Genomic DNA, 115,343 nt, shown 5'->3' on the forward strand with positions numbered 1-115,343 from the left:
CGCACGTAGGAATTGAAGCCCGAGGGAGGTGAGGGCGTATCTATAAAGGTCTTAAGGTAGGGAGCTTCCGGGAACGGTAAGTTGTGCATCGCTTGTTTTTTTTACAGGCAGAGGCCGGCATCCGGTATCAGGCTTGGTCACGTGGGAGCGGAGGTGTGAATGAGGGCCACGCCTCAGTCCCGATTCCCTCCACCCGCCTCGAAGCCCCCGCCCGCAACGGTCGGCAGGACCCGGCCAGATCGGGTGTGCGTGGGTCGAGCAGGCCACGCTGGGGCGGGCCCACGCGGGTTAGGCGGGCCCGGTCAGGGAAGGCCCGCGCGGGTCGAGCAGGCGCGCCACGCACGCACCCGAGCAGGCGCGCCACGCACGCACCCGAGCAGGCTCGCCACGCACGCACCCGAGCAGGCTCGCCACGCACGCACCCGAGCAGGCTCGCCACGCACGCACCCGAGCAGGCGCGCCACGCACGCACCCGCGGACTCAGCTCGCGATCACGCGCGTCGCATATGCCCGGCGCCGCCCAGCCAGCCGCGCCCATCGAGGAAACGCTCCACCAGCCCATCACGCAGACGCGAATCTCGAGGCAGCTCCGCTACGTCGTAGGGCGGACGCTTGCTGAACACGAAGAACACGGCGTCCTTCTCCGCATCCCAGGTGTTCTTTACATCCCAGCGCAGGGCGAAGTGCCCCAGGTTCGAGTCCGCCCCGAGCATGGTGGCCAGCTCGTGGTTGATCATCCACGAGTGGCACTCAAAGTCCGTGCCGAACGGTGGGTATCCCTCGTGATCGAGATCCGCGAAGTGCTCCCGGGCGAAGGCGGACATCCGCTCCAAGGACTCGTCCACCGACGTCGGCGTCAGCGGGCCGGTTGCCGGGATGTGCAGTCCGAGCACCCAGCGGCCGGGCTGCTCCGACGATGCCCCATCCAAGAAGGTCGTGCGATGCAGGTCGATCTGCAGCCGGCCCAGCCAGAAAAGTCGCCCCGTCCAGTTCATGGCAGTCCAGCCGACGGTGTGCAGGCCCAGCTCGCCGAACACGCGCCGATGCACCACCGTCTGCTGGCCGAGGTCAGCAAGCGACGCCCAGGATGTGGTCTCGTCCACGCCGCGGGCGCGATGCCAGGCGCGCACCACATCGGTGCCGACCACGTGTGCGAGGATCGCGATCAGACCCTGGCCCGGCACGATCCGTTCCTGCAGCTCGTTCCACGCCTTCTGCTCCTGCTCAAGCGCAGGCGTGGGCGCCGTCAGCCCAGCGCCGGCACGCAGCAGGTTCGCGCCGCGGGTCACCTCAGACAGGATCTCGTCGTCGGCTGTGACAGCGGGGATGAGCGCGCGCAGCTCCTCCTGGTCGATCCCGCGAATGCCCAGCAGGTCCAGCAGCGTCGGAAACGACGGGGCGGTGAGCATGAGGCGTACCGCGTCGGGCTCGAGCTGGTACCCGGGGCGGACCTCGGTGACGGGATCGCCGATCAGCTGCGGGCGGGCATCCTGGTTCTCGCGCATGGGGCCAATCTACTGGCCGACGGTTCACAGCCGACGGTGCGCGTCCGATTGGTGCGGGCCGCTGAAGATCGGCCCGGCCACGTGGGACGCCGCATGGCACGCGGCCGCTTGGCGCGGGCCGCTGACTGTCTGGCGACGCACTGCGGCGGGCCCGTCACTGTGCCGGGACCATTACGATCAAGACCATGACGCATCCGGAGCCCACCAGCGCCCCCATCGCCCCTGAACAGTCTGCCGGTGCCGGGCATGAAGCCAGCACGCAGTCGGCCCCGAGCGGGGAGCGTACTGGTGCCGCGGATACCGCACCCGCAGCCGGGCATGACACCAGCACGCAGTCGGCCCCGAGCGGGGAGCGTACTGGTGCCGCGGATACCGCACCCGCAGCCGGGCATGACGCCAGCACGCAGCCGGCCTCGAGTGGTGACCGTGCCGCTGCCGCGGATACCGCACCCGCTGCCGAGCTCAGCGAGTCGGCGCGCGCGGTGCGTGACGCCTACGCCTTCGAGGGCGGCCGCATCCACATCGGCGCCATGATCGAGAACGGCGAGCCGAACCCCGGCGTCGCCGTCAACCTGCCGGTTGCGATGCTGAATCGGCACGGCCTCATCGCCGGTGCCACCGGTACCGGTAAAACCCGCACCCTCCAGGTGATTGCCGAGCAGGCCGCTTTCGCTGGCGCTGCCGTGTTCGTGGCCGATATGAAGGGTGACCTCTCCGGTATCGCCGTTCCCGGCCCTGCTTCCGACAAGCTCACCGCACGCGCCGCAGCCCGCGGGCAGCAATGGGTCTCTCGCGCCGCCCCCACCGAGTTCTTCAGCCTGGGCGGCCAGGGTGACGGCGTGCCGATCCGCACCACCGTCAGCGACTTCGGCCCGATCCTGCTGTCCAAGGTGCTCGACCTGAACGAGACCCAGGAGAGCTCGCTCGGCCTGATCTTCCACTACGCCGATAGCCACGGCCTCGCGCTGCTGGATCTGAAGGACCTGCGCGCCCTGGTGCAGTTCCTCACGGCCGACGACCAGGGCAAACAGGAGCTGAAGAGCATCGGCGGCATCTCCAGCGCCACCGCCGGGGTGATCCTGCGCAAGCTGACCGCCTTCGAAGCCTCTGGGGCCGACGTGTTCTTCGGTGAGCCCGCTTTCGACGTCGAGAAGCTACTGCGCACCGCCGAAGACGGCACCGGCATCATCTCCTGCCTGGAGCTTCCCAGTGTGGCCCAGCGGCCCGAGCTGTTCTCCACCTTCATGATGTGGATGCTTGCCGAGCTGTACCAGGAGCTGCCTGAGGTAGGGGACCAGGACGTCCCGAAGCTCGTGTTCTTCTTCGATGAGGCGCATCTGTTGTTCAAGGACGCCTCCAAGGCGTTCCTTGAGCAGGTGGTGCAGACGGTGCGGTTGATCCGCTCCAAGGGCGTCGGCGTTTTCTTCGTGACCCAGACTCCGAAGGACGTGCCCGGCGACGTGCTGGCTCAGCTCGGCAACCGCGTCCAGCATGCGCTGCGTGCCTTCACGCCGCAGGATGCGAAGGCGCTGAAAGCAACCGCCTCCACCTTCCCGACCTCCGAGCATGACCTCACCGAGGTGATCCCGGCGCTGGGCACCGGCGAAGCGATCGTCACCGTGATGAGCGAGGACGGCGCCCCGACGCCCGTTGCGATCACGGCGGTGCGCGCGCCGGAGTCCGCCATGGATCCCGCGGGTGAGGACGTCATCGCGAACGCGGTGAAGGCGTCGCCGCTCATCGCCGAGTACGGCACGGTGGTTGACCGCGAAAGCGCCTACGAAATCCTCACGCAGCGCGCCGCCGACGACCAGGATGAACGTGCGCAGGCTGAGCAGGAAGGATCCGCACAGGACGAGGCGCAGCAGCCGTCGGCCGCCGACGGGCGTGATACTGCCCAGCGTGGTGGCTCTGCGACCGCACCGCATGCTGCAGGGTCGCGTGGCCGCTCCGGTGGCGGCTCCACGTCCCGCGGCAAGGACGAGGGCGTGCTCGACAATCCCGCGGTGAAGTCGTTCCTGCGCTCGGCCGGCACGGTGCTCGGGCGAGAGATCACCCGATCGCTGTTCGGCACCCGGCGCCGACGCCGCTGAGCGATGCCCCACGCGGGCGCTTGCCCGCTCCGGGGTTCCCCGCTCAGTGGTGGCGCCAGCCACAGAGTGAAGCGGGCCAGCGCCGGGGCGACGCAATGACACAGCGCCGGGGCGGTGGATCCATATCGAATCGCACCGCCCCGGCGCTGACCAGGGGGTCGAGTCAGTGACTCACGGGGGAGAGAAGCCCTGACTCGTGCGTGAACCCAGACTCCCGGGGGAGAGGAGTCGCGGGCTCAGGAGGTCACCAGAAGTAGCCGCGCTCGGCGCACAGGGTGGCCACGCGGTCGGCAGGCACCCAGTACACGCCCTTACCGTCGAAGTTCGCGGAATCGGCGATCAGCAGGTCGCGGTTGTCGTTGTAGCCCACCACGGTGGTGAAGTGCCAGATGGTCGAGCCATTCGCGTAGCCGTTGGGGTAGGAGTGCGGCGGCACCACCCAGTTGCACACGGTGGCGAAGCCGGTGTCGATGTTCTTCTTGACACGGTCGAAGAAGACGGCCTTCTCCTCCGGCGTCGCGTCGCCGCCGGCGATCCACTGCTCGCGGTAGGTGGCGTCGGGGATGTTCTGGGTGAGGACAGGGGCGATCGCGCCGAAGTTGGTGCCGTCCTGGGTGGTGCCGAGCTGCTGGGCGAGAGCCTCCAGACCGGGGGAGCCGGCCTTCGCGGTGATCGCCATGTGCACGGCGGAGGGACCGCACCAGAAGAAGGTCGGCTGCACCACGTACTCGTACTTCAGAATGTGGTCTGCGGCGAACGCGGGAGCGGTGACGGCGGCGCCGAAGCCAGCCAGGACGGTCGCGCCGGCGGCGCGCAGAGCGGAACGACGGGTGAGCATCGGGGAGTCCTCCATGCAGATGTCGAGGTCAGGGGCCCACGGCGATTCGGAGGTCAGGGGCGCGGGCCGCCGTTATCCGCCTCGCGTGGTACACCTGCCACGCTACGGGCGTTTGCCGAGGTCGGGCCATCGGCCATCAGTGCCGACTTCTCGGTGATCATTCGTCGATGTGGCACCTGCGATGCATCCCGTGGTCCGAAGGTGCCGGTCGGCGGTCACCGCAACAGATGAACGGCGGGCCCATCCCTATAAAGACAGGCCCGCCGATGGAGTGCTCATGCCCGCACGCTCAGCGGCACGCGGGCACGGTGGTCACTTCTTGCCCTGGTTCGCCACGGCCTCCGCAGCAGCCTTCGCCGCCTCCGGATCCAGGTAGCGGCCGCCCTTCGTGACGGGACGGAAATCCTCATCGAGCTCGTACACGAGCGGCTGGCCGGTGGGGATGTTCAGACCCGAGATCTCCTCATCGGAGATGTCATCGAGGTACTTCACCAGTGCCCGCAGGGAGTTGCCGTGTGCCGCGATGAGCACCGTCTTCCCGGCAGCCAGATCGGGCTTGATGCCCTCCTCCCAGTAGGGGAGGAAACGGGCGACGACATCCTTGAGGCACTCAGCCTTCGGCAGCTGCTCACCCAGGTCCGCGTACTGCGGATCGCGATCCTGGCTGAACTCGGTGCCGAACTCGATGTCCGGCGGCGGAGTGTCGTAGGAACGGCGCCAGGCCATGAACTGCTCCTCGCCGTACTTCTCACGGATCTCCGACTTGTTCAGGCCCTGCAGTGCGCCGTAGTGACGCTCGTTCAGACGCCAGTCGCGGCGCACCGGGATCCAGTGGCGGTCGGCGGCATCAAGCGCCAGGTTCGCGGTCATGATCGCGCGACGCAGCAGGGAGGTGTGGACGACGTCAGGCGTCACCCCGGCGGACTTCATCAGCTCGCCGCCGGCGGCCGCTTCCTGGAAGCCCTTCTCGGACAGCGGCACGTCGACCCAGCCGGTGAAGAGGTTCTTCGCGTTCCATTCGCTCTCGCCGTGGCGGAGCAGCACGAGTGTGTAGGTCATGTCACCACCCTACGCGGCGAGGTCGGAGAGATCGAAGGACTCTCGCGGGCGTCGGGTCACACGTCCAGCACGATGGTGAACGGTCCGTCGTTCGTGAGCGAGACCCGCATGTGCGCCCCGAACCGACCCGTCGACGCCGCGACGCCCCGTTCACGCACCGCCTGCACCACCTGCTCCACGATCGGTTCCGCCACAGGGCCGGGGGCGGCCTTCGACCACGACGGGCGGCGCCCCTTGCGTGCATCCCCGTACAGCGTGAACTGCGAAACGATCAGCACCTGCGCCCCTGCATCGAGCACCGAGCGCTCGCCCTCCAGGATCCGCAGCTCGCAGATCTTCCGGGCGATCGTGGCGACCTGCTCGGGACCGTCGTCGTGGGTGACACCCAGCAGCACCAGCAGGCCTTCGCCATCGACGAGGCCGACGGTTTCGCCGTCGACCGTGACCTCAGCTCCATCGACTCGTTGCAGCACAGCACGCATGGCTCGAGGCTATCCGGTGAGACTCCCCGGACGCTCAGCCGCGCACGGCCTCGTCCTCGCGGAGCGCCGGGGCATCGCATGAGCAGCCTGAGTGCTCAGCCGCCCGCGGCCTCACAGCTGCAGTGAGTCGATCCGTCGTTCCTGCGTCGGGCCGTCGTCGGTCTCGTCGATGACCGGGTGCTGGAGGCTGTCAGTGGAATCGAGTGGGACCGTATGGCCCAGTTCCTCGTCCCCGCCCCCGGACTCGAACGCTGCGTGTCCCGTCTCCTGGCCAGCCATCGACTCGGGCGTGCGGGCCTGCTGCACGACCGTCGGCGCCGTCGGCGCCCCGATCTGCACGCCCGCTGGCGGGGCAACCGCTTCCGACGGGCCCGGCTGCGGCGGGCGGGATGGCATCGACGGATGCTGATCACGCACCCCGGTGCGATGCGGGCCATGCGGATGGGAGCTGCTGCGCGATCGCTCGATGCTCTGCGCCTGCTCCACCCAGCGCTCCGCGACCCGCACAATCGCCTCCGTCGCCGCTTCCCAGGCGGCCTCCTGCTGTCGGTGAGGCCCGGTGGCCAACGACAGCACCACAGCCGCGGCGCGCAGAGCCAGCTCCGTCGGATCCACGCGCGAGGTGAACACCGACTCCCACGCCGTGATCGCGTCCTGCACGCGCCGCTGCGTGTCCCGGTCGATCCGCCCGGAATTGCCGTAATCCGCCAGCACGCTCAGGTGCGCCAGAAGGCACGCCAGGTCATCGGCCCGGCGCCCGGGGCCGACGGTGTCAATGTCGAGCAGACCCACCACGCGGCCGCCGTCGACGAACACCTGCGCCTCATAGAAATCACCGTGCACCACGTCATGCGGGTGCATGTCCTGCCGACGCTCCAGCAGGGCGAGCCCCTCGCGGATCGACCGCACCAGCGTCTCCAGGCGTGGACGCAGCGCCGGCACCGAGCTCGACACGATCCCCGCATAGAAGTCCGCGGAGTCCGTCCATGGCGGGCGCAGCGGCAGCGTGTACATCGAGGCCGGCAGGCGGTCAAGCAGCGCCACCAGATCCTCGCCCCGGCACGCCGCCGGACCCTCCTCGATCACCGCGCGAGACAGCGGACGCCCCGGCAGCTCCTGGAGAACCACCAAGCCGTTGTGATGCGCGATCACCTCCGGCACCGGCACCCCGGTGGCAGTCAGCCGCTGATGACGCTCCACGATCTCCCCACTGCGATGCGGCTGCATCACCTTCAGGAACACCGCCGAGGACCCCTGCGAGACGCGCAGCACCGCACGTCGGCCCGGCCGATACGAAATGACGTCAATGCCGATCGGGGCGCTCGGGTCAGGGCCCAGCACCACGCCGATATCGTGCAGCGTGCGACCCACCACATCGGGGTAGCAGACCAGCGGCAGCATCGGCAGCCACGGGTCATGCGGATAGCGCCACACCCGCACATTGATGTCGCCGTCGGTCATCACCAGGGTCTGCTCGGCCACGTGCACGTGCTTCTCGCGCTCGCCGATGTGGGCGCTCGCACCGAACAGCTCTTCGCGCGCCGGTGCCTGTGGGCCATCGAGATCCGGCCACGACACCATCGTCCTGAATAGGGCCTTTGTGCTGCGGCCGGGGCGATGGTCGACATGGTCGAGCTGCCAGGAATGCAGCACGCCGCCGGAGTTGCCGACGGCCGAGCGCAGGAGCCCACCGGCGTCGGGCCCCGTCAGCAGCTCTGAGCCGTCCTGGGTGTGTGCCATGGGTCGTTTCTACCAGGTGAGGTGATCAGCGTGCGCAGGAACTACCATGGCGGGATGCCTGACACGATTTCTTCCGGCCCCCGCCAGAATCTCCTGGGCACCCCGGAGACCCGCCTGGCCGAGGACTTCATCGACGTTGAGATCGCCGACCGTTTAGACGACGGCGCCGAGCCGTCTGACCTCGCCCGGGAACACCCCGAGTCGCCCCTGGTGTGGGGCACTCTCGCGCAGGACGCCCTCGCCGAAGGTGAGGAGATCACGGCCTACGCCTGTGCACGCACCGGCTACCACCGGGGTTTGGATGCGCTGCGGCGCGCCGGGTGGCGCGGCCACGGCAGGATCCCCGCCGCGCACCGCCCCAATCGAGGTTTCCTGCTGGCCCTCGTGATGCTGGGGGAGACGTCGCGCCGCCTGGGCGATCAGGCCGAAGTCGACCGCGTCCAGGAGTTCCTCGCGGAAGCGGACCCGACGCTGCTGACCTGACTCCCTGCCGCCGCCGCAGCCCGGCTCTGCTGCGCTGAGGCTGCCTTGGTAGGATCCCTGCGGTTTCGCGCCCTCACCTCAACCTCTCAGGAGCCGCTATGCCCGCCGTCGTGATCGTCGGAGCCCAATGGGGCGATGAGGGCAAAGGAAAAGCCACCGACCTGCTCGGCGAGCGGGTCGACTACGTGGTCAAACCCAACGGCGGCAACAACGCCGGTCACACCGTGGTGGTGCGCGGCGAGAAGTTCGAGCTGAAGCTGCTGCCCGCCGGCATTCTTTCCCCGCAGGTCACTCCCGTGATCGGTAACGGTGTGGTGGTGAATCTTGAGGCGCTGTTCGAGGAGATCGACCTGCTCGCCGCCCGCGGCGTGGATACCGACCGGCTGCGCATCAGCGCGAACGCGCACGTCGTCGCCCCATACCACCAGACGCTCGATAAGGTCACCGAACGCTTCCTGGGTAAGCGCGCCATCGGCACCACGGGCCGCGGCATCGGCCCCACCTACATGGACAAGGCCGGGCGACTCGGGATCCGCATTCAGGACCTCTTCGACGAATCGATCCTGCGCCAGAAGATCGAAGGCGCCCTGCGGCAGAAGAACGAACTGCTGGTCAAGCTGTACAACCGTCGTGCCGTCGACGTGGAGGAGACGGTGCAGGACCTGCTCGCCTACGCCGACCGCCTGCGCCCGATGGTGGTGGACACCACCATCCTGCTCAACGATGCTCTCGACCGTGGCGAGGTGGTGCTCATGGAAGGTGGTCAGGCCACCTTCCTGGACGTCGACCACGGCACTTACCCGTTCGTGACCAGCTCGAACCCCACCGCCGGTGGGGCGCTCACCGGAAGCGGTATCGGGCCCGCCCGCGTCAGTGGCGTGATCGGTATCGTCAAGGCATACACCACCCGTGTGGGTGCCGGCCCGTTCCCCACCGAACTGTTCGACGAGGACGGTGAACGCCTGCAGCGGGTGGGCCACGAAGTCGGCGTGAACACGGGCCGTCCGCGCCGCTGCGGCTGGTACGACGCCCTCATGATCCGCCATGCCGTGCGCATCAACTCCTTCACCGACATCGTGCTGACCAAGCTTGACGTACTCACCGGCCTGGAGCAGGTGCCGATCTGTGTGGCCTACGACGTGGATGGCGTCCGCCATGACCAGATGCCGATGACACAGACCGAGTTCCACCACGCCCAGCCCATCTACGAGATGATGCCCGGCTGGAGCGAGGACATCACCGCCTGCCGCAGCCTCGACGAACTGCCCCAGGCTGCGCGCGACTACGTGCAGCGCCTCGAGGAACTCGCCGGCTGCCGTATCAGCGCCATCGGCGTGGGGCCCGACCGTGCCGACACCATCGTGGTGCACGACCCGCTGGGACAGCGCGCCCGCTGACCCGTCGTCCTTCGCTATGACCCGCCGCACCGACCCCGACGCTGGCCGCGCCGCCCTCACCGCATGGGCCACGGCCACCGAACCTCTGCCTCGCCGCATCCTCGCCACTGCCGTGCGCTGGAGCCTTGAGCTCCTGGCCGACGAGTTCCCCGGCCGCGCAGTCGAGGTGCGCGTCCCACCCCACGGCGCCGTGCAGGCCGTCGCAGGGGTGCGCCACACGCGCGGCACCCCGCCTGCCGTGGTGGAGACCGACGCCGCCACGTGGCTCGCGCTCGCCAGCGGCGACCTGGACTGGGCCACGGCTCGCCGCACCGCGCGCGTGGACGCCAGCGGTGAACGGTCCGACCTGACAGAACTGCTGCCGCTGCCTGGCGTGCGTCGACTGGTCGCGCAGGCACGAGCCGAGGAGGGCACATGAGCATCGCCGTTGAGATCGCCGTGCAGGACCTGGCCGGTCTCGAGGTCGCCGCGCATGCTGGCGCCGACCGCGTCGAACTGTGCACGGACCTGGACCGCGGTGGCGTGACCGCGCCCGTCGAGCTCGTGGAGCAGGCCGTTGCCCGCGCCCGCGAGCTCGTCGCCGCCCGCGACGCGCGCGCCCACTTCGACGTGCATGTGCTGATCCGCAGCCACGCAGGCGCCGACGACTTCCTGGGCAGGCCCGAGGAGTTCACGTACAGCGCGGAGCAGATCGACCTGATGGCCCAGCAGGCCCGCGACAGCGTGCAGGCGGGCGCCGCCGGCGTCGTGCTCGGTGTGCTGGATGCGCGTGCCCGGGTGGACGTCGGCGCTCTGCGCATCCTGCGCGACGCGGCGCTCGAGGCCGCACAGCAGGAGATGCGTGGCCTCAGCCTCACCTTCCACCGCGCCGTCGACACGTTGCCGGACCGGGCAGCGCGCTGCGCAGCGGTCGAGGTGCTGGTCGCGGAAGGCTTTCACCGAGTGCTCAGCTCAGGGGGAGCACACTGTGCAGTGGACGGAGCCGACGACCTCGCCGCTATGGTGAGGGCCGCCGACGGGCTGCTGGACGTGTGTGCCGGTGGCGGGGTACGCCCCGCTGACATCGCCGCACTGGTCCACAGCACAGGGGTGGGAGATGTCCACCTCTCCGCGCGGCGCCGTCCCGGAGCCGACCCCGCGCCCGGGGTCGCCCCCGGAAGCACTGATCCGGCGATCGCCACCGCCGCCGTCGACGCAGCAGGAGCACTGTGACCGAGCCCGAGAGTATGCAGCAGCAGCGAGAGGACGCCACTATCGGCTCCGACGCGGACCACCGCAGGACCGTCGAGGAGGCCACAGGCGCCACAGGCGCCGTGGAAGTCGCGGACGCTGCGGATGGCGCGGACACCGCGGATGCTGCGGACGCCGCCGATACCGCGGACGCCACGACCACTGTGTACGTGCGCCGCTCTCGCACCCCGAACCTGGCGTTCTGGGTGGTGCTGTTGATCCTCATCTCGTTCTTCGGCGGAGCCCTCGCTGCCGTGCTGCGCGGCGCCCTGAGCCTGGCCGCTATCTTCAACGCCGCGATGTTGGGGGCCGTTGTGATCGGTGTGCCGCTGACGGCGGTGGCCGCTGGCGTGGACACCATCATGGTGCGCCGCCGCGCCCGCACGCTGGAGCGCAGCCGCCGCTGATCCGACCTAGCGCCTCGCCGACCACACCCCGTCAGCGGACACCAGCCACTGAGCGGACCCCGCCCCCGTCGCGTACTGAGCCCGCTGCGCTGTGGCATCATGGATGGGTGCGACGAGGTGACGGAACGCTGTCCCACGACCTGCTGCCCGGCGAGAAGGGACCCCAGGACGCGTGCGGCGTCTTCGGTGTGTTTGCCCCCGGAGAAGAGGTCGCCAAACTCACCTACTTCGGCCTGTATGCCCTGCAGCATCGCGGTCAGGAATCTGCGGGCATCGCCGCGTCTGACGGCCACCAGATCATGGTGTACAAGGACATGGGCCTGGTCTCGCAGGTGTTCGACGAAGCCTCCCTGGACACGCTCCAGGGCCATATCGCCATCGGCCACACCCGCTACTCCACAACCGGCAACTCCATCTGGTCCAACGCCCAACCCACCCTCGGGCCGCGCCCCGACGGCACCGTGGCGCTCGCTCACAACGGCAATCTGGTCAACACGCGTGAGCTGCTGAACCTGCTCGCTGAGCGTCGCCACGAGCTGCGCAAGAGCGAGATTGCGCGCGGTTCCACCACCGACACCTCGCTTGTGACGGCTCTGCTGAACACCTCCGGATCGCTCACCGATGCGCTGCGAGACCTGATGGGGCGCCTGCGCGGCGCCTACTGCTTCACCCTCATGGACGAGACCACCCTGTACGCGGCTCGAGACGCCCAAGGGATCCGCCCCCTCGTGCTCGGCCGGCTTGAACGTGGCTGGGTAGTGGCATCCGAGACGGCCGCCCTGGACATCTGCGGTGCGAGCTTCGTCCGCGAGGTCGCCCCCGGTGAGCTGCTCGTGATCGACGAAGACGGCCTGCGCAGCGAGCAGGTGCTCGAGCCGCAGCCGCGCGGCTGCGTGTTTGAACACGTCTACCTGGCCCGGCCCGACACCCGCATCGACTCGCGCAGCGTGCACGAGTCCCGCACGCAGATGGGTCGTGCTCTCGCGCGCGAGCACCCCGTTGAGGCCGACCTGGTGATCTCTACGCCAGATTCCGGCACACCCGCCGCGATCGGCTACGCCCAGGAATCCGGCATCCCCTACGGGCAGGGCATGGTGAAGAACGCCTACGTGGGCCGTACCTTCATCGAGCCCAGCCAGACCATCCGACAGCTCGGCATCCGCCTCAAACTCAATCCGCTCAAAGAGGTCATCGGCGGCAAACGCCTGGTCGTGGTCGACGACTCCGTCGTGCGTGGCAACACGCAGCGCGCCGTTGTGCGGATGCTGCGCGAAGCCGGTGCCCGCGAAGTGCATGTGCGCATCTCCTCCCCGCCGGTGCGCTGGCCCTGCTTCTACGGCATCGACTTCGCTACCCGCGCCGAACTGATCGCCAACGGCCTGGGCATCGAGGAGATCGCCCGCTCCCTGGGCGCCGACAGCCTGGGGTACATCTCGCTGGACGGCATGATCGCGGCCACCGGACAACGCGCCGACCGCCTGTGCACCGCATGCTTCACCGGCGAATACCCCATCGACCTGCCTGCCGACGAAGGCCTGGATGGGCCGGGCATCGCCCCGCGGACGCAACAGACCGTCGCCGCCGTCGACGGCAACGTCGATGATGCCGACGACACCGTGACGAAGGACGTGACCGCATGAGCAGCCAGCCTCCCACCGACGGCATCACCTACGCCGCCGCCGGGGTCGACACCGCCGCCGGTGACCGCGCCGTCCACCTCATGAAAGAAGCCGTGGCCGCCACCCACGGGCCCACCGTGCTGGGCGGCCTCGGCTCCTTCGCCGGACTCGTGGACGTCAGCGCACTGAAGGATTACGACCGTCCGCTGCTGGCCTCCAGCACCGACGGCGTCGGCACGAAGATCGCGATCGCCCGCGTCCTGGACCGTCACGACACCATCGGCCAGGACCTCGTGGCGATGGTTGTGGACGACATTGTGGTCGCAGGCGCCCGGCCGCTCGCCATGACGGACTACATCGCCTGCGGCGCCGTGGTGCCGGAACGGATCGCGGACATCGTGCGCGGCATCGCCGACGGCTGCGCGCTCGCCGGATGCCCGCTCGTGGGCGGAGAAACTGCAGAACATCCCGGGCTCATGGCACCGGAGGACTACGACGTTGCGGGCGCCGCCGTCGGCGTCGTGGAGGCCGACGCGTTGCTCGGCGCGCACCGCGTGCGCCCCGGCGACGTGGTGCTCGGCATGGACGCCTCGGGCCTGCACTCCAATGGCTACTCCCTGGTGCGCGCCGTCGTGGACGCCCGCGGTGCTGCCCTCGACGAGCATGTCGAGCAGCTCGGCCGAACCCTGGGGGAGGAGCTGCTGGAGCCCACCCGCATCTACACCGCCGACATGCTCGCCCTGCTTGAGGAGCCGGCGATCGGCGACGGCATCCGGGCCCTCAGCCACGTGACCGGCGGTGGGCTCGCCGCGAACCTTGCCCGCGTGCTGCCGCAGGGCCTCGCAGCCCTGCTCGACCGCGGCACATGGACGCCGCTACCGGTGTTCTCCCTGGTGAAGACTTGGGGGCAGGTGCCGCAGCTCGACCTTGAATGCACCCTGAACATGGGCATCGGCATGGTGGCGGTGATCGCTGCCGACCAGGTGGATGCCGCACAGGCACTGCTGCGTGAGCGCGGACTCGATTCCCGGGTTCTTGGGCGCATCGTCGCCGAGGATGAGCTACCCGCCGCGCGCGCTGAACTCGACCACGCGGTTCGCGGGGCCAAGGGCGTTGATGGCGGCACGGTGATGCTGACGGGCCAACATCCCGGATGGTGACGTGCCGAGCACGCTCCGAATGCGCGACGACCAGGCGGGCAGAGCCGCCTGGTCGGTGCGGGTGGAGCGGCCGCGCTCAGTGCTGGCGAGCGCTGTACGGCCTCACGTCAACGGCGGCGCGCCGGAGCGGAGTCCTCGTCGGCCCAGTCGTCGGCGTCGTCATCGGCCCACTTGTCGTACGGATCCTCACCGGAAGACTTGGCCTGGAGCTCCCGCTGCAGGGCGGAAAGGTCCGTTGGCGGGCTGTAGTACTTGAGGTCCCGTGCCACCTTGGTCTGCTTGGCTTTCTGTCGGCCACGACCCATGGATCTGACCCCCTGTGCGTCGGCTATTGGGGCGCGTCGAGCGCCCGGAAGATGGCTGTGATTCGGGACCAGATAGTACATGGTGCCGATGCAAAGAGGCCACCGCGCCCGCGCCGATGTGGCCGAAGCGTCATCCTCGCCAGGGCTTTTGCTGATTCGCCGCACCCGGCGGGAGGGCATGCCTGATGCAGTCGCCGATACCTGAGCTCAGAGGCGAAGATCCCGTCTTCGGTGCGGGGTGGGCGCTGTACGAGATCGACCTCGGGGTCGACGACGAGGGGCCCGTGGTGGCTTCCCTTGTACACCGCGAGAGAGGCGTGACGCCGTTGGCGGATTGGGACAGCCGTCGTGGACGCCGCGATCCCGAGCAGCGCCATGCAGTCGAGCAGCGCCATGTCGTCAAGCAAGGCCGTTCCGTCGAGCAAGGCCATTCCGGCGAGCAACGCCATGTGGTCCGGCAGCATGATGGCGATCAGGCCGATGCACACGTCCACCAGCAGGGCCCCCACGGCGATGACCCCGCGGCGCCGCCACCGATCCTCGTGCTGCACGGCTGGTCCGACTACGTGCTGGACCGCCACCTGCTGGACCGGCTAGGCGAGCAAGGCCATGACGTGTGGGGACTGGACCTGCGCAAACACGGCCGTAGTCTGCGTGCGGGGCAGACCCCCACTGAGATCGACCACCTCAACCGCTACGACGAGGAGATCGGTGCGGCCCTGCGTCTGATCGGCAGGCCACCGGTGATCCTCGCGCACTCCACCGGAGGCCTGACGGCGACCCTGTACGCCCAGCGGCACCCGCGCGCGATCCGGGCGCTCGCCCTGAACTCGCCCTGGCTGGAGATGCATCTGGGTGCCGTCGTGCGCGGACTCCTGCATCGGCCCGTCGGCGGCCTGGCGCGGTGCCGTGGCGCCCGACGCATCCTGCCGGTCGGCATGCCGCATTACGCTCGCACCACGCACCGGAACTGGGGTGGACGCTTCGACTATGAGCTTGACTGGAAACCGCCCGGCGGTCACGCCTTCCCGGCCGACACCCTCGCTGCTGTGCTCGATGGGCAGCGACGCCTGGAGGCCGCGGGGCCGCTCGCCATCCCGGTGCTCGTGCTGCGCTCCGACCGCAGCGTCGTCGGCCCCGTCTTCACCGAGTCGATGCGGCGCGCCGATACCGTGCTGGACGTGCGCACCATGACCCGGGCGGCGTGTCGACTCGGCTCTGACGTGCAGATCGACGTGATCCCCGGTGCTCGCCACGACGTGTTTCTCTCCGACGCCGACGCCCGTGCGCGCGCGATCACCGCTCTGGAGAGGTGGCTACGTGCGCTCAGCCCGGCCGCATACGATGTGCCCGAGCGCACCTGACCGTCGGCCCGAAGCGAAGGAGGCGAGGATGACTGACACCTCCGCTCTTCGCGCACATGCTGCCGAGCTGCGTCGCGCGGCCGACCGCTTCAGCCTGATTCGCCTGCGCCTGGGCAACGTGATCGCCCGCGCCCGCGACAGCGAGGACGCCGACGTGCACGCCACAGTGCGCGACATCCACGAGCACTGGACCGCCGTCGAGTTCACCGAACTGGGCCGTATCGCCACCGGGCTGCGTACCTCCGCCAAGCGCATGGAGGGTGCTGCGATCCAGATCGAACGCAGCAGCAGACGCCGCCTGGGTGGCTATGCGGGCGCCGGTTTCCTGGGGCGTGGCGACGATGCGCGACGGAAAGTCCAGCAGGTCGCCCGCTTCGTCGGCTCTCGCCACGGTGCAGGCATCGGATGGACGACGGTCGAGACCGGCTCTGACCTCAGCCCCGACGCCGGGGAGAGCTTCCTCCCGCACCCCTCGCACACTCTCGGTGCCGCCACACCCGGGTACTTCGGGGCCACCCCTGACTACAGCGTGATCACGCCTAACGACGATGAGGCCGCGCTCGACGGCGAGTCCTGACGACGCAGCCGCTCACGAATCGACTGGCCCCAAGGGGCGCGTTCGTACCGAACGCGGCACCGCTACCGCTGCTGCGCCGCCCGCGAGCACCGGCACCACCAGCGTGACCAGCGCGAAAAGCAGCATCGCCGATGCCGCCTGACCCGCGCCGAGCCCGAGCGCCACGAGCGCCGCTGCCCCCACGGTCTCCGTCACGCCGGCGCCGCCCGGCGTGATCGGCACCAGTGACAGCACCCGTGCCAGCGCAAACACGGCCACGGCAGCGGTGAGCGAGAGCTCCGCTCCCACCGCCTGCAACGCCAGCACGAAGGCGACCGCTTGCACGACACGCGCAGCGAGAGTGGGCAGCAGCAGAGCCACCCAGCGGGTGGCCAGCAGCTCCACCAGCCCATCGCGCACCGGCATCACCACATCCCGCACCTGACGAGCATCAGTGGAGATCAGCTCGAGCCGGCTCAGCAGAGAATCCAGCAGCGACCGGTTCAGCACCACGGCGCCCAGCGCAAGAAAGACGGCTGCGATGGCGAAGATACCGAGGACCGCACCGATACCGCCGGGCAGATCCAGGCTCGCCCCCGTGCCGTACACAGTCGCCGCCCATGCGCCCAGGCCCACCAGGGGCAGCAGGACAGAGCTGACAACCACCTCCACGAGTGACGCCGTGATGAGGCCGACGAGGATCACGCCCATCGTCAGGCCCGCGCGATGCAGCAGCCACCCCATCAGCCCCATCCCGGCCATGCCGCCGCCGGGGATCACGAGCATCATGCCGCTGGCTGCCGCATGCGCATGCACGCTGCGGCCATATCCGGCGCCCCGCGCCGCCGCGCTGACCGTAAGCGCCTCGAGCGCGATCGCCAGAACACCGAGCAGCACCATTACCACCGGCGCCCAGGCCGGTACCGACGTCAGTGCCGCGAAGATCTGGGTGCGAGAGCTGCCGGTCGCCCACGGCAGCCCGAACCACAACAACGCGAGGACCAGCAGTACCGATCCGATCGCCAGCATGATCCGCCCCGGGCTCAGCGCCGGGCGCTTGGTGAACGCTCCGATGCGGTCGCGCAGGGGGCCACTGGCAGAGATCGCCGAGTCGACACGCCCTTCCGGTCGGGGGTCGGCCCCGTTCTCTCGAACTGGCATGGCGCGATCCTCTCACGCGCACCGTGACAGACGCCGCCTATCCTGGAGCCCTCATGAGCTCCCTGTTCGATGATCTCTCCTTGCCCGACTCCTTCCGTCGCCTCGATGGTGTTCGGGCGGATCCGCATGCCCCGGGGCGTGACGGATCCACCGAGCAGGCGCCGCCCGTGGAGGACGCGCCACCGGAGGAGGACGCGCCACCGGAGGAGGACGCGCCACCGGAGGAGGACGCGCCACCGGAGGAGGACGCGCCGCCGGAGGACGGCTGGCTCCCTCCCACCGAGCAGGAGCTCGCGCATGGTGGTGCCGCGCACGCCCTCACCGACCTCAGCGACCTGGTCGACGGCCTGAACCCGCCGCAGCGCGAGGCTGTCGAGCATCGCGGTAGCCCGCTGCTCATCGTCGCAGGTGCCGGCTCCGGGAAGACCCGTGTGCTCACCCGCCGTATCGCGCACCTCCTGCGCTCCGGCGAAGCGACGCCCGGCGAGATCCTCGCCATCACCTTCACGAACAAAGCCGCCGCCGAGATGAAAGAGCGTGTGCAGGAACTCGTCGGCCCCGCAGCGCGCAGCATGTGGGTCTCGACCTTCCACTCCGCCTGCGTGCGCATCCTGCGGCGCGAAGCCACGGCTGTGGGCCTGAAGAGCTCCTTCACGATCTACGACAGCGCCGACTCGCTACGTCTGATCACGACCATTGCCAAAGATCTCGAGCTTGACACCAAGAAGAACGCGCCGCGCGCCCTTGCCTCTCGTATCTCCTCGCTCAAGAACGAGCTGGTGGACCCGATTGATTACGCGGACCAGGCGGAGTCGGCGAAGAATCCGTTCGAGAAGACCCTTTCGCGGATCTACACGAACTACACCGAGCGGCTGCGGCAGGCCAACGCCGTGGACTTCGACGATCTCATCGGCCTGACGGTGCAGCTGCTGCGCGAGAACCCCGCTATCCGCGAGAACTACCGTCGGCGTTTCCGCCACGTGCTGGTCGACGAATACCAGGACACCAACCCCGCGCAGTACGCCCTCGTGCGCGAACTCGTGGGGGAGGACCCACGGGCGGACCTCACCGTCGTGGGCGACTCTGACCAGTCGATCTACGCATTCCGTGGCGCGACGATCCGCAACATCATCGAATTCGAACAGGACTTCCCGTCGGCCCGCACCATCGTGCTGGAGCAGAACTACCGCTCCACACAGAACATCCTCACCGCCGCCAACGCCGTGATCGAGGAGAACCAGGGGCGACGGAAAAAGAACCTGTGGACCGACCACGGTCAGGGCGACAAGATCACCCTGTACGTGGCCGACGACGAACAGGCCGAGGCACGCTACATCGGCCGCCAGATCGACGCACTCGTGGACAGCGGCCGACGCGCTGGAGACATTGCGATCTTCTACCGCGCCAACGCCCAGTCCCGTGCCCTTGAGGACCAGCTGATCCGTGTGGGCCTGCCCTACAAGGTGATCGGCGGCACCCGCTTCTACGAGCGGCGCGAGATCAAGGACGCCATCGCCTACCTGCAGGTGCTCGCGAACCCGGCCGATGAGATCAACCTGCGGCGCATCCTGAACGTCCCCAAGCGCGGCATCGGCGACCGTGCCGAGGCGATGATCGCCGTGTTCGCTGACCAGGAACGGATCGGCTTCGCTGAGGCGCTGCGCCGCGCCGAGGAAGCGCCGGGCCTTGCCACGCGGTCCCTCAACGCGATCCGCACCTTCGTGGCGATGATCGATGATCTGCGCGAGATGGTGCGTGAGGGCGAAGGCCCGGCTGTAGTGCTCGAGGCGATCCTCACCAAGTCCGGATACGAGGCATCGCTGCAGGGCAGCGATGATCCGCAGGACGAGTCCCGGCTGGAGAACCTGGCCGAACTGATCAGCGTGGCCGCCGAGTTCGAGGCGCAGCTCGAGGCCGCCCAGGCTGCGGCGAGTGAAGCGGATGATGAGGACGGTGATGGCGAGGCTGATACCCCTGAGGCGGACCTCATCGACCTCTTCCTGGAGAAAGTCTCCCTGGTGGCCGACGCCGACCAGCTGCCCGGCGCCGAAGACCAATTCGTCACCCTGATGACGCTGCACACCGCGAAGGGTCTCGAGTTCCCCGTCGTGTTCCTCACCGGTCTCGAGGACGGCACCTTCCCGCACCAGCGCACGCTCGGCGATCCCGAGGAGCTGCAGGAGGAACGGCGCCTGGCCTACGTGGGCATCACCCGCGCCCGGGAGAAGCTGTACCTGACGCGCGCCCAGATGCGCGCCACCTGGGGTGCGCCCCAGTTCATGCCCGCCAGCCGCTTCCTCGACGAAGTGCCCGAGACCGTGCTCGACGTGGCCCGTGCCGGCTCGAGCCTTGCCGGCAGCGGGTACGGATCCGCCAGCAGCTACGGCGGACGGGGCGGATCCTGGTCCGCCGACGGCTACGGGGCCGGCGCGTCACGGCGCGGACCATCCTTCAGCGGTGGTACCCGCGGCGGACGCAGTGACGTGAAGCGCCCCAGCTTCGGCTCTGGCCGCGCGCCCCGCGCCGCCGCTGACCTGCCACAGCTCGCCATCGGTGACCGCGTCACCCATGACTCCTTCGGCATGGGCACCGTCACCGACGTTGCCGGAGTCGGGGAGAAGACCCAGATCGAGGTGCAGTTCAAACCGCCCCACGGCACCAAGCGACTGCTGCTGCGCTACGCACCGATCACGAAGCTCTGAGCGCCGGGCGAGAGCGGGGCCTCCTGCGCGAGGCGGGCCGCACGGATGCGCTCAGGGAGCGACGACCTCGACCTCGATCCCTTCGGGGTCCTCGCCGTACCAGGCGACATGGTCCTCGCCACCCGCGTGCGGGTAGCGCTCGGTGAACAGCTCATGCCAGCCGTGGGCGGGTGCGTCGGCGCGCAGCGCATCCAGAACGGCACGGGACCCGACCCGCAGCGCCACGTGGTTCATGCCCGGCGCGAGACGGTCGGCGCGCTCGCCGCGGACCGCGTCGGACTGCTCGAGCACGAGGTAGGAGCCGTCAGGATGATGCCAGACCCTGCCCTGGTCCCACCCCGGGATCCTTCGGGCCTGCCAGCCGAGGGTCGTGAGCAGCCAGTTCCAGGCCGGCGCCGAGGAGGCCAGGTCGGCGGTCCACAGCTCCAGGTGATGCAGCCCCGCGGCATCGCACAGCGGTCGCGTCCAGGTCCGCACGCTCGCCCCGGCGGGGTTGTCGGGACAGGGGCGCGGCTCGCCGCTCGGCACGTAGCACAGATGCTCCCAGAACGGATCGGCTCCTTCCGCGTTCGTGCTCACCACGCCCAGGCGCATCGTGGAGAGGCTCCCTTCGGCGATGAGCTGGGTGAGGACGCTGTCGTGGAGCAGACGCCCCAGCCCCTGCTGCGCACAGTCCTCCCGGATCAGGAGCAGGCCTATGTGCGCTGTGCCCTCGACGGGCCAGTGCCGCACGATGTCGCACAGCCCCAGGAGCTCCGCTCCATCGCCGGTGAGCAGGCCCCACACGGTCTTCGCCGCCGGTGACGCACCCGGCGGCATCGTGGAGAGCACGGCGGCGCCGTCCGCGGCCCCCACATCTCGACCGAAGACGCGCGATGTGTACCCCGGCGAGCCCGCGAGCAGGTCCTGCACCAGCGGTGTGTCAGCGGCGGACAGGGGGCGGACGCTCCAGCTCATTCATCCCTCCTTGACGAGAGTTGATGGGACAGGCCGCATCTGGGGCCGAGCGTCAGTGTGCCACGGGGCTGCCGGGCGGAGCGGACCGCCAGCCGCACGAGCGTCGCGGTGAGCCAGGCGGAGGAGGCGAGGTGCAGCAGCAGCGCGAGGCATCCCAGCACCGCCCAGCCCGTCAGCGCGCCGGCCGTGCACCCAGCACCCCGACCCCCATCCCCACCAGCCCGAGAGTGGCGCGGGCTGTGCCCGCGGGATCCAGGCGGGTGCGCAGGACGGTGGGCCACAGCGTCAGCAGCGTCGCGCTCACCGTCAGGCCGACGGAGAGCAGGCGGATCCGCAGCACCTGTCGGGGCCGGGACTCCTCGCCGAGCCGGGTCTTCAGCAGCGCCTCAGCGAAGTGCTGGCCCCAGACCATGATCGAGGTGGTGATCAGCCCCAGGGTCACCATGTGCACGATCAGCCAGCGCGACTGGGGGACCCACGGATGCGCGACGACGGCGACCACCAGCAGCAGCATCCAGACCGACACCGGACGGGCCGCACGGCGGTGCCACGAGCGGCGGCCGGAGGCGGCGGGACGGACGGGACCGTCAGTGGGATCCGGGGCTGTGGGCATGTCCTTCTCACGGTCGGCGGAGCGGCGGGGACGGGACCACGGAGCGCCGCAGGGACTCCGGGAGCCTAGGGGGCGGTCCGCCCTGCGGGGCTGCGAAGGTCCCCGAAGGGGACGAACGCCGCGCCGAAGCGCCCCTCCCACCCCTACGCTAGAGTGTCGGGCCCGGTCTTCGGCCGCCGCCCGTCCTCGGCCGACCCCTCGTCCCCAGGAGCGACTGCGCATGCTCATCGGCATCCCGCGAGAACCGGATCCCGCCCAGGCGGTGGTCTCAGCCACCCCGGACACGGTCACCAAGCTGATCCGCCTCGGCTACGAGGTCCAGGTGCAGTCGGGAGCAGGCGACCGCGCCGCCTTCCCCGACCAGCAGTACGCGCAGGCCGGGGCCGCCGTGGTCGGGGACGAGGTGTGGGACGCCGACGTCCTCATCACCCTCGACGTCCCCCCGCAGGAGCTGCGCGAGCGCATCCGCCCGGGGCGCGTCCTCATCTCCCGGATGGCCCCCGGTCGTCATCCGGAGCTCGTCGAGGAGCTCGAGTCGCGGGCGATCACGGGCCTGGCCGTGGACGCCGTCCCGCGCATCTCCCGCGCACAGTCCATGGACGTGCTCTCCTCCATGGCGAACATCGCCGGCTACCGCGCCGTGATCGAGGCGGCCGGGGTGTTCGGCCGTCTGTTCACCGGCCAGGTCACCGCCGCCGGGAAGATCCCGCCGGCCGAGGTCTACGTGATCGGCGCCGGGGTCGCCGGGCTCGCCGCGATCGGCACCGCGAACTCGATGGGAGCCGTCGTCCGCGCCACCGACCTGCGCCCGGAGGTCGCCGAGCAGGTCGCCTCGATGGGTGCGGAGTTCGTGCCGATCCCCGCGGCGGCCGAGCGGTCGGAGGACGGCTACGCCAAGGAGATGACTGCCGAGCAGGCCGCGGCGGCCGCTCGGCTGTATACCGAGCAGTCCGCCGCCACGGACATCGTCATCACGACCGCCAACATTCCCGGGCGCGCCGCCCCACGCCTACTCACCGCCCAGGACGTCGCCGGCATGCGCCCCGGCAGCGTGATCGTCGACATGGCCGCCGCCAGCGGCGGCAACTGCGAGCTGACCGTGCCCGGTGAGGTCATCACCACCGACGGTGGGGTCACCATCGTGGGGCACACCGACCTGGCCGGCCGCCTGCCTGCCCAGGCCTCCCAGCTGTACGGTCAGAACATCGTCAACCTTCTCACCCTGATGACGCCCGAGAAGGACGGGATGCTGCAGATCGACCTCGACGACGAGATCATCCGCGGCATCACCGTCACCCGTGCCCGCATCGACCGCGAGGGTGAACGGCCCCGCGTTGTGGCCGACGTGCTGTGGCCGCCGCCACCTGTGCAGGTCTCCGCCGCCCCCGCGACCGGCGCCACAGGCGCGAACGCCAACGCCCACGCGGCTGGCGCAGCAGCCGGTTCCGGTGACGCCGCGCAGATGGGCGCAGACGATCCAGAGGCGGACGCGGCCTCGGGAAATCGCCTGGGCCGTGGCGTCTGGGCGGCACTCGGGGTACTGCTCGGCGCCGGCCTCATCCTCGCCAGCCCGCTCGCGGTCGCCGGCCAGTACGTGGTGCTGCTGCTCGCTGTCGTCGTCGGCTTCTACGTGATCACCGCCGTCACCCACGCGCTGCACACACCCCTGATGAGTGAGACCAACGCGGTCAGCGGAATCATCCTCGTGGGCGCGATCCTGCAGGTGGGCTCCAGCAACTGGGCCGTCAGCGCCCTCGCCTTCCTCGCCATCGTGGTGGCCTCGATCAACATCTTCGGCGGGTTCACCGTCACGCACCGCATGCTCGGCATGTTCAGGAGGGACGCCTGATGGAAATCGAGCTGCTCGCATGGGCGCTGCGCCTGTCCAACCTGGCATACATCATCGCCGCCCTGCTGTTCATCCTCGCGCTCGCCGGGCTGTCGAAGCAGACCACGGCCCAGCGCGGCAACACCTTCGGCATCATCGGTATGACCATCGCCGTCGGCGCCACCATCCTGCGCGCCGTCGCCGTCTCCCACGCCGAACCGGACACCCAGCATCCGGCACTGGTGACGCTGCTGCTGATCATCCTCGCCCTGGGCATCGGTGCCGTGATCGGCGTGCTGCGCGCCCGCCGCGTCGAGATGACTGGCATGCCCGAACTGATCGCCATGCTGCACAGCTTCGTGGGCTTCGCCGCCGTGCTGATCGGCTACAACTCCTTCCTCGAACCGCAGGGCGTCACACCTGACGTCGAGGTGTTCCACCTGGCCGAGGTGTACCTGGGCATCTTCATCGGTGCGATCACCTTCACCGGTTCGATCGTCGCGTTCCTGAAACTGTCGGGCCGCATCAAGGGCGCCCCGCTCATGCTTCCGCTGCGGCACCTGCTGAACCTCGCCGCGATCATCGTGGTGGTGCTGCTCGGGGTCGGCTTCGTGCTCACCGACGGGCACGGGCCGCTCGCCTGGGGCTGCCTGCTGCTGATGACCGTCATCGCCCTGCTGATCGGCGTGCACATGGTGGCGGCGATCGGTGGCGGCGATATGCCCGTGGTCGTCTCCATGCTGAACTCGTACTCCGGGTGGGCTGCGGCTGCTGCCGGTTTCATGCTCGGCAACCCGCTGCTGATCATCGTCGGCGCCCTCGTGGGCTCCTCCGGCGCGTACCTCAGCTACCTCATGTGCAAGGCCATGAACCGCTCCTTCGTCTCCGTGATCCTGGGCGGCTTCGGCTCCGACGGCGGTGCGGTTGCCGAGGACACCGACCACGCGCCGCACACGGAGATCACCGCTGAACAGACGGCAGCGTTGCTGAAGGGCGCCACAAAGGTCGTGATCACCCCCGGATACGGCATGGCTGTCGCGCAGGCTCAGTACCCCGTGGCGGACCTTGCCCGCACGCTGCGCCAGGCCGGCGTGGACGTCACCTTCGCGATCCACCCCGTCGCCGGGCGCCTGCCGGGCCATATGAACGTGCTGCTCGCCGAGGCCAAAGTGCCCTACGACATCGTGCTCGAGATGGACGAAGTGAACGACGACTTCGCTGGCGTGGACGTGGTGCTCGTGATCGGCGCCAACGACACCGTCAACCCCATCGCGGAGCAGCCCGGGTCGCCGATCGCCGGCATGCCGGTGCTGAAGGTGTGGGAGGCGAAACATGTGGTCGTGTTCAAGCGCTCCATGGGCGCCGGCTACGCCGGTGTGCAGAACCCGCTGTTCTTCCACGAGAACACCGACATGCTGCTCGGGGACGCGAAGGCCAGCGTCGACGCCATCAACGCGGCGCTCTGATCCGGCTCCGGGGAGGGCTGATCCGTCTCCGGGGCGGGCTGGTCCGGCTCCGGTGGCGGGTTCAGGCGGGTTTGGTCTGGGGGATGTCGAGTGGTGGCGGTATTCGTGGAGCCGTGCCAATACTGCCGCGGCTCCACGAATACGTCCCTCGATGTACGTCCCTGGAGTGACAGCGAACAGCGGCGACGGCGTTACGCCGTCACCTCGATCAGCGCTCGTGCCCCACGCTCCATATCGGCGAAGACGTGATTGACCGCCGTGTAGGTGCCGGGCTCATCGAACACGAGCTCCACGAAGCCGCCCTGCGCCGCACCCAGATGGAGGGCCTGGGCGCCGCCGCCGGTGGGGGTGTCCGGTCGCAGCAGGTACTCGCCCTCCGCGAAGACGGTGTCGAACACGCCGCCCACCACGTGGAAGGAGATGCCGCGCGACGGCCCAGCGGCCAGCACCCAGATGCGCACGCGCTCGCCGACCTTCGCCGTCAGCGGCTCATGCACGTACTGATTCGCGTGCCCGTTGAACACCGTGACGTCGGGCCGCTCGGCGGCGATTTTCTCCGGGCTCACCGGGTGTGCCGCCACGGGATCATCGGGCTCGCACAGCGGACAGGCGCCGTCGTCGGCCGGATTCTGCACCGACGGCGTCGCCCATCCTTCGGCGCCCTCGGGAACCAGATAGTGGTCCGACTGCACCAGCACGTACTCGCGGTCGGCAGCGGCAAGACCCTCGGGCGGCACGATGAGCGCGCCCAGCATGCCGGCAGCGAGGTGGACCGTCATCGGCATGGTCGAGCAGTGGTAGAGCCACACGCCCGCATAGTCGGTGGTGATCGTGTATTCGAGCGACTGGCCGGGTGGGATCGTGCGCATCACCGCGTCGGGAGAGACCCGCCCGGCGTGCAGATCCAGCGAATGCCCCATCGAGCCGTTGTTCACCAGGTCCACGGTGAGACGTCCGCCCAGCTGCGAGCGGATGACCGGCCCCACCACACCGCCACCGAAGGTCATCGCTGCCATCGTGACGCCAGGCGCGATCTCGAGGTCGTGCTCGGTGATCTCCAGCGTGAGCCGCTGGTCAGGTCCGGGGTCAGGCGGCAGCACCGGGTCGCGTCGTGCATGATCGGCCGACGGGGCCGCCTGCAGATCAGCGACAACCGGGGTGAGAGCATCGACCGTCGTGCCCGACCCGTCGGAGCCGCCGCCCCCACCCGGCGTCTGCGTGGAGGCGCCCTGCGCCACCACCGCTAGGGTCATGCCCATCGCGCGATGGCCGACGATCGAGCACCAGCCCGCGACGTCCTGGCCGATCACGCCTGCATCGACGGTGGCTGACTCGCCAGGGGAGAGACGACCTGAGGTCACGCCACTATCCAGCACGAGGTCGTGCACCTCAGCCGCGTCGTCGTTGCGAAGCTCGATCACGAGGCGGTCGCCCGCTGGCACGGTGAGCACATCAGGCGTGAACCGCATCGCGTTCATCGACACGGTGATCGTGGTGGTGCGTCCGGTGGGGGAGACCGCGCTTGCGGACTCCTTGCGCCCAGCACCGCCACCGGCCGACGAGCCCGACGGAGCGCCGGCGGCGCCACCAGCAGCCAAGCGGTCGAGCGCCCCGCCCATCGCGTTCAGGCCGAGCACACCGCCGGTGCCGAGCAACACACCGGTGAGGTGACGGCGCTGGACTGGGCTGGTGGAGTCGGCGGGACTGGGGACCGTTGGGGGCCCGCCCTGGCGCGACGTCGCGCGTGCCGAGTGTGCAGACTGGGACGCAGACGGCTGCGTGCGGACGGTGTCGGGTGCGGCAGCGGGCGGTGGCACATCGCGGTCCAGTTGCGCCGCCTGACGCTCACGCAGGCTCACCATCACCATCTGCACCAGCAGCACAACGAACCAGGCGAGCCCCAGGAAGGCCCCGGCGGAGACGAGCACGCGGCTCCACGAGCCGAATGCGTCGAGGCTCCCGGTGCCAAATGTGGCGCCCGCGAAGATCACCTCGCCGCCGACCGCAGGCAGCTGCGCGGCGACGAACAGCACGAGAGCAAGATTCACGACGGCGACTCGGAAAGCCGCCGCACGGGACATCACTGCGAGCGATGCCCGCACGGCCCGTGGGCCGCCGCCCATCACCGTCGGCATCAGGTAGCTCATCGCTCCCAGCAGCACCTGCAGCGCGAAGCCCACCACGAACGGCACGGTGAGCGCCTGCACGTCCTGGGCGAGCAGCGAGGTACCCATCGGCTCGGTGCGCACCGTGAGCCAGAGCACCAGCAGTCCCGCCACAGACAGGACGAACCACGTCACCCCTGCGCCAATCGACAGGATCGGGAACCAGGGAAGCTCGATCCGATGCGGGCGTGACGCTGAGAGCTGAGCAGCGAGCATCAGCCCCAGACACAGCCACAGCAGGCCGCCCAGGTACACCGCGATGAACAGTGCACCCGCCACCGCGATCCCCAGCGTCGCGCTGACGCCAGCGCCGAGCACGCCAAGAACCATCACCGGCAGGCCATATCCGCTGCGTCGCACCACCACCGCAGGAAGGGCGGTGCGTAGCACAGTGGGCCACAGGGTGAGCAGTGTGCCCGCCACCGTGAGCCCCACGAAGCCCAGCACGTTCACGATCTGGTGCGCCAGGAGCAGGCGTCCCTGCCACGGCTCGCCTGGACTGAAAGCCAGCAGCGTGCCCAGCACAGCGCCGACGGGCAGCAGACAGGCCGCCATCACGTACGCCCGCACTGTCGCGCCGTAACGCGGCGCGATGGACGCGCGGATCTGCGCAGCCAGCGCCCACGCATACCAGAGCATTGCCGCGGAGATCGTAAGCGCCCCGAGCAGCACCACCACCGGCCACGCGCCGACGATGCCGGCACTTGCGACCACCACACCGACGGTGAGTAGCCAGATCCGCCGCACCTGCATCGGCCGGGTCTCGGGCCCCAGTCGTGTCTTCAGCAGCGCTTCAGCGAAGTGCTGGCCCCAGATCATGATCGACGTGGTCACCAGGCCCAGCGTCACCATGTGCACCAGCAGCCATCGGGACTGCGGCACGAAAGGATGGGTCAGGACGAGCGCGATGAGCGCAAGCATCCACAGGGAGACAGGTCGACCAGCCCGGCGATGCCAGGCGCTGCGGGAGGTCGGATTCGGCCGACGGGATTCCGTCTGTTGCGGGCTTGTCACCGTCTGTGCTCTTCGTCGGCGCGGTCCGGCTCGTCGCCGGGCCCGCCCTGCTTGTCGTCGGCGCGGCCACGCGGCGCGAACTGTGCGTACAACGCCCAGCCGAAGCGCAACACCATCACCGCGAGCACCACACCGATCACGACCTGGAACGGGATCTGCACGCCCGTGCGCGTGACCACGAACCAGATGGCGAACAGCGCGGCACCCATGATCAGAGCGTCACGGACGGCGGCAAGGATTCGCTTGCCGATCTGCGCCTTCTGCGCCCGACGCCCGGCCACGGTCACGGCTGCGCTGGAGCGTCGGCGCCACTGATCCGCATCACGACGCAGCTGGCCGCGGCTTTCCCGTGTGCCCTCATCGGCGGCCGTGCGGGCAGCGCGCGCGTAGACCCCGGCGCGCTCAGCGGAGCGGCGTGCGGTCTCCTCCACGGCTCGGCGCGCGCCCGGCGCCTGCTTCCGTGCGGTGTTTCGTGCGGCTTTTGCGTACGTGCGCCAGTCAGCCACGCGTATCCCTCCTGTCGTCCCGCCTGCCCACCCGGCTGTTCTCGTGGTCCGTGCCTGTCCATTCGGGCCGACGGGGGTCGTACTCCCGGGGCCGATCTCGATCATCGCGGGGATGGCGGTCGCGGCCGTCAGAGAATCGTCGGTCTCGATCGCGCCGCCCCGGGTGATGGTGGTCGCGGCCGTCAAAGGGCTGTCGGTCTCGTTCGTCGCGCCGTCGGCGGTCGCGGTCGTCCGGATCTGCGCGCCGCCAGCGGATGTCCTCGTCGACACGGTCGTCGCGCCGGCCCGAAGCTCGCCCTGACCGCGCCCGGTGGTCGTAGTAATAGGACAGGCCAACGTTCAGACCGATCGTGATGATGATCGACAGGAACAGGCTCGGGATGGTCGAGCGCACGCCCACCAGGCGCAACAGGATGAACAGGACCAGGATCGCGACCACGCTGAACCCAAGGGTGTCGCGGATCCGCTGGGTGAGGCTGCGGGGTCGAGGGCTCATGCGGTCATGGTAGAGGTGCCTCCTGCGCGTCTTCGTGGCACGGGTGCGCATCGGGTGCCGACGACGTGACATGCGGCAGATTTTCCGGAGTGCGGGACGGAGGTCCTGATCCGCGGTGCGACCAGCGCGTGAGACGCGTTACGCTGGCGTCGATCACAGGGGCGGCACCGAGGCCGAGAGCGGCCACCGCCCGCTGCCGAATCGGAAGGAAGACACCCCCGTGGACCTGTTCGAATACCAGGCCCGCGACCTCTTCGAGAAGCACGGGGTCCCCGTGCTCGGAGGAGTCGTCGCGGAGGACCCGGCCGCCGCCAAGGCCGCTGCCGAGCAGCTCGGCACCCCCGTCGTCGTCGTGAAGGCCCAGGTCAAGACCGGCGGTCGCGGCAAGGCCGGCGGCGTCAAGATCGCGAAGTCCCCGCAGGAGGCCGAGGAGAAGGCCGCCGAGATCCTGGGCATGGACATCAAGGGCCACACCGTGCACCGCGTCATGGTGGCTGCCGGCGCCGACATCGCCGAGGAGTACTACTTCTCCCTGCTGCTGGACCGCGCGAGCCGCAACTACCTTGCCATGTGCTCCGTCGAGGGCGGCATGGAGATCGAGCAGCTCGCCGTCGAGCGTCCTGAGGCTCTTGCCAAGGTCGCCGTCGACCCCAACGTCGGGATCGATGAGGCCAAGGCCAAGGAGATCGTCGAGGCCGCCAAGTTCGACGCCGAGACTGGCGCGAAGGTCGCCCCCGTGCTGCAGAAGCTGTGGGAGGTCTACCGGGACGAGGACGCCACCCTGGTCGAGGTCAACCCGCTGGTGAAGACCGGCGCCGGCGACATCGTCGCGCTGGACGGCAAGGTCACCCTGGACGACAACGCCGAGTTCCGTCACGAGGACCACGGCGCCCTGGTCGACACCAAGGCGGAGGATCCGCTGGAGGCCAAGGCCAAGGCCCTGGACCTCAACTACGTCAAGCTCGACGGCGAGGTCGGCATCATCGGCAACGGTGCAGGCCTGGTCATGTCCACCCTCGATGTGGTCGCGTACGCCGGTGAGAAGCATGGCGTCAAGCCCGCGAACTTCCTCGACATCGGCGGCGGTGCTTCCGCCGAGGTGATGGCCAACGGCCTGGACGTGATCCTCGGCGACGAGCAGGTGACCGCCGTGTTCGTGAACGTCTTCGGAGGGATCACCGCCTGCGACGCGGTCGCCAACGGCATCGTCGGCGCACTGGGCAAGCTCGGCGACGCCGCCACCAAGCCGCTGGTCGTGCGCCTGGACGGCAACAACGTCGAGGAGGGTCGCAAGATCCTTGCCGACGCCAACCACCCCCTGGTCACCCTGGCCGACACCATGGACGGCGGCGCCGCGAAGGTCGCCGAGCTCGCTGCGAACGGAAAGTGAACCGAACCTCCCATGTCTATCTTTCTTGACGAGAACAGCAAGGTCATCGTCCAGGGCATGACCGGCTCGGAGGGCATGAAGCACTCCCAGCGCATGCTCCACTCCGGCACCGCCATCGTTGGCGGTGTGAACCCCCGCAAGGCCGGCCAGACCGTGTCCTTCGAGGAGGGCCACGACGTGCCGGTGTTCGGCACCGTCGCTGAGGCGATGGAGGCCACCGGCGCGAACGTCTCGGTGATCTTCGTGCCGCCGAAGTTCGCTAAGGATGCCGCGATCGAGGCGATCGACGCGGGCATCGAACTGCTGGTGGTCATCACCGAGGGCATCCCGGTCAAGGACACCGCCGAGTTCTTCAACTACGCGCAGGCCAAGGGCGGCACCCGCATCATTGGCCCGAACTGCCCAGGCCTGATCAGCCCCGGCAAGTCCAACGCCGGCATCACGCCGTCGAACATCACCGGCGCCGGCAAGCTGGGCCTGGTCTCCAAGTCCGGCACGCTCACCTACCAGATGATGTACGAGCTGAGCGACATCGGCTTCACCACCTGCATCGGCATCGGCGGAGACCCGGTGATCGGCACCACCCACATCGACGCTCTCGAGGCCTTCGAGAAGGACCCGGAGACCGTCGGTGTCGTCATGATCGGCGAGATCGGCGGCGACGCCGAGGAGCGCGCTGCGAAGTACATCGCGGAGAACATGACCAAGCCGGTGGTCGGCTACGTCGCGGGCTTCACCGCTCCGGAGGGCAAGACCATGGGCCACGCGGGCGCGATCGTCTCCGGCTCGGCCGGCACTGCGCAGGCGAAGAAGGAGGCCCTCGAGGCCGCCGGCGTCAAGGTGGGCAAGACCCCCACCGAGACCGCCGAGCTCATGCGCGAGATCATCCGGTCCCAGGCCTGATCGACCACTCGACGGCGGCCGCTCTCCACGACCGGGGGCGGCCGCCGTGGTGTCTCCACGCGGCGACGGTCCGTGCAGGCCCTGCCCTCACTGTCGAGAGAACAACCGTGACATGACCGCGGATAGACTGCCCTCGGTCTGATGCGAAGGAGGCCGGCTCATGAGCGGCGACCTGATCGACACCACCGAGATGTACCTCAAGACGGTGTACGAGCTGCGTGAGATGGGGATCGCCCCGATGCGCGCCCGTATCGCTGAGCGCCTCGGTCACTCCGGGCCCACGGTCTCTCAGACTGTGGCGCGTATGGAACGTGATGGCCTGCTCCGGCTGGGTAGCGGCCGCGTCATCGAACTGACCGATGAGGGCCGACGCACCGCTACCGCTGTAATGCGCAAGCACCGGCTGGCTGAGCGGCATCTGCTGGACGTGATCGGGCTTGATATTGCGCAGGTGCACGATGAGGCCTGCCGTTGGGAGCACGTCATGAGCCGCGAGGTCGAAAAGCGCATCGCCGCGGCACTCGCCCCGCCCTACCTCGACCCGTTCGGCAACCCCATTCCCGGTCTGCGCGAGCTGGGTGTTGACCCGCAGGTTGCCGAAGCATCGATGGGTTCCGATACGCCGACGGACCCCGGGGATTCGACGGGCGAGGATCGTTCGACAGGCGGGGACCGACCGACGGGCGAGGGGGCAGACCCCGGGGGTGCTGCCCACGCCATCGCGTCAACTGCCCGTGAGTCTCGCCCATATCTCGAGACCGGCGTCACGCCGCTCGGTAAAGCCTCTGCCAGCGATATGCGCCCGCTCACGCGAGCTCTTCATGACGACGGCCCGGTGGACCTGGTGCTCGCCCGCATCGGTGAATGGGCGCAGGCTGACCGCGAACTCCTGGACGACATTGCACGTCAGGGCATTCTTCCCGGCACGCACATCCAGGCGCGACGGATCGCTGATGCGATCGTTCTCGAGACCGCTTCGGGGAACAGCCTCGCGCTCGATGACGTCGCCGCAGGTCAGTTCCTCGTCACCGCGCCGGCCGACGAGTAAAGCCCAGGTCAAACCTTGCTCAGAACATCTTCGTAGCCCTCGGATCGGGCCGGGGGTCCTCCTAAAGTTGTAGCCGTGCCTGGCAGACGAGCCCGGCATGACCTGCCCGGAAGCCCCGAGAACGCGCCGGATACAAGGTCTGCGATTCGAGCAAGGCGTGAACGGGGCCGGGAGCTCAACTGTGTCGAAGTCTGTGAAGAACACGCACCGTCGCCAGATGCGCACCGTCACCCCCATCGTCCGCAGCCGCCGCTTCGCCGCCAGCGCCGCGGTGGCCTTGGGGATGATGGCCACCGGTGGCTCTGTTGCCACCGCTGACTCCGGCTCCGACGCTGCTCCTCAGGCTGAGGGCCCTGCCTCCTCCGTGATCCCTGCCGCCTCTGCAGACGCCGTCACCATTCCTGGCGCGCAGTCGCAGGCTGTTGAGGGTGCTGATACCGCTTTGGCGCCCACTGCCGGCGCGATCTCCGTCGCTGCCCCTGAGGTGTTCGAGGATGACGAGCAGGACTCCTCGGAGACCCGCTCGGAGGATTCGCGCTCGAGCCGCTCCTCGGAGACCCGCTCGGAGGATTCGCGCTCGAGCCGCTCCTCGACGCGATCCGACCGCAGTGACGATTCCGACGATGAGCACGATCGCGCGGGTAAGAAGTCGTCGTCTCGTCAGAAGGACTCGGAGGAGAGCTCCTCCACCGGTGGTGCCCGTGGCAGCAGCATCGTGTCGACTGCCCGCAATCAGCTGGGCAGCCGCTACGTGCTCGGCGCGTCCTCCCCGGGCCGTGGCTTTGACTGCTCCGGCCTGGTGCACTGGGTTTACGCCCAGCACGGCATCTCCACGCCCCGCACCTCCGGGCAGATCGCCAGCGCGGGCCGCTGGATCTCCCGTTCCGAGGCTCGCCCCGGCGACATCGTCGTGTGGTCCGGTCACGTCGGGATCTACGCGGGAGACGGCAAGGTCATCGATGCCTCGAGCTCGCGCCGCGTCGTGATGGAGCGCTCCATCTGGGGATCCCCGAAGGGCTTCGTCACCTACCGCTGATCCGGAGGTGTGCACGGTCGTGTATGCACACGGCTGAGCACATGGACATTCCACGCAAGGCCGTCACCGTGAGGTGGCGGCCTCTCGCGTGCGTGCAGGCGCGTGCAGGGGACGAGGGGCCACCCGCAGGTGTGGATGCAGCCACCCGCTGTCGCCGCGATACGTGCATGCCTCCGCTGCGGCACCTGTCACCGTGCAGGGAAAGACACGGTGAGTTCCGGTGCAGCTGAGTAAAAACAGGGTCAAGCTCTGCCCCAGATACCTCCGGATCACTGGGTGAGCCGCTCGCCCCCTCCTAAAGTCGTATGCGCCCCGGGCGGAATGCCTGGGTTGCCCCGTCCGGTGACGCACCGGATGTGGATGGACCGGACTTGTGACGACGTGACGACCGCAGGAGCAGATAAGTGTCGAAGCCAGTGAAGAACACGCATCGCCGCGCGATGCGCACCGTCACCCCCGCTGTGCGCGCAGGGCGTTTCGCAGCAGGTGCTGCCATGTCACTGGGCATTCTCGTCACCGGCTCCGCTGCGGCTACCGCCGAAGGGAAGGCCGACGCTGCCCCTCAGGCTGATTCCGCCGCCTCCGCCGTGATCCCGGCGATCTCCGCCGAGGCTGTCGCGATCCCCGCCGCGGTCACCGATGCCGCGAAGGATGCCCCCAGCCTCGCGCTCGCCCCCGCTGCCGGTGCGATCTCGGTCTCCGCCCCGGCTCCGGAACCTGAGCCGGAGCCTGCTGATTCCTCCACAGAGGATTCCACCGACGAGTCCGAGAGCTCCACGCAGACGCGCTCGTCCACGGACCAGGCAAGCCGCTCTGAGCGTCGCTCGAGCCGCTCCGACAGCTCGAACAACGACAACTCCACCGAGACGAACCGCTCCTCCCGCGAGCGGTCCTCGAATGAGCGTGACCGGTCTGACGCTGACGACTCCGGCCGCAAGAAGAACAAGAAGCAGGAATCCTCCGACTCCTCTGATTCCGGCATCTCGCCCGGCAAGGGCTCCTCGATCCTGGCCACTGCCCGCTCCGGCATCGGTGTTCCGTACGTGTACGGCGGATCGAGCCCCTCGGGCTGGGACTGCTCCGGCTTCGTGAAGTGGGTCTACGCTCAGCACGGCATCAGCCTCCCGCATGGAGCAGGCGCCCAGGTCGCCGGTGCGAAGCGGATCTCCCGCTCCGAAGCCCGCCCCGGCGACCTCGTCTACAAGCCCGGCCACATCGGCATCTACGCTGGCGGCAACAAGTTCGTCGACGCCGGCAACAAGCGCGTGGACACCTCCGAGCGCAAGATCTACTCCGGCAACTGGAGCTTCTACCGCGTCGGCTGACCCCTTCGGGTCGCTCACGGTCAGCCTCTGACCACCCCCGCGTCCCCACGACAGCCCTGCACACTGGTGCAGGGCTGTCGCGCGTCCCGGCGTCCGGGCGTCGTCGAGTGGCTCCGGGCCATCGCAGGCTGTAGCCAGATCAGGCAACCGAGCCATCACCCCAGTGGCGGGCTGCGATATGCAGGTGCTTCAGCACCGTCCGCTACCGTGTGCGCGTGGCCATCCTGCGTGATCTCCTCGCAGTGCTGCTCGCACTCGGTGCGACAGCGCTCGCGGCACTGTGGATTCCCGCCGTGTGGGTGCAGCACAACATCGTCGATGAACAGGGGTTCCTTGCGATCGTCGCGCCCCTTGCCGATGATGCCCGCTTCCAGCGAACCCTCACCGACCCCGCCGTCGACCAGGTGCTCGGCGATGAACGAGTCCCGCCCATCGTCGCCGATACCCTGACCCCGATCGCGAAGGATCAGGCTTCTCAACTCACCGGCACCGACATGTACGCCTCCCTGTGGACCTCAGCAATGCGCGAGTTCCACGATGCCGTGTTCACCCCGGGCGCATCGGATGTGCAGGTGGATCTCATGCCCGCCGTGGAACGCATTCTGAGCGGTGCCGAGGATGCGCTACCGGTCCGCGTCTCCCTGCCACGGCCGGACAACGCGACGGTGACCCTTGCCCGGATCCCCGATGTGCCGCTGCTGCCTCGCGCAGCGCAGCTCGCCCCCTGGGCATCACGCCTGCTTCCGGGGGCGTTGATCGCCGCTGCACTGTCCCTGCTGCTGGCACGGCGCCGCACCATGATGCTCCTGCTGCTCGGCATCGGCGCGATCGCGGCGGGCATCGCCGTGCAGATGCTTGGCGCACGCATCAGTGATCTGGTGCCCGACAGCGTGGACCAGACCGTGTTCGTCGGCCCGATCGTGCAGGTGCTCGAGCAACGCTTCAGCGCCGGCGTCACCGACCAGTCTGTATGGCTGTTCGGCGCAGGCGCTGTGCTCACCGCCCTGGGAATCGCCGTGATCGTGATCAGGCGGTTGCGCGCGACCCGAGAGCCTGCGTGAGAGCGAGATCAATCAGGCGCGCCGCCGTGCGCGCGGTGCGCTGATCCTGATCCAGGTGCGGGTTCAGCTCCACCACATCCAGTACCGCGAGCGTGCCTGTTTTCGCCGCAGTGCTGACCGCGAGGGCGATCAGGCCGGGATCAACACCCAGGCCCGCCGGTGCACTCACCCCGGGCGCTACCGAGGCCGGCAGCACATCGAGATCGATCGACAAATGCAGCACGTCGAGGCCTGCACAGAACTGCTCGACGAACTCGATCACCGCGGGTGCGCCGCCGCGCAACACCTCCAAATCGGTCATCCAGCGCGTACCGATCTGCTGAGCCCGCTCGAACAGCACACCGGTATTCGACGGTTCGGCGATGCCCAGCACGGCGTACTGCAGCGTACGCCCTTGCTCCTGCTCGGCACAGGCCATCTGCCAGAACGGGGTGCCGGAGGTCGGGCGGGGTGCCTCGCGCAGATCAAAGTGCGCATCAAGGTTCAGCACGCCCACGCGGGGGCGCGGCCGCGCGGTGGAGAGCCGACGGCTCGCCTGCAGCCCCTGGTACGTGGCCCAGGCGGTCTCGTGTCCGCCGCCCAGCACGATCGTGAACAGGTTCCCGGGGGTATCGAGGGCCGCGGTGATGCGATCGGCCGCCTGTGCCTGCCCGCTTTCGAGAGCCTCGCCGACGGTCACGGCGTCACCGTGGTCGAGCAGGCGCACTGACCCGTCGGCGCAGGGACCATGCAGGGCAAGCGGGGACAGAGCTCGGCGCAGTGCCTCCGGCCCATTGGCTGCACCGACGCGGCCCGCATTACGACGCACCCCCTCGTCACTGCGGAAACCGACCAGCGCCACATGGGGCGCATCGACCGCATGGCCACGGCCTGCATTGGCCGCGTCGGCGATGCGCTGATGCCAGCGGGCGTGCTCGGGGCCGTCGCCGTCGATGCGGCCCGTCCATGGGGAGGAAGCCCGCGCGGTGGGGTTCTGGTCGGAGACGGCGGGGGAGGAGTCGGGCAGTGCAGTCATGCCGCCACCGTAAAGGCCGCAGGCGAGCGATGGTGATGATCGCGTGTGCCGTGGCCCCGCACAGCGCGCTCGGCGTCCGGAATCCTGGACGCCACCCTGTGTGGATCGATGCCTGTGCGCCCGCCCGCATGGTTCCCTGGGCAGACCCCGTCCTGAAGGAGAACGACATGACCCTGCCCGGAGCCCGCCCCGTCCGCGCCCCGCGCGGCACCGACCTGCACGCGAAGACCTGGCAGACAGAGGCTCCGCTGCGCATGCTCATGAACAACCTCGACCCCGAGGTGGCCGAGCGCCCCGATGATCTCGTCGTCTACGGCGGCACCGGCCGCGCCGCCCGCTCCTGGGCCGCCTTTGACGCGATCGTCGAGACGCTGAAGGACCTCGAGGCCGACGAGACGCTGCTGGTGCAGTCCGGCAAGCCCGTCGGCGTACTGCGCACCCACGAGTGGGCGCCGCGCGTGCTGATCGCCAACTCCAACCTGGTCGGCGACTGGGCCACCTGGCCCGAGTTCCGCCGCCTCGAGGCCGAGGGTCTGATGATGTACGGCCAGATGACGGCCGGTTCCTGGATCTACATCGCCACCCAGGGCATCCTGCAGGGCACCTTCGAGACCTTCGCCGCCGTCGCCACGAAGCGCTTCGGCGGGACGTTGGCCGGAACCATCACTCTGACCGGCGGTTGCGGCGGCATGGGCGGCGCCCAGCCCCTGGCGGTCACCCTCAACGATGGCGTCTGCCTGATCGCGGACGTGGACCGCGCACGTCTGGAGCGCCGCGTCGCCAAGCGCTACCTGCATGAGATCGCCGACGACCTCGAGGACGCCATCGCCCGGGCCAACGCTGCCAAGGCCGAGAAGCGCGGCCTGTCCATCGGCATCGTCGGCAACGCCGCCGAGGTCTTCCCGGCGCTGCTGGAGCGCCACCGCGCCGGCGACATCTCCATCGACGTGGTCACCGACCAGACCTCCGCCCACGACCCGCTCAGCTACCTGCCGCTCGAGATCGGCGTCGAGGACTGGCAGCGTGAGGCCCAGGCCGACCCTGACACCTTCACCAAGAAGTCCCGCGAGTCGATGGCCCGCCAGGTGCAGGCCATGGTCGAGTTCCAGGATGAGGGCGCCGAGGTGTTCGACTACGGCAACTCGATCCGCGACGAGGCCCGCCACGCCGGCTATGACCGTGCCTTCGCCTTCCCAGGCTTTGTCCCCGCCTACATCCGCCCGCTGTTCTGCGAGGGCCTCGGGCCCTTCCGCTGGGTGGCCCTCTCGGGCGACCCCGAGGACATCAAGGTCACCGATGCGGCGCTGAAGGAGCTGTTCCCCGAGAACGAGCACCTGCACCGCTGGCTGGATGCCGCCGGCGAGTACGTCGAGTTCGAGGGCCTGCCGGCGCGGATCTGCTGGCTCGGCTACGGTGAGCGCCACCAGGCTGGCCTGCTGTTCAACCGGCTGGTGGCCGAGGGGAAGGTGAAAGCCCCGATCGTCATCGGCCGTGACCACCTCGATTCCGGATCCGTCGCCTCCCCGTACCGCGAGACAGAGGGCATGCTCGATGGCTCCGATGCGATCGCCGACTGGCCGTTGCTGAACGCTCTGACCTCCACCAGCTCCGGCGCCACCTGGGTGTCGATCCACCACGGCGGCGGTGTGGGCATCGGCCGCTCCATCCACGCCGGCCAGGTGGGCGTGGCCGACGGCACCGAGCTGGCCGCCCAGAAGCTGGAGCGCCTGCTCACCAACGACCCGGGCATGGGCGTGATCCGTCACGTGGACGCCGGCTACACGCGCGCCGCCGAGGTCGCCACCGAGCGCGGCGTGCGGGTGCCGATGGAGCCTCGACTGAGGGACGCCCAGTGACTACGACACTGCTCACCGGCATCAGCGAGCTGTGGACCTTCGACCCTGCCCTCGAGGAACCAGGGGAGCGGGGTGCGGCCGACGGGCAGGTGCTGCACGACGCCGCGGTCGTCATCGACGGCGACCGCATCGCCTGGACCGGCCCGGCCGCGCAGGCGCCGGACGCGGATGAACGTCATGATCTGGGCGGGCGCGCGGTGCTGCCCGGCTGGGTCGACTCCCATTCACACCTGGTCTTCGCCGGTGACCGCTCCGCAGAGTTCGAAGCCCGCATGGCAGGTGAGTCCTACGCCGCAGGCGGTATCCAGGTCACCACCGATGCCACCCGGGCCGCGTCCGACGAGGCCCTGCGTGCTCTCGTGCTGGCACGGATCGCTGAGGCTCGCCGCGGCGGCACCACGTGCCTGGAGACCAAGACCGGCTACGGGTTGACGCTCGAGCAGGAGAAGCGGGCCGCGCAGCTGCTCGCAGACCTCGTGGCCGAGGGAGAACTCGATGAGGCGACCTACCTCGGCGCACACCTGGTGCCCGCCGAGTTCGACGGCCGTGACGGACGGCCGGGTGCGGATGCGTACGTGGACCTTGCCGCCGGGGACATGCTGCAGGCGGTGCTGCCGTTCGTACGCTGGGCTGACGTGTTCTGTGAGAACGGCGCCTTCGATGTCGCACAGTCCCGACGGGTCCTCGAGGCTGCGCGCGAGGCCGGGTTGGGTCTGCGTGTGCACGGCCACCAGATCGAGCGCAGCGGTGGCGTCACCGTGGCCTGCGACCTGCAGGCCGCCAGCGTTGACCACCTCAATGCCATGACGGGCGAGGACATCGAAGCGCTTGCGGCAACCGCGCAGCGCCCCGTCGTCCCCACCGGCGATGGGCTGCTGGATGCGCAGCACGGCCCCACGGTCGCCACCGTGCTGCCCGCCTGCGACCTGTCCACACGGGCCCCGCTCGCCCCGGCACGCGAGCTCCTCGACGCCGGGGCGCACCTGGCGATCGCCTCGAACTGCAACCCCGGCACCAGCTACACCTCGTCGATGACCTTCTGCGTGGGCACTGCCGTGCTGCAGATGCGGCTGAGCCTCGCCGAGGCGATCCGTGCCGCCACCCGCGGTGGAGCGCTTGCCCTGCGGCGCAGCGACGTGGGGCATCTCGGCGTCGGCGCGCGAGCCGACCTGCATGTGCTCGATGCGCCTGCCGCGATCCACCTGGCCTACCGGCCCGGCATGCCGCTGACCCATCGCGTGCTGCGCGCTGGGACGGCGGTCTGATCTGAGGGTCGTGATGCCCCGCCGACGCAGTCTGCTCCTGACACCTGTCACATTCTGTCTCGCGGCCTGTGGGCCGAGGAGCGGCACTGACGAGGATCCGCCGCCGCCGGCCCCCTCTGTCGACCCGCTCGCGAGGGGTGACTGGATCCACTGCCGTTGCTGCTGGTGTCCGGGCGGACGGACAGCAGCGGTGGTCATGGTGGTCACGGACAGGCCAATCCCCGGTGCACATGGCCCGTCGGCACCTACAGTGAAGCGATGGACGGGCCCCGGCGTTCGCCGACGTCCGGTCCCCGACAACACGCAGAGCGAGCCGAGCGAACAGGACCATCAGAAGGAGACACGCGATGAGCGACGAGACCATGACAGTGCGCCTGGGTGCAGGCACGCTCGCCGCCGAGGATGTCCTCGCCGTTGCGCGGCGCCGAGCACGCGTGGACCTCGACCCGGCCGCACGCGAGCGCGTGGCCGCGGTCCGTGCCCATGTCGATGCCCTCGCCGCCCCCGGTCACAAGCCCGTCTACGGCGTCTCCACCGGGTTCGGCGCCCTCGCCGACACGGCGATCGCGCCCGAGATGCGCAGCGCCCTGCAGCGCTCCCTGATCCGCTCCCACGCTGCCGGCACCGGGCCGGAGGTGGAGCCGGAGGTCGTGCGTGCTCTCATGCTGCTGCGTGCCCGCACCCTCGCCTCTGGCCGCACCGGTGTGCGCCCTGAGGTGCTGGAGACCATGATCGCCCTGCTCAATGCACAGATCACCCCAATCGTGCACGAATACGGCTCGCTCGGGTGCTCCGGTGACCTCGCGCCACTCGCCCACTGCGCGCTCGTGCTCATGGGGGAGGGGCGTGCCCGCGGCGCCGACGGCCGCGAACGCCCCGTGAAGGACCTTCTGGCCGACGCTGGCATCACCCCGATCGAGCTGGCGGAGAAGGAGGGGCTGGCCCTCATCAACGGCACCGACGGCATGCTGGGCATGCTGCTCATGGCCATCGCTGACCTCGATGAGCTCGTGAAGGTCGCCGACGTCACCTGCTCGCTCAGCGTGCAGGGACTGCGCGGCCGCGACACCGTTTTCCATCCCGAACTGCACACGCCTCTGCGCCCGCACCCCGGGCAGGCGGACGCCGCCGCCAACATCCTGGCCCTGCTCGAGGGTTCCGACATCATCGCCGACGTTGCCGCTGAAGGCTCCCGTGTTCAGGACGCCTACTCACTGCGCTGCGCCCCGCAGGTGGCCGGCGGCGTGCGCGACACGATCGAGCACGCCCGTACCGTCGCCGAGCGTGAGCTCGCCGCCGCCATCGACAACCCTGTCGTGCTTGAGGACGGCACCGTCACCTCCAACGGCAACTTCCACGGCGCCCCCGTGGCGTACGTGCTGGACTTCCTTGCCGTCGTCGCCGCTGACCTCGCCTCCATCGCGGAGCGGCGCACCGACCGGATGCTCGACAAGGCCCGCTCCCATGGCCTGCCGCCGTTCCTGGCCGACGACCCCGGTGTCGACTCCGGTTTCATGATCGCCCAGTACACCCAGGCCGCTCTGGTCGCGGATATGAAGCGCCTGGCTGTGCCGGCGAGCGTCGACTCGATCCCGTCGTCGGCGATGCAGGAAGACCATGTCTCCATGGGGTGGCATGCGGCCCGCAAGCTCCGCACGAGCGTGGACAACCTGCGCCGCGTGCTCGCCATCGAACTGCTCACGGCAGCCCGCGCCTGCGACCTGCGCGCACCACTGGCCCCGTCGGCCGCAGGTGCGGCGGCGATCGCGGTGCTGCGCGGCACGGTCGACGGGCCCGGGCCTGACGCGTTCCTCGCGCCCGACATCGCGGAAGCAGAGGCGCGCTTGGCCGACGGTTCCGTGCTCGAAGCGGTTCAGAGCGTCATCGGCGAGCTGCGCTGAGCGAACCAGGGCCCGGTCCTGTGACCGGGCCCTGACCAGCGGAATGCACAGAGATCACATGTGCACGAGGATCTTCACCTCGGTCTCGCCGTGGTCACGAAGGCGCGTGTAGCCGTCCTCGACGATGTTCTCGACGTGGATCTTCCTGGTGATGAACTTCGAGAGGTCGAGCTTGTCGCTGCGGGCCAGCTCGATCGCCTCCACGTGGTCGTTCGCATAGCCGATGGAGCCACCGACGACCTTGTCACCCATGATCAGCTGACCGGTGAGGTCCAGTTCCACCGGATTGACGTGGATCGCGACCACCTTGAGACGTCCGCCCGGTCGCAGGGACGCCAGCAGCGCGTCGACCACCGGCGCAGAGGTTGTACTGGTTCGCGCGGCACGGTGGGCACTGGCCGCAGACCATCAGCGGCTCCACGACGACGTTGTCGCCGACGGCGAGACCCTCAACGCCCTCACCCACCTCGGTGATGGTGCCGGAGAACTCGTGACCGAAGACTACCGGCAGCTGCTCACCAGAGAGGGGTACGGCGCATCAACCGGCGCCGGCGCGTGACCGGGCATGCATATCTCGTGACCACGGTCATGGGACGCAGCCCGACACCAGACCATACGGTGGGCGGGTGACCTCGAGCGATATCGGTGCAACAGCAGTGGGGAGGGAACGTTCCCTCCCGATCCGTCGGCTGTTGCGTGCCCTGCAGATCATGGCTGTGTTGTGCATGCTGACCTCGGCAGTGCATAACTATGGTCTCGCTCTGCACGGCGGTGAGGACTGGGCTGCATACCGTTGGGACACCGGCGATCTGCATGCCGTGCAGGCCGTTGTCGTCTCCCTGCTGTGGCTGCTGCGTGGGCGTATGCGCACCCGGCGTTCCCGAGCCGCTGTCGCCTTCCTCGCTGTCCTTGCCGTGATGCCCATGTTCATGATCGGCAGGATCGCCGAAGCCGGGTTCATGATCCCCGTGCTTCTGGTGGCCTACGCCCTCGTGGTGCTGGACGGCTGGATGCGCGCGGCGCTGATCCTGGCTGGGCTCGAGTGCCTGAGCGCCATCGCTGTACATCTGATGGTGCGACCAAGTCCGGTGGGCTTGGTGATCGGCATGGCCAACGCGGCACCGGTGTTCGTCCTGCTCATGATCGGAATCGTGCTCGGGGCTGCCCTGGCCGCCTATGAACAGGGCCGACGAAGCGACGAGCAAACCATCGCCGAGCGCGACGATGCGCTCCAACAACTCGAGGACGCCCTGGCCCAGCTGCACAGCCAAGCGCAGACCGAGAAGGAGCTGATGCTCGCCGATGAGCGGGCACGCTCCGCCCGGGACCTGCACGACGGCCTGGGACACCGGCTCACGCTGATCTCCATGAGCCTGGACTATGCACGCCGCATGCGTGAGCGGGATGCAGCGGCGGCCTGGTCCGAGGTCGACACTGCCGCCCAGACATCTGCCGATGCCCTCACCGAGATGCGTACCTGGGTGCGAGCGCTCAGCCCTGTGCGCGACCGGAATGCGACCGGCACCGCCGCGATCGACGCCATCGCCGAATCCTTCCGCGGCACCGGCCTCGACGTTGCTCTGGAGCGCAGCGGCCCGGAGCCGATTCTCGACGAGGACACTTCGCTGCTGATCTACCGCGCCGTGCAGGAGGGCCTGACCAATGCACTGCGCCACGGACGGGCGCGGCAGGTGCGGATGCGCGTGGAAACAACGGCCGACACCGTTCACCTCACCCTGCGCAACGACCTCGATGCGGCCGCCCGGGCAGCGATCCCCGTCGGCCCCCTCGCCCCCGGCTTCGGCCTGCGCGGGCTCACCGACCGGGCCGACGCTCTTGGTGGCGACGTGCGAGCCTGCCGCGACGGCGACGAGGTTGAGCTGCGCGTCACCGTACCGTCCCCGGCCACACGCGGCGCGGTCGCCCCCGTTCGCCCGTGCGATTCTGTGCCGACCGCCGCCCAGGAGGCGACACGATGACCGACTCGACACCACTGCGGATCCTGCTGGTCGATGACCAGCAGCTGCTGCGCCGCGGCCTCATGATGCTGCTATCCACCGTGGACGGCCTCGAGGTCGTCGACCAGGCGGCCGACGGCGCCGAGGCACTCGCCCGCATCCCGGCCGCCCGCCCCGATGTGGTGCTCTCCGACGTGCGGATGCCGGGCATGGATGGCCTCGAGCTCGTCGAGCGATGCCGAGAAGCGCACCCCGGACTGCCCGTGCTCCTGCTGACCACCTTCGATGACGAGCCCGTCGTGCGCGGCGCACTCGCCGCCGGCGCCGCGGGATTCCTACTGAAGGACACCTCCACCGACGCTCTCGCCCAGGCGATCCGCTCTGTGGCAGATGGCGGTATGGTCCTGGACCCGCGCGTGGCACGCATCGCCATGACGCCCGCGACGGAGTCGGAGTCTGATCCTGATGAGCTCGCCGTGCTCACCCGCATGGAGCGTCTGGTCGCGCAGCAGGTCGCCGAGGGCCGCACGAACAGTGAGATCGCCGCCGACCTCGTGCTCGCTGAAGGCACCGTGAAGAACCACGTCTCCGCGCTGCTGCGCAAGCTCGACGCCCGCGACCGCACAGCACTGGCCCTCATGCTCTACAAGACGTTGCACGGCTGAGCACAGCGGCGCCCGGTCCACGAGAGCTCAGCACGATGGTCACCGCGGAATGTTGCGCACGTTCGAACGCGCCATGTCGACCATCTTGCCGACGCCGCCGCCGAGCACCACCTTGGTGGAGCTCATGGCGAAACCACGGATCTGGTGCGCGGTGATCTTCGGCGGCATCGACAGCGCCAGCGGATCGGTGACCACGTCGATCAGCACCGGACCCTTCTTTTTCAGGGCTGCGGCGAGCTCCTTCTTCAGCTTCTTCGGATCGGTGATCCGTACCGACTCGATGCCAGCGCCCTTGGCGATCGCGGCGAAATCCACCTTCTCGTGATCGGTCTCGTGATCCGGGAGCCCCTCCACGAGCATCTCCAGCTTCACCATGCCCAGGGACGAGTTGTTGAACACGACGATCTTGGTGTCCAGCTGGTGCAGCTTCACCGTGAGCAGCTCGCCCATCAGCATGCCCAGGCCACCGTCGCCACTCATGGAGATCACCTGTCGGCCCGGCTGCGAGGCAGCCGCACCGATCGCCTGCGGCAGGGCATTGGCCATGGTGCCGTGATGCCAGGAACCGAAGATGCGGCGCTTGCCGTTGGGGGAGATGTAGCGGGCGCCCCACACATTGCACATACCGGTATCCACGGTGAACACGGCGTCGTCGTCGGCCAGCTCGTCCAGAACGGACGCCACGTACTCGGGGTGGATCGGCTTCATCCGCCCCACATTCTTGGTGTACGCGGCCACCACGCCGGTCAGTGCCTTCTCGTGCTTGCGCAGCATCGAGTTCAGGAACTTCCGGTTCTTCTTCGCCTTCACCATCGGCATCAGGGCGCGAAGGGTGAGCGCCACATCGCCGTGGATGCCGAGATCCAGCGGGATGCGACGGCCGAGCCGGGAGGCATCGGCGTCGACCTGCACAACCTTCGGGCCGTCCTCAGGCAGGAACTCGGAGTAGGGGAAATCGGTGCCCAGCAGGATCAGCAGATCGCACTCGTGGGTCGCCTCGTAGGCGGCGCCGTAGCCCAGTAAACCGGACATGCCCACGTCGAAGGGGTTGTCGTACTGGATGAACTCCTTGCCGCCGAAGGCGTGGCCGATCGGTGCCTTCACCAGCTCTGCCAGCTCCAGCACCTCACTGCGGGCACCGGCTACACCGGCGCCGCAGAACAGGGTGACCTTCTGTGCGCGATCCACCAGGGTAGCGAGCTCGGACACCGCATCCGGGTGGGGCGCGACCGCGCCGAAGCGGGTGGTCAGTGTGCGGGTGAACGCGCCGTCGACCTCCTGGTCGGCCACGTCCCCGGGCAGAACCAGCACGGAGACGCCGCGCTCGGCCAGAGCGGTCTGGGCGGCGATGTGCAGCATCTTCGTGCCGTGCTCGCCGGAGTTGATCATCTCGCAGAACGCCGAGCACTCCTGGAACAGCTTCTCCGGGTGGGTCTCCTGGAAGAATCCGGTGCCGATCTTGTCGGAGGGGATGTGCGAGGCCAGCGCCAGCACGGGCGCTCCGTCGCGGTGGGCGTCGTACAGGCCCTGGATCAGGTGGGTGTTGCCAGGGCCGCAGGATCCGGCGCACACGGCGAGCTTCCCGGTGATACGGGCCTCGGCGCCGGCAGCGAAGGCGGCGGCCTCCTCATTGCGCACATGCACCCATTCGATGCCGTCGGTGGTGCGCACCGCGTCGACGACCGGGTTGAGGGAGTCGCCCACGACGCCGTAAATGCGCTCGACCCCCATCTCTTGCAGCTGGGTCACGAGCAGTCGGGCCAGCGAAACCTTCGCCACGTCTCATCCTTCCGGTGGCCGCGCCAACGGACGCGGCATGATCAGGAGCACACGGGCCGCCGTCGGGGCCGAAGGGCCCGCGTCCACGACGGTACGCCGCTCCAGCAGCACATTCAGAATTGTGTCGACGACGTCACGGTGAGCGCGTGGGGCCGATCACGTCGGTTCATGCAGGCCAGGCCCGCGGCCGGGGCAGACAGGTGGGGTCAGGCCCACGGCGTGGTCAGCATGGACCGCACGGTTGGGGCTGCGAGCGCCGGTGCGCTGATCTGTTGCCGTGGCGATGTGCTTCGGGGTGGCGGCGTCAGGGGTGGGAGAGCGGGCGCCGACGTGACGCGGTGCTGGCGAGGCGCATGGATGGGAGCCTGTGCCGGCGAGCGGGCGTCGACGGGACCCGTCGCTCGCGGACTTAGCGACCGTAGGGGCCCTGCTCGGCAACCTCCGCCCAGCGGGAGGCCGGGATTCGGACCGCGATCACGAGGCCCAGCGCGAGGTGGGCCAGGCCCAACACCAGGTGCACCGGGATGCCCCAGGGCAGCTCCAGCAGGATCACTCCGGCCACAGCGTTGCCGACGTGGAACCCGCCGTGGATGCCGATGGCAGCCCAGACGCTGCGCATGGCGATCGCCAGGTAGCCGGCGGAGACGCCGAAGCCGAAGGGGATCAGCAGGTAGACGAGGTGATCGAGCAGGTTCTGCTGTCCGCCGGTCGAGGTCAGGTGCGGGATGCAGAAGGCGAAGGCGCTCAGCCACACCGCGGCATGCGGGCGGCGGGCCAGGGACTGCATGAGATAGCCGCGGAACAGCAGCTCCTCACCGATGCCCTGCAGCACGTAGGCGCGCACCAGCAGCATGATGAGGGTCAGGACGATCAGCAGCGGCCCCATCGGCCCGGCCTCCACCCCTGCAGCGCCGGCAGCTTCCATCGGAGCGCCGAGCCCGGCCACTGCGGCGACGCCGTACCCGGCCACCGCGATCACGACGGCGAGCATGGTGCCGATGCCGAGAGCCTTGGCAGCGTTGCGGTTCCAGGTCAGGCCAAGGGCGCGGAAGGGGCGACGGTCCACCCAGCGCACCAGAGCCCACGAGAACAGCAGATAGGCGATCAGCGGCAGGGTCCAGCAGGCGATCCGTACCACCATAGCGATCTCGTCGGTCTGCCAGAACAAATCCTGCTTCCCGAACAGGGAGAGGACACCCAGGCCCAGGAGCGTCGCGCTCGCGGCCGGGATGATCAGGAAAGCGGTCAGCAGGATGCGGGCCCAGGCCGGCAGGCGAGGCGGCAGATCGGTGCGGCGCTCGCCGTCCGGCGAAGTTGGCGCGGAACGCGGGGGCGTGGGGCTGTCAGGGCGGGCGGTGTTGTCGATTCCGCCTGTGGCGGCAGAGCATGCGGGAGCGGGACGGTGTGGATGGCTCATCGATGTCATGCCTGCGACGCTACGGAGCAGAGCCTGCCCCTCAGCAGTGGCGGCCGTCATGACCTCCAGAGCAGACCCGTGACACCCGCGTGGCGAACCATGACCGTGGTCATGGGCGCTCGTGATCCTCTCCGGCGGATGCTTGCATCAGGAAGTGAGGCGCCCGGCCATGCGGCGCCCCGCCCCGGCCCGCCCTTACCCGGCCCTTATTCTCGCGAACTTGGTGCGAAGAGCATGTCAAACCGCCCTGACCTGCCCCCACGGTTAGGTCCGGACGTTGTGCGAGTCGTCGGTTTCCATGTGATGGGTGCACTGCCGAGCGTAGTCGGCCGGTGCGAGATAGCCCAGCGATGAGTGCCTGCGGTCGTGGTTGTACTCGGTCTTCCAGTCGCTGATCACCACGCGGGCGTGGAGCAGCGAGTAGAAGGTGTTGATGTTGAGGCACTCGTCGCGGATCCTGCTGTTGAACGACTCGATGTAGCCGTTGCGCCACGGTGACCCGGGCGGGATGTAGCTCAGGCCGGTGCGGGTGCCGGCCCAGTGCGCCATGGCCTCACTGATCAGTTCGGGCCCGTTGTCGCAGCGCAGCGTCGCTGGGGCGCCGCGGACAGCGACGAGCGCTTCGAGGTGGTCGGTGAGCTTCGTGGCGGTGATCGAACGGTCGACCAGGCCTCCGATGCATTCGCGAGTGTGCTCGTCGATGATGGAGCAGATCTTGATCGGCCGGCCGCGTTCGTCGCTGTCGAATTGGAAGTCGACCGCCCACACCAGGTTCGGCGCCGAGGCGGAGGGCGCGTCGGCGGTGGAGGCACCCACGCGTTTGCGGCGGCGACGTTGCGGCACGCGGAGGCCCTCCTCGCGCCACAGGCGTTGGATCTTCTTGTGGTTCACCATCCAGCCCTCTGCGCGGGCGTCGTGATACGCCCTGCGGTATCCCCATCGTGGGTGCTTCTTCGCGTACGCCCGGAGCCAGTCGCGTCATGCCCGGTCCGGATCCGCGGCCGTTTCCCGGTGCAGGGGGCGCCGGTAGGCGGAGCGCGACAGCCCGGCCAGACGGCACGCCATCCGCTCACTGACCCGCAGTGCCCGGATCAGGTGAGCGACGGCGGCGCGGCGTCTGCCCGGGCCTAGAAGTTTCCCTCCGCCAACTCCTTCAGCGCGGCCTTCTCGAGCTCCGCCTCGGCCAGCAGCCGCTTCAGCGTGGCGTTCTGCTTCTCGAGCTCCTTGAGCCGTTTCGCGTCGTCGGCTTTCAGCCCGCCGTACTGGTTCCGCCACCGGTAGTACGTCTGCTCGGACACCCCGAGCTCCCGGCACACCGCCGCGACATCCTGCCCGTCAGCGAGCATCCTGTCCGCCTGCCCGAGGTTACGAACCACCTGCTGCGGCGTGTGACGCTTCCTGCTGTTCGACATGATCTGACCAGTCTCCCTGCCCGCGGCCGCGGGCGACAGGACAACTCCCACAATGACTGGACCTACAAAAGGGGGGTCAAGTCCCTGGAGCACGCACTTCTCTCAATGGGGCAAGCAGGAATGAAAGCGGATCGATCCACCATTCTGACAGGGGTAGCCAGTACGTCCCGTTGGCCTATTCAGACGCGCTCGTCACGGCAGGTGTGAGAGCTTCAGTCGGTACCGTCCGAGATAGTTACGATAACGCGCTGGCAGAGACGACAGTGAACGGCCTCTACAAGATGGAGCTGATCCACTCGAAGCGGATCTGGGAATCCGTCAGCGAGGTCGAGCCCGCCACGACGGGCTGGGTCCACTGGTGGAACACGGCCCGGCTCCACTAAGCTCTCGGCTACCGCTCCCCAGCAGCGGTCGAATCGGCCTACACTCACCCCACGACGACCGCGCCCGCGACCGTCTAACCACGGAACGAACCCCAGGGCGCTTCAGTACATAGCTGTCCTGTTGGGGCGCGCTTGTTCGTCGCGCACTTCGATACGGGAGGAGGCTGCCGGCATAGAGCTGGGACGTGAGGCCGCTTATTCACGTTGGACGCAGCGAGGCGCCCTCTTCACGGTCCCACCGCGATTGGACCAGCGTTAAAAGACTGTCGCGGGCCCTACGACGGTGAGCCTGGAGAGTTGGAAGACCGGGGTCCACGGGTTTGCGGGCGGCGTCGACGAAGAACCCAAGGATTCCGACCAGCACATCGGTTCCCACAGTTGGGGCGATATCATGCCGGGCGAGCACCCCGTCGACGAGACCACTAACGTCCAGGGTTCCGCAGGGGTCCTCCACTGAAGACAGGAGCTGGAGCGCGTCCGCCACTCGGCTACCGCGGCACGCCCAGGCCCAGTCCACGAGGGTCACGACCCCACGCTCAGTAATCAGGATGTTGTCCGAGCGCAGATCGGAGTGACACAAGGTGTCCCCCTCTAATGCCGCAATCCCCGCCCGCGCGGACAGGCAGAGCCGAGGAAGGCGCGACTGGATCCACGGGTCGAGACCCTCAGGCGGGTCTTCAGTAACGCGCTCAAAACCCAGCATGTCGGGACCTAGTGTGGCGACCAGGGTGGGTACGTCACCAAGGGGGCATGGCGTGACAGCCTGTTGCAGCGAATCCAACGCAGTCAGAACTGTCTCCAACTGACGAGATGTCCACGGCGTCTCTGGCATGCATCCCGGTGCCACCTCAGTAACCAGCACGATCCAGTCGTCATGCGTAAGGACAGTGAGGAGTCGCGGTGCAGGAACGGCCGACGGGAGCCTGGAGAGAGTGGCCGCTTCGATCCGGTTCAGGCGCGCTGTCTCGGGGTTTTCCAGTTCCCGTATGGCCTTTACGAAGAGTTCTTGACCTTTAGTCGAACGCACGATCTCGGCAGTGCTGCGTGAGAAACCACCACTGCAGGAACGCACATCGATGACAGGGGCACCCAAGACACCTTCTTCGATGGATGCACGAAGGGCGTGCGGAAGGTCATCCCAGCTCAAGCGTCGCGACATAGACGCATCTTGCCACAAGTGCTTACACTGACAGAATCGAAGTATGGAAGCACGAGCCATCGACCGAGCTGGCACCCTACCGAGATAGTGCCTCCTGTGAAATGTCTCGCCACCAGGAACTCGTAAACGGGCTCTTCAGAGTTGAGTGTGGGCGCGCCGGTGATGCGGGGTAGCTGGGGATATGCGTCGAGGTCCTTGATGATGAGCGGACTTCTACCCCCGCTGACCTCAAGGACCTCGACGATGCCCAACCTTAGTTGCGCATGCCCTGACGCGCTCGATCGCTGCGACCGATGCGACTTCCTTCTGAACTTCACGGGCCTTCATCTGGTGGCCGTCTGAAGCGTCCTGGGTTTTGTTCCGTGGTCAGGACGCAACGGGTGCTGAGTTCTGGTGGTGAGTGTAGGCCGCCTTGGCCTTTGCGGGAGTGCGGTAGCCCAGGGCCTCGTGGAGACGGCGCGTGTTCCACCAGTGCTCCCACCCCATGGTGGCCAGCTCGACCGCCTCGACGGACTCCCAGAACCGCTTGGAGTGGATGAGCTCGGCCTTGTAGAGCCCGTTGACCGTCTCGGCCAGGGCGTTGTCGTAAGAGTCGCCCACGGTGCCTACCGAAGCCGTCACCCCGGCGGTGATGAGGGCATCACAGTACGCCAAACTGACGTACTGAGAGCCCCTATCGCTGTGGTGGATCAGGCCCTGTCGGCCGCGGGTAGCGCCGGTGGAGACCAGTGCGTGCTCCAGGGCGAGCAGCGGCAGTCCCGCGGTGTGGAGACTGGTCGAGACGGCCCATCCCACGATGCGGCGGGAGTAGACGTCGGTGATGAACGCGACGTAGCACAAGCCCGTCAGGATCCTGACGTAGGTGGGGGCACCTCCCGCTTGCGGGGGAATGTCAGCGACCCACAACTGGTTGGGGCCGTTCGCGGTGAACTGCCGCTCCACCACGTCAGGGCGGGTATCCGGCTCACCAGTGGGCTTCGTCGTGATCGGCTTGCGGTCACGCCGAACCCCTTCGAGGCCGGCGGCCTTCATCAGCCGCCCGACCTGGTCTCGGCCGATCTTCCAGCCGGCCCGGACCATCGCGTGGTGCATCTTCCGGACCCCGTAGACCCCGTAGTTCTCGGCGTGGATCCGCTCGAGCTCCTCGATGAGGAGCTCGTCTTGTAGAGCCCTCGCGGAGGCAGGCCGTCTCTTCGCGGCGCGGTAGCCGCCAGAGGTGATGAACCCACGTTCCGTTGCGCTGAGCACGCGGCAGATGGCCCAGGCCCGAACTGATCGCGGTGTTCGTCGATGAAACGGATCATCTCGTCGTGGGGCGGTCGAGCTCCGCTGCGAAAAAAGCCGAGGCCTTGCGCAGGATCTCGTTCGCGCGTCGTAGCTCGAGGTTCTCCCTGCGTAGCCTGGTGATCTCCTCGGCCTCAGCGGTGCTCAGCCCTGGAGCCTGGCCCTGGTCGATGCGGTCCTGCTTCCACCAGTTCCGCACAGTGTGAGGCGAGATCCCGCCGAGGGCTTCGCCCACGGCGGTGCAGGCGACCCAGCCCGAGCACTACTCGGCACGGACGCGTTCGTCGATGAGCTTCAGGGCACGGGCCTTGAACTCGGCGGTGTACTTCTGGGGCATGCTCCGATCCTCCTTGAAGAACTAGGCCGGAACGAAACCCAGGACGCTTCAGCGTGGGGGTAGGGCATGCTTGGGCGAGCGCGCGTGGCAAGCGCGTGCACTCTCAAACCGCACTGCTTCGTAAGCTGGGACGGTGACCCACTACGACATCGCCCTCATCGGCTCCGGCTCCGTCAACTCATTCCCCGGCCCTGATCTCGCTGACAAGCGAATCGTCCAGATTGACCGCGGTGTGGGCCCGCATGGCGTCTTCGGTGGCACCTGCCTGAACGTCGGCTGCATCCCCACAAAAATGTTCGTGCACACGGCGAACGTGGCCGCCGACGCAGCCGAAGCCGCCCGCTTCGGTCTCGCCCCGGCGCAGCTCGCGCCCGACTGGCCAGCGATCCGCGACCGCATCTTCGGCCGCATCGACCCGATTGCCGAGGGCGGCGAGGAATACCGCCGCGACCACGAGGACAACGCGAATCTCACCCTGCTGCGCGGCACGGCCCGCTTCACCGCGCCCACACAGGTCGAGGTGGAACTCGCGGACGGTGGCACCGAGCAGGTGAGCGCCGACGTGTTCGTGCTGGGTGCCGGTTCACGACCCTCGATCCCGTCGATCCCCGGTCTGCGGGAGGCACAGCCTCATACGTCGGACACCGTCATGCGCCTGTCTGAGCTGCCCGCTTCGCTCGCGATCCTGGGCTCCGGCGTGATCGCTGTGGAAATGGCGCATGTGTTCGCGAGCCTCGGCGTGGAGGTCACGATCATCGCCCGCTCGCAGCGGCTGCTGCGTGCCGCCGATCGCGACATCTCCGAGCGCCTGACCGAGCTGCTCGCCGCACGCGTGCATGTGGTCACCGGCTTCGCCACCGAACGCGTCGAGCGCACGGCCCAGGGCGTGATGCTTCACGGCACGAGGGAGGGGAGCCCTGCTCAGCTGCACGCTGAGGAACTGCTGGTCGCGACCGGGCGTCAGCCCAACAGTGACCTGCTGGACTGCGCCGCCGCCGGAATCGACACAGATCAGGCGGGGCGTGTGGTGGTGGATGCGTATCAGCGGGTGCTCGGTCACGGGCAGGTGCTCGACGGCATGTGGGCGCTCGGTGACCTCTCCAGCCCGGCGCAGCTCAAGCACGTGGCGAATCACGAGCTGCGGACCGTGCGGCACAACATCCTGCATCCGGGCGAGCTGCGTCGCTCAGACACGATGCCCGTGCCGTTCGGAGTCTTCACCTCCCCGCAGGTGGCGTGGGTGGGCCTCGATGAGGTTGCTGCACAGGACCGGGCGCAGGCGACGGGCCGACAGGTCCGTGTGGCGATGCAGGAGTACGCGTCGATCGCGTACGGCTGGGCGATGGAGAACACCACTGGTTTCCTCAAGCTTGTCGTGGATGCGGAGACCACCGAGATCTTGGGGGCGCACCTGATCGGCCCCGAGGCCACCACGTTGATCCAGGTGCTGGTTCAGGCCATGAGCACCGGGCAGACGGCGAGGGATATTGCCCGCAGCCAGTACTGGATCCACCCAGCCATGCCTGAGCTGATCGAGAACGCGCTGCTGCAGGTTATCGACTGAGACGCACGCGACGGCAGTGAGACGCACGGACGCACGTGATGGGAGCGTGCGCCTCAGCCCTCGGCGTTCTCGTCGTAGCCAGGCATGCAGGACTGGAGCGGGTCCTTCTCGACCGTCGGCTGCGTCGTCGGCTTCTCGGAGCCCGACGTCGACTCATCATCCGTGGCCGATTCAGATGGCGTCTCCGATGCGGTGGGGCTCTCCGACTCCGTGGCGGACTCGGAGTCTTCGCTCGCCTCTGGCGATGTGGCGGGCTTCTCCGACTGCGGGGCGCCCGAGGCTGACGTCGACTCGTCCGCGCCGGTCACGGACTCTGGCGCTTCCTGTTGCATGGAGTCCTCAATCGACGCCTGTGTCCAGGCTTTCACATACTCCCAGTCAGGGTCCCCGGAAGGGGTGACGTCCTGCGTGATCGGGTACGACGTGAAGCCGGCATCCTTGATCCGTAGTGCAAGCTCCACGAAGGCGTCTACGTCGGTCGTGGGGATGTCGGTGACGATGTTCTTCTCCGTGGCGGAGACGAGGCCCGGGATGCTGAGCGCGAGGGTCTGCGGGTTCGCTTCTTCGGTGACCACGCGCACGATGCGCTGCTGGCGGCACATGCGGTTGAAGTCGTCGGAACCCTCGCGAGAGCGGGCGTACCACAGGGCGTGGTAGCCGTCGAGCTTCTGCTCACCTGGTTCGATATAGCCGGTGACCTTGTTCTTCCTGCCGGTCGCCTGATTGATGCCGCCCCCGATGGGGATGCGGCGCTCGACCACCATGTTCACGCCACCGATGGCGTCCACCAGGTCCTCGAAACCCTGGAGGTTCACCATGGCGTAGTAGTCGGTCTTCAGGCCCAGGGTCTCCTCCACTGCCCAGCGCGTGGCGGTCAGGCCCGGTTCGGGATCTCCGGGGAACAGGTCTTTGCGGTCCTCGGCCCAGGTCCACACGGCGTTGATGAGGTCCTGGTTACGGCCGAAGTAGCGGAAGCCGTCGGGGAACTCCTTGGCAGCAACGGTGCCCTTCGGGAAGCGCACATGCTCGAGATTGCGGGGGATCGAGAACAGGGCGGTGCGGCCTGTCTCGGTGTCGATCGACGCCACCATGATCGTGTCGGGTCGGGTGCCGGTGCGGTCGGCACCGGCGTCCTGCCCGAGCATCATGATGTTGACGCGGCCCACACCAGCCCATGGGTCGGGGCCCTCGACGACACGACCCTCACCATGCTTTCCACCGAACACGTACTGGGAGCCGAGCAGGCTCTGCGCGGCCCACAGTGATTGAATGCCGCGGCCGAACGGTAGCGCGACAACGGCGACCATCACGGCGGCGAGCACCAGGGCAGCGACGCGTTTCCCACCGCGCAGGCGTTCCTTCGTGGACTGGGCGAGACTGGTCGCCACGATCTGCAGACACCACACGATGCCGGTGCCCACAACGAGCGCGAGCAGTGCCCACAGCACGCCGCGCCGCGAGAGCAGACGCAGACCGGTGCGCACCGGATCGGTGAAGAGGTAGAAGCCCGCCGCGGCCAGAACAGCGACGATCAGCAGGCCCAGCAGGATCAGGCCCACACGACGCAACCTCGTGGTGATCAGGCCGGTACCTGGCACCGCGGAGGTGAGGACCGTCCAGAGCGCGACCTTCGGCAGCCCGGAGCCGGGGGAGTGTTCTCGGCGCTGGCCGGAGCGTTGCGGGGTGGTGCGGGCAGGAGCATCGCTGGTCGTGGAGTCCGCCTGGGGGGTGTTCTGCGGGGTGCTCGGCTCGCCTGTCGCGCCGGCTTCGGTGGTGGCGTCAAGGTTGTGTCCGGGGCCGGTGCTGGCTGCGGCTGCCTCCATGTGAGGGCCCCAGGCCGAGGTTGCGGCGTCCGTCTCGTCCTCGGGGAGGGTGCGTCGGCGTCGGCCATGACGTGGGGTCAGGGCTGCCGTGTCGACGTCTGGGTCGGACGCGGCGGAACCGTCACGCTGTGATTCGTCGGGGCCCTCAAGCTCGGCAGGCATTGGCGAGGAGGGATGCTGCTCGTCAGCGGCGTCGGCGTGTGGTGCCGGGTCCTGTGGCTCAGGTGCGTCGGGCTGTGCCGTCTCGGCGTCGCTGGCATGCGCGGCGAGCCAGGTCCGCTTCGTCTCTCCGAAAATGGCCTGGCGGTTCTGCCGCGCCTCCTGCTCAGAGGCTCGCTGAGGGGGCTGTGGACGACCAACACCCCTGTGTCGGCCCGCGCGGCGGCGCCGCGGGCGGTCCGAGAACTGGTCCGTCATGCGCGTCATCCTAGTTTTTCCTCTGCCGGCATCCGGGGATCTGACTGTGAGAACTTCGTGAATACGTGTGGTGTGCGCTGTCAGCCCCGCAGTACCCGTGGGGTCTCTATCGTGGAGTCCATGCGCCTGATCCATACGCCCACCACGGACCTCACCTACGACGACTGCTTCTTCCTGCCTGCGCGTTCGGCAGTGACCAGCCGCTTCGACGTGGACCTCGCCAGTGATGACGGCACCGGCACCACCATCCCGCTGATCGCCGCGAACATGACCGCGGTCACCGGGCGACGCATGGCCGAGGTGATGGCGCGCCGCGGCGGACTCGCCGTGCTGCCGCAGGACCTTGCCCCGGAGCGAATCGAGTCGATTGTGCGCTCCCTCAAGGAGCGTGACCTGCTGGTGGACCGCGCTCTGACCCTCGGGCCAGACGGCACGCTCGGCCAGGCTGCCGATCTGCTGCCCAAGCGACCGCATGGCGTGGTGGTGGTCGTGGATGAGCAGCGCCGGCCGCTGGGGGTGGTGAGCGAGCATGAGATCGCCGGACGCGACACCTTCGCCCGGGTCAGCGATGTGCTCAGCGAAGACGTGCTGCGCCTGAGCCCCGACGAGGCTGCTGGTGACCCCGCCGCTGTGCATGCGCGGATCGCCGCCACGCATCACGATGCGGCGCTCGTGCTGGAGGCCGACGGGTCGCTGCGCGGCATCCTCACCTCCCGCGGTGTGCTGCGCTCGACGATCTACCGGCCCGCCACAGATGAGCAGGGCCGACTGCGCGCTGCCGTCGCTGTTGGCATCAACGCCGACATCCGCCGGCGCGTGCGGGAGCTCATTGACGCCGGCACTGACGTGATCGTGCTGGACACCGCCCATGGACATCAGGAGCGCATGATCGAGGCGCTGCGCCTGGCCCGCGAGGAGATCGGCGAGGCGGATTCCACCCCGGTTCGACTGGTGGCCGGCAACATCGTGACCGCGGAGGGCACCCGCGATCTGCTCGATGCGGGGGCCGACATCGTGAAGGTCGGTGTGGGCCCGGGAGCGATGTGCACCACGCGCATGATGACCGGTGTGGGCCGTCCGCAGTTCTCCGCGGTGCTCGAGTGTGCCCGGGAAGCCGCCGCGAGCGGGCATCACATCTGGGCCGACGGCGGTGTGCGGCATCCTCGGGACGTGGCGCTCGCTCTCGCTGCCGGCGCCTCCAACGTGATGATCGGCTCCTGGCTCGCCGGCACCTATGAGTCGCCCGGACAGATGCGCACCGATGAGACGGGGCGACGCTACAAGGAGTCCTTCGGCATGGCGTCCAAGCGCGCCGTCTCCCAGCGCACCGCGCAGGAGGATGCCTTCGCGCGTGCCCGTAAGAGCCTGTTCGAGGAGGGCATCTCCACGTCCCGCATGTACCTGGCTGAGGGCGCCGGAGGCGTGGAGGATCTGATCGATGCGATCACCGCGGGGGTGCGCTCGTCCTACACCTACGCTGGTGCGCGCACCACCGCTGAGTTCCGGGAACGCGCCGTGATCGGCCTGCAGGGCGCCGCCGGCTATGCAGAAGGACGCCCGGTCTCGAGCTCCTGGACCTGATCGCACGGGGGCAGACGCTGGCCTTGCATGGTATGACCCGCCTTTGGGTAGGCCTGCCGTGAGGCGGTGACCGCAGCTCTGATTGGCCTTCCCGGGTGGCTCGACTGGTGCAGCGGGTGGCTCACGATGATCCGGAAAAGGGTGCCGCAGCATCCGCCTAGGTGCTAGTTTCTGGATAGCGGGATGCTCACTTTGGCACTCTGATTGCGGAGCGTGCGGGCAACTAACGATGAGGTGGTTTCATGACGCTTACATTTCCTATGTTCGCCGAAGTGCTGTTCGGGCTCGGTTGGGTTGTTTTGGCTGTGGCCCTGGGCGTCGGGGTGGTAAGGATGATTCGGCGCTCTTCCACCGGGAAGCGGGGTGGTAAAAGATGAAGATACTGAACAAGGGTAGTCGTGCGTTCATAGCGGGCGTTGTTGTGGTGTTACTTGGGTTTAATATGCAGGCGGTTCAACGTCGACTTTCGTGTCCGCATCGGCGGGCAGTGGATCTTCGGCTCGGACTGAGGGTGAGTACCGGGATGACGGCGGAGCCAACATCCGTCCTTACGCCGTCGCGGTGAAGGATGTCGGATGTGCATCAAAGAAGTCTTCTGGCGGCAAGGTTTTCTACACTCAATGCTTGGTGAAGGCTATCTACCTGATCGGGACAGCGTCGTTCTATTTCGACGGAACTCGCGCGTCAGGAAAGTTCACCATCGACCGCGTCTATGGGGGTGCCTGCAACTACTTGCTTAGTTGCGGTGCTCCCAAGGTCCAACGCAAGATCTCTTCTTCGACGAGGCACGCGCTAGCAGACATGACTGTGCGGGGAACGCCGGTCAAGGGTGTCGGCTGGACGCAGTACCTTCTCGTCCGCGTGACGAACAAGGGCGTGATGACCGCCTACGGGGACTACGGATACATCAAGTAGTTGGAGACGGTGTCTTGAAGCGTGGAACGTACTGATGTGCTCCTGTCTGCGCCCCTCCGGGAGGATCGGAGCTGGGTGTAGCGTGCGGCGGGGTTCGATGCGGATGATGGCGGGGTCCCGCTCCGCCTGTGAGCCAGCTCGCTATGCTGACGCCATGACGACTCTCGTGATCGGTGGTGCCGGGTACATCGGGTCGCACGTGGTGCGGCTGCTGTTGGAGAAGGGAGAGAGGGTCGTCGTCATCGACGATCTGTCCACCGGGTTCCGTGAGCGCACGACGGGCGCGGAGCTCGTCGAGCTCGACGTGACTCGGCCTGATGCGGCGGAGAAGCTCGCATTCCAGATGAAAGCCTCCGGCGCCAACGCCGTGATCCACTTCGCCGCCCATAAGCAGGTCGGGGAGTCTGTGGCGAAGCCGGAGATGTACTGGCACGACAATGTGGCCGGTCTCGCGCATGTGCTCGAGGCCTGCGCCACCGCCGGTGTGCGCGACGTGGTGTTCTCCTCCTCCGCAGCGGTCTACGGCATGCCCGATGTGGATCTCGTGACGGAGGACCTCACCCCGCAGCCGATCAACCCCTACGGAGCCACCAAGTACGTGGGTGAATGGATGCTGGCCGATGCCGAGCGTGCCCACGACCTGCGCACCGTGGCACTGCGCTACTTCAATGTGGCCGGCGCTGGCTGGCCGGAGCTCGCCGACACCCTGGTGATGAATCTCGTGCCGATCGTGCTAGATGCCCTCGAACAGGGGAAGACGCCGATCGTGTTCGGGAACGACTACAACACCCCCGACGGCACCTGCATCCGCGACTACGTGCATGTGCTGGACCTGGCCGATGCGCATATCGCCGCACTCGAGTACCTCCGCGGCGAGGAGCGCCCCCACCGGGTGTTCAACGTCGGCACCGGCACCGGTTCGAGCGTGCTTGAGGTGATCGAGGCGATCGGCCGGGCGCTCGGACAGGAGATCACGCCGACGATCGGCGAGCGTCGTCCCGGCGACCCGGCTCGCCTGATCTGCTCCACCGACCGCATCCGCGAGACGCTCGGCTGGTCGTCCACCAAGACCCTCGACGATATCGTCCGCTCCGCCGTGGAGGCTCGTCGCGCCGCACAATGACGGCAACGACGGGCCTAACGGCCTGGAGCTGTCGAGTCTGACCTGGAATGCTGGGGCAGACCCTGCACCGGCCCCTTGCCTGCCCGCAGGATCTCCCCATCCACATCGCAAAGGAGCGACCTGTGACGCCGACAGCGCACACCGCTCGGGCGGTGACGTGGTCACGGATCGTGCTCGTCGTTGTGAGCACGCTGGCACTTCTCGTACCGACGGTCGGCGCCATCGCGCCTGCCCGTGCGGAAGCCCCGGCCACCGTCACTCTGCCCGGAAGCCACAACACGGCCATGGGCTGTTCGGAGGACTGGCTGCCCTCCTGCGCCGAGGCGGAGCTCACCTGGGACGAGTCCATTGGGCTGTTCACCGGTACCTTCGACATCCCCGCCGGCGACTACGAGTTCAAGGTCGCACACAACCTCAGCTGGGACGAGAGCTACGGCACGGGCGGCGCCTCGGGAGGTGACAACATCGCCTACACCCATGAGGGTGGACCTCTGACCTTCCTCTACGACCCCGTCACCCACGAGGTGCAGAACTCCGCGCAGGGCCCCTTCACCACGTTGCCCGGCTCCTTCAATCAGTCGCTCGGCTGCGGCGATGACTGGGCACCGGACTGCCTCGCCACCTGGATGCGCGACAGTGACGGTGACGGCGTGTACACCTTCTCCACCAACCGCATCCCCGAGGGTTCCTACGAGCTCAAGGTCTCCGAATCCCAGTCATGGGACGTCAACTACGGCGCGGATGGTGCACAGGGTGGCGCGAACTACCAGATGTCCGTTGCCGCAGGCAAGACCGTCACCTTCACCTACACCCGAGAGACTCATATGCTCCAGATCGACGTCGAGGATCCTCCGGCTACTGGCGCCGGCCAGTCTCTCGGATACTGGCTCGCCCCCGACGTCGTCGCCTGGCCCGACAATCTCGACGCCACCGCCGAGGGCACCACCCTCGAGCTGTGGAACGCCCCTACCGGTGGTCTTTCTCTGGCCGACGGGCAGGTCGTGGGCGGCGCCAAGATCGCCGACCTCACCGTCGATGCGAAGGGCCTGACCACAGACCAGCTTGTCTATCGTCAGCAGCTGAAGAGCTACCTGGCGTTGCGGGCCACGGCACACGGTGAGCCACTGACCGCCGAGGTCGCCGCTGACCTGCTGACCGGCCAAAACCTGGTCATCCAGCGCACTGCGTCCGGCGAGGTTACCGTGTTCACGGGCCTGCAGAGCGCCGGTGTGATCGATGCTCTCTACGCCGACAAGGTGGGCGAGGCCAGCGTCCCACGCGGTCTGACTGTCACCAGCGATGGCGTCTCGCTCAACGTGTGGGCGCCAACCGCGAAGAATGTCGGTCTCATCCTCGACCCAGGCACCGCCACCGAGCGAACGGAACCGATGACCCGCGAAGCCGACGGCTCCTGGACCTTCACCGGCCCCGCGTCGCTCGTAGGCCACAGCTACCTGTACGACGTCGAGGTGTACGTACCCACGACAGGCCAGGTCGAGCACAACCGGGTCACGGACCCATATTCGGTGGGCCTGATGCAGAACTCCACCGCCAGTGTCATCGTGGACCTGAAGGACCCGGCGAACGCCCCGGCCGTGTGGACCGAGAACCAGTCCGCACCCGTGTCGAATCCTGCCGCGCAGACCATCTATGAGCTGCACGTGCGTGACTTTTCCATCAGCGATGAGACTGTCCCGGAAGAGCTGCGCGGCACGTACGCCGCGTTCGGTGTCGAGGACTCCGCCGGCATGTCGCACTTGCGGGAGCTCGCTGACGCAGGCCTGACCACTGTGCACCTGTTGCCCACCTTCGATATCGCCACCATCGAGGAGGACCGCAGCAAGCAGGAGGTCCCGACCATTCCGGCCAATGCGGGCCGCGATTCCACCGAGCAGCAGGCCGCCGTCAACGCGGTCAAGGCCCGGGATGCATTCAACTGGGGCTATGACCCGTTCCACTTCTCGACCCCGGAGGGCTCCTACGCCTCCACCGCTCACCAGGATGGTGCCGCTCGTACCGTCGAGTTCCGCACCATGGTCGGCTCACTGCACCAGGCCGGTCTTGGAGTCGTTCTCGACCAGGTCTTCAACCACACCGCAGCCTCGGGCCAGGACCCCAAGAGTGTGCTCGACCAGGTCGTGCCCGGCTACTACCACCGCCTATCGCCGACCGGCTCAGTCGAAACGTCCACCTGCTGCCAGAACGTGGCCACCGAGCACGCGTTCGCTCAGGACCTGATGGTCGACTCGATCGTCATGTGGGCCCGTGACTACAAGGTCGACGGCTTCCGCTTCGACCTCATGGGTCACCACAGCCGCGACAACATGGTTGCGATCCGTGAGGCCCTGGACGCCCTCACCGTCGAGAAGGACGGCGTGGATGGCACAAGCATCTACCTGTACGGCGAGGGGTGGAACTTCGGCGAGGTCGCCGACAACTCCCGCTTCACCCAGGCGACCCAGGGGCAGCTCGATGGCACCGGCATCGGCGCCTTCAATGACCGTCTGCGCGACGCTGTCCACGGCGGCGGGCCGTTCGACTCCGACAAGCGCGAGGGGCAGGGCTTCGGCACCGGCGGCTACACCGACCCCAACGGCATCTCCCAGGCGTCCGAGGAGGAACGGCGCGCCGATCTGCTGCACCGTACTGATCTCGTCCGCCTCAGCATGGCCGGAAACCTCAAGGACTACACATTTGTGACCAGCGCAGGTATAGAGCAGAAGGGCAGCGAGATCGACTACAACGGCGCCCCGGCCGGGTACGCCAGCCAACCCGCCGAGTCGGTCAACTATGTCGACGCCCACGACAACGAGACGCTGTGGGACTTCGGCCTGTGGAAACTCCCGCAGGACACGTCGGTCGACGATCGCATTCGGATGAACAACGTGTCCCTGGCAACCGTAGCCCTCGGCCAGTCGCCGAGCTTCTGGCATGGCGGCACCGACCTGTTGCGCTCGAAGTCCATGGACCGCGACTCCTACAACTCCGGCGACCACTTCAACACCCTGGACTGGTCCATGCAGACCAACAACCAGGGGGTGGGCCTGCCGCCAGCGGAGAAGAACGAGGCCGACTGGCACATCACCGGCCCGCTCCTCGCGCAGGAGGCGCTGCAGCCATCTCCGGATCAGATCGCGCACTCGAGCGCGATCAGCATGGACCTGCTGCGGATCCGCTCCAGCTCGCCGCTGTTCTCCCTCGGCACTGCGGAGCGCATCCAGCAGAAGGTTACCTTCCCGGGCAGCGGTCCCGAGGCTACACCTGGCCTGATGGTGATGCGAATCAACGACGCCGTCGGTGAGGACGTGGATCCCTCGCTGCAGGACATCGTGACCGTCTTCAACGTCTCCCCAGAGGCGATCACGGAGGTGATCCCCGGTCTTGATGGGAAGACCTACCGTCTGCACTCCGTGCAGGCCGAGGGCTCCGATGAGATCGTGAAGACCGCGAGCCTGGACAATGGCACGGTCTCCATCCCCGCGCGCACTGTCGCGGTGTTCGTTCTGGACCAGGAGACCGCCACTCCCGACGATCCGGACACGGAAGGCCCGGGAACAGAGGACCCGGGCACAGAGGATCCGGGTGCAGATGATCCCGGTACGGAGAACCCCGGCACGGAGAACCCGGGCGATCAGGAGCAGCCCGGTGACCGGGATGACCAGGGCGCCGGCGACCACGGTACCGATGACCAGGGCCAGCCCGGAGGTGCGGGCGACCAAGGTCAGGGCGATCCCGGTCAGCACGGCACTCAGCCGGGCCAACGGCCTGAAACGTCGGCCGAGCAGCCGATGAGAAGTGGCCGCATGGCGCGCACCGGTGTCGAGGTCGTAGGCCTTGCTGCTGTCGCGCTCGCTCTACTCATCGGCGGTGCGCTGCTGGCCCGTCGGCGGCGAGATAGCGGCACCTGAGCCTGCCCGTGCGGGCACACGGTGAGCGCCCGCACCGACGTGCAGACGACGCGGCCGGTCCCACCCTGGGTCGGCCGCGTCGTTGTCCCTACCGGAAGCTCAGGTCAGGTACCGGTAGATCGGGTCGTTCGGGTCGATCCGCTCGATGCTCATCCCGCTGGCGGCCATCCGCCCCAGCAGCGGTTCGAGCGCGTCCTTCGACCCGATCTCGAGGCCCACCAGCGCGGGGCCTTCCTCGCGGTTGCTGCGTTTGATGTAGTCGAACAGTGTGATGTCGTCGTCGGGCCCGAGCACGCGATCCAGGAACCGGCGCAGTGCCCCCGGCTCCTGCGGGAACGTCACCAGGAAGTAGTGTTTGAGTCCCTCGTGCACGAGGGACCGCTCCACGATCTCGCTGTAGCGGGAGACGTCGTTGTTCCCGCCGGAGATCACCACCACCAGATCCTCGCCGGCGTGGGGACGCACCTGGCCCGTCGCAACCGCAGCGCATGCGAGTGCCCCGGCCGGCTCCACGATGATCCCGTCCACCTGGTACAGCGCTAGCATCTCCGTGCACACTGCACCTTCGTCGATCGCCAGCAGCTCCGGCTCGATCATCTGCACCGCACGGAAAGGATGCTCACCCACACGACGCACGGCGGCGCCGTCGACGAACCTCTCCATTGATGCCAGCGTCACCGGATGCCCAACCTCCCGCGCCGCCTGCAGTGACTGCGCCCCGGCCGGCTCCACACCGATCACACGGGCCGACGGAACACGCTCACGAAGCCACAGCCCGCAGCCGGCCAGCAATCCGCCGCCACCCACCGGCAGAACCACCGCCCCGGGCTCGCGCCCCTGCTCAGAGCGCAGCTGCTCGACGGCCTCCGCTGCAACCGTGCCCTGCCCCGCCATGATGGTGGGGGAGTCGAAGGGCGGGACCATGGTGGCGCCGGTGCGTTCCACGTCCTGTGCCGCAGCCTCCGCGGCATCGTCGTAGGCATCACCGGCGAGCACCAGCTCGACTCGGTCCCCGCCGTGCGCAAGGATCCGTTCACGCTTCTGCCGGGGCGTGCTGGAGGGAACATAGATCCGGCCGTCCACGCCGAGTTGCCGGCACGCGAGCGCCACGCCTTGGGCATGGTTTCCAGCGCTGGCCGCCACCACACCGGCGTCACGCTGCGTCGCCGACAGTTGCTGGAGGAACAGCTGGGCGCCGCGCAGCTTGTAGGACCGCACCGGCTGCAGGTCCTCACGCTTCACCCACACGGGCGCCCCGGCCAGGTCGCTCAGCCGCTCCGAACGGTGCAACGGGGTGCGATGGATCAGTGGGCGCAGCGCCTCAGCGGCGTGCTCGATGTCAGCGGCCGTGGGCAGGGGATGCGAGGGGGCAGTCACGGCCGTCAACGGTACCGTGCCGCCGGCACTGCCGCCGAGCGCTCAACGCGCTGCACAGCGGGACATCGGGTGACACGTGGCCACGCGGTGGGCCGGCTGCGGGTCGGTGTCGCGACGTGCTCAGTTCAGGGTCGGGCAACCACCAGAGCAGTCGCCACCGCGGCGGCGCCCTCGCTTCGCCCGGTCATGCCCATACCGTCGGTCGTGGTGCCGGAGACGGACACGGGCGCGCCCACCGCCGTGGACAGAGCACGTTGTGCCTCCTCGCGACGCCGGGAGATCGGCGGGCGATTCGCGATCACCTGGACCGCGATGTTTCCGATCTCGAATCCGGCCTCGCGCACCAGCCGCGCTGCCTCCGCCAGCAGCGTGAGTCCCGAGGCGCCGGCGAGCTCGGGGCGGTCGGTGCCGAAATGCGCCCCCAGGTCCCCGATGCCCGCTGCACTGAACAGCGCATCGCAGGCGGCATGGCATGCGACATCGGCATCTGAATGGCCGACCAGGCCACGCTCGCCTGGCCAGTGCAATCCCGCTACCCACAAGGGGCGGTCCGACCCGGGGTCGGCCAGAGCATGCGCGTCTGTTCCCACTCCCACGCGCGGTAACGCCGGGATGGGCCGAGTGGTCTCCTGGCCGGACGGAGAGGTCGGGTTCTGCTCACTGCTGGTCATGTACACCTCCACGAGTCACCGGGATTGTGGCATGACGCCGCGGGGCGCGGACGAGTCCTCTGAGCCCTGAGGGCTCTACCATGCCTGTGTGACCACTCGAGCTCGAGGCCGCGCCCAACGCCTGCGCGGACACGCCGCCGGTGTTGTGCTGGCCGGCGGGTCCGGCACCCGCGTCGGCGCAGGCATCAATAAGGCGTTTTTGCCGCTGTCCGGCCGGTCGATCGCCAGCTGGGGGATCAACACTCTGGGCAGTGTGGACGGCGTGGGAACCCTCGTGTTCGTCGTGCGGCCAGAGGATCGTGAGGCTGCCCGCTTCGTGGCCGAACGCGAGACCGAGCTGCCGTTGGAGATCATCACCGGTGGCGACACCCGGCAGGAATCCGAGCTGCTGGCTCTTCGCCATCTTGCCGACCGCATCGACGCGGGACATGTGCGCACCGTCCTCATTCATGACGCCGCCCGCCCACTGGTCTCCCACGGCCTCGCGGCAGCTGTGCTGCACGCCGCGATCGACCATGGGGGAGCGGTCCCCGCTCTCCCCGCCCGTGACGTTGCCGCCCGTGACGGCGAGGACCGTCTGCGTACCGGCGTGGTCGAGCCCGACACCCTGCTGCGTGTCCAGACCCCGCAGGGCTTCCATGCGGTGACGATCCTTGACGCCTATGAGGCGGCTGCCCGCGACGGGTTCGTCGGCACCGATACCGCCTCGTGCGCCCAGGAGTACACCGATATCCCCACAGCCTGGGTTCTCGGTGAGGAGACGAACTTCAAGATCACGTACGCGCAGGACCTGCTCCTGGCTCAGGACGTCGTGGCCGCGTTAGGTTTGCGGACAGGGTGAGGAGGCGACATGAGCGTGCAGGAGAGCTTTCTTCGGTGCACCGCATGTGAGCAGGAGTCGGAGCATGTGGTGGTCTACGCCGGCCGTTTCGTCTCAGAGATCCAATGCACCGCCTGCGGCGCCGTTACGCGGCTTGACGTGAGTGAGGACTATCTGCCCGATCTGCGTCAGCGGATCTCCTCGAAGCCCGGCCGCCTCATGCGTCGTCTGCGGCGGGACCCCGGGGAGGTGGCGAAGACCCTGCCGTGGCGCACGCTGTCCAAGCCTCTGCGGATGCTGGATGAGCTGCGGGCCGTGCACCGCAGCCGCACGCGCTGAGACCCCCGACTGAGTGCAGGTCCCATCGCGCACGCGTGGATCGCGTGGGTGTGGGACCGGTCGCCCTGCAGACCGAACTGTAGGCCGACACGAGTTCACACGAGACGCGAGGGCTCGGTCAGCAACGCTGTGTCAGCGTCGGCTGAGGCCGTGGCGGTGTGTGGTGTCGCGAGCGATGCCGAGGGCGATCTGTGCCTGCCACAGGCTGAGCCTGTCTGCGATCGCGAAACCTCGATGCGTGCCTGGCACCGTGCGAAGGCGAGCGCCCCGAGCGAGCCCCGCTTGCACCTCATCGAACATGCCGTGCCCCGCCCCGCGGCCCGCCTGTGCCGGCGCCGGCTGTGAGAGCGCATCGTCGAGCACGGAGCGTCGCAGCAAGCGGGGACATTGCACGGTGGCGAGCGTCGAGCGGTCGATGTTCACCAGACCCTCTGAACGGACCGCTTTGACCGAGTCGGTCATGTCGATCACGGGCACCACGCCATCGACCGACGATGGGTCATCGGCTTCGATGACTGCCTGGATCGTGTCCGCGGGGACCAGGGCACGCTCCGCATCATGGATCATGACCGTCTGCTCAGGCCCGGCGCTGCCAAGCTCGGCGAGGGCACAGCGAAGTCCTTCACGGCGGTCAGGATCTGCTCCCGGCACCGTCACCACGCGATGCGGCGGCAGGTCGATGTCACTCACCTGATCGGCCTTCTGGGCCGGGACAAGCACGAGAGGTTGGCTGAGCCCGATCTGATGCAGCGTTTCTAGTAGATGGGCGAGCAGTGTGCGCTCTCCCAGATGCTCCAGAGCGCACAGCCGACGGCCCTGACCCGAGAGGGCCAGGGCCGGGACAATGGTGTGCACGGTCATGGTGCGCAGGCGCGGACGGACAACCCGCGCAGATGTCAGGAGGCGAGCACCTCGTCGAGAATCGACTCGGCGTTGGCCTCATCGGTCTTCTCGGCGAGAGCGAGCTCGGAGACGAGAATCTGGCGCGCCTTGGAGAGCATGCGCTTCTCCCCGGCGGACAGGCCGCGATCCTGATCGCGACGCCACAGATCGCGCACGACCTCCGCCACCTTCTTCATATCGCCCGAGGCGAGCTTCTCAACGTTCGCCTTGTAGCGGCGCGACCAGTTCGTGGGCTCCTCCACGTACGGCTGCCGCAGCACCTCGAAGACCTCCTCGAGGCCTTCCTTGTCCACGACGTCGCGCACGCCGACCATGTCAACGTTGTCTGCGGGGACCTCGATGGTCAGATCTCCCTGCGCCACCTTGAGCTTGAGATACGTGCGGTCCTCACCCTTGATGGTGCGGGTCTTGACCTCTTCGATCCGGGCCGCACCGTGGTGCGGGTAGACAACGGTCTCGCCGACGGCAAAATTCATGTGGATGATCCCCTTTCCGCAGGCCAGTCTACCACGTATGTGGGTGATATCATGCCCCGCTTCCGGCATCTCCCCAGGTGAGAGCCCTGCGAGGGGATTTCGGGTGCCCCGTCGATGCGAGGCTTTGGGGGCAGCGGCGGCCCAAGATCTGCCGGTGCGCCAGCGACACGCCGCGTGGGAACCTCGGTGAGGTCACCATCCGATCACCGTTCGCGCCGTCTCGGTGGTGACGATCCGTCACGTCCCCGTGGTGCGATACCCTGGGCCGGGCGCCCCGTCCGTGTGATCTGCTCACGAGCGGTACATCGGAGCGCCATACCTCGATCGCATTGCCCGACGCTCCGTCGGAGTGGAACAGGAGTCATCGTGCGTCCTCGCCGTTCCCTCGCGCTCACCGCAGCCGCCCTTGGCCTTGCCCTGGGTGCGACAGGTTGCACCTACATGAACCCGGTACAGACCCACGAGTTCTACCAGGCGGCCGACGGTACCAACGCCAATATCAACCAGAACGGCCAGCTCGCCGTAGGAGCGCGCAACATGCTCGTGCTGGTTGGCCCGGATGGCTCCGCACAGCTGCTGGGCAGCGTCGCGAACTACACCACCGACGACGTCACTGTCGAGCTCGAGGGCTCCGACGATGGCACCGTTGCCTTCTCCACCTCTGTGTCCGTGCCCGCCGGTGGTGTGGTGACGCTCGGTGATGCCGACGATCAGCAGCTAGCGGAGATCGGACAGCTCGACGTCGAGCCCGGCGCCGTGATGGACCTCAAGGTCGCTGGCGCAGACGGAGAAGCCGTCATCACGATCCCCGTGCTCGACGACACTCTGGATCACTACAAGCAGTGAACCGCCCGCGCGGCCACGCCGTGCAACCCCACCTCACCCGCGACGAGACATCTCCCGCGAACGCGTGCGGTGCCGCGCTGCAGCGCCGGCCCCAGCGTCAGTGGGTCAGTGACTCGAACTTGTAGCCCAGGCCCCGCACCGTCACCAGGTGCACCGGGTTCTTCGGGTCATCCTCGATCTTCGCGCGCAACCGCTTGACGTGCACGTCAAGAGTCTTCGTGTCACCCACGTAGTTCGCGCCCCACACCCGGTCGATGAGCTGACCGCGTGTCAGCACGCGGTCCACATTGCGCAGCAGCATCTCCAGCAGCTCGAACTCCTTCAGTGGCAGCGCCGTCTCCTCGCCGTGGATCAGCACCACGTGGCGCTCCACATCCATGGTGATGTGCCCCGCCGTCAGCAGGGTGTCCTGCTCGTCGGCGCGTGTGTCCTGGCCGCGGCGCAGCACTGCCTTGATCCGCGCGAGCAGCTCACGGGAGGAGTACGGCTTGGTGACGTAGTCGTCGGCCCCGAGCTCGAGGCCCAGCACCTTGTCGAACTCATCGTCCTTCGCGGTCAGCATGATCACCGGCACGCTCGAGGTGCGGCGGATCTCGCGGCACACCTCGGTGCCGCTCATGCCCGGCAGCATCAGGTCCAGCAGCACTAGGTCCGCGCCATGGGCGGAAAAGATGCGCAGGCCGTCCGTGCCGTTATTGGCGATGGCCACCTCATACCCCTCTTTGCGGAGCGTGTAGGAGAGCGGATCGGAGAAGGACTCCTCGTCCTCGACGATCAGGATCCGTGTCATCGCGCTCAGTCTCCCTCACTGGTGGTGGTCCGTACATACACCGTACGTGAGTGCTCCGGTGAGGTCGCGCCGGAAACGGTGATCTCCTCCGTGCGCCCCATCTCAGGGATGCGCAGCGTGAACGTCGACCCCTGACCGGGCATCGACCAGGCGGTCACATCTCCGCCATGATCGGTGGCGATGTGCTTGACGATCGCGAGCCCCAGGCCGGAACCGCCGGTCTCGCGTGACCGTGCCCGATCCACCCGGAAGAACCGTTCGAAGACTCGTTCCAGATGCTCCTTGGAGATCCCGATGCCCTGATCCTTCACCGCGATCTCGACCATACCCCCGTGGCGGCGCACGCTGAGCCCCACCCGAGTCTCCGCCTCGGAGTAGGTGATCGCATTCGAGATCAGGTTCGACAAAGCGGTGGTGAGCATCGCTTCCGAACCGAAGACCCGCAGCCCGGTGGCGCCGCCGACGACCACCTCGATCCGCGAACCGAGGGCGAAGTTGCGGTTCAGGGCAACCGCCTCCGCGACCACGTCGTCGATCTCCACTGCTTCCGCATTCGGCAGCGAGGAGCCGCCCTGCACACGCGACAGCTCGATGATCTCCTGCACCAGATGTGACAGGCGCCGTGACTCCATCTGCATCCGCTCGGCGAAACGGCGCACAGCATCGGGGTCCTCGGCGGCGTCCTCCATCGTTTCCGCAAGGAGCGTGATGGCACCGACCGGTGTCTTCAGCTCATGGGACACATTGGCCACGAAGTCACGACGCGTCTCCTCCACGCGCGTGGCGCGGGTGAGGTCATCGGCGAGCAGCAGGACGCCGCGCGAGCCGAGTGCTCCCAGGCGCACGTCGAGCACGGCATCTGAGTCATCTCGGGCAGAGCGGCGAATGGTGATGCGTTCATCCCGGAAACCGCCGTTGCGAGCCACATCGGCCGCGAGCTCCATCAGTTCCTTGCCTGCCAGGCGCGGGTAGTCGTTGCCGCCCGCGCGCACGATGCCGTAGGAGTACGCGAGGGGAGAGGCGCGCACGACATCGCCGCTGGCATCCATCACCACATAGGCGGAGGACAAGATCGCCAGCACTTCGGCCGCTGGCGCCGGGACCACGGGATCCGACGGGTCCGGATCCTCGAGCGGGGCACGACGATCCGCGCGCAGCAACGCCATCGCCGCGGCACAGCCGATCACCAGACCGATCAGTCCGGCGAGAATCAGCAGCGCAGTAGAAGGCACTGCACCAGCCTAGGCCCGCAGAAGCGCCAGGATGACGATCGCAGCCGGAAGCGGCACACTGGGAACCATGAGTTCACCTGGGCTCCGCCGATGGTTCACCTGAGTGCGAGGATCGTTCATCCGGCCTTGCCAGACTCGGCAGGCGGAGCACACCACCGATAAAGGAGAGACCCACCATGCGTGAGGCCTACCAGAGCGACCTGGTCAACCTGGTCGATGATCTCGTGGACCTGGCGGGCCTGGCCCGCACCGCCCTCGACGACGCCACCACCGCGCTGCTGGAGAGCGACATCGCCCTGGCTGAGCGCGTGATCGCCGCCGACGTCAACATCGATGAGCGCCAGTCTGAGCTCGACGCGAAGGTTGTTGAGCTGCTGGCCCGCCAGTCGCCTGTCGCCACCGACCTGCGTCTGCTCGTGGCGTCGCTGCGCATCAGCTCCTCGCTCGAGCGTATGGGCGATCTGGCCGCGCATATTGCGCTTGTGGCCCGCCGACGTCACCCCGTCGTTGCCGTGCCCGAGTCCCTGCGTGACCACGTTCGCGAGATGGCGGAGCTTGCGTCCACCGCTGCGACCGACGCCGCCTCTGTGATTCGCACCCGTGACCTTGCCCTCGCCGCCTCCGTGGAGAACGGTGACGAGAAGCTCGACGACATGCTGCAGGACATCATTCGGTCCATCAACCGGGAGAACGACTACACGCAGGATGAGGTCGTGGACCTCACTCTCCTGGGGCGCTTCTACGAGCGCTTCGGCGACCACGCCGTCTCCATCGTGCGTCGCGTCGGCTTCCTGGTGACCGGTGAAGCGCTCGACACCGAACACGCCACCACCGACGTCTCGGAGTTCTGAGCGCGTCACCCCAGAGCATTCTGCGGGCCCGTCCGGATGATCCGGGCGGGCCCGCAGTCATGAATCAGGGTGTCAGTGGGAGCGGGCCGTGCAGGCGCGGGCATGCGTCGGGCGCTGTCCACGCTGGCGCAGACAGTCACCGACAGGGCGGAGCAGGGTCAGCCGCGGTTCGGGCGCGGGCGGCGCTGCGTGAGGCGCTCCGTGCCCTGTGCGGCTGCGCGGCGCGCCGCCAGACGTAGCCCCTGCAGCACCGCCCCGGACAGAGTTGTCCACAGCATCACCTTCCACACCGGCAGGTCCTCCTGCGGGTCGCGGATCTCGGCGATCTCTTCCTTGCTGAGGCCGTCCTTCTTCGCCTGCTTGCGGCGAGCCTTCGTGTCCTTCGCCGATGACTTCGTCACCTGGTTCGTTGGAGCGTCCTCCCCGAAGACGGCTCCCCAGCCGGACTCGATGAGCTTCTTGCCGAACACGCCGGCACCGATACCCGCTGCAGTAGCGGCGAGGGACACGAGAGGGTTGGGCACGATGACCTCCGAGGTCGAGTCAGCGAATGGGACGTGGTGGCGTCGCGCGGGCGAGGGCTAGTACTTGCCCGCGTTCTCAGCGTAATAGGTGCCCATGTCGTCTTCACGCAGGGCTTGGCGGAGCACGTCCATGCCCGGCTCATCGGTGGCGATCACGCTCGCCCCGCCCTTGGTGGTGGTCGGTTCCCCGTGCGGCACCGACATCCAGTAGATGTCGTCCGAGCGCACTGATCGCAGGGAAAGGCCCAGATCCACCATCGCCGACGAACTGAGCCCGTCGTCGGTGGTCAGGTACGGAGAGACCGAGTCGATCGTGTCACGCAGCGTGAGCGGGTTGCTGAGCGTGTCGCGGCTGAGCAGCTTCGCGATGATGCCCTTGAGCACCGCCTGCTGATTGCGGTTGCGCTGGAAGTCGCCGTCGGCAAACTGCTTGCGTGCGCGCACGAAGACCAGGGCTTCCTCACCGTCCATGTGCTGAGTGCCCTTGGTGAACGTCTTGCCGCTTGCGGTGAAGTCGCGTGGCACCGTCACGTCGACGCCGCCGAGCGTGTCCACCAGGCCCTTGATCCCCTCAAAATCAATCAGGGCCACATGATCAATAGGCACGCCGGTGTAGTTCTCCACCGTGGTGACTGCTAGGCTCACGCCGCCGTAGGCGAGCGCCGCATTGATGCGGTCCTTACCGTGCCCGGGGATGTCGATGTACAGGTCGCGCGGGAAGGACGTCACGTACACGTTCTGGTTGTCCTCAGCCACGTGCACGAGCATCATCACGTCCGAGCGCTGACCCACGATGCCGCTGGCCTTCGCCTCCTCGGGAGAACGACGGTCCGAGCCGAGCAGCAGGAAGTTGCGGCCGCGTCCCTCGGCGGGTTTCTCCCCGTCGGACGCGCCACGGTTGATCGTCACCACCGTGCGCTTCTGATAGGAGTCATCCAACGACTTCGCATACAGCCCGATCACGATCGCGACACCCGCGACAAGAGCGCCGATCACCGCGAGGCCGATCAGCGCACGGCGACGTCCACGACGCTCGCGATGGTCGGGCTCACCACTGTCATCCCACTCACCGGGCATGTCCAGGTCGTCGGCGTTCATGAGTTCTCGCTTTCCTGCGGGGCATCATCGGTGCGGGGTATGGGGGTGCTCGAGACGAGACCCGGCGCGGGCTGCACTGCCCCGACCAGACGTTCGGGAGCATACGTGTAGGCGAGGTCCCAGACCAGCCTCCCTGCGTTATGGGCTTTGCGCTCGAAGCTCGTGCGCACGCGCCCGTCGAAGCGTGGGGCCCAGCCCGTGAGCGGAAGCTCCTCCGGGAGCGGGTCCGAGGCGGTTCCGGCCGGGCGTGGACCATGGGGCGCGAGCGAGTGCAGACGCGGCTCGGCATCGAGCACCTGACGCATGTGGCTGGCGTACTGCGCCCAGTCCGTGGCCAGACGCAGAACGGCACCGGGCTTCAGGAGCGGCAAAACAGCGTCCAGCAGCGGAGGGTTCACCAGACGGCGCTTGTGATGCTTCGTCTTATGCCACGGATCAGGGAAGAAAACCCACAGTTCGTCGATCGACGCGGGGGGCAGCAGTGCCGGTAGTGCCCGTTGCGCGTCGAGCGGCAGGATGCGCACGTTGCGCGGTCCACCCGCACGCTGGATCCGATCCAGCGTTTCCGCGATGCCCGGTACGTACACCTCGCAGGCCAGATGATCGCGTTCGGGATGCGCGGCGGCTGCGGCGGCGATGTTCTCGCCCTGTCCGCTGCCGATCTCGACCACCAGCGGCGCTCGGCGCCCGAACACCACGTCGGGGTCGATGCGCTCCCCGTCGGCGGGCACGGTGTCGCGCTCGCCCCGGGGCACATCGAGCACGTAGTCCTCCGCCCAGCGGTCCCAGGCCCGTCGTCGGCTCGTGGTGAGCCGAGCGCCGCGGCGCACGAAGGAGACAACCTCACGCCGACGCGGCGTCGACGGGTCGGCGCCGGGCGTGATCGAGCCTTCTGCGAGGTCGGGCTGTTCAGCGGTCACGGCGCACAGTGTTGTTCTCCACCACGATCGGAACCGTCGGCAGATGGGTCGAGGCCGGCCCGCGCAGCACCTCACCGGTGGACGGGTCGAAGCCGGAACCGTGGCAGGGGCAGTGCAGCTCGTCCTGCTCCTTCGCCAGCGCACAGCCGTTATGCGTGCAGTAGCCGGAGAATGCCGTGATGTCCTCGCCCGTGCCGCGCACGAGGGCGACGAACGGCTGCTGGCCCCCGAAGTTCACCAGCGTGGTCTGGTTCTCCGGCACATCGTCCAACGAGATCGCGCCGTCCTCGGCGCGCACCGGGTTCGCGTCACCAAAGCCCTCATCCTCGGGGCCACAGGCAGCGAGAGCACCCATACCGGCAGCGGTCAGAGGCACCATGCCCAGGGCGCGGCGGCGAGACAGACAGGGTCGTTCCATGACCTCAGGATAGGTGGCGCTTTGTGCGAAGGGGCGGTCTTCAGACCTCGTCGGCGTCCATCTGTCGCGGATCCCACGACAGCACGCCGCGCGCACGCCATCCGCGTGCCGTGACCGCATCCAGGGCCTCGCGCTTCATCGCCGGGGAGAGCCGGTCGATGTAGAGCTTCCCGTCAAGGTGATCGACCTCGTGCTGGAGGCACCGTGCCAGCACCCCGCCCTCGTCCTCGACCACGACGTCGTGGCCCTCGAGGTCGATGCCGCGTACCCGCGCGCCCCGGTGCCGTGCTGTTGGGAAACCCTCACCGGGCAGCGACAGGCAGCCTTCTTGAACGTTGTCGAGCAGCTCGAGGGGACCGAAGCGCTCCAGGACCGGGTTGATCACCACGCCGCGACGCATCTGTTCCTCGCCGTCGGTGCACGAGTACACGAACAGGCGCCACCGGGCTCCCACCTGGGTGGCGGCGAGCCCTGCACCGTGCGCGGCGTCGCAGGTCTCGATCATGTCCGCGACCAGCGTGCGGATATCGTCGGTGATCTCGCGGACCTTCCGGGTCGGGCGCTCCAGAGCGCGGTGGCCGATGATCGTGATCGGGCGGACGGACATGGTCAGTGCTCTCCAGAGGATTCAGATGGGGACGACGACGGTGCGCGGCGCGAAGGGTTGACCGCCAGCGGGTTGGCGGCGTCAACGATGCGCAGGCCGCGTCGGCGATGCAACGGCCTCCCGCTGAGGTTGGCCTCTGCCACCTCGCGGCCCACGCGCTCATTCTCCTGCGAGGTGCGGGCCAGATAGTCGAGTGCGTGCGTCGCCTGCGGCTCAAGATCGATATGGTCCCACGCCGGCACGCCGCGTGCGATCTGGCGGGCGCGCAGGAACTCGGCATCCAGCGCCGCACCGCCCACGATCACGATGTTCGCCAGCCAGATCAGCATCAGCAGGCCGATCAGACCGTTCAGCGCGGTGAGCACCTCGGTGAACCGCGTCGCATAGGCCGCGAGCCTCCCCACGAGCAAGGCGGAGACGAACAGCACCAGCACCGACAGTGCGGAGCCGAGCGTGATCACCCGGTAGCGCGGCAGACGCACATTCGGGAACAGGTAGTAGGCCAGTGACACCACGATCGTGAAGATCATCAGCAGGATCGGCCACTTCACCAGATTCCAGGCGTCGAAAGCAAACCGGGGGACCCCCACGAGAGCGCCCAGGCGCTGTGAGGCCTCGCCCCCCAGCACCACCATGCCCACGCTCAGCAGCGCCACCGCCATGATCACAGCTGTTTCGGCCAACACGATCGTGCGGAACCACAGGAAGGGGCGGCCCTCGCGCGTGTCGTACACCCGATGCAGGGCACGGTGGAAAGCCGCGACGCCGTTCGATGCGCTCAGCAGCGACCCCAGGCCGCCGATCGCCAACCACAGTGGCCCGCCCTCGGTACGGGCGAACGCCAGGATCGTCGCCTCGTAGGGGCGTGGGTCGACCGTCGGGAAGATCTCGACGAACAGCGAGGAGAAGGCGTGAACCGTCTGCTCCTGCAGCCCCAGCATCGACACGGCGGAGACAGCAGCCACTGCGGCCGGCAGCATCGATAGCAGTGTGTAGAACGTCATCGTGCCGGCCACATCCCACACCTGGATGTCCAGCATGCGGACCCGCACGCGATCCAGCACATGCAGCACGCTCAGGCGCGGTCGCGCGATCTGCACGGTGCGCGAACCGCCGCCTGGACGCGGACTCACTGCGAGGCATCCTCCGGTCGCACGAGACGCCAGGTGGCGGGCAGCAGCGCCGCGGCGGCCACGGCCTTGATCGCATCACCAGGCAGGAACGGTACGACGCCCTGCACCAGTGCCTGCGGAAGGTCTGCACCGGTCATGAGCATCAGCCACGGCACGCCTGCGAGGTACACCAGCACCGTCGCGCAGATCGCGGCGAGAGCGGTGGTCAGCACACGCCGATCAGCGCCACGTCGGGCCGCCCAGCCCAGCGCCCACCCAGCGAGCACGTACCCGATCACGTAGCCGAAGCTGGCCGTTGCCACCCCCGTGGAGGACCAACCGGCCAGGACCGGTGCGCCGAACGCTGCGAGCAGGGCGTACAGCCCCACGGAGGCGGTGCCACGAATCGGGCCCAGCCCCGCACCGACCAGCAGTGCCCCGAACGTGCCCAGCGTCAGCGGCACGGGCGTGAACGGCAGCGGCACGGCCACCTGGCTGATGAGCGTCAGAGCGAGCGTGCCGCCGAGGACGAGCAGAGCATCGCGGGCGATGCCGGCGCCGCGGGAGCGGGACGTGCTCCAGGGCAGCTGGTCAACGAGGACGGGGCGGGAAGCGGCGGCTGTGCTCACCGAGTCTCCTTCGAGGTCGAGGACGGGTCGGCGTCGGAATCGGCGCCGCCGTCGGATGGTACGGGGAACTCCCACGGGGAGTCAGGATCGGTCGGGACCGACGGGGTGATGATCGAGCCGTCGGCCCGTTCATCGCCAGCGCTACGGGGGTGACGCAGCACGGCATCATCCAGCACAGGACCCTGATCTGCCAACGCCACCGTGGTGCCCTGCGCAGTGACAACGACCTTCTCGCCGCGCACCGAGACCTCGAGCTCCTCGCCCTCCTCCAGGGTGAAGGTGATCGCATCGCGCACCAGACGTACCCGGAAACGGCTGCCACGCACCGTGAGCGGGAAGGACAGCTCAGGCCAGTCTTCCGGCAGGCGCGGGTCGAAGGACACCTCACCGTGCTCGTGCCGCATACCGCCGAAGCCCGCCACCAGAGCCGTCCACACGCCACCCGCCGAGGCGATGTGCACGCCATCGGAAGAGTTGTGGTGAAGATCGCCCAGGTCGACGAACAGGCCCGCCTGGAAGTAGTCCATCGCGGCCTTCTGGTGGCCCACTTCGGCGGCCATGATCGACTGCACCACGGCCGAGAGCGAGGAGTCTCCGGTGGTCAGCGGGTCGTAGTACTCGAAATCGCGACGCTTCTCTTCGGCCGTGAATTCGCTGCCGCGCAGGAACTGTGCGAGCACCACATCCGCCTGTTTGAGCACCTGGAAGCGGTAGATCACCAGCGGGTGGTAGTGCAGCAGCAGGGGGAATGTCTCGTCGGGGGTGCGGGAGAGGTCCCACAGCTCGCGCTCGAGGAAGCGGTCCTCCTGCAGGTGGATCCCGAGCGACGGATCCTTTCCCACACGCATACCGTCGGCGCAGGACTCCCACTGGTCCAGCTCGCCCGGGTCGAGCTCAAGCTCCCCGACCAGCAGCTCGTAGGCGGCTGGGTCCGCCTGTTCGAGCTCACGCACGGCCTGGGCGGCGCGGCGGAGATTGTTGCGCGCCATGACGTTGGTGTACAGGTTGTTGTTCACCACCGTCGTGTACTCGTCGGGGCCGGTCACTCCGTGGATCTCGAAGCTCGAGTCACCATCGGCCGTAACCCGCCAGAAGCCCAGATCCGCCCACATCCGGGCGGTCTCCACCAGCACCCGAACACCGTCGCGGTGATGGAACTCGAGATCGCCAGCGATATCGGCATAGGTGCTGAAGGCGTACGAGATGTCCGCATCGATGTGGTACTGCGCCGTGCCTGCCGCGTAGTAGGCGGAGGCCTCGTCGCCGTTGATCGTGCGCCACGGGAACAGTGCGCCGCGCTGGTTCAGCTCGCGGGCCCGTTCACGTGCCTTCGGCAACAGATTCGAGCGGAAGCGCAACGCGTTGCGTGCCCAGTCCGGGGAGGTGAAGATCAGCAACGGGACAACGTAGATCTCCGAGTCCCAGAAGTAGTGCCCCTCATAGCCGGAACCGGTCACGCCCTTGGCGGGGATGCCCCAACCGTCGGCCCGTGCGGCCGCCTGGGCGATCTGGAACAGGCACCAGCGGATCGCCTGCTGCTGAGCAGGGCGGCCCGGCAGCTGCACGTCGGTGCGCTCCCAGAAGGCCTCCAGGAACTCTTTCTGGTCCGTGAGCTGGGCGTCGTAGCCCTCCTGGCGTACGCGGTCCAGGGTGCGGCGGCAGCGATCGAACAGTTCCCGGTGCGGCACAGATCGCGAGGAGTGGTAGGCCACCGCCTTGCGGATCAGCACCGATTGGCCTTCCTCCAGCGTGAAGCGGAACACGTGGCGGCCCAGGTCCTCCGTGGTGTCGATGAGGTTCTCGACCTCGACGCCGTCGCCGGCCTGCACCGCGTGCTCAGCACCGATACCGAGGGTCATGCCCGAATTCGCCACCTTGTACCCCAGCAGCATGCGGCGGTCACTGTGCCAATGCTGCTGCGGTTCGAGCACACGGTGGGTGAACTGTGTGGTCTGGCGCGGATCAGCCTTGTCGGTCACCGGGCCGGTGGCATGGTGGCCAAGATCCTCCGGGATGTCCTCACGGTTGATCACCTGGGAGGACACGGCAATGGGTGCGGTGCCATCGAGCATGGTGATCTCCATGCTCATCAGTGCCAGGTGACGCTGGGTGAAGGACACCATCCGCTCGGTCCGCACACGCAGCCGCTTCCCGGCGGGCGTGCGCCAGACGAGATCGCGACGCAGCACGCCGTCACGGAAGTCGAGCGAGCGCTCGTACTCGACCAGGTCTGCGATATCGGTCAGCAGCGGCTCATCGTCGACATACAGCTTCATGACGCTGGAGTCGGGGACGTTCACCATGGTCTGGCCAGTGCGGGCGAAGCCGAAAGCGGATTCGGCGTGGTTGATCCGCCACGTCTCGTGGAAGCCGTTGAGGAACGTGCCGTGGCGATCCACGGCGCGCCCCTCCTCGGGGGTGCCGCGCATGCCCAGGTAACCATTGGCGGTCGTGAACAGCGTCTCGAGCAGCCCCAGCGGAGCGCCGGGGCGCGCCTCCACCAGACGCCACTCGTCCACCGGCAGATGGATGCGGTCCACCGGATCGGCGGGGACCTCGCGCAGTCGGGTCACAGCAGCTCCTCCAGATCCGTCACCACAATGCTCGCGCCGCGCTCACGCAGCGCCTCTTCGCCTGCGCCGCGATCCACGCCGACGACCTCGGCGAAGCCCCCCGCGGCACCGGCGGCCACACCGGAGACCGCGTCCTCGTACACGACGGCATCGGCGGGATCGACACCCAGCAGTCGCGCGGCGTGCAGGAACGTGTCGGGGGCGGGCTTGCCCGGAAGAGACTCCGCGGCAGCCACGTTCCCGTCGACCACGAACTCGAAGCGGTCACGCAGCCCAGCGCTGCGCAGCACCTCCTCGGCGTTGCGGGAGGAGCTCACCACCGCCAGGCGGGCGGTCGGCTCCAGGGAATCGAGGTAAGCGACCGTGCCCGGGTAGGGGGCGACGCCGTCGGCACGGATCAGGTCGAGCACCAGATCGTTCTTCCGGTTGCCCAGACCGCGTACGGTCTCGGCACCCTCAGCCTGATCGCTCGGGTCATCGTCGGCGCCCTCGGGCAGGTCGATGCCGCGGGACTGCAGGAAGGTGCGCACACCGTCATAGCGCGGCTTACCGTCGACGTGCGCGAAGTAGTCGGCGTCTGTGTAGGGCTCGCTGACGCCGCGCGAGGTGAGGAAGTCGGTGAACATCCGCTCCCAGGCCTTCATATGGACGATCGCGGTCGGGGTGATCACGCCATCAAGATCGAAGAGGTGGCCGGCGCGGCGGGACGGGGTCTCGTTTCCGTTGTCAGTCACGGCGTCCATGCTACGGCCCAGGTCCATGGCTGGTCGCCATGGCGCACAGAGGCTGCCTGAGCTACCCTTCTCACGTCCGATCACGCGGGGCGCCGCCGGGTCGGAGCCGCACGTCCCGCGAGGAGACCATGACCGACACCGAGTCGCTCACGGTGGTTGACGCTACCCGCCGGAGCCTCGAGATCGAGGATCTGGGCGAGCATGTCCGTATCGCCATCACGCTCAGCACCCATCTGGACGCCGCACCCGCGAGAGTCTGGCCGATGCTCACCGAGAACCGGCAGCTCGCCAGCTGGTACGGGCAGGTTGAGGGCGACCTCAGCGAAGGTGGCCGTTTCCGCACCACGCGCGGCGCCTCAGGCCGGGTGCTCGAGGTCGAGGCGCCCCACAAACTCTCCCTGACCTGGGAAGTCGGTGATGCGGTCGATCCGCTGCTGATCCGCTTGGATCCCGAGGATGACGGCACCACCTTGCTGCGGCTTCGACACACTGTGCTGATGCCGCGCGAACGCTTCGAGGAGTACGGGCCGGGATACGCCGCCATCGGCTGGGAGATCGCTCTGCTTGCACTCGCCGCCGCCACCGGCGCCTGGGCGCCCAGCTGCGGGCCTCAAGTGCCAGCTCCTACTCCCGGCTGGCTCGCCTCCGCCGACGGTGCCGCTCACCTGCACGCTTGGTCGATCCGTTGGGCTGCGCAAGCCGTGGCGGCAGGGGTCGATGAACAGCTCGCCCGACGGGGCGAAGACAACACGATCGCCGCGCACGTAGATGCCCGCTTCAGCGGCGGCCGCGGACCCGCCGCCGCGTGAGCGAGGTGCATGCACCGCGCAGCACAGCGCAGGTGATGCGTTCCCTCGTACCGTCGGTGTACCTGCCGAGCCTGCTGGCGTTCTCCGGGGACGCAGCGCTGCTGCCGGTCATCCCGCTGCTGGCCCTCGACCTCGGCTTCAGTGTGCCTGCCGCGGCGGCACTCACGACGGTCTTCGGTGCGTTCTCGTTCCTCGGGCCGATCCCCGCGAGCCGCGTCATCGACCGCTTCGGCGCGCGGCGCTCCCTGGTGCTGACCGGCACCGTGCTGGTCGTGGCCGGGGTCGCGGCGATGCTGGTCATCAACGATGGGCTGCGCGACGGTGTCGAGCACCTGCACCGGCTCGCTCTCATCGGCGCCCTGGTCGTGATGGGCGCGAACACTCAGGTGTGGAAGCTTGGTCGGCAGGCGTACCTCGGCTCTGCGCTGCCGCCGTCGATGCGTGCCCGCGGCATGACCCTGTTCGGTGGCACCGTCCGGATCGGCCAGATCATCGGTCCGTTGCTGGGTGCGGGTGTGATCGGCCTGGGCCATGACACCTGGGTGTTCGGCCTGCAGGCCGTGATGACCGCGGCTGCGACCGCACTGGTCGCCGTGTTCCTCCCAGCCGGTGAGCGGCGCGGGCCTGCGGCAGCAGGGCAGCGTCGGCGCTCACCGCGAACGCCGGCCCGTCGGCGCCTGACGCGGGGCGTGCTCGCCCGCATGCTGAGCGTGGGCCTTGGCATCGCCCCGGTGATGGCCGCACGCGTGAACCGGCCCGTCATCGTCCCGCTGATGGCGGGAGCGATGGGAGTGAATGCCTTCTGGGTGTCGGTGATCTTCGGTGTGAGCGCAGTCGTGGAGATCGCCCTCGTCGTCCCCGCCGGAACGCTCATGGACAAACGCGGCCGCGCGGCGGTGGCGGTGCCGTGCTCGCTGGTCCTCGGGCTCGGATACGTTCTGCTCGCGGTGATGCCCGTGCTGGTCGGCCATGAGGGTCGTGCCGCGGTGATCACCGCGTTGCTCGTGCCCTGCCTGGTGATCGCGCTGGGCAACGGGCTGGGCTCCGGGATCGTGATGACACTGGGTATCGACGTCTCCCCGGTGCATGAGCGGACCCGCTACCTCGCCTGGTGGAACACGCTGCTGGGTGGCGGAAACTTCGTGGCACCGCTGATGGTCACTGCGATCACGGCGGTGGCGCCGATAGCCGTGGCTGGTGCCGTCACCGGCGCGATGTGCCTGGGCGGCGGGACCTGGCTGGCGCGCGTGCTGCCGCGCGTGCGTCCTTCCGGCGGTGGCCGACGGGCCTGATCAGCCCGCCAGGTGCCGATCGAGCACGGGGGCGAGTCGTCCGACGGCATCCTCGATCACAGCGGGGGAGTGGGTGACGAAACTGAGGCGCATCGACGACAGGTCCGGGTCCTCCGCGTAGAAGGACCAGCCGGGAAGGTATGCGACACCGGCCTCGACCGCGTCAGAGAGCATCGCCTGGGCATCCAGCCCATTGCCTGGGGCTGCCCACAGGAACATACCGCCCGCTGGGCACGTCAGATCGGCGTCCTCGGGCAGCAGTGGCCGCAGCGCCGAATGCAGGGCGTCGCGCCGCTCCTGGTAGACCGATCCGACGCGTTCGACATGCGCCTCGAGATCCGCGGTGGCGAGGTAGCGGGCGACTGCCAGCTGGTCGACCACGGAGGACTGCATGGAGATCGCTGCTTTGGCGACGGCGAGCGTGCTCCGGATCGATCCTTCGGCGCGGATCCACCCGATCCGCACCCCGGGGCTCATCAGTTTGCTCATGGAGTTCAGCAGCAGGGTGCGTGTCCCCATCCCGGGCAGTGCCGCGATCGGTGTGAAACGTTCCCCGGAGAAGGACAGCTCGCCGTAGGGGTCATCTTCCACGAGCAGCGTTCCGGTTGACTGCAGAACGGCGGCGACGGCGCGGCGACGCTCAGCCGGCATGGTCCGACCCGTCGGGTTCTGGAATGTCGGGATGAGGTACACGAAGCGGGGTGAATGCTCGGCGATCGCCTCGGCAAGGGCGTCGGGAACCATGCCGTCCTCATCGGTCTGGACCCCGACGATACGAGCGCCGTGAACGGTGAACGCCTGCACGGCCGCCAGGTAGGTGGGGGATTCGACGAGCACCGTGTCACCGGGCGACAGCAGCGCTTGGGCGATGACGAACAAGCCTTCCTGGGAACCGGAGGTCACCTGGATGTGGGAGGTGTCCGTCGGCAGATCTCGGCACAGCCGCCGCGCGGCCTGCTCCCGCAGTTCCGTCTCGCCCTCACTCACCCCGTATTGCAGGGCTCTCGTCCCCTGATTCTTCAGCACCCACTCGAAGCACTCGCGCACCGTCTCGAGGTCGAACAGCTCCGGATCCGGGATCCCTCCGGCGAAGGAGACCACGCCGGGCCGTGCGGCCAGGGCGAAGATGTCCTTGAGCGGGGAGGAGGCCATCCCTGCATAGCGGGGGGCGGCAGAGATCGAGAAGGGGTGGTCGGACGTATTCACCAGGCCATGGTGCCACGACGAGTCCCATGACGAGTCCCATGGGGCCGCTGCTAAGGGTCGAATCTGTCGGTTGTGCGTCGCTCCGGGACCCGGTGCGGGCGCCGGAGGCTTAGCCCGGGAGGTCAACCCCCTCGAGGCGCAGCAGCGCCCGTTTCGTCTCCAGGCCACCGGCATACCCGATCAGCGACCCGTCGGCGCCGAGCACCCGGTGACAGGGCACCACGATCGACAGCGGGTTGCGGCCCACGGCGGCGCCGACGGCCTGCGCGGCACGGGGCCGCTGCAGGGCTCGGGCGATCGCGCCATAGGTCGTCGTGACGCCGCGCGGCACCAGCTGCAGCTGGCGCCAGACGGCCTGCTGGAAGGCGGTTCCGCCTGGGCGCAGTGGCAGGGAGAAGCCCTCGCGCTCGCCGTGCAGGTAGGCCATCAGCTGCTCGGCCGCCCGATCCAGCAGGGGATGCGTGGTGGCCGCGGGACCGAGCCGGTCCTCACCGGGCGCGTGCGCCTGTCCGGTGCGCCAGACGCCGCGCAGGGCTGTGTCGTCGGCGGCGAGCAGATACTCGCCGAGCGGCGTGCAGACGCGACGGTGCACGACGGTGCTCTCAGCGGCAGCGGACATGGTGCCTCCCCTGGTCGGATCCGCCATTCATATCGCGGGCCCCATGATCCTTGCCGACGGGGTCGCAGGAAAGCGCACGCAGCGGAGCACAGCGCACGCATTGTCGACCTTCGTCGGAGCCCCCGGGGTCGGCGGCATGGTCGAATCTGATCATGTCCGTTCAGGGGAGCGTGCCGACGGGGGATGCACGCCGCGCCGTCACCTTCGACGGCGTCGGTGTGCTCATCGACGATCAGGTGCTGCTGCTGGAGGCGAGCGGCGCGGTCGATGCCGGGCAGGTGCTCGCGCTGACCGGCGCCAACGGCAGCGGCAAGACCACCCTGCTGCGGGTGATCGCAGGCATCCAATCGCCCACTGCCGGCACCGTCCGCGTGAACGGGCTGGTGCCCGATGACCGGGATGCTCGCTTCCGTCGGGCGCTCGCGGCGCTGATCGGTCCTGCGCAGACAGCCCGTGACCTCACGATCCATGAGCATCTGAGGTTCATCGCCGCCACCTGGGGGACGGGTTCCGCTGCGGCGACCGAACAGGCCGACGCCCTTTTGGCTGAGCTCGCTCTGGACCATCTCGGTGCCCGCTATCCGCATGAGCTGTCCTCCGGGCAGTCGCAGCTCGCCGCTCTCGCGATGACCCTTGCGCGGCCCGCAGACGTGCTGCTCCTGGACGAACCGGAGCAGCGCCTGGACGCGGATCGGCTCGGACTCGTGATCGACGCTGTCGCTCGCCGCGCGGCCGACGGGGCCGCGGTGATCGTCGCCAGCCACAGTCCGCGAGTGCTCGAACAGCTCGCCGATGACGAGCTGCACCTGACGGAGGACGTGTGAGCGGCGACGACCGTCACACCCCTGCGGATTTCTCCGCGGTCGACGAGGTCTGGGCACAGCGCGATGGCGCCCGCAGCCGGCTCGATGTGGCCTATCTCGTCTACGTCGTGCTCCTCAGCGCCGGCGTGCTTGGCGCGCCGGCCACGCGTCTCGCGGCCCAGGCCCTGGCACGCCCGGACGTCCTCGAGCTGCTGCGCCACGAGAGCACGCCGCCGCTCAGCGTGCTCGCCGCCGGTCTCGCCGCCGCCGGCGCCGTTGTTCTCGGCGCGACACGCGGACCAGCCGTCTTGTCACCGTTCTTCACCGCCACCCTCGCCTCGGGGCCGCGTCCCCGTCGCACCGCTCTTCTGCGCCCCTTCCTCCGGGCGCTCCTGCTGCCGACCGGCCTGCTCCTCGCTCTGGCGGCGCTGCTGGGCACGACGCTGTGGACCGCCGGGGACGCGACAGGAGGCGACGTCGTCGTGTCGCTCGTGGCGGCGCTCGGCACCGCCCTGCTCGTGCAGGCCGCGTGGCTGCTCGGGCAGCTCCTGCACAGTTCAGCGCGCGGGGCGACGGTGGTTTTCATCCTCGCGTTCACTGCCGCGACACTTCGGTTGCCGTTCCGATGCAGTCCCACCGCACTGTGGCCCGGGGCGGCCGGATCGGGCACGGCCTGGGCGATCGGACTGCTCGTGGCTGGCCTCGCCGGTCTGTGTGCCTGCGTGCCGCTGCTGGATCGACTGTCCGGGCGCGTGCTCGTTGAACAGGCCGCCCGCTGGGACGCCGCCGCGACGATGGCGACCAGTGGGGATCTCACCGGCGCCGGTGCAGCATTTCGTGCGCTGCCGACGACCGGACGCCGCCTGCCGGTTATCGGGGCGGGGCCGCTGCCCGTCGTGTACGCACGCCGTGATGTGCTCGCCTGGCTGCGCACCCCGGAGCGATCGTTCGTCGGACTGCTCGGCGCCGTCGCCGGGGGAGCGCTGCTCATGCTCCCGTCGGTGATGACGGGGCCGACGGGGTGGGCTGCGGCGGCAGGCGGGGCGTTGGTGCTGTGGACCGCCAGCGGTGGCTTCACCGACGGCATCCGTCACGCCGTGGCGACCCTCGGCTCGCCGGTGCTGTTCGGTCAGGGGGTGCGCGCCCAGCTTCTCGGGCATGCGATCGCGCCCTGTTTCGTGCTCGTGCTTGCCGCGAGCGGGGGTGCGGTGCCCGTGCTGGCGCAGGCCGCGGGCCAGTCCCTCGCGCCGTTCGGCGTGCTCCCGCTGCTGGTCGCCTCGCTCGTCGTCGGGCGTGCTTGGGCGGCGGCGAAGGGGCCGATGCCCTTGAGGCTCGCTGTACCGATGCCGACCCCGCAGGGTGATGCCTCAGTGATCCCGCAGCTCATGTGGCACAGCGACAGCCTGTGGATGGCGCTGCTGCTCGTCCTCCCGCCGCTCGCCGTCCTTCCTGTCGGAGGTCTCGCTCTTGCCGCGGTGACCGCACTCGCCCTGGGCTCTCTCGCACTCGTGCTGACGGAACAGAGGCTGCGCCAGCTGCGCGGGTGAGGTCAGTGCCGAGCACCGGATCGCCTTCACGCGGGCCGGCCAACTCGGACTGGATCGTCGGTAACGGCGTGTCGGTGGGTTCTGCAGCCGCCCCACAAACTTCAACTATTGGTCACAAGCGGTGTGGCACCGGCTGTAGTCGGCATTCAACGGGCTGCGAGGCTGCACGCCCCATGTGCACAAGGAGACCCCGTGCGATCCCGGCGCCCACTCGGATCGATGATGAGCAGTGGACCGCACCGACAGGGACAGAGGCGCCCTACGAACAGCCCGAACAGTGGCCGACGAGGGGCCGGGCGGTCTAGTTCAGTTCCTCATGCAGACCCAGTGCTTTGGATAGCAGCTCGACTGCCTGGGGCATCTGGTAGCGCTCGTCCAGGATGGTCAGAAGTTCGGTCGTGGTGATCTTCGGTCCGTGTCGGCCGCTGCGGTCACAGATCTCGGTGATTGCTCTGCATGACTGGGCGAGATGTGCGCGGACGGTGTTGTAGGCGAAGTCTCGAGCTGGGATGGCCCGAATCGGTGCCGGGAGCTTCCCCGCTGGGAAGTGCTTGAGGTTCTGCGTGACGATCACTACTGCGCCGGACACTACTGCTGCTGCAACGACGTGTTCGTCCTCGGCATCGGGAAGCCCGAAAGTCCCTTCGAGTGGCTCCCAGCCCGTGACCAGTGCGTCATCGAAAGCGGTCGACATCTGGGTGATGAGGTGCAGGTTATAGGCCAGATTGTGTGTATGGATCCGGCTAGTTCTCGGCCTTGACCTGGGGGTTTAGGGGTGTTGACATGCTTTGGAAGCATGTCGGGTGTCGCCTCCTGGTAATCGGCCTCGGTGTCGTGTATGTGATCAGTCCCTGGTCAAGAGCGGGAAGACCTCAGCGGGGCGGACGAGGTGGCGGTGTCGCTCCTGCGGCTCCAGCACCGTCCTGGACCGTCCCGACATCAGCCGACGAGCTGAGCTGGAGTGGTTCCATGCCTGGCTGCTGAAGGGCGAGAGACCACCAACTTCGGGCGGCAGCGATCGCACGCTCCGCCGCCGTCTGCGCTGGTGCTGGCGTATCGAGGTCCCACCGCCACTGCCCACGGGCGAGCTCCACGACGTGGTCATGCTCGATGGCACCTACTTCCAGAACTGGTGCCTGCTGATCGCGACCAACGGCCATCACGTCCTGGACTGGCAGTGGTGCGACCGGGAGAAGAAGATCGCCTGGGCTCAGATCCTGCAGCGCTGGCCCGCACCCCGCCTGGTCGTCACAGACGGTGGAACGGGACTACACGCGGCCGTGCACGAGCACTGGCCCCAAGCACGCGTCCAACGCTGCTACTTCCACATCTTCCAGAACGTCCGCCGCTACACCACGCTTGCCCCACGCCTCGAGGCCGGGAGGCAGATCCTGGCACTGACCAGGGCGCTCATGAAGATTCAGAACATCGATCAGGCCGCTCTCTGGCTGGGTGCCTACGCGTCCTGGGAAGCACGCTGGAACGAGTTCCTCCGCCACCGCACCTACGCACGAACCGGCACAGAACGCCCACGATCAGTGCCATTGGCGAAGCCGTGGTGGTACACGCACCGAGACCTCCGCAGTGTTCGGGGCCTGTTCCGCGGCCTGATCAAGCACGAGAACCTCTTCGCCTGGCTCGAACTCGCCCCCGACATCGACAAGCCGCTGCCCCGGACGACCTCACCCCTGGAAGGCGCTCAGAACACGGCCGTCAAGGACCTCCTGCGGCGACACCGCGGAATGCCCGAGCACCACGCCAGACGAGCCGTGGAATGGCTCCTGGACTCCCTCACCGCAACCCCACGAGAGCCCTGGTCACTCGCGCGCGAAGAGCACTGGAAACCGCCACCAGCAGCACGACCGGCGATCACTCCCGACCCGGACCCCGGCCCCACCATAGGCACCAGCTTCTCCTGGGAAGACGGCAACGGAATCCAACACGGCTGGGCCGGCCGAACACACTCCTGCCCCCGCCACGACATGCCCCGGCCATACACACATTTTGGCCAATAACCCTGAGGTGCTCAGCAGCCTGCTGTGCCTCGTTCTCGGATTTTCCGCGCTCGGTGAGCTTGCGTGCCTCGTGGAAAGCGAGCTCGTCCAGGATCGCGGTGCTCCACCGTGGGGCATAGCACCTTTCAGCTGCCAGTGACAGTAGGAAGTCACGCTGCAGGCAGGGCAGAGCACGCTGGTGTCAAGGACAGCGGAGAACACCTGACCAGTGTATTTCAGGCGCTCGTCGCTGCCCTTCGTCGAGCGGCGACGGCCTTGCGTGCCTGGCGTAGCTCAGCCAGGGTCTGGTTGACGTCGCTGGTCTCGTCAACGTCAACGGAGAGAGCGTCAATGGCTGCGTACTGCGCCTGGCGCCGTTGCTCGCCGTACTCCAACACATCGGGCAGTGCGATCCGGCGGTGCGTCCCCGCGCGAGTGAAGGGAAGGTGTCCCTCTTCGAGAGCTTTGATGAGTGTGGGACGACTGATTCCCAGAAGATCAGCCGCCTGCTGTGTGGTCAGCGTCTCCGTGGACGGCGAGATGGTCACTGACATCCCTTTGCGCATCGCAGTGACGACGTGCAGCAACACCTCGTAGACCTCCTCGGGCAGCTCAACGGGGTCTTCATCGGCGCCGCCCACCAGGTAGTACCTGGGTCGGGGCGAGAGGGCTTCCTCAGCGGTGAGCATGTCGTAGACGCGTCCGAGCTGCTGTGCATCACCGGCAGTGTGAGTGGATGGGGCAAGGGTCTGAACCACCGGAAACTCCTTATCTGCACTAACCGCAGAGCGGTTGCGACTACTGCGAAGAGAGCAGCGGGGTGTAGTGGTGCGAGCAAGTGATCGCCACGACAGGCGCATGCCCCACGTTGGCCGGGCTGTAGTTCTCAGCCCGTCTTCGGAGCGTAGAAGGCCCTCACTGACACAGGTGGTTCCGGTGCAGGCGAGCCCGCCATCGCTGCGACCACGTCCGCACTCACGGCCTGGTAGCCGCGTGTCTTCGTTGAGTTCCGTCGTATCTCCCGCGAGGTCACTGACGGGCAGTTCCCCAGGTGACGAGCAATCTTCTGCACGGACCAGCCCGCCTTCGATGCCGTCGATATCTCCGACCTGTCACTGAACGGCAACCTCGCTGGCGACATCCGCACACTCCACCGATCAGACCCCCGCCGACCGGGAGTGTTGCTACGGCGCTATGACACCGCCGTCACGAGCATTCCGGTCTCGCTGATGAGTGGTCATGCGGTCGTGGCGGCGTATCACGATTTGTGGACGGTAGAGCAGTCGTTTCGGATGTCGACGTCGGATCTGAAAGCGCGTCCGATCTTTCACCGGACCAGGGAGTCGACCGAGGCGCACCTGACGATCGTGTTCGCTGCTCTTGCGGTGTCCCGTGTAGTGCAGGCCCGGACCGGGGTGAGTATCAAGAAGTTCCTCACGAGGCTGGCTCCTCTGCGATCGGTGGTGCTGCGTACCGGCGAGCAACGGCACACGATCCACCCAGTCATTCCCAATGAAGCCACCGAGCTGCTTGAAAACCTCCCTGGGGAGGGTGTGCACTAAAGTGGCGCGACTCAGGCAGGAGGTTAGCAAGTCTCGCATGGCAGAGCCCGAGCGAGGGCTGAGCTGCGGGTTCGAGTGCGGAAAGTAGGCTGCGATGCATTCCTGGTGACTCACCTGAGTTGAATGCTCACACTTCGCGCCTTCTTACATGAACCGGACTCCCACGTCTCGCCAGAGCGCGCCCAGCTGGTGTATCGGTCAGGAGCGGCGATGCAGTTCAGATGCGCGCGCGCTTCCGTTCCACCGGAGATCTTCCCGCAGGAAATCGTCGAGCGATGATAAGTCGTGTACACGCCACCCGCAGAGTTGGGGCCCTTGAACTCGATGATCCTCGCCGTGCAGCCCTTCGCCGAGACTGTCTTGACCACGCGCGGATCGATGTCGGTCTTTTTCATTGGCGTGATGACAGCCTGATCAGCGTCGTTGCTCTGATCTGGCTCTGCGGTCGCCCATGCTGATGACGAGGTCGCCAACATTCCTGCGAGCAGTGTCAATGCGGCAGTCGACGTCGAGATTATTCGCCCCATGTTCACCATGCTACGTCCCTTCTTGTCTCTGTTGGCACGGTTCACGAGTGCCACAGAATGTAGTCGACAATGAAATATAGAATTCCTGGCGAAAGAATTTCGAGCGCGCCGAGCGAAATTGTCCACCATGAGTGCTTGATGATGGATACGATGATCGAAGTGATCCCGAGAAGCGGTACGATAAGATAGATCCCACTGTTGGCGATAGGTGCGATAATGCAGATGGTGACCGACGTGATGAAGATCAGAAGGTTGATCTGTGTTCCGCTTAATGGTGGTTTCGGCCGGACGGTTTCAGTGGACATCGACTCAGCACTTCACCTTCATCTGTGCAGAGAAGTACGCCTTCACGGCGGTAGCGGCGATCTTCTCTGTCGTATGCATTCGGTTGTAGTCACGGTTGATTGTGCCGATCAGGCTCCGGTCGCAACTGCAGTTGAAATACCCCTTTCTGGCGTAGCACTTGTCGTGGGCGCGGCATGCTCGATCGAGGAGATCTACGGCGGGACCTCCTCCGTACCCTGGACCGCACCAGTTCCCCCACACGGGCAGCGACAGCTTCGTCGCGGTGATGTCGTCACCGGTGTCTTCCGACGCATATGCGGACATCATCTGATTGTAGAAGTCGCCGGCCTGGACGAGATCGTCGGATGCGCCGTCGGCAAGCGCCCGATCGCGGTCGAAGGTCGGGACGCCGGAGTGGCTGACCGCACCTGTTAAATACTGATCGAGGGCCGCTGAGAAAGCCCCGGCCGAATCGGATGTGCCAACCGCAGTGACATCGATCCGGGTGTCCGTGCCGCCCGCGGACGCGGTAGCCAAGGGAGTGAGAATTAGCGTCGCGGTCGCGAGCACGATTGCCAGGCGGCGGTGCCGAGCAAATGATCTTCGGCTCATATGTATCCCTACGTACGTGAGTGTCGTGGCCCACACGGTATGTCCCCAGTTGGTGTTTGGCAAGCTGCTCGTCTGAAGCGTCCTGGGTTTTGTTCCGAGTCTCAGCAAGGAGAATCGGAGTATGCCCAAGAAGTTCAGTCCCGAGCTGCGTGACCTCGCCGTGCGGATGGTCTACGACCGCCAGGCCCGCGCGCAGAGTCGATCCGGGCCATCGCACCCCAACTCGGTGTCGGCCTGGAGACCCTGCGGATCTGGTGCAACCGCTACGGCCCCACCGAACCGTCCGCTGGCAGCAGCGAGTCGCTCGAGGAGGAGAACCGGCGCTTGCGCCGCGAGCTGGCTGAAGCTCGCCGTGCCAACGAGATCCTCAAAGCGGCCTCGGCTTTTTTCGCCGCGGAAATCGACCGCCCCACGACGAGATGATCCGGTTCATCGACGAGCACCGTGATCAGTTCGGGGCCTGGGCCATCTGCCGCGTGCTCAGCGCGACAGAATGTGGGTTCATCACCTCCCGCGGCTACCGGGCCGCCAAGGCACGCCCAACCTCGGCCAGAGCTCTGCGGGATGAGGTTCTCCTGCCGGAGATCCGGCGCATCCACGCCGAGAACTACAGCGTCTACGGGGTGCGGAAGATGCACCATGCGATGCGGCGCGCTGGCTGGGACGTGGGCCGTGACCAGGTCGCCCGGCTCATGCGAGGAGCTGGCCTTCAGGGGGTACGGCGTGGCCGGAAGCCGGTCACCACATACCCCACTCACGTGCCCGATGCCCTCCCGGATCTGGTCGAGCGGCGCTTTACTGCAGAGCAGCCGAACCGCCTGTGGGTCGCTGACATGACCTACGTGCGGATCCTCGCCGGATTCTGCTACGTCGCCTTCATCACCGACGTATGCACCCGCAAGATCGTCGGATGGGCCGTCTCTGCGACCCTCCACACCGACGGCCTGCCCCTGCTGGCGCTGGAGCACGCACTGCTGACCAGTGGCGCCGTGCGCAGCCAGAGCGGACTGATCCATCACAGCGACCGAGGAGCCCAAGGCGGATTCAACTGGTCGTTGCAACACCCTGTCAGAGAGGGTGGTCATGGGTCGTCCAGCGGGATGGTTGAAGGAGCTCACGGGAAGGAATCCGATGATCTCGCCCGGGGCCCCATCGAGCAGGCGGAGCATCGAGCGAGAGTTCTGGGTGCGGATCGCCAGTGGGGCCTCGTCCGAGGATGCGGCGGCGGCGATCGGCGTGTCACCCGCGGTCGGGGCCCGCTGGTTCCGTCAAGGTGGCGGCATGCCGACGATCACGTTGTCCCCGCCAGGTGGACGGTACCTGTCATTCGCCGAGCGTGAAGAAATCGCGCTGATGCACTCCGGTGGTCTTGGTGTCCGCGAGATCGCACGCAGGCTCGGCCGGGATGCCTCGACGATCTCACGAGAGCTCCGCCGGAATGCGGCGACTCGGGGTGGGAAGCTCGAGTATCGGGCTTCGGTCGCACAGTGGAAGGCCGAACTGCTTGCCCGTCGCCCGAAGACCGCGAAGCTCGTAAGCAACCCAAGATTGCGCGAGTACGTTCAACAGCGCCTGGACGGGTGCCTGCGCTTGCCCGACGGAACTTGTGTCGACGGACCCAAGGTGGCGGAGTGGAAGGGCCGGAACAGGCCGCGCCGGGGCGACCGGAAGTGGTCTCTGGCGTGGAGCCCGGAGCAGATCGCTCAGCGAGTCAAGGTCGAGTTCCCCGATGATGAGAGCATGCGGATCAGTCACGAAGCGATATACCAGGCCCTCTACATCGAAGGGCGCGGAGCGCTCAGGCGTGAACTTGTCGCCGCGTTGCGGACCGGTCGATCACTGCGCAAGCCCAGAGCAAGGACGCGGAATAAGCCCCAGGGGCGCGTCACTGCCGACGTCGTCAGCTCCCAGCGGCCGGCCGAAGCCGCTGACCGGGCGGTGCCAGGCCATTGGGAAGGCGACTTGATCATCGGCACGAACCGATCTGCGATCGGCACCCTCGTCGAACGCAGCAGCCGCACGACGATACTGGTGCACCTGCCCCGCCTGCCTGGCTACGGCCAGCAGCCCCGAGAGAAGAACGGTCCGGCCCTGGCTGGCTACGGGGCCGGCGCGATGGCCCAGGCGCTGACCTCGTCAATCACGAACCTGCCGGCCCAATTACGCAAGACGCTGACCTGGGACCGTGGCAAAGAGCTCTCCGATCACGCGCAATTCTCGCTCGAGACGGGCACTCAGGTGTACTTCGCCGACCCCCACTCGCCGTGGCAGCGCCCGACGAACGAGAACACGAACGGGGTTCTGCGTCAGTACTTCCCGAAAGGCACAGATCTCACACGCTGGAGCGCACTGGAGCTCGAAGCCGTCGCATACACGCTCAACAACCGCCCCCGGAAAGTCCTCGGCTGGAGAACTCCCGCTGAGGTCTTCGCCGACCAGCTACACTCACTCGACAACACCGGTGTTGCAACCACCGATTGAATCCGCCCNGAGCTCGAAGCCGTCGCATACACGCTCAACAACCGCCCCCGGAAAGTCCTCGGCTGGAGAACTCCCGCTGAGGTCTTCGCCGACCAGCTACACTCACTCGACAACACCGGTGTTGCAACCACCGATTGAATCCGCCCAATACGTTTCCCTGGCGTACTCTGACGCGCTGATCACTGCCGGGCTCACCGCCTCAGTCGGCTCCGTCGGAGACTCCTACGACAACGCCCTGGCCGAGACCGTCAACGGCTTGTTCAAGGCCGAGCTGATCCACTCCCAGCGAATCTGGGAGTCCACCCAGGCGGTCGAGACCGCCACCATGGGCTGGGTCCACTGGTGGAACACCGAGCGTCTGCACGAAGCGCTCGGCTACCGCACCCCCGCGGAAGTCGAAGCGTCCTACACTCACCCCACGACGACCGCGCCCACGCCCGTCTAACCACGGAACGAAACCCAGGGCGCTTCACACGGCAAAGGTGTCATGTTGGGGTAGACCCTATTGACGCGGCGGTTTCAGTGGGTCATTGCAACAGGTGCTCGGAGAGTACTTCGTAGGGTGTTGCGAACTCGAGTCGTTTGCGGCATCCGGCTCAGTAGATCTGACCTGCGGAAAGCCCTGCTGTCAGGGTGTCGGCTTGGCGATGTGCCGCTTGATCAGTGCTCGCAGTCGGGGGCGGTCGACCGTCGTGGGCGGCGGCGTAGAGGAGGTCCTTCTGCCGAGAAAATTTTCTAGCTCGTGGAGCGCTTGCGCTGCGTCGCGACGTCGCCCTCGGAGGGGGCGCGCGTCGAGAGTCCAGGGGAGCTCGGGGTGTGCTTCGCGGATCTCTAGCAGTGTGGCGATGTCGGCGATGTCTTTAGGGCTTCGTCGGTTCTTCCATCCTGCTGCTTTGAGGAGGAGTGCCATGTCCAGCCCAGGCACTTTGACGTCGTACTCCAGCACTTCGTCGGCGCTGAGGTGTGCGTGGACGGTGAGGCGGAGTGGTTCGCTGGCCATGACGAGGCTCATGGCAGAGAGGCTGTCGACCTGCCCGACGCCGGGCACCGTTACAGGGCGCAGGCCGGGTTGGGGGCGGTCGGAGGGTACGAGGATGTCGATGGAGATGATCTCTCCGTCGTCGAGCTCCTTGGTGTAGGTATTACCGGACTCCTTGGTGTATCCGTCGTCTTGGAGCTGGTCGACGAGGGGGACGACGAGCTCGACACCGCCGAGGCCGGCGTCGGCGTCGACGGTCGACCGGGGGATGGCCCGCTCGGCGGGGTAGGCGAGTAGGAGGAGCCGCACCATGTGTCCGCCGATGATGCGGTAGTTCTCGATGCCTCGCGCTGAGGCGGTCTGGCTGATGGCATGCTGTCCTCGGTAGCCGAGTGCATCAGCGGTGCTGGTGGAGTGCGCAGTAACGATCATGTTCATTGGCTCTTGGTGCAGCTCTCCAGCAGGACGCGTGCAGCATCGGGTGAGTCGGGGCCGCCGGTTTCGAGGAGGTCGCGGTAGATGATCGCGTAGTCGGCATGGCGGGGCACTTTGCCGTATTGCCAGGTGGCGGCGGGCCAGAGTGTGCGGTCGCGGGGCACCACAGTAATGAGGGTGGCCTCCTCTAGAGGCGCAGGAACGAAGCCGTCGTCCTCGAGGTTGAGTGGGGCTTGCAGGTAGAGCAGGCCTCGTTCGGGAAGTCTCCATGGGGTGAGTTCGTCAGCGGCGACATCGCCTGAGATAAGGGGGTGCGTACCGCTTAGCTGTGCAATGTCGTAGGCCTGCAAAGTCTGGGAGACGGTGCTATCGAGGGAGTACCAGCCAAAGGCTGCTCCTCCGGGACCGGGGTACTCCGCGACCCAGTCGTTCAGTAGCTGCGTGGGGACGGAGGCGTAGTAGCGACCGGAGGGGGCCCGGTCGATCCCCTCCATCTCCCGCAGGATCCGAGAGACGTTCTGCTGCGAGGTCTCGAGCGCGGATGCGATCTCTCCCTGGTTCAGGGGGTGGCTTGTAGTGGCGAACATGCGCGTGATGGCCCAGCGAGTCCAGGAGCGGGACTGTCGCGGGGTGCGCGGACGTGGAGCGCTCAGGGGGAGTTCAGTGGCGTCCGTGTAGGGGATGCCCCTGACCACGATTTGGAGGGGGTCTGCCAGTAGTAAGTCGACGTCGCCAGCTAGTGCTCGCCGCATGAGGCCCGTAGTGGCAGTGCCTGCCACCAGGAGAGGCCTCACGCCTGTACGGGAGTTGAGGTAGGGAGCTGCTTCACGCAGCCCCATCCTGTCGCGGGAAGGGACGATCTGCCGGACAACCCTCTGGCCATCTGGGAGGTTGAGCTGCCACACATCGGCCTCTCCTCCCAAGATCGCGACTTCGAGGTCGCGCAGCAGGTCAGAAGCCTGGATCATCACGTCCCCTCCCCTTCGCTACAACATTAGTGCTGAATCCTAGCAACTTCGTTGTTGGACAGATAGGCAGTAATGGGGTAAGTGCCGGCCCTGCCTCAGGGGTGCAGCAGTCCCCCGGACTGGATCGTCGGTAGCGGTGTGTCGGTGGGTACTGAAGCTTCCAGTCTCGAACGGTGAGCGAGCGATGCAGGTGGTCCGGTTCGGAGGTTGCGATCCGAGCTAAGGAGGTCCGCTAGGCGGAATGCTCGATCCTTGACACCGGTCGGGCTCGAGTGATTTTCTACTTGGGGAGAGGAGATGCACGTGTGGTTGCGCAGGGCGGGTGCATATATCCTAGGGTTCGTTATCCCTTGGGCGCTCATCTACCAGTTGCTCGGGACAATTCTTGTTGGGCGCTCTGACCCCGCCAGTCCGGGTGCGTGGATTTTCTCTGCGGTGGCCTTTCTTATCGTGAGCGGCATGTGGGCTGCAACGTCGAGAAATGGTCAGCCGTACGCTTACAGGATAGCTGGTCTCCAATTTGTTGGAGTCGATGGTGCCCCGCTGAGGCGTGCACGCGTTTTCGTTCAATCTGTCAGTCACGCCATTGACTTCGCGACATGCGGTATCGGTTTTCTCTGGGCTCTGATCGACGATCGCAAACAAACCTTCGGCGACAAGGTGAGCAACGCTCACGTTCGGGTATGCTGCCGGACCACCATAGGCGACAGCTAGGTCCACGCCGTTGATGCATGCATCGGGTAGTGCTCGAGGCTCCGGAAACTACGGGCGATGCAGTGGCCGAGTGCGATGAGCTTCTGCAGGTGCTCACGGTTGGTGGCGGGGTTACTGGGGCGCTCATTGGCGCGATGCGTCTCGTGTCAGTCTGGTGTCTCTCCGTTGGGGTCGAACAAGGTGCCTTCGGCAGAGCGCTGGGTGAAGTTCGCAAGAGCGTGGTCTCGGAGCTGACCAAGTCCGGCGAGATGTGCAGCAGCGGCGACCTGTAGGGGGAGCGTTGCACGGTGGAGCATTGCTCTTCGAATTGTTTCCGCTGAGCAGAGCGATGCCAGGCGCGACGCGCCATGGAAGCTGATGAGTGGTGCGATGTCGATTGCGGGATCGCCCATGCAGGCATGGTCGAAGTCAATGACCGAAACAACCTTGTCCTCGGACCACAGGATGTTGTGAGGGCCGAAGTCGCCGTGGCAGAGGGTGGGCGTCCCATGGCTTTCAGCCTCGAGCACGGTCGTGACCCGTTCTGCGGCGACACCGCCGACTGGCGTCCCGAGTCGTGGGATCAAGTCGTGTTGCACGATGTCCGGCCATTGGTCTCCACCGCACCACGCTCTCACCGGAGGCAAGGAGTGGCATGCCGATGACGCTTCTCGGAGCGTGTTCAACACTGTTGCGTAGGCAGAGATTCTCTGGGCCGAGCAGGTAGTCAGATCATCGGTGGGCGACCCTGGCACGGTGGTCACAGACGTGATCCACATTCGTGGAGGTTGCGCCCAGTATGGGCCGTCGAGGATCCGCGGGATGGTGAGCGGCAGCTGGGCCGCTTCCAGGGTGAAGAGCGTGTTCGCCTCACGTCGGCTGCGTTCGCGTCCGCGTTGGCCGAGCGTGGCGCGAACCGTGGGTCCGTCAGGAGTGGTCAGCACAAGATGGAAGGCTCCGTGATGCAGGTCGCCCGCATGCCACTGATGCTCCGGCCACCGGAGCATCGCAGCTTCAACGAGGGCCTCCCGCGCGTCTCCCATCTTTCCACGCTAGCGCCCGATGACGATCGGCCGCGCTACGTCGAGGGTAGAAATCCGCTCATCATCGAGGACCTCGACGTCTATGCCCGGCTGCCCCGCGTCAACCGCGCGCCCACACGCAACTCTCAAGAGCCTGGATTCCACAACATATGCACTGCGTGCAGGGGGTGATGAAGAAGCCGGCCGGTCGGGTGAAAAAGCTGCCTGACCAGCCGATTTGCGGAGCGGGCGACGGGAATCGAACCCGCGTCATCAGTTTGGAAGACTGAGGCTTTACCATTAAGCTACGCCCGCGTGACCTGCGACGATGCTGGAAATCGTGGGTGATCGGCCGATGTGCCAGCCACGCCTCGAGTCCCTGCCCCGCAGCCGAGGCTGCGGTCGCATCGTCGTGCGGTCCGGACCTATTGAACCAGATCCGGAGGCGCCGACGGGCCGATCGGGCCGGACCGACGCCATGAGAACGCTCACGCCGCCCATGAGCCCGTCGGGCATGTGCAGGCTGAAGCGGGTAGTATCCGGTGGGTTGTCCTCCGGGGTGTAGCTCAGCTTGGTAGAGCACCCGCTTTGGGAGCGGGTGGCCGCAGGTTCAAATCCTGTCACCCCGACTCCGCCACCGGGCTCTCGTGACAGAGAGTCCTTGGCGGCGAATCCACCGGATCAACCATCCGTCCACCGCACAACGACATCCACAGGGAGTCCTGAGAAGTGAAGACCGCTGCCGACAAGCTCAGCCCGACCCGGGTCAAGCTCACCGTCGAGGTTCCGTTCGACGAGCTGAAGCCGGCCGTCGAGGCCGCGACCAAGAAGATCGCCGACCAGGTGCAGATCCCGGGCTTCCGTAAGGGACACGTCCCCACCCGTCTGGTGGAGCAGCGTTTCGGCCGCCCCGCGATCATGCAGGAGGCCGTGAACGACGCGCTGCCCGACCTGTACCAGAAGGCGGCAACCGAGGCAGAGATCAAGCCCGTCGGCCGCCCCGAGGTTGAGATCACCGAGGTGCCCGGCCTGGACGGCAAGGACGAGGGTGACCTCATCTTCACCGTCGAGCAGGACGTGCGCCCCGAGATCGACCTGCCCGATTTCTCCGCTCTCGAGGTCGAGGTCGAGGAGCCGACGGTCGACGACGACGCCGTCCAGGTGCGCCTGGATCAGCTGCGCGAGCGCTTCGGCACCCTGGTGGGCGTTGACCGCCCGGCCGAAGACGGCGACTTCGTGTCCCTCGACATGACAGCCACGATCGAAGACGAGGAGATCGAGTCCGTCGAGGGTGTTTCGTACCGCATCGGCGAGGGCAACATGCTCGAGGGCCTGGACGAGGCTCTGCTGGGTCTGTCTGCCGGCGAGACCACCACCTTCACCTCGAAGCTTGCCGGTGGCGAGCGTGAGGGCGAAGAGGCCTCGGTGAAGGTCACCGCGCAGTCCGTCAAGGTGCGTGAGCTGCCGGAGGCCGACGACGAGTTCGCGGAGATGGCCTCCGAGTTCGACACGCTCGATGAGCTCAAGGCCGACCTGAAGGAGAAGGCCGAAGCGGACGCGAAGGGTAACCGCGTGGCGCTGGCCCGCAACGCCCTGCTCGAGAAGCTCCTGGATGACCTGGAGATTCCGGTGCCGGACGGCCTGGTCCAGGAGGAGATCGACAACCACCTGCGCAACGAGGGCAAGGAGCCCGGTGACTCGCACGGTGAGGAAATTCGCGAGGACACTGTCAAGGCAATCCGCGCTCAGTTCCTGCTCGATGAGATCAACGCGACTCGCGAGGTGTCTGTCGAGCAGTCGGATCTCATGGGCTACCTGCAGCAGCTGTCTGCGCAGTACGGTATCGAGCCGAACCAGTTCCTGCAGATGCTGGCCCAGTCCGGCCAGCTCGAGCAGATCTTCGCAGAGGTTCAGCGCTCCAAGGCGCTTGACGTCGTGCTTGCGGATGTCACCGTGAAGAACGAGTCGGGCGATGTGCTCGATCTCGAGCTCGGCGGCTCCGAGGACGACGCAGACGCGGATGATGCCTCCGATGACGCCGCGGATGAGGCAGAGACGAAGCCCGCCGCGAAGAAGGCCGACGAGTCCGGTGCCGCTGAGCAGGAGACGGCTGAGGACGTCAAGGCTGCCGCGAAGACCCCGGCGAAGAAGACAACCACCCGCAAGGCACCTGCCAAGAAGGCCCCGGCGAAGAAGACCACGGCCACGAAGGCGCCAGCGAAGAAGGCCGATGCTGCCGACGAGAAGGACGCGAAGGAGTCCGGCGAGAAGGACGCCTGATCCGGCATCCACACCGGGCACCGCGTGGCCGCATCCGCAGCCCGGAGGTGGGACGGGGATGACCACCGCGGTGAGGTGACTCGCTGAGAATCATGAAGCGGGCCGACGCATCTGCGTCGGCCCGCTTCATCGTGTCCCGCTGTAGGCGCCCCCGTGACGCGCCCCATCTCGCCGGCGAGGGTTGACGTGTGTGGGTGCCCCGGGGTGCGACCCCGAGGGTCAGCGGTAGGTCACAAAGCCCTTCGGTGAACCCCAGATCGCGCGCTCCATTACAACGCGCTTCGACCCGGAAGCATCGATGATCTGGCCGTCCCCGGCATAGATCGCGACGTGACCGGACCACACCACAATGTCTCCCGGCTTCGCTTCCGAGCGGGAGATCCACCGGCCGCCGTCGGCGATGCCGCCGGAGGTGCGCGGCAGGTCGATGCCGTGCTGGGCGTACACATAATTGACCAGGCCGGAGCAGTCGAAGCCCTCCGACGGCGAGTTCCCGCCGTAGGTGTAGCCGGTTCCCACCTGTGCACGGGCGGTGGAGACGAGACCGGAGGTAGACGATGCCGAGCGACCGCCTGATGCGCCGGCTCCGCCTGTGATGGAACCGCCGCCCCCATTCAGGGAGCCACGGGTCTTCGGGCCGACGATGCCATCGACCGCGAGCCCGTTCGATGCCTGGTAGTCCTTCACAGCGGATCGAGTGCGAGGCCCGAACTTTCCGTCCACGGCGAGGGAAGCGCCATTCGCGTTCAGGGCCTTCTGCAGGTCACTCACCGCAGCGCCACGAGAGCCGTAACGCAGTGTGCGCGTGGTATCGAGGGCGGCCGTCGGGGCTGCCTGCGCGGGTGCAGAAGCCTGGGCTGCGGGAGCGGATGTCGCTGCAGGGGCAGGAGCTGCCTGCGCGTCGGCGGAACCGAATGCGCCAGCCGCGCCGAACAGAACCGCGCCGAGCAGGGCAGCGCCTCCCGCCGTGCGTGCGGTGCGGCTGACAAGGGCTGGGGACGTGGCGCGCCGCGGAGCGCGGTGCGTGTTGTGCTGTGCCATCGGAGCTGTTCCTTCCAGGGCCGTGACGGCCCGACTACGACTGCAAATCCGAGCGGTGCATGTGCGACTGCTGCGGTGCGGCCACGCTAGGAGGACATATGCGGGGGAACCATCGGTTTGGAGGAGATAGGCAGAGGGTTTGGCGCTCTCTTGACGGCTGCGTGGGGCAGGCCAGAGACGACGGGACGCGCCATGACTGTTCCGTGGTGCGCGCCTCATCGGCGCGCTGCGGGGACGACGAGTCCGACGAGGCAGTGCGCCAGGGGCGAACACGACACAGGTTTGTCGGTGTGAGCGCCTAGAGTCGTCGTATCGATATCCGTCGAGAAGGAGACACCGTGACCTCACAGCCTCGCAACGCCGCCGGAGATTTCCCGATGGGGCTGGACGACAACGTGTACCAGCGCCTGCTGCGCGAGCGCATCGTGTGGCTCGGATCCGAGGTACGCGACGAGAACGCCAATGCGATCTGCGCGAAAATGCTGCTGCTGGCCGCAGAGGACCCCACCAAGGACATCTACCTCTACATCAACAGCCCAGGCGGTTCGATCACTGCCGGCATGGCGATCTACGACACCATGCAGTACATCCAGCCGGATGTGGTCACCGTCGCGATGGGCATGGCCGCCTCGATGGGGCAGTTCCTGCTGTCCTCGGGCACGCCGGGCAAGCGCTTCGCCACGCCTCACACCCGAGTGCTCATGCACCAGCCGCTGGGCGGGCTGGGGGGAACGGCCTCGGAGATCAAGATCCAGGCCGATCTCATCCTCTCGATGAAGCAGCAGATGGCCGAGCTTACCGCCGAGCAGACCGGCAAGAGCGTTGAGCAGATCATTGCTGATGGCGACCGCGACCACTGGTTCACAGCGCCGGAGGCCCTCGAGTACGGGTTCATCGACAAGATCGTCTCCCGCGCCCATGACGTCACGGGCGGCGGCGGCACCGAGGTGTGACCTCCGCCCCGCTTTCCGACCCGTTCTCTTAGCCTCCCAAGGAGCATTCGTGACCTTCGACCACCGTTCCCCGTTCCCGCTGCCCGTCGCCCGCGCGGGTGCCACGCCCACCTCCCGCTACGTTCTGCCCCAGTACGAAGAGCGCACTGCCTACGGCTTCAAGCGGCAGGACCCGTACACGAAACTGTTCGAGGACCGCATCATCTTCCTGGGTGTCCAGGTGGATGATGCCTCGGCCGACGACGTCATGGCGCAGCTGCTCGTGCTGGAGTCGCAGGACCCCGATCGCGATATCACGCTGTATATCAACAGTCCCGGCGGCTCCTTCACGGCGCTGACCGCGATCTACGACACCATGCAGTACATCAAGCCCGAAGTCACCACGGTGTGCCTGGGGCAGGCTGCCTCCGCGGCCGCCGTGCTGCTTGCCGCCGGCGCGCCCGGCAAGCGTCTCGCGCTGCCCAATGCCCGCATCCTCATCCACCAGCCCGCGATGGGTGGACAGGGTGGCGGTCAGGCCTCCGACATCGAGATCCAGGCCAATGAGATCCTCCGCATGCGCGAATGGCTTGAGCACACCCTTGCCCAGCACACGGGCCGCTCCGCAGAAGAGATCAGTCGCGACATCGAACGCGACAAGATCCTCACCGCGCAGGGTGCCCTCGACTACGGCCTGGTCGACCAGGTCCTCGCCTCGCGCAAGGACACCACGCCGCAGATTTCACGCTGAGACAGTGCCGGTGCCGCGGCCAGCATCGAGTAGTGCCCCGCGGCACCGGCACGTCCAACTGCGCCACCGTGGATGGAGACGGACCACGTGACGCCGCTCCCGCCCCGGCTCCGCCGGATCCGGTGAGGCATTCGGTAGCCTGGAGCGCGTCCTGACCTGAGAACCGAGAGGAATCCGATGGCGCGCGCCGGTGAGGGGCCCGAGGTCTTCAAATGCTCGTTCTGCGGGAAATCGCAGAAGCAGGTCGAGCGGCTCATCTCCGGCCCCGGTGTCTACATCTGCGAAGAGTGCATTGAACTGTGCAACGAGATCATCGCGGAGGAGATCCAGGCAGCGCAGCCCCCGGCGGAGGAGCGTGCACCCCTGCCGCGGCCGCAGGAGATCTTCGACTTCCTCGAGGAGTACGTGATCGGCCAGGAGCCCGCGAAGCGTGCTCTCGCGGTCGCCGTGTACAACCACTACAAGCGGGTGCGTGCCCAGGAAGATGCTGATCAGGCTGCGGACACGACGCCTGGGCCCAAGCGCACCGGTCGCCGTCAGGCTGAGAAGGAACCGGCGCCGAGCCCAGAGCCGGTCGAGGTCGCGAAGTCGAACGTGATGATCGTCGGCCCCACGGGCTGCGGTAAGACCTACCTCGCTCAGACGCTTGCGAAACTGCTGGATGTGCCCTTCGCGATGGCTGACGCAACAGCGTTGACCGAGGCGGGCTATGTGGGCGAGGACGTCGAGAACATCCTGCTCAAGCTTCTGCAGGCCGCGGACTATGACGTCAAACGTGCTGAGCGCGGCATCATCTACATCGACGAGGTCGACAAGATCGGCCGGAAGGCGGAGAACCCCTCCATTACGCGCGACGTCTCAGGTGAGGGTGTGCAGCAGGCGTTGTTGAAGATCCTTGAGGGCACGGTGGCGGCAGTGCCCCCGCAGGGTGGTCGCAAGCACCCCCACCAGGATTTTCTCCAGATCGACACCACGAATGTGTTGTTCATCGTGGCGGGCGCGTTCGCGGGTATCGAGGACATCATCGGCTCGCGTATCGGCAAGCGGGGCATCGGCTTCGGCGCCGAGCTGCACACGCCGCTTGAGCAGGAGCAGATCTACGCGAAGCTCCAGCCGGAGGACCTGCTGAAGTTCGGCCTTATCCCCGAGTTCATCGGCCGTCTGCCGGTGATCACCAGCGTGTCGGACCTGGACCGTGAGGCTCTCGTGCGGATCCTCACCGAGCCGAAGAACGCGCTCGTGCGCCAGTACCGGCGGATGTTCGAGCTCGACGGAGCCGAACTGGACTTCGAACAAACAGCGCTGGAAGCGATCGCGGACCGCGCGATCGAGCGGGGGACCGGTGCTCGCGGCTTGCGGGCGATCCTCGAGGAGACCCTGCAACCGGTCATGTTCGAGGTGCCCTCGCGCGATGACGTCGCCAAGGTGGTGATCACCGAGCGTGTGGTCACAGAAGGTCAGGCGCCGCTGATGCTCACCGGCAAGGACACCGAGCGTGCAGCGTCAACGGCGACGCAACGCCAGGAGCGCAGCGCCTGATGGGCACGCAGCCCGAGGAACCGCGGCGGGGTGCGTCTGCTGCGGAGGGAACCGACGCCACGTCGGCCAGTGACGGCGTCTCGCAGGAGAGCGAGCGTGCGCGGGAGCTGCTCGCACAGGAACGCCACAGCATCGACAACATCGATGCTGCCCTGATCCACCTGCTCGCTGAACGCTTCAGCCACACGCAGAGAGTTGGCCGGTTGAAAGCGCAGCACGGCCTTCCGCCCGCGGACCCGGCCCGCGAACAGGAACAGATTGCGCGCCTACGGTCCCTTGCCGATGACGTGGGGCTGGACCCGCGTTTCGCCGAGGCGTTCTTGCGGTTCATCGTCACTGAGGTGATTCGCCACCATGAACAGATTCGCGAGGAAACGGATCCTCATCATCCGTGAGTGAACTGGATGGCCCCGTCGGCGCTCACGGTCGTCCCCAGGCCGAGCGGTCCGCTCCTGATCCCTGAACCATGCCTGGGATAACGCGTCATTTCCGAACGGCCCATTTTGCCTAAATGCGGTATCAGTCAGAAGCCTGCAGGTCCTGTGGGAATCCGTGCTGACGTGCAGTTTCTCTGGGCTGTGGGCCGCGTTCGATGCTATGGTTTAGCGCATGAGTCCCACCACGTTCCTCGATTGGCCGGTGATCCGGCAGCTGAGGTCGGCCGATAAGACAGGCCGCGGTGCTGCCGTGACGTCGAAGGCGACGCGCGAGACCGCGCCACGCACCTTTGAGGCCGATTCCGTCGCACAGAGTGTGTGCCCCTACTGCGCCGTGGGCTGCGGTCAGTTGGTGTACTCCAAGGACGGCAAGGTCACCCACGTCGAGGGCAACCCCGACTCTCCTGTCTCCCGTGGCCGCCTGTGCCCCAAGGGTGCGGCCAGTGAGCAGCTGGGCAACTCCCCGCTGCGCCAGACGAAGATCAAGTACCGCGCCCCGTATGCCACCGAGTGGACGGAGCTCGATCACGACACCGCGATGGACATGATCGCGGATCGCTTCCTCGAGGCGCGTCGCAAGCATTGGGAGGACACCGATGAGCAGGGGCGCCCGCTGCGGCGCACCATGGGCATCGCCAGCCTCGGTGGCGCGACGCTCGACAATGAGGAGAACTACCTCATCAAGAAGCTGTTCACCGCAGCAGGGGCCATCCAGATGGAGAACCAGGCCCGCATATGACACTCCGCCACGGTTCCCAGTTTGGGAGCCTCGTTCGGGCGCGGCGGCGCCACCCAGTATGTTGCGGACTTCGCGAACTCCGACCTCATCGTGATCGAGGGCGGGAACATGGCCGAGGCGCACCCGGTCGCGTTCCAGTGGGTCGTGGAGGCCAAGAAGCGTGGTGCCACCGTGATCCATGTGGATCCGCGGTTCACGCGCACCTCGGCAAGCGCTGATCGGCACATCCCGATCCGCTCCGGCTCGGACGTGATCCTGCTCGGCGCCGTGATCAAGTACGTGCTTGATAACGATCTGTGGTTCGAGGAGTACGTCCGCACGTTCACGAACGCGTCCACGATCATCACTGACGAGTACGCCGACGCTGAAGACCTCGATGGCCTGTTCTCCGGTTTCGATCCCGAGACCGGCACCTATGACCTCTCCACATGGCGCTACGCCGGCGATGAGGACAGCGTCAACCGTGGTGTGCCCGAGCGTGATGAGACCCTCCAGCACCCGCGCTGCGTGTTCCAGCTGCTGAAGAAGCATTACGCGCGCTACACGCCGGAGCTCGTTGAGCAGTACTGTGGTATCTCTCGCGAGGACTTCGAGTACCTCGCGACCATGATCGCGAAGAACTCCGGTCGTGAGCGGACCACGTGCTTCGCGTACGCCCTGGGTTGGACCCAGCATCAGGGTGGTGCGCAGATGATCCGCACCGCGGCAGTGCTCCAGCTGCTCATGGGCAACATCGGTCGTCCTGGTGGCGGCATCATGGCCATGCGTGGCCACGCCAACATCCAGGGCGCCACCGACCTGCCCACCCTGTTCCACGTGCTGCCTGGCTACCTGCCGATGCCGAAGGTGGGTCAGGACGAACTCCACGCCTATACGCGGGCTGTCGGCAAGAAGGAGCAGAAGGGCTTCTGGGCCAACGCTGACGTCTACACGATCAACCTGCTGAAGGCCTGGTGGGGCGATCACGCGACGGCGGAGAACGACTACTGCTACGACTACCTGCCGAAGCTCACCGGCGCACACAGCACCTATCAGACGCTGATGCGCATGCTGGACGGTGGGGTTGACGGCTACTTCCTGCTGGGGCAGAACCCGGCGGTGGGCTCCGCTAACGGCCGCCTGCAGCGGCAGGGCATGTCCAATCTCAAGTGGCTGGTGGCGCGTGACTACTACATGATCGAGTCGGCCAGCTGGTGGAAGGACGGCCCGGAGATCGAGTCCGGTGAGGTCCGCTCCGAGGACATCGGCACCGAGGTGTTCTTCCTGCCTGCGGCGAACCACATGGAGAAGGCCGGGTCCTTCACGCAGACCCAGCGCATGCTCCAGTGGCGCGACCGCGGTGCCGAGGCGCCCGATGACGCCACGAGCGAGCTCGAGTTCATCTACGACCTCGGTGTTCGTATCCGCGAGAAGCTCAAGGACTCCACCGATGAGCGGGATCGTCCGCTGCTCGAACTCACCTGGGACTACCCGGTGGACGAGCACGGCGAGCCCGATGCGGAGGTCGTGCTGCAGGAGATCAACGGCCGCCACCTCACCGGAGAGAAGGCCGGGCAGCTGCTCGGGGCCTTCGGCGAGATGAAGGACGACGGTTCCACCGCGGGTGGCTGCTGGATTTATGCGGGCGTGTTCAAGGACGGCGTGAACCATTCGCGGCGTCGTACCTCGGGTAAGGAGCAGAGCCCTGTCGCCCTTGATTGGGGCTGGGCATGGCCCGCGAACCGCCGCATCCTGTACAACCGCGCCTCTGCGGATGCACAGGGCCGTCCCTGGTCCGAGCGCAAGAAACACATCTGGTGGGATGAGGAGCAGGGCAAGTGGGTCGGCAACGACGTGCCTGACTTCCCGCCGACGAAGCGCCCCGATGATCCGGGTGATGTCACCAAGGGCGGTCCGGCAGGACTCGCAGGCACCGACGCATTCATCATGCAGTCCGATGGGCGCGGGTGGCTCTTCGCCCCGACGGGCATGCTCGACGGCCCCTTGCCCACGCACTATGAGGGCCCCGAATCTATGGTGGTCAACCCGCTGTACTCGCAGCAGACCCCGCCCACCGGCATCCACCCGGACCGCGATGAGGACAACCTCAACTCACCCGGCGTGACCGGTGCGGATTCCGGCGTGTATCCGTATGTGTTCACCACGTACCGGATCACGGAGCACCACACCGCTGGTGGCATGAGTCGATTCCTGCCGTACCTCTCTGAGCTACAGCCGGAGCTGTACTGCGAGGTCTCCCCGGAACTTGCCGAAGAGCTGGGCCTGGAGCCCTACGGCTGGATGACGATCATCTCGGCTCGTTCCGCGATCGAGGCACGTGTGTTCGTGACTGAGCGGATGACGCCGCTGGAGATCGGCGGGAAGACCGTTCACACGATCGGTTTGCCCTACCACTGGGCGCGCGGCAAGGAGGCGATCGTCACCGGTGATGCCGTGAATGACCTGATCGGCATGAACCTGGATGTGAACACCCAGATCCAGGGCAGCAAGAACAACCAGTGCGCGATCCGCCCGGGTCGCCGACCGCGAGGTGCAGCGCTACGTGAGCTGGTGCGCGAGTATCAGCTACGGGCCGGCATCGTCGAGGCGGAGCCGGTGCTGCGCGAGCATGACCCGCTGGGTCATGACAGCGCGAAGGATTCGTCAGACGCGGTGCCGATTGAGGTCGCCGGCTCGGATGAAGCCGGCGCAGCCCCGAGCGGAGAGACCACAGCGAAGGAGGGTGAGCCGCGATGACGCTGCTGTCCGGACCGGAAGGGCCGATCGTCGACACCGGCTGGGGACACGACCACAGCCGCAAGGGGTTCTTCACCGACACCTCGATCTGCATCGGCTGCAAAGCCTGTGAGGTCGCCTGCAAGGAGTGGAACCAGAACCCGGCCGACGGGGAACGCAAGATCCTCGGCTCGAGCTACGACAACACCGGAGCCCTGGGCGCGAACACCTGGCGGCACGTGGCATTCGTTGAACAGGGCCGGGAACGCATCGAGGAAGCCCGCGAATCAGGCCGACGCCTGGTGAGCCTGGGCATGCCCACCATCGGCAAGAAACCGGACTCCGCACGTGGTGCCCTGCCCGAGGGTGATCTCAGTGACGTGGACCGGACACCGCCGGACACCCCGGAGTTCCGCTGGCTCATGTCCTCGGACGTGTGCAAGCACTGCACCAACGCTGGGTGCCTGGACGTGTGCCCCACGGGCGCGCTGTTCCGCAGTGAGCATGGCAGTGTGGTGGTGCAGCAGGACATCTGCAATGGGTGTGGCACCTGCGTGGGCGCCTGCCCGTTCGGTGTGATCGAGCGTCGCGACGACGGCACCATCTCCCCGAAGGAATCCCGCGATCCGCGCGTGGATACGGAAGCCAAGGAGATGGGCACCGCCCACAAGTGCACGCTGTGCTACGACCGGCTGGTGGATGGGGAGCAGCCCGCCTGCGCGAAGACGTGCCCCACCACGTCGATCAAGTTCGGTACCCGCGAGGACATGGTCGCCTCCGCACAGGAGCGTGTGCGTGAACTGCATGAACGCGGCATGACGGAAGCACGTCTGTACGGCGCGAACTCCAAGGACGGCGTGGGCGGCACCGGCTCAGTGTTCCTGCTTCTGGATGAGCCCGAGGTGTACGGCCTGCCACCGGATCCGCAGGTTCCCACCAAGGACCTGCCCTCGATGTACGCCCGCGTGGGGATCGCCGCGGTGGGCATGGCTGCCGCCGCCCTTCTCGCTTTCGCAGGAGGCCGACGATGACCAGTTCCTTCGACAGCTACCGTCCGGAGGAGTCCGGGCAGCGGCGCCGCAAGCGAATCGAGGGCGAGGACGCCACCACGCCAGCCGAGGCTGCGATGGCCGGCCAGAACCGGCGCCGGCGGGGCGCTGGCGAGGCGTCCGGCATGCGCGAGATGACCAACGCTGGCGACATGCAGTTCGAGTCCTACTACGGCCGCCCCGTGGTGAAAGCTCCGCCGTGGCGTGGCCCGATCGCCCTCTACCTGTTCCTGGGTGGACTTGCGGGCGGGTCGGCACTGCTCGGTGCCGGGGCACACGTGACCGGTCGCGAGGAGATGCGTCGAGCGACCCGTCTGGTGACGCTTGGCTCGGTGGGCATCGGCACCGCGGCTCTGATCGAGGACCTGGGCCGCCCTGAGCGGTTCCTTCACATGATGCGCACCATCAAGGTGACCTCCCCGATGAGCTTGGGCACCTGGGTGCTTGCGTCATTCAGCACGCTGTCGGGCGTGCTCGGCGCCATCGAAGTGGATCGTATGACGCAGCAGCGCCTGCCGCTGCAGAAGGTCCGCCCGCTGGTCTACTCCACCGAGGGCCCCGTGACGCTCGGCCAGGCGGCACTCGCCCCACTGCTAGCCTCCTACACCGGTGCGCTGCTGGGCGACACGGCGGTCCCCACCTGGGCCGCTGGCCGCAAACATCTGCCCTTCCTGTTCGCCTCTTCGGCGAGCCTCGCCTCCGGTGGTGCCGCGATGATCATGAGCCCCACCACGCAGGCGCGGCCCGCCCGCATTCTCGCTGCGGCGGGTGTGATCGGCGACGTCGTCTCCATGCACCGCATGAAGGAGTCCATGCACCCGCTCGAGCGGGAGCCGCTGGAGACCGATGAGGCCGGCACGAAATTGAAGTGGGCCGAGCGTCTCGCAATCGCCGGTGGCATCGGCACCCTGTTCGCCGGGAAGTCTCGCGCCGTGGCAGTAGCCAGCGGTGCGGCGTTACTCGCGTCGTCCGTGCTCACCCGTTTCGGCGTTCTTGGCGCCGGCCTGGAGTCGGTGAAGGATCCGCGCCGTGTGATCGAGCCGCAGAAGGCGCGCCTCGCTGCACGACGTGCAGCGGGTATCACCGACGATTCGATCACCACGGCAGGCTGAGACCTGAGGGCAAGCCCTGAGCGACAAGCGGCCCCGGTGAGCATCTGCTCGCCGGGGCCGTTGCGCATTGCTGAGTGCGCTCGAGATCAGAGCTCGCCGCATCCGGTGTGCGCTTCTCAGCGCACATCGATGCCGTCGCCCACGACAAGCTCGCCGATCACCGGGTAGCCGGGAACCTCACCGGCGACGAGCAGACCGCCCGAGGTCTGCGCGTCGGCGAGCAGCAGCAGGTCCTCCTCGCTGATTCCCGAGCCGGCGCGCACGCTGTCGCGCACCCAGTCGAGGTTGCGGCGCGTACCGCCCGAGATGAACCCGCCCCGCAGCGCCTCGAGAGCCCCGTCCACGAGCGGGACGGACGGGAGATCGAGCACAGCCCCGACGCCGGAGGCCCGGCACATCTTGAACAGATGGCCGAGCAGCCCGAACCCGGTGACGTCGGTCGCGGCCTTCGCCCCGGCCTTGAGCGCGGCGAGCGAAGCCTCCCGGTTCAGCTGCGTCATCGTAGCGATCGCCGCCTCGGACACCTCACCGGTGGTCTTCTGCCGGTTGTTCAACAGTCCGACGCCGATCGGCTTCGTGAGGGTGAGCGGCAGCCCAGCCTTCGCCGCATCATTGCGCAGCAGACGATCCGGATGCGCGGTCCCGGTGACGGCCATGCCGTACTTCGGTTCGGGATCGTCGACCGAATGCCCGCCGATCACCGGAACATCCGCTTCCTGCGCGACCGCGAGACCGCCGCGCAGCACTTCCTGCAGCAGCTCAAAGGGGAGCACGTCGCGCGGCCAGCCGACCAGGTTGATCGCTACGACCGGGGTGCCGCCCATCGCGTAGATGTCGGACAGGGCGTTCGCCGCCGCGATCCGCCCCCAATCGAACGGGGAGTCGACGACCGGGGTGAAGAAGTCGGCAGTGGAGAGCACGGCGAGGTCATCCCGCACCCGGACAGCGGCGGCGTCGTCCCCGTCGTCAAGACCGACGATCACCGAATCGAACTGCTGTCCCGCGAGGGCAGCGACCGCTTCTTCGAGCTCGCCCGGCGGGATCTTGCAGGCGCACCCGCCGCCGTGCGCCATCGTGGTCAAGCGGACGGGGGGAGTTGCAGGGGTGTCCGAGACGGATGCATCGTGTGCGTCGTTGCTCATGCTTCGAGTATAGGACGACGAGCAGTCGTGGCCTGGGCCGAGGGCCTCTTCCGATACACGCGGATGGGAACTCCGCTGGGCAGGCCGGGCGGGGCACCGGCGTGCGCTGGTGCGGCAGTCAGCAAAGCATAAGCGGAGAGTCATCGCAGATGGCATGCTCGTAGGACACCAAGAGAGCGGGGGAGCGCGCGTGCCCACTACGGAAGATCACCAGTCACTCATCGCAGCTATCGGTGAGAGTGTGCTGCGAGCTTTCCCCGGAGGTACGTTCCGATCGATCTGCGCCACCCTCGATTCCGACTCGGGAACTGCCGAACTTGACATGGACCTCCGAGTGAACACGCGTACGACGCGGCATGCGGTGATCGAGCAGATCTCCGACAACGTCCTGCCCCTGTTCCGCCCGGATGACGTTGCTTTCACCTTTCTCTTCTCAGAGCACGCCGGTGAGCGTGCCGCAGCCGGGGCGCGCACATACCAGTTCGCTGTGGCGTGAGACGTGCTCGACTTCGGGCGTCATCTCGCCCGTGCCGATTCGCACCGCCGGGCGGGGCCTGCGCTTCACACAGAGGCGAACAACGAGTGGGCAGCCGTGTGCGACTTCGATTCGGCGTCAACGACGTCGTTTCCGCGTTGTACCCGGACATTCGGAACTCGTACCTTGAGCTGCATGGCGCGAGCGTGGCGGTCCGCTATGAGAATGGCACCTCCATCCCGCTTGACGACCTCGTGCAAGACCTCGATGAGGTGCGGGACCATCTCATGAGCCACGAACGGCTCGCCCACTTGAGCGCGGGCCACTAGCTTGCGCCCACGGACGTGCCGTCACGAGTCCCGGGGGAGACGGGCCTGGGAGTCGCTGCTTCTCGCAGCTTCGCGCGGAAAAATTCGTCGACCCTCACCAGGCGCGATACCATGATGGCCGACGGCAACCCGGGCGCCTCATGTGTTCACTTCGTATGCGCGACAGATCTGAGTACCATCGTCGACACGCAAAGCCGTGCCCTGACCTGCACCGTCATCGCATGGAGGCGTACGTGTCCTGGTGGGCACCCTGGTCTTCAAAACCAGTGAGACCGAGCATCTCGGTCTGGCGGGTTCGATTCCCGTCCGCCTCCGCCAAGCTTCTTCCCCGCAGGAGGTCCCCGTGAGCGCCGATGCTGCCGCCCCCGAGGAGGACCCGCGCCGGCGGATCCCCCGCACCGACCATCTGATGGCCGATCCGGCGGTCGCTCGGGCCGCCGCGGCGATGGGGGAGAAGGTCGTGCTCGGGGTCGTGCGCGCCGCCCAGGATCGGGCGCGCCGCGGCGAGATCAGCCCGGACGAGGTCACCGACGCTGTGCTCGATGCGCTCGGCACCCGCACCGCCTCATCGCTGCGCCCGGTCCTGAATGCGACCGGCGTCGTCGTGCACACGAATCTGGGTCGCGCGCCGCTGTCGCCGCTCGCCCAGCAGGCACTGCTCGACGCCGCCGGATACACCGACGTCGAGTTCGACCTCGCGACGGGTGCCCGGTCCCGCCGCGGCGCCGCCGCCCGCGCCGCGCTGCTCGCAGCGTGCCCCGGCGCGGAGGATGCGCTGATCGTCAACAACGGTGCGGCGGCGCTCGCGCTCGCGACCACCGCGCTCGCCGGTACCGGCGAGGTGGTGATCTCTCGCGGTGAGCTGATCGAGATCGGGGCAGGGTTCCGGCTGCCGGACCTGATCGCGTCGACCGGGACGCGGATCCGGGAGGTCGGCGCCACGAACCGCACGCACCTGGCTGATTACACGCGCGCGATCGACGGCGGCGCCGCCGCGGTGCTGCGCATCCACGCCTCGAACTACCGCATCACCGGGTTCACGAGCAGCGTCCCGGTTGCGGAGCTCGCCGGGCCGTGCCGCGACGCGGGCATCCCGCTGATCGTCGATATCGGTAGCGGCCTGTTCGCGCCGGATCCGTTGCTGCCGGATGAACCGGATCTGCCCTCGGCCCTCGCCGATGGCGCCGATCTCGTGCTCGCCAGCGGCGACAAGCTGCTCGGCGGCCCGCAGGCCGGGATCCTGCTCGGCCGCGCCGACATCATCGCGAGGCTCGCCCGGCATCCGCTGGCCCGCGCGATGCGCGCCGACAAGCTGGCTCTCGCCGCGATCGAAGCGACCCTCGAGGGACCGACGCCCCCGGTGCTCGCCTACCTGCGCACGGACCCGTCGGCGCTGCGCGAGCGCACGGAGCGTCTCGCCGCCCGGGTCGGCGGGGAGGTCGTTCCGCATGACGGTCGGGTCGGCGGCGGGGGCGGCGCTGAGGTGCCGATCTCCGGGTGGGCGCTCGCCCTGCCCGCCGCGCTCGCACCGCTGCTGCGCGGTGGAGACCCGGCGATCGTCGGCACCGTGCGCGATGGCCGCTGCCTGCTGGATCTGCGCTGCATCCCCGAGGAGCTCGACGGCACGGTCGCGCAGACCGTTGCTGCAGCGCTCACCGAAGCGCAGGGGAAGGCGGATTGATGCAGGTCATCGCCACTGCGGGGCATGTGGACCACGGCAAGTCTACGCTGATCCGGGCGCTCACAGGTATCGAACCGGACCGGTGGGCGGAGGAGAAGCGTCGCGGTCTCACGATCGATCTCGGCTTCGCGTGGACGCGCCTGCCGTCGGGCCGCAGCGTGTCGTTCGTGGATGTGCCGGGGCATGAGCGGTTCCTCGGGAACATGCTCGCCGGGCTCGGTCCCGCGCCGATCGTGCTGTTCGTCGTCGCTGCCGATGAGGGGTGGCGGGAACAGTCCGACGACCACCGTGATGCGGTCGCTGCGCTCGGCATCGACCGCGGCATCATCGCACTGACCCGTGCGGATCTCGCCCCGGAACGCGTCGGCGAGACGACCGCGCAGGTGCGTGACGAGCTCGCCGGCACGGGACTCGCCGACGCCCCGATCGTGCCGGTCAGCGCCGTGACCGGCGACGGGCTGCCGGAGCTGCGCGCCGCGATCGGCGAGCTCCTCGCGGACCTGCCCGCCCCGGCAGCTGAGGCGCCGGTGCGGATGTGGCTCGACCGCGCGTTCACCGCTTCTGGCGCGGGCGCGGTCGTGACCGGCACGCTCGCTGCGGGGACGATCCACCGGGAAGACCGGCTCGAGCTGCTCGGTGCCGACGAGGATCGGGAAGTGGTCGTCCGGTCCCTGCAGTCCCGCGGCGGGGCGGTCG

At 67.6% G+C, this 115,343-nt stretch carries 99 protein-coding genes, 3 tRNA genes and 6 pseudogenes (1 of these 108 running past the window's edge); 58 read left to right on the forward strand and 50 right to left on the reverse strand.

Annotation, left to right across the window (positions count from 1 at the left end):
* Nucleotides 1–491 precede the first annotated feature (491 nt).
* Nucleotides 492–1,505 carry an acyltransferase domain-containing protein gene (locus tag C8271_RS03675; protein WP_106506161.1) on the reverse strand — a complete coding sequence of 338 codons (1,014 nt, stop codon included), beginning with the start codon at nucleotides 1,503–1,505 and terminating at the stop codon, nucleotides 492–494.
* Nucleotides 1,506–1,690: 185 nt separating this feature from the next.
* On the opposite strand from C8271_RS03675, the gene C8271_RS03680 reads away from it, so the two are divergent.
* The gene (locus C8271_RS03680) at nucleotides 1,691–3,598 is read left to right on the forward strand and encodes a helicase HerA-like domain-containing protein (RefSeq protein WP_106506162.1); all 1,908 of its coding nucleotides are present in this window, start codon (nucleotides 1,691–1,693) and stop codon (nucleotides 3,596–3,598) included.
* A 244-nt stretch (nucleotides 3,599–3,842) separates the two neighbouring features.
* Here C8271_RS03680 and C8271_RS03685 read toward each other — a convergent pair whose 3' ends face one another.
* The 4 genes from C8271_RS03685 to C8271_RS03700 all read right to left on the reverse strand — a co-directional run bounded on the left by C8271_RS03685 (nucleotide 3,843) and on the right by C8271_RS03700 (nucleotide 7,717).
* Nucleotides 3,843–4,436 (reverse strand): C39 family peptidase, encoded by a 594-nt coding sequence (locus tag C8271_RS03685; protein ID WP_170957792.1) that lies wholly within the window; start codon nucleotides 4,434–4,436, stop codon nucleotides 3,843–3,845.
* Between the two features lie 312 nt (nucleotides 4,437–4,748).
* Nucleotides 4,749–5,495, reverse strand: coding sequence for a phosphoglyceromutase (locus C8271_RS03690; protein ID WP_106506164.1), 747 nt, complete (start codon nucleotides 5,493–5,495; stop codon nucleotides 4,749–4,751).
* Nucleotides 5,496–5,551: 56 nt separating this feature from the next.
* Nucleotides 5,552–5,977 carry a D-aminoacyl-tRNA deacylase gene (gene dtd / locus C8271_RS03695; protein ID WP_106506165.1) on the reverse strand — a complete coding sequence of 142 codons (426 nt, stop codon included), beginning with the start codon at nucleotides 5,975–5,977 and terminating at the stop codon, nucleotides 5,552–5,554.
* A 111-nt stretch (nucleotides 5,978–6,088) separates the two neighbouring features.
* Nucleotides 6,089–7,717, reverse strand: coding sequence for a phosphotransferase (locus C8271_RS03700; protein ID WP_106506166.1), 1,629 nt, complete (start codon nucleotides 7,715–7,717; stop codon nucleotides 6,089–6,091).
* Nucleotides 7,718–7,771: 54 nt separating this feature from the next.
* Here C8271_RS03700 and C8271_RS03705 point away from each other — a divergent pair, with 54 nt between their 5' ends.
* The 7 genes from C8271_RS03705 (at nucleotide 7,772) to purM (ending at nucleotide 14,013) form a co-directional block, all read left to right on the forward strand.
* Entirely contained in the window at nucleotides 7,772–8,200 is a 429-nt protein-coding gene (locus tag C8271_RS03705) for a DUF3151 domain-containing protein (protein WP_106506167.1), read from the forward strand.
* Between the two features lie 98 nt (nucleotides 8,201–8,298).
* Nucleotides 8,299–9,597, forward strand: coding sequence for an adenylosuccinate synthase (locus C8271_RS03710; RefSeq protein ID WP_106506168.1), 1,299 nt, complete (start codon nucleotides 8,299–8,301; stop codon nucleotides 9,595–9,597).
* Nucleotides 9,598–9,613: 16 nt separating this feature from the next.
* Complete coding sequence (locus C8271_RS03715; protein ID WP_106506169.1) at nucleotides 9,614–10,015, forward strand: sterol carrier family protein; 402 nt, start codon at nucleotides 9,614–9,616, stop codon at nucleotides 10,013–10,015.
* Nucleotides 10,012–10,809 (forward strand): copper homeostasis protein CutC, encoded by a 798-nt coding sequence (locus C8271_RS03720; RefSeq protein WP_106506170.1) that lies wholly within the window; start codon nucleotides 10,012–10,014, stop codon nucleotides 10,807–10,809. Before C8271_RS03715 ends, C8271_RS03720 begins: the two co-directional genes overlap by 4 nt.
* Nucleotides 10,806–11,234, forward strand: coding sequence for a hypothetical protein (locus tag C8271_RS03725; protein WP_106506171.1), 429 nt, complete (start codon nucleotides 10,806–10,808; stop codon nucleotides 11,232–11,234). Before C8271_RS03720 ends, C8271_RS03725 begins: the two co-directional genes overlap by 4 nt.
* 107 nt (nucleotides 11,235–11,341) lie before the next feature.
* Nucleotides 11,342–12,874 (forward strand): amidophosphoribosyltransferase, encoded by a 1,533-nt coding sequence (gene purF, locus C8271_RS03730; protein ID WP_106506172.1) that lies wholly within the window; start codon nucleotides 11,342–11,344, stop codon nucleotides 12,872–12,874.
* Entirely contained in the window at nucleotides 12,871–14,013 is a 1,143-nt protein-coding gene (gene purM, locus C8271_RS03735; protein WP_106506173.1) for a phosphoribosylformylglycinamidine cyclo-ligase, read from the forward strand. The genes purF and purM overlap by 4 nt, the downstream gene beginning before the upstream one ends.
* A 107-nt stretch (nucleotides 14,014–14,120) precedes the next feature.
* Here the strand turns inward: purM and C8271_RS03740 are convergent, their stop codons facing one another.
* Nucleotides 14,121–14,318, reverse strand: a complete 198-nt coding sequence (locus C8271_RS03740; RefSeq protein WP_106506174.1) for a DUF3073 domain-containing protein — start codon at nucleotides 14,316–14,318, stop codon at nucleotides 14,121–14,123.
* Between the two features lie 185 nt (nucleotides 14,319–14,503).
* Here C8271_RS03740 and C8271_RS03745 point away from each other — a divergent pair, with 185 nt between their 5' ends.
* Together C8271_RS03745 and C8271_RS03750 are read left to right on the forward strand one after the other, a co-directional pair.
* Nucleotides 14,504–15,682 (forward strand): alpha/beta hydrolase, encoded by a 1,179-nt coding sequence (locus tag C8271_RS03745; protein ID WP_106506175.1) that lies wholly within the window; start codon nucleotides 14,504–14,506, stop codon nucleotides 15,680–15,682.
* A 28-nt stretch (nucleotides 15,683–15,710) separates the two neighbouring features.
* A complete protein-coding gene (locus tag C8271_RS03750; RefSeq protein ID WP_212591317.1) occupies nucleotides 15,711–16,259 on the forward strand; it encodes a hypothetical protein in 549 nt (182 codons plus the stop codon).
* Between the two features lie 12 nt (nucleotides 16,260–16,271).
* On the opposite strand, the gene C8271_RS03755 is transcribed toward C8271_RS03750, so the two are convergent.
* The gene (locus C8271_RS03755) at nucleotides 16,272–17,399 is read right to left on the reverse strand and encodes a lysylphosphatidylglycerol synthase transmembrane domain-containing protein (RefSeq protein WP_245920857.1); all 1,128 of its coding nucleotides are present in this window, start codon (nucleotides 17,397–17,399) and stop codon (nucleotides 16,272–16,274) included.
* Nucleotides 17,400–17,452: 53 nt separating this feature from the next.
* Here C8271_RS03755 and pcrA point away from each other — a divergent pair, with 53 nt between their 5' ends.
* Entirely contained in the window at nucleotides 17,453–20,101 is a 2,649-nt protein-coding gene (gene pcrA, locus C8271_RS03760; protein ID WP_106506176.1) for a DNA helicase PcrA, read from the forward strand.
* Between the two features lie 51 nt (nucleotides 20,102–20,152).
* On the opposite strand, the gene C8271_RS13670 is transcribed toward pcrA, so the two are convergent.
* Nucleotides 20,153–21,058 (reverse strand): GNAT family N-acetyltransferase, encoded by a 906-nt coding sequence (locus C8271_RS13670; protein ID WP_138774513.1) that lies wholly within the window; start codon nucleotides 21,056–21,058, stop codon nucleotides 20,153–20,155.
* Between the two features lie 172 nt (nucleotides 21,059–21,230).
* On the reverse strand, nucleotides 21,231–21,671 hold the full coding sequence (locus C8271_RS03770; RefSeq protein WP_212591318.1) for a hypothetical protein: 441 nt from the start codon (nucleotides 21,669–21,671) through the stop codon (nucleotides 21,231–21,233).
* Between the two features lie 220 nt (nucleotides 21,672–21,891).
* Between C8271_RS03770 and C8271_RS03775 the strand changes: the two genes are divergently transcribed.
* Both C8271_RS03775 and pntB read left to right on the forward strand, forming a co-directional pair.
* A complete protein-coding gene (locus tag C8271_RS03775; RefSeq protein WP_106506177.1) occupies nucleotides 21,892–23,520 on the forward strand; it encodes a Re/Si-specific NAD(P)(+) transhydrogenase subunit alpha in 1,629 nt (542 codons plus the stop codon).
* A complete protein-coding gene (gene pntB / locus C8271_RS03780) occupies nucleotides 23,520–24,965 on the forward strand; it encodes a Re/Si-specific NAD(P)(+) transhydrogenase subunit beta (protein WP_106506178.1) in 1,446 nt (481 codons plus the stop codon). Before C8271_RS03775 ends, pntB begins: the two co-directional genes overlap by 1 nt.
* Nucleotides 24,966–25,156: 191 nt before the next feature.
* On the opposite strand, the gene C8271_RS03785 is transcribed toward pntB, so the two are convergent.
* Genes C8271_RS03785 through C8271_RS14090 form a run of 3 tightly spaced genes read right to left on the reverse strand, consistent with a single transcriptional unit; the run spans nucleotide 25,157 to nucleotide 29,146 of the window.
* Nucleotides 25,157–28,144 carry a multicopper oxidase domain-containing protein gene (locus C8271_RS03785; protein ID WP_342751934.1) on the reverse strand — a complete coding sequence of 996 codons (2,988 nt, stop codon included), beginning with the start codon at nucleotides 28,142–28,144 and terminating at the stop codon, nucleotides 25,157–25,159.
* The gene (locus C8271_RS03790) at nucleotides 28,141–28,650 is read right to left on the reverse strand and encodes a hypothetical protein (protein ID WP_212591319.1); all 510 of its coding nucleotides are present in this window, start codon (nucleotides 28,648–28,650) and stop codon (nucleotides 28,141–28,143) included. Before C8271_RS03790 ends, C8271_RS03785 begins: the two co-directional genes overlap by 4 nt.
* The gene (locus tag C8271_RS14090; RefSeq protein WP_245920859.1) at nucleotides 28,643–29,146 is read right to left on the reverse strand and encodes a hypothetical protein; all 504 of its coding nucleotides are present in this window, start codon (nucleotides 29,144–29,146) and stop codon (nucleotides 28,643–28,645) included. Before C8271_RS14090 ends, C8271_RS03790 begins: the two co-directional genes overlap by 8 nt.
* A gap of 220 nt (nucleotides 29,147–29,366) precedes the next feature.
* Between C8271_RS14090 and sucC the strand changes: the two genes are divergently transcribed.
* The 6 genes from sucC (at nucleotide 29,367) to C8271_RS03825 (ending at nucleotide 35,909) form a co-directional block, all read left to right on the forward strand.
* On the forward strand, nucleotides 29,367–30,536 hold the full coding sequence (gene sucC / locus C8271_RS03800; protein ID WP_106507864.1) for an ADP-forming succinate--CoA ligase subunit beta: 1,170 nt from the start codon (nucleotides 29,367–29,369) through the stop codon (nucleotides 30,534–30,536).
* A gap of 12 nt (nucleotides 30,537–30,548) precedes the next feature.
* Nucleotides 30,549–31,439, forward strand: a complete 891-nt coding sequence (gene sucD, locus C8271_RS03805; RefSeq protein ID WP_106506180.1) for a succinate--CoA ligase subunit alpha — start codon at nucleotides 30,549–30,551, stop codon at nucleotides 31,437–31,439.
* Between the two features lie 160 nt (nucleotides 31,440–31,599).
* Nucleotides 31,600–32,487, forward strand: a complete 888-nt coding sequence (locus C8271_RS14425; protein WP_106506181.1) for a metal-dependent transcriptional regulator — start codon at nucleotides 31,600–31,602, stop codon at nucleotides 32,485–32,487.
* Between the two features lie 181 nt (nucleotides 32,488–32,668).
* On the forward strand, nucleotides 32,669–33,523 hold the full coding sequence (locus C8271_RS03815; protein WP_170957793.1) for a C40 family peptidase: 855 nt from the start codon (nucleotides 32,669–32,671) through the stop codon (nucleotides 33,521–33,523).
* Nucleotides 33,524–33,927: 404 nt separating this feature from the next.
* Nucleotides 33,928–34,848 (forward strand): C40 family peptidase, encoded by a 921-nt coding sequence (locus C8271_RS03820; protein ID WP_170957794.1) that lies wholly within the window; start codon nucleotides 33,928–33,930, stop codon nucleotides 34,846–34,848.
* Between the two features lie 215 nt (nucleotides 34,849–35,063).
* The gene (locus tag C8271_RS03825; protein WP_106507866.1) at nucleotides 35,064–35,909 is read left to right on the forward strand and encodes a hypothetical protein; all 846 of its coding nucleotides are present in this window, start codon (nucleotides 35,064–35,066) and stop codon (nucleotides 35,907–35,909) included.
* Here C8271_RS03825 and hutG read toward each other — a convergent pair.
* A complete protein-coding gene (gene hutG, locus C8271_RS03830; protein ID WP_106506183.1) occupies nucleotides 35,875–36,924 on the reverse strand; it encodes a formimidoylglutamase in 1,050 nt (349 codons plus the stop codon). The two genes, C8271_RS03825 and hutG, sit on opposite strands and share 35 nt — an antisense overlap.
* A 167-nt stretch (nucleotides 36,925–37,091) precedes the next feature.
* On the opposite strand from hutG, the gene hutU reads away from it, so the two are divergent.
* The 3 genes from hutU (at nucleotide 37,092) to hutH (ending at nucleotide 41,946) form a co-directional block, all read left to right on the forward strand.
* Nucleotides 37,092–38,780, forward strand: a complete 1,689-nt coding sequence (gene hutU, locus C8271_RS03835) for a urocanate hydratase (protein WP_106507867.1) — start codon at nucleotides 37,092–37,094, stop codon at nucleotides 38,778–38,780.
* On the forward strand, nucleotides 38,777–40,045 hold the full coding sequence (gene hutI / locus C8271_RS03840) for an imidazolonepropionase (protein ID WP_106506184.1): 1,269 nt from the start codon (nucleotides 38,777–38,779) through the stop codon (nucleotides 40,043–40,045). Before hutU ends, hutI begins: the two co-directional genes overlap by 4 nt.
* Before the next feature lie 347 nt (nucleotides 40,046–40,392).
* Complete coding sequence (hutH, locus tag C8271_RS03845; RefSeq protein WP_106506185.1) at nucleotides 40,393–41,946, forward strand: histidine ammonia-lyase; 1,554 nt, start codon at nucleotides 40,393–40,395, stop codon at nucleotides 41,944–41,946.
* A 54-nt stretch (nucleotides 41,947–42,000) separates the two neighbouring features.
* Here hutH and C8271_RS03850 read toward each other — a convergent pair whose 3' ends face one another.
* Together C8271_RS03850 and C8271_RS14270 are read right to left on the reverse strand one after the other, a co-directional pair.
* Nucleotides 42,001–42,252: an MDR/zinc-dependent alcohol dehydrogenase-like family protein gene (locus C8271_RS03850; RefSeq protein WP_138774514.1), complete on the reverse strand. Its 252-nt coding sequence runs from the start codon at nucleotides 42,250–42,252 to the stop codon at nucleotides 42,001–42,003.
* A complete protein-coding gene (locus C8271_RS14270; protein ID WP_281260357.1) occupies nucleotides 42,191–42,412 on the reverse strand; it encodes an alcohol dehydrogenase catalytic domain-containing protein in 222 nt (73 codons plus the stop codon). The genes C8271_RS03850 and C8271_RS14270 overlap by 62 nt, the downstream gene beginning before the upstream one ends.
* Nucleotides 42,413–42,572: 160 nt before the next feature.
* On the opposite strand from C8271_RS14270, the gene C8271_RS03860 reads away from it, so the two are divergent.
* Together C8271_RS03860 and C8271_RS03865 are read left to right on the forward strand one after the other, a co-directional pair.
* Nucleotides 42,573–43,925, forward strand: a complete 1,353-nt coding sequence (locus C8271_RS03860) for a sensor histidine kinase (protein ID WP_106506188.1) — start codon at nucleotides 42,573–42,575, stop codon at nucleotides 43,923–43,925.
* Nucleotides 43,922–44,569, forward strand: coding sequence for a response regulator (locus C8271_RS03865; protein ID WP_106506189.1), 648 nt, complete (start codon nucleotides 43,922–43,924; stop codon nucleotides 44,567–44,569). The genes C8271_RS03860 and C8271_RS03865 overlap by 4 nt, the downstream gene beginning before the upstream one ends.
* 39 nt (nucleotides 44,570–44,608) lie before the next feature.
* Here the strand turns inward: C8271_RS03865 and C8271_RS03870 are convergent, their stop codons facing one another.
* The 3 genes and pseudogenes from C8271_RS03870 to C8271_RS03880 all read right to left on the reverse strand — a co-directional run bounded on the left by C8271_RS03870 (nucleotide 44,609) and on the right by C8271_RS03880 (nucleotide 49,177).
* Complete coding sequence (locus C8271_RS03870) at nucleotides 44,609–46,348, reverse strand: pyruvate dehydrogenase (RefSeq protein ID WP_106506190.1); 1,740 nt, start codon at nucleotides 46,346–46,348, stop codon at nucleotides 44,609–44,611.
* A 409-nt stretch (nucleotides 46,349–46,757) separates the two neighbouring features.
* Entirely contained in the window at nucleotides 46,758–47,774 is a 1,017-nt protein-coding gene (locus C8271_RS03875) for a CPBP family intramembrane glutamic endopeptidase (RefSeq protein ID WP_138774515.1), read from the reverse strand.
* A 255-nt stretch (nucleotides 47,775–48,029) separates the two neighbouring features.
* Nucleotides 48,030–49,177, reverse strand: a pseudogene (locus tag C8271_RS03880) (IS3 family transposase).
* Between the two features lie 125 nt (nucleotides 49,178–49,302).
* On the opposite strand from C8271_RS03880, the pseudogene C8271_RS03885 reads away from it, so the two are divergent.
* A pseudogene (locus C8271_RS03885) lies at nucleotides 49,303–49,638 on the forward strand (integrase core domain-containing protein); the annotation flags it as partial.
* 121 nt (nucleotides 49,639–49,759) lie between these two features.
* Here the strand turns inward: C8271_RS03885 and C8271_RS03890 are convergent.
* Both C8271_RS03890 and C8271_RS03895 read right to left on the reverse strand, forming a co-directional pair.
* Nucleotides 49,760–50,719, reverse strand: a complete 960-nt coding sequence (locus C8271_RS03890) for a phosphotransferase (protein ID WP_170957795.1) — start codon at nucleotides 50,717–50,719, stop codon at nucleotides 49,760–49,762.
* A gap of 366 nt (nucleotides 50,720–51,085) precedes the next feature.
* Nucleotides 51,086–52,340 (reverse strand): annotated as a pseudogene (locus C8271_RS03895) (IS3 family transposase).
* A 133-nt stretch (nucleotides 52,341–52,473) separates the two neighbouring features.
* Here C8271_RS03895 and C8271_RS03900 point away from each other — a divergent pair.
* The gene (locus C8271_RS03900) at nucleotides 52,474–53,904 is read left to right on the forward strand and encodes a mycothione reductase (RefSeq protein WP_106506193.1); all 1,431 of its coding nucleotides are present in this window, start codon (nucleotides 52,474–52,476) and stop codon (nucleotides 53,902–53,904) included.
* A 53-nt stretch (nucleotides 53,905–53,957) separates the two neighbouring features.
* Here the strand turns inward: C8271_RS03900 and C8271_RS03905 are convergent, their stop codons facing one another.
* The gene (locus C8271_RS03905; RefSeq protein ID WP_106507868.1) at nucleotides 53,958–56,144 is read right to left on the reverse strand and encodes an LCP family protein; all 2,187 of its coding nucleotides are present in this window, start codon (nucleotides 56,142–56,144) and stop codon (nucleotides 53,958–53,960) included.
* A 120-nt stretch (nucleotides 56,145–56,264) separates the two neighbouring features.
* Between C8271_RS03905 and C8271_RS03910 the strand changes: the two genes are divergently transcribed.
* The 4 genes from C8271_RS03910 to pulA all read left to right on the forward strand — a co-directional run bounded on the left by C8271_RS03910 (nucleotide 56,265) and on the right by pulA (nucleotide 63,671).
* The gene (locus C8271_RS03910; RefSeq protein ID WP_106506194.1) at nucleotides 56,265–57,725 is read left to right on the forward strand and encodes a GuaB1 family IMP dehydrogenase-related protein; all 1,461 of its coding nucleotides are present in this window, start codon (nucleotides 56,265–56,267) and stop codon (nucleotides 57,723–57,725) included.
* A gap of 624 nt (nucleotides 57,726–58,349) precedes the next feature.
* Entirely contained in the window at nucleotides 58,350–58,640 is a 291-nt protein-coding gene (locus C8271_RS03915) for a hypothetical protein (RefSeq protein WP_170957796.1), read from the forward strand.
* A 154-nt stretch (nucleotides 58,641–58,794) separates the two neighbouring features.
* Entirely contained in the window at nucleotides 58,795–59,763 is a 969-nt protein-coding gene (gene galE, locus C8271_RS03920; protein ID WP_106507869.1) for a UDP-glucose 4-epimerase GalE, read from the forward strand.
* Between the two features lie 122 nt (nucleotides 59,764–59,885).
* Complete coding sequence (gene pulA / locus C8271_RS03925; protein WP_245920861.1) at nucleotides 59,886–63,671, forward strand: pullulanase-type alpha-1,6-glucosidase; 3,786 nt, start codon at nucleotides 59,886–59,888, stop codon at nucleotides 63,669–63,671.
* 99 nt (nucleotides 63,672–63,770) lie between these two features.
* Here the strand turns inward: pulA and ilvA are convergent, their stop codons facing one another.
* The gene (ilvA, locus tag C8271_RS03930) at nucleotides 63,771–65,048 is read right to left on the reverse strand and encodes a threonine ammonia-lyase IlvA (RefSeq protein ID WP_425428183.1); all 1,278 of its coding nucleotides are present in this window, start codon (nucleotides 65,046–65,048) and stop codon (nucleotides 63,771–63,773) included.
* A 125-nt stretch (nucleotides 65,049–65,173) separates the two neighbouring features.
* The gene (ispF, locus tag C8271_RS03935; RefSeq protein WP_106506196.1) at nucleotides 65,174–65,719 is read right to left on the reverse strand and encodes a 2-C-methyl-D-erythritol 2,4-cyclodiphosphate synthase; all 546 of its coding nucleotides are present in this window, start codon (nucleotides 65,717–65,719) and stop codon (nucleotides 65,174–65,176) included.
* Between the two features lie 88 nt (nucleotides 65,720–65,807).
* Between ispF and C8271_RS03940 the strand changes: the two genes are divergently transcribed.
* Complete coding sequence (locus tag C8271_RS03940; RefSeq protein ID WP_106506197.1) at nucleotides 65,808–66,560, forward strand: IspD/TarI family cytidylyltransferase; 753 nt, start codon at nucleotides 65,808–65,810, stop codon at nucleotides 66,558–66,560.
* A gap of 9 nt (nucleotides 66,561–66,569) precedes the next feature.
* Nucleotides 66,570–66,878 carry a hypothetical protein gene (locus C8271_RS03945; RefSeq protein WP_106506198.1) on the forward strand — a complete coding sequence of 103 codons (309 nt, stop codon included), beginning with the start codon at nucleotides 66,570–66,572 and terminating at the stop codon, nucleotides 66,876–66,878.
* A gap of 132 nt (nucleotides 66,879–67,010) precedes the next feature.
* On the opposite strand, the gene C8271_RS03950 is transcribed toward C8271_RS03945, so the two are convergent.
* Both C8271_RS03950 and C8271_RS03955 read right to left on the reverse strand, forming a co-directional pair.
* Nucleotides 67,011–67,739 carry an IspD/TarI family cytidylyltransferase gene (locus C8271_RS03950; protein ID WP_106506199.1) on the reverse strand — a complete coding sequence of 243 codons (729 nt, stop codon included), beginning with the start codon at nucleotides 67,737–67,739 and terminating at the stop codon, nucleotides 67,011–67,013.
* A gap of 35 nt (nucleotides 67,740–67,774) precedes the next feature.
* Nucleotides 67,775–68,257, reverse strand: coding sequence for a CarD family transcriptional regulator (locus C8271_RS03955; RefSeq protein WP_106506200.1), 483 nt, complete (start codon nucleotides 68,255–68,257; stop codon nucleotides 67,775–67,777).
* Between the two features lie 366 nt (nucleotides 68,258–68,623).
* Between C8271_RS03955 and C8271_RS03960 the strand changes: the two genes are divergently transcribed.
* Nucleotides 68,624–69,103, forward strand: coding sequence for a hypothetical protein (locus tag C8271_RS03960; RefSeq protein ID WP_245920863.1), 480 nt, complete (start codon nucleotides 68,624–68,626; stop codon nucleotides 69,101–69,103).
* Nucleotides 69,104–69,200: 97 nt separating this feature from the next.
* On the opposite strand, the gene C8271_RS03965 is transcribed toward C8271_RS03960, so the two are convergent.
* The gene (locus tag C8271_RS03965) at nucleotides 69,201–69,893 is read right to left on the reverse strand and encodes a response regulator transcription factor (RefSeq protein ID WP_106506201.1); all 693 of its coding nucleotides are present in this window, start codon (nucleotides 69,891–69,893) and stop codon (nucleotides 69,201–69,203) included.
* Between the two features lie 5 nt (nucleotides 69,894–69,898).
* Nucleotides 69,899–71,125, reverse strand: coding sequence for a sensor histidine kinase (locus C8271_RS03970; RefSeq protein WP_106506202.1), 1,227 nt, complete (start codon nucleotides 71,123–71,125; stop codon nucleotides 69,899–69,901).
* Between the two features lie 176 nt (nucleotides 71,126–71,301).
* On the opposite strand from C8271_RS03970, the gene phoU reads away from it, so the two are divergent.
* Complete coding sequence (gene phoU / locus C8271_RS03975) at nucleotides 71,302–71,976, forward strand: phosphate signaling complex protein PhoU (protein ID WP_106506203.1); 675 nt, start codon at nucleotides 71,302–71,304, stop codon at nucleotides 71,974–71,976.
* A gap of 158 nt (nucleotides 71,977–72,134) precedes the next feature.
* Here phoU and C8271_RS03980 read toward each other — a convergent pair whose 3' ends face one another.
* The 9 genes from C8271_RS03980 to C8271_RS04020 are packed head-to-tail and all read right to left on the reverse strand — an operon-like array spanning nucleotide 72,135 to nucleotide 80,591.
* Entirely contained in the window at nucleotides 72,135–72,500 is a 366-nt protein-coding gene (locus tag C8271_RS03980; protein WP_106506204.1) for a DUF4235 domain-containing protein, read from the reverse strand.
* Between the two features lie 57 nt (nucleotides 72,501–72,557).
* Entirely contained in the window at nucleotides 72,558–73,598 is a 1,041-nt protein-coding gene (locus tag C8271_RS03985; RefSeq protein ID WP_106506205.1) for an LCP family protein, read from the reverse strand.
* Nucleotides 73,595–74,518, reverse strand: a complete 924-nt coding sequence (gene trmB / locus C8271_RS03990; protein ID WP_245920866.1) for a tRNA (guanosine(46)-N7)-methyltransferase TrmB — start codon at nucleotides 74,516–74,518, stop codon at nucleotides 73,595–73,597. The genes C8271_RS03985 and trmB overlap by 4 nt, the downstream gene beginning before the upstream one ends.
* Nucleotides 74,508–74,936 (reverse strand): Rieske (2Fe-2S) protein, encoded by a 429-nt coding sequence (locus tag C8271_RS03995; protein WP_106506206.1) that lies wholly within the window; start codon nucleotides 74,934–74,936, stop codon nucleotides 74,508–74,510. The genes trmB and C8271_RS03995 overlap by 11 nt, the downstream gene beginning before the upstream one ends.
* Nucleotides 74,937–74,976: 40 nt before the next feature.
* Nucleotides 74,977–75,543, reverse strand: a complete 567-nt coding sequence (def, locus tag C8271_RS04000) for a peptide deformylase (RefSeq protein WP_106506207.1) — start codon at nucleotides 75,541–75,543, stop codon at nucleotides 74,977–74,979.
* Between the two features lie 2 nt (nucleotides 75,544–75,545).
* A complete protein-coding gene (locus C8271_RS04005) occupies nucleotides 75,546–76,676 on the reverse strand; it encodes a YihY/virulence factor BrkB family protein (protein WP_245920868.1) in 1,131 nt (376 codons plus the stop codon).
* A complete protein-coding gene (locus C8271_RS04010) occupies nucleotides 76,673–77,284 on the reverse strand; it encodes a biotin transporter BioY (RefSeq protein WP_106506208.1) in 612 nt (203 codons plus the stop codon). Before C8271_RS04010 ends, C8271_RS04005 begins: the two co-directional genes overlap by 4 nt.
* Nucleotides 77,281–79,857 carry a glycoside hydrolase family 65 protein gene (locus C8271_RS04015; protein WP_106506209.1) on the reverse strand — a complete coding sequence of 859 codons (2,577 nt, stop codon included), beginning with the start codon at nucleotides 79,855–79,857 and terminating at the stop codon, nucleotides 77,281–77,283. The genes C8271_RS04010 and C8271_RS04015 overlap by 4 nt, the downstream gene beginning before the upstream one ends.
* Nucleotides 79,854–80,591: an HAD family hydrolase gene (locus C8271_RS04020; protein WP_245920870.1), complete on the reverse strand. Its 738-nt coding sequence runs from the start codon at nucleotides 80,589–80,591 to the stop codon at nucleotides 79,854–79,856. The genes C8271_RS04015 and C8271_RS04020 overlap by 4 nt, the downstream gene beginning before the upstream one ends.
* Before the next feature lie 128 nt (nucleotides 80,592–80,719).
* Between C8271_RS04020 and C8271_RS04025 the strand changes: the two genes are divergently transcribed.
* Nucleotides 80,720–81,400: an SRPBCC domain-containing protein gene (locus C8271_RS04025; protein WP_106506211.1), complete on the forward strand. Its 681-nt coding sequence runs from the start codon at nucleotides 80,720–80,722 to the stop codon at nucleotides 81,398–81,400.
* Nucleotides 81,397–82,692 (forward strand): MFS transporter, encoded by a 1,296-nt coding sequence (locus C8271_RS04030; protein WP_245920872.1) that lies wholly within the window; start codon nucleotides 81,397–81,399, stop codon nucleotides 82,690–82,692. Before C8271_RS04025 ends, C8271_RS04030 begins: the two co-directional genes overlap by 4 nt.
* Here the strand turns inward: C8271_RS04030 and C8271_RS04035 are convergent, their stop codons facing one another.
* Together C8271_RS04035 and C8271_RS04040 are read right to left on the reverse strand one after the other, a co-directional pair.
* Nucleotides 82,693–83,898 carry an aminotransferase-like domain-containing protein gene (locus C8271_RS04035; protein ID WP_342751935.1) on the reverse strand — a complete coding sequence of 402 codons (1,206 nt, stop codon included), beginning with the start codon at nucleotides 83,896–83,898 and terminating at the stop codon, nucleotides 82,693–82,695.
* Between the two features lie 109 nt (nucleotides 83,899–84,007).
* The gene (locus C8271_RS04040; protein WP_106507874.1) at nucleotides 84,008–84,517 is read right to left on the reverse strand and encodes a methylated-DNA--[protein]-cysteine S-methyltransferase; all 510 of its coding nucleotides are present in this window, start codon (nucleotides 84,515–84,517) and stop codon (nucleotides 84,008–84,010) included.
* Nucleotides 84,518–84,669: 152 nt separating this feature from the next.
* Here C8271_RS04040 and C8271_RS04045 point away from each other — a divergent pair, with 152 nt between their 5' ends.
* Nucleotides 84,670–85,341, forward strand: a complete 672-nt coding sequence (locus tag C8271_RS04045) for an ABC transporter ATP-binding protein (RefSeq protein ID WP_106506213.1) — start codon at nucleotides 84,670–84,672, stop codon at nucleotides 85,339–85,341.
* Nucleotides 85,338–86,867, forward strand: a complete 1,530-nt coding sequence (locus C8271_RS04050; RefSeq protein ID WP_106506214.1) for a hypothetical protein — start codon at nucleotides 85,338–85,340, stop codon at nucleotides 86,865–86,867. Before C8271_RS04045 ends, C8271_RS04050 begins: the two co-directional genes overlap by 4 nt.
* 301 nt (nucleotides 86,868–87,168) lie before the next feature.
* Here C8271_RS04050 and C8271_RS13940 read toward each other — a convergent pair whose 3' ends face one another.
* Entirely contained in the window at nucleotides 87,169–87,561 is a 393-nt protein-coding gene (locus C8271_RS13940) for a hypothetical protein (RefSeq protein ID WP_212591321.1), read from the reverse strand.
* 109 nt (nucleotides 87,562–87,670) lie between these two features.
* Here C8271_RS13940 and C8271_RS04060 point away from each other — a divergent pair, with 109 nt between their 5' ends.
* Nucleotides 87,671–88,882, forward strand: coding sequence for an IS1249 family transposase (locus tag C8271_RS04060; RefSeq protein WP_106506215.1), 1,212 nt, complete (start codon nucleotides 87,671–87,673; stop codon nucleotides 88,880–88,882).
* Nucleotides 88,883–89,097: 215 nt separating this feature from the next.
* Here the strand turns inward: C8271_RS04060 and C8271_RS04065 are convergent, their stop codons facing one another.
* Both C8271_RS04065 and C8271_RS14430 read right to left on the reverse strand, forming a co-directional pair.
* Nucleotides 89,098–89,619 carry a helix-turn-helix domain-containing protein gene (locus C8271_RS04065; protein ID WP_170957797.1) on the reverse strand — a complete coding sequence of 174 codons (522 nt, stop codon included), beginning with the start codon at nucleotides 89,617–89,619 and terminating at the stop codon, nucleotides 89,098–89,100.
* Between the two features lie 200 nt (nucleotides 89,620–89,819).
* Nucleotides 89,820–90,002: pseudogene (locus C8271_RS14430) on the reverse strand (helix-turn-helix domain-containing protein); the annotation flags it as partial.
* 88 nt (nucleotides 90,003–90,090) lie between these two features.
* Here C8271_RS14430 and C8271_RS13680 point away from each other — a divergent pair.
* Nucleotides 90,091–90,423: a hypothetical protein gene (locus C8271_RS13680; RefSeq protein ID WP_138774516.1), complete on the forward strand. Its 333-nt coding sequence runs from the start codon at nucleotides 90,091–90,093 to the stop codon at nucleotides 90,421–90,423.
* A 110-nt stretch (nucleotides 90,424–90,533) separates the two neighbouring features.
* On the opposite strand, the gene C8271_RS13685 is transcribed toward C8271_RS13680, so the two are convergent.
* The 3 genes from C8271_RS13685 to C8271_RS04085 are packed head-to-tail and all read right to left on the reverse strand — an operon-like array spanning nucleotide 90,534 to nucleotide 91,805.
* Nucleotides 90,534–91,004, reverse strand: a complete 471-nt coding sequence (locus C8271_RS13685; protein ID WP_138774517.1) for a hypothetical protein — start codon at nucleotides 91,002–91,004, stop codon at nucleotides 90,534–90,536.
* Nucleotides 90,992–91,255, reverse strand: a complete 264-nt coding sequence (locus C8271_RS04080; protein ID WP_106506217.1) for a hypothetical protein — start codon at nucleotides 91,253–91,255, stop codon at nucleotides 90,992–90,994. Before C8271_RS04080 ends, C8271_RS13685 begins: the two co-directional genes overlap by 13 nt.
* A 4-nt stretch (nucleotides 91,256–91,259) precedes the next feature.
* Entirely contained in the window at nucleotides 91,260–91,805 is a 546-nt protein-coding gene (locus C8271_RS04085) for a phospholipase A2 family protein (RefSeq protein WP_106506218.1), read from the reverse strand.
* Nucleotides 91,806–92,069: 264 nt separating this feature from the next.
* Here C8271_RS04085 and C8271_RS14435 point away from each other — a divergent pair.
* From C8271_RS14435 to C8271_RS04105, 3 genes and pseudogenes are all read left to right on the forward strand, one after another.
* Nucleotides 92,070–92,827 (forward strand): annotated as a pseudogene (locus C8271_RS14435) (IS3 family transposase); the annotation flags it as partial.
* A gap of 103 nt (nucleotides 92,828–92,930) precedes the next feature.
* The gene (locus C8271_RS04095) at nucleotides 92,931–94,328 is read left to right on the forward strand and encodes an IS30 family transposase (RefSeq protein ID WP_425428184.1); all 1,398 of its coding nucleotides are present in this window, start codon (nucleotides 92,931–92,933) and stop codon (nucleotides 94,326–94,328) included.
* 142 nt (nucleotides 94,329–94,470) lie between these two features.
* A pseudogene (locus C8271_RS04105) lies at nucleotides 94,471–94,773 on the forward strand (transposase); the annotation flags it as partial.
* 183 nt (nucleotides 94,774–94,956) lie between these two features.
* On the opposite strand, the gene C8271_RS04110 reads toward C8271_RS04105, so the two are convergent.
* Both C8271_RS04110 and C8271_RS04115 read right to left on the reverse strand, forming a co-directional pair.
* Nucleotides 94,957–95,745 carry a hypothetical protein gene (locus C8271_RS04110; protein ID WP_138774518.1) on the reverse strand — a complete coding sequence of 263 codons (789 nt, stop codon included), beginning with the start codon at nucleotides 95,743–95,745 and terminating at the stop codon, nucleotides 94,957–94,959.
* Entirely contained in the window at nucleotides 95,742–96,710 is a 969-nt protein-coding gene (locus tag C8271_RS04115) for a type IV toxin-antitoxin system AbiEi family antitoxin (protein ID WP_245921171.1), read from the reverse strand. The genes C8271_RS04110 and C8271_RS04115 overlap by 4 nt, the downstream gene beginning before the upstream one ends.
* A gap of 297 nt (nucleotides 96,711–97,007) precedes the next feature.
* Between C8271_RS04115 and C8271_RS14440 the strand changes: the two genes are divergently transcribed.
* Nucleotides 97,008–97,424 carry an RDD family protein gene (locus C8271_RS14440; RefSeq protein WP_106506223.1) on the forward strand — a complete coding sequence of 139 codons (417 nt, stop codon included), beginning with the start codon at nucleotides 97,008–97,010 and terminating at the stop codon, nucleotides 97,422–97,424.
* Nucleotides 97,425–97,570: 146 nt separating this feature from the next.
* On the opposite strand, the gene C8271_RS14275 is transcribed toward C8271_RS14440, so the two are convergent.
* On the reverse strand, nucleotides 97,571–98,446 hold the full coding sequence (locus C8271_RS14275; protein WP_106506224.1) for a phosphotransferase: 876 nt from the start codon (nucleotides 98,444–98,446) through the stop codon (nucleotides 97,571–97,573).
* A 223-nt stretch (nucleotides 98,447–98,669) separates the two neighbouring features.
* Nucleotides 98,670–98,740 (reverse strand) — tRNA-Gly (locus C8271_RS04130).
* A 240-nt stretch (nucleotides 98,741–98,980) separates the two neighbouring features.
* Here C8271_RS04130 and C8271_RS04135 point away from each other — a divergent pair.
* Nucleotides 98,981–99,054, forward strand: a tRNA-Pro gene (locus tag C8271_RS04135).
* A 100-nt stretch (nucleotides 99,055–99,154) separates the two neighbouring features.
* Nucleotides 99,155–100,705 carry a trigger factor gene (gene tig, locus C8271_RS04140; RefSeq protein WP_106506225.1) on the forward strand — a complete coding sequence of 517 codons (1,551 nt, stop codon included), beginning with the start codon at nucleotides 99,155–99,157 and terminating at the stop codon, nucleotides 100,703–100,705.
* A 219-nt stretch (nucleotides 100,706–100,924) separates the two neighbouring features.
* Here tig and C8271_RS04145 read toward each other — a convergent pair whose 3' ends face one another.
* Complete coding sequence (locus C8271_RS04145; RefSeq protein ID WP_106506226.1) at nucleotides 100,925–101,746, reverse strand: C40 family peptidase; 822 nt, start codon at nucleotides 101,744–101,746, stop codon at nucleotides 100,925–100,927.
* Between the two features lie 377 nt (nucleotides 101,747–102,123).
* On the opposite strand from C8271_RS04145, the gene C8271_RS04150 reads away from it, so the two are divergent.
* From C8271_RS04150 to nrfD, 7 genes are all read left to right on the forward strand, one after another.
* Entirely contained in the window at nucleotides 102,124–102,699 is a 576-nt protein-coding gene (locus tag C8271_RS04150; RefSeq protein ID WP_106507875.1) for an ATP-dependent Clp protease proteolytic subunit, read from the forward strand.
* A gap of 49 nt (nucleotides 102,700–102,748) precedes the next feature.
* Nucleotides 102,749–103,429 carry an ATP-dependent Clp protease proteolytic subunit gene (locus tag C8271_RS04155; protein ID WP_106506227.1) on the forward strand — a complete coding sequence of 227 codons (681 nt, stop codon included), beginning with the start codon at nucleotides 102,749–102,751 and terminating at the stop codon, nucleotides 103,427–103,429.
* A 177-nt stretch (nucleotides 103,430–103,606) separates the two neighbouring features.
* Entirely contained in the window at nucleotides 103,607–104,968 is a 1,362-nt protein-coding gene (gene clpX, locus C8271_RS04160) for an ATP-dependent Clp protease ATP-binding subunit ClpX (protein ID WP_106506228.1), read from the forward strand.
* The gene (locus tag C8271_RS04165) at nucleotides 104,968–105,363 is read left to right on the forward strand and encodes a chorismate mutase (protein WP_106506229.1); all 396 of its coding nucleotides are present in this window, start codon (nucleotides 104,968–104,970) and stop codon (nucleotides 105,361–105,363) included. Before clpX ends, C8271_RS04165 begins: the two co-directional genes overlap by 1 nt.
* A gap of 214 nt (nucleotides 105,364–105,577) precedes the next feature.
* Nucleotides 105,578–108,880 carry a formate dehydrogenase-N subunit alpha gene (fdnG, locus tag C8271_RS04175; RefSeq protein WP_245920878.1) on the forward strand — a complete coding sequence of 1,101 codons (3,303 nt, stop codon included), beginning with the start codon at nucleotides 105,578–105,580 and terminating at the stop codon, nucleotides 108,878–108,880.
* On the forward strand, nucleotides 108,877–109,890 hold the full coding sequence (locus C8271_RS04180; protein ID WP_106506232.1) for a 4Fe-4S dicluster domain-containing protein: 1,014 nt from the start codon (nucleotides 108,877–108,879) through the stop codon (nucleotides 109,888–109,890). Before fdnG ends, C8271_RS04180 begins: the two co-directional genes overlap by 4 nt.
* Nucleotides 109,887–111,020, forward strand: coding sequence for an NrfD/PsrC family molybdoenzyme membrane anchor subunit (gene nrfD / locus C8271_RS04185; RefSeq protein ID WP_106506233.1), 1,134 nt, complete (start codon nucleotides 109,887–109,889; stop codon nucleotides 111,018–111,020). The genes C8271_RS04180 and nrfD overlap by 4 nt, the downstream gene beginning before the upstream one ends.
* A gap of 116 nt (nucleotides 111,021–111,136) precedes the next feature.
* Here nrfD and selD read toward each other — a convergent pair whose 3' ends face one another.
* Entirely contained in the window at nucleotides 111,137–112,162 is a 1,026-nt protein-coding gene (gene selD, locus C8271_RS04190; RefSeq protein ID WP_106506234.1) for a selenide, water dikinase SelD, read from the reverse strand.
* Between the two features lie 334 nt (nucleotides 112,163–112,496).
* Between selD and C8271_RS13830 the strand changes: the two genes are divergently transcribed.
* From C8271_RS13830 to selB, 5 genes are all read left to right on the forward strand, one after another.
* On the forward strand, nucleotides 112,497–112,658 hold the full coding sequence (locus tag C8271_RS13830) for a hypothetical protein (protein WP_170957799.1): 162 nt from the start codon (nucleotides 112,497–112,499) through the stop codon (nucleotides 112,656–112,658).
* A gap of 98 nt (nucleotides 112,659–112,756) precedes the next feature.
* Nucleotides 112,757–112,966 (forward strand): hypothetical protein, encoded by a 210-nt coding sequence (locus C8271_RS04200; protein WP_106506236.1) that lies wholly within the window; start codon nucleotides 112,757–112,759, stop codon nucleotides 112,964–112,966.
* A gap of 223 nt (nucleotides 112,967–113,189) precedes the next feature.
* Nucleotides 113,190–113,284, forward strand: a tRNA-Sec gene (locus tag C8271_RS04205).
* 25 nt (nucleotides 113,285–113,309) lie between these two features.
* The gene (selA, locus tag C8271_RS04210; protein ID WP_281260358.1) at nucleotides 113,310–114,647 is read left to right on the forward strand and encodes an L-seryl-tRNA(Sec) selenium transferase; all 1,338 of its coding nucleotides are present in this window, start codon (nucleotides 113,310–113,312) and stop codon (nucleotides 114,645–114,647) included.
* Nucleotides 114,647–115,343: the beginning of a selenocysteine-specific translation elongation factor gene (selB, locus tag C8271_RS04215; RefSeq protein WP_106506237.1), read on the forward strand. 1,091 nt of this gene lie beyond the right edge of the window; 697 of the gene's 1,788 nt are visible here — the first part of the coding sequence; it begins with the start codon at nucleotides 114,647–114,649; the stop codon falls past the right edge of the window. The genes selA and selB overlap by 1 nt, the downstream gene beginning before the upstream one ends.

Origin of the sequence: Brachybacterium timonense (assembly GCF_900258505.1) — a bacterium.
Lineage (GTDB): Bacteria > Actinomycetota > Actinomycetes > Actinomycetales > Dermabacteraceae > Brachybacterium > Brachybacterium timonense.

Coding starts and splice junctions, on each gene's coding strand:
- C8271_RS13670 (WP_138774513.1), bottom strand. CDS start 21,058: ATGAGCTGGAGCGTCCGCCCCCTGTCCGCCGCTGACACACCGCTGGTG.
- C8271_RS03745 (WP_106506175.1), top strand. CDS start 14,504: ATGCAGTCGCCGATACCTGAGCTCAGAGGCGAAGATCCCGTCTTCGGT.
- C8271_RS04150 (WP_106507875.1), top strand. CDS start 102,124: ATGGGGCTGGACGACAACGTGTACCAGCGCCTGCTGCGCGAGCGCATC.
- C8271_RS03675 (WP_106506161.1), bottom strand. CDS start 1,505: ATGCGCGAGAACCAGGATGCCCGCCCGCAGCTGATCGGCGATCCCGTC.
- def (WP_106506207.1), bottom strand. CDS start 75,543: ATGTCCGTCCGCCCGATCACGATCATCGGCCACCGCGCTCTGGAGCGC.
- C8271_RS03910 (WP_106506194.1), top strand. CDS start 56,265: ATGCGCCTGATCCATACGCCCACCACGGACCTCACCTACGACGACTGC.
- C8271_RS14440 (WP_106506223.1), top strand. CDS start 97,008: ATGCACGTGTGGTTGCGCAGGGCGGGTGCATATATCCTAGGGTTCGTT.
- sucD (WP_106506180.1), top strand. CDS start 30,549: ATGTCTATCTTTCTTGACGAGAACAGCAAGGTCATCGTCCAGGGCATG.
- pntB (WP_106506178.1), top strand. CDS start 23,520: ATGGAAATCGAGCTGCTCGCATGGGCGCTGCGCCTGTCCAACCTGGCA.
- C8271_RS13680 (WP_138774516.1), top strand. CDS start 90,091: ATGAGTGGTCATGCGGTCGTGGCGGCGTATCACGATTTGTGGACGGTA.
- C8271_RS03875 (WP_138774515.1), bottom strand. CDS start 47,774: ATGACATCGATGAGCCATCCACACCGTCCCGCTCCCGCATGCTCTGCC.
- C8271_RS03905 (WP_106507868.1), bottom strand. CDS start 56,144: ATGACGGACCAGTTCTCGGACCGCCCGCGGCGCCGCCGCGCGGGCCGA.
- C8271_RS03965 (WP_106506201.1), bottom strand. CDS start 69,893: ATGACACGGATCCTGATCGTCGAGGACGAGGAGTCCTTCTCCGATCCG.
- C8271_RS03890 (WP_170957795.1), bottom strand. CDS start 50,719: ATGTCGCGACGCTTGAGCTGGGATGACCTTCCGCACGCCCTTCGTGCA.
- C8271_RS14425 (WP_106506181.1), top strand. CDS start 31,600: ATGAGCGGCGACCTGATCGACACCACCGAGATGTACCTCAAGACGGTG.
- C8271_RS04115 (WP_245921171.1), bottom strand. CDS start 96,710: ATGATCCAGGCTTCTGACCTGCTGCGCGACCTCGAAGTCGCGATCTTG.
- C8271_RS03720 (WP_106506170.1), top strand. CDS start 10,012: ATGAGCATCGCCGTTGAGATCGCCGTGCAGGACCTGGCCGGTCTCGAG.
- nrfD (WP_106506233.1), top strand. CDS start 109,887: ATGACCAGTTCCTTCGACAGCTACCGTCCGGAGGAGTCCGGGCAGCGG.
- C8271_RS14090 (WP_245920859.1), bottom strand. CDS start 29,146: ATGAGCCCTCGACCCCGCAGCCTCACCCAGCGGATCCGCGACACCCTT.
- clpX (WP_106506228.1), top strand. CDS start 103,607: ATGGCGCGCGCCGGTGAGGGGCCCGAGGTCTTCAAATGCTCGTTCTGC.
- ispF (WP_106506196.1), bottom strand. CDS start 65,719: ATGACCAGCAGTGAGCAGAACCCGACCTCTCCGTCCGGCCAGGAGACC.
- C8271_RS04165 (WP_106506229.1), top strand. CDS start 104,968: ATGGGCACGCAGCCCGAGGAACCGCGGCGGGGTGCGTCTGCTGCGGAG.
- dtd (WP_106506165.1), bottom strand. CDS start 5,977: ATGCGTGCTGTGCTGCAACGAGTCGATGGAGCTGAGGTCACGGTCGAC.
- C8271_RS14275 (WP_106506224.1), bottom strand. CDS start 98,446: ATGGGAGACGCGCGGGAGGCCCTCGTTGAAGCTGCGATGCTCCGGTGG.
- C8271_RS03740 (WP_106506174.1), bottom strand. CDS start 14,318: ATGGGTCGTGGCCGACAGAAAGCCAAGCAGACCAAGGTGGCACGGGAC.
- phoU (WP_106506203.1), top strand. CDS start 71,302: ATGCGTGAGGCCTACCAGAGCGACCTGGTCAACCTGGTCGATGATCTC.
- pcrA (WP_106506176.1), top strand. CDS start 17,453: ATGAGCTCCCTGTTCGATGATCTCTCCTTGCCCGACTCCTTCCGTCGC.
- C8271_RS04025 (WP_106506211.1), top strand. CDS start 80,720: ATGACCGACACCGAGTCGCTCACGGTGGTTGACGCTACCCGCCGGAGC.
- C8271_RS13940 (WP_212591321.1), bottom strand. CDS start 87,561: ATGTCGACCGCTTTCGATGACGCACTGGTCACGGGCTGGGAGCCACTC.
- C8271_RS03710 (WP_106506168.1), top strand. CDS start 8,299: ATGCCCGCCGTCGTGATCGTCGGAGCCCAATGGGGCGATGAGGGCAAA.
- C8271_RS03865 (WP_106506189.1), top strand. CDS start 43,922: ATGACCGACTCGACACCACTGCGGATCCTGCTGGTCGATGACCAGCAG.
- C8271_RS04080 (WP_106506217.1), bottom strand. CDS start 91,255: ATGTCCACTGAAACCGTCCGGCCGAAACCACCATTAAGCGGAACACAG.
- C8271_RS03700 (WP_106506166.1), bottom strand. CDS start 7,717: ATGGCACACACCCAGGACGGCTCAGAGCTGCTGACGGGGCCCGACGCC.
- C8271_RS03955 (WP_106506200.1), bottom strand. CDS start 68,257: ATGAATTTTGCCGTCGGCGAGACCGTTGTCTACCCGCACCACGGTGCG.
- C8271_RS04180 (WP_106506232.1), top strand. CDS start 108,877: ATGACGCTGCTGTCCGGACCGGAAGGGCCGATCGTCGACACCGGCTGG.
- C8271_RS03995 (WP_106506206.1), bottom strand. CDS start 74,936: ATGGAACGACCCTGTCTGTCTCGCCGCCGCGCCCTGGGCATGGTGCCT.
- galE (WP_106507869.1), top strand. CDS start 58,795: ATGACGACTCTCGTGATCGGTGGTGCCGGGTACATCGGGTCGCACGTG.
- C8271_RS03685 (WP_170957792.1), bottom strand. CDS start 4,436: ATGCTCACCCGTCGTTCCGCTCTGCGCGCCGCCGGCGCGACCGTCCTG.
- C8271_RS03680 (WP_106506162.1), top strand. CDS start 1,691: ATGACGCATCCGGAGCCCACCAGCGCCCCCATCGCCCCTGAACAGTCT.
- C8271_RS04045 (WP_106506213.1), top strand. CDS start 84,670: ATGTCCGTTCAGGGGAGCGTGCCGACGGGGGATGCACGCCGCGCCGTC.
- C8271_RS03985 (WP_106506205.1), bottom strand. CDS start 73,598: ATGAACGCCGACGACCTGGACATGCCCGGTGAGTGGGATGACAGTGGT.
- hutG (WP_106506183.1), bottom strand. CDS start 36,924: ATGACTGCACTGCCCGACTCCTCCCCCGCCGTCTCCGACCAGAACCCC.
- C8271_RS03950 (WP_106506199.1), bottom strand. CDS start 67,739: ATGACCGTGCACACCATTGTCCCGGCCCTGGCCCTCTCGGGTCAGGGC.
- C8271_RS04145 (WP_106506226.1), bottom strand. CDS start 101,746: ATGGCACAGCACAACACGCACCGCGCTCCGCGGCGCGCCACGTCCCCA.
- C8271_RS03705 (WP_106506167.1), top strand. CDS start 7,772: ATGCCTGACACGATTTCTTCCGGCCCCCGCCAGAATCTCCTGGGCACC.
- C8271_RS04110 (WP_138774518.1), bottom strand. CDS start 95,745: ATGAACATGATCGTTACTGCGCACTCCACCAGCACCGCTGATGCACTC.
- C8271_RS03945 (WP_106506198.1), top strand. CDS start 66,570: ATGAGCGTGCAGGAGAGCTTTCTTCGGTGCACCGCATGTGAGCAGGAG.
- C8271_RS03755 (WP_245920857.1), bottom strand. CDS start 17,399: ATGCCAGTTCGAGAGAACGGGGCCGACCCCCGACCGGAAGGGCGTGTC.
- hutU (WP_106507867.1), top strand. CDS start 37,092: ATGACCCTGCCCGGAGCCCGCCCCGTCCGCGCCCCGCGCGGCACCGAC.
- C8271_RS04040 (WP_106507874.1), bottom strand. CDS start 84,517: ATGTCCGCTGCCGCTGAGAGCACCGTCGTGCACCGTCGCGTCTGCACG.
- C8271_RS03690 (WP_106506164.1), bottom strand. CDS start 5,495: ATGACCTACACACTCGTGCTGCTCCGCCACGGCGAGAGCGAATGGAAC.
- C8271_RS03715 (WP_106506169.1), top strand. CDS start 9,614: ATGACCCGCCGCACCGACCCCGACGCTGGCCGCGCCGCCCTCACCGCA.
- C8271_RS04095 (WP_425428184.1), top strand. CDS start 92,931: ATGGGTCGTCCAGCGGGATGGTTGAAGGAGCTCACGGGAAGGAATCCG.
- hutH (WP_106506185.1), top strand. CDS start 40,393: ATGAGCGACGAGACCATGACAGTGCGCCTGGGTGCAGGCACGCTCGCC.
- C8271_RS03750 (WP_212591317.1), top strand. CDS start 15,711: ATGACTGACACCTCCGCTCTTCGCGCACATGCTGCCGAGCTGCGTCGC.
- purM (WP_106506173.1), top strand. CDS start 12,871: ATGAGCAGCCAGCCTCCCACCGACGGCATCACCTACGCCGCCGCCGGG.
- C8271_RS03770 (WP_212591318.1), bottom strand. CDS start 21,671: ATGCCCACAGCCCCGGATCCCACTGACGGTCCCGTCCGTCCCGCCGCC.
- selD (WP_106506234.1), bottom strand. CDS start 112,162: ATGAGCAACGACGCACACGATGCATCCGTCTCGGACACCCCTGCAACT.
- C8271_RS03775 (WP_106506177.1), top strand. CDS start 21,892: ATGCTCATCGGCATCCCGCGAGAACCGGATCCCGCCCAGGCGGTGGTC.